The organism is Singulisphaera sp. GP187 (assembly GCF_900129635.1).
GTDB lineage: Bacteria > Planctomycetota > Planctomycetia > Isosphaerales > Isosphaeraceae > Singulisphaera.
In genome coordinates this window covers 2,326,545-2,441,887 of record NZ_FSRB01000001.1, presented here as the reverse complement: position 1 = coordinate 2,441,887, position 115,343 = coordinate 2,326,545, and the positions used below count along the sequence as shown (strand labels likewise).

94 protein-coding genes and 1 tRNA gene (2 of these 95 cut by a window edge) are annotated in these 115,343 nt (G+C 63.2%); 32 read left to right on the top strand and 63 right to left on the bottom strand.

Going from position 1 to position 115,343, the window contains the following annotated elements:
* Window positions 1-942, top strand: the 3' portion of a protein-coding gene (locus BUS42_RS09535; RefSeq protein ID WP_074306709.1) for a DUF1501 domain-containing protein. 357 nt of this gene lie to the left of the window's left edge; the window shows 942 of its 1,299 coding nt (coding positions 358-1,299); its start codon lies off the left edge, out of view; it ends in the stop codon at window positions 940-942.
* Window positions 943-1,199: 257 nt separating this feature from the next.
* On the opposite strand, the gene BUS42_RS09530 is transcribed toward BUS42_RS09535, so the two are convergent.
* Window positions 1,200-2,102 (bottom strand): sugar phosphate isomerase/epimerase family protein, encoded by a 903-nt coding sequence (locus tag BUS42_RS09530; RefSeq protein ID WP_074306708.1) that lies wholly within the window; start codon window positions 2,100-2,102, stop codon window positions 1,200-1,202.
* Window positions 2,103-2,234: 132 nt separating this feature from the next.
* Window positions 2,235-3,743: a ribosome biogenesis GTPase Der gene (der, locus tag BUS42_RS09525; RefSeq protein WP_083670532.1), complete on the bottom strand. Its 1,509-nt coding sequence runs from the start codon at window positions 3,741-3,743 to the stop codon at window positions 2,235-2,237.
* Between the two features lie 391 nt (window positions 3,744-4,134).
* Here der and BUS42_RS09520 point away from each other — a divergent pair, with 391 nt between their 5' ends.
* From BUS42_RS09520 to BUS42_RS09505, 4 genes are all read left to right on the top strand, one after another.
* Complete coding sequence (locus tag BUS42_RS09520; protein ID WP_074310894.1) at window positions 4,135-4,659, top strand: hypothetical protein; 525 nt, start codon at window positions 4,135-4,137, stop codon at window positions 4,657-4,659.
* Between the two features lie 37 nt (window positions 4,660-4,696).
* On the top strand, window positions 4,697-5,227 hold the full coding sequence (locus BUS42_RS09515; protein ID WP_074306706.1) for a hypothetical protein: 531 nt from the start codon (window positions 4,697-4,699) through the stop codon (window positions 5,225-5,227).
* On the top strand, window positions 5,224-6,060 hold the full coding sequence (gene cobM / locus BUS42_RS09510) for a precorrin-4 C(11)-methyltransferase (protein ID WP_074306705.1): 837 nt from the start codon (window positions 5,224-5,226) through the stop codon (window positions 6,058-6,060). The genes BUS42_RS09515 and cobM overlap by 4 nt, the downstream gene beginning before the upstream one ends.
* A gap of 64 nt (window positions 6,061-6,124) precedes the next feature.
* The gene (locus tag BUS42_RS09505) at window positions 6,125-7,516 is read left to right on the top strand and encodes a cobyrinate a,c-diamide synthase (RefSeq protein ID WP_074306704.1); all 1,392 of its coding nucleotides are present in this window, start codon (window positions 6,125-6,127) and stop codon (window positions 7,514-7,516) included.
* A gap of 9 nt (window positions 7,517-7,525) precedes the next feature.
* On the opposite strand, the gene BUS42_RS09500 is transcribed toward BUS42_RS09505, so the two are convergent.
* The 4 genes from BUS42_RS09500 to BUS42_RS09485 form a co-directional block, all read right to left on the bottom strand.
* Window positions 7,526-9,124, bottom strand: coding sequence for a serine/threonine-protein kinase (locus BUS42_RS09500; RefSeq protein ID WP_074306703.1), 1,599 nt, complete (start codon window positions 9,122-9,124; stop codon window positions 7,526-7,528).
* A 573-nt stretch (window positions 9,125-9,697) separates the two neighbouring features.
* Complete coding sequence (locus BUS42_RS09495; RefSeq protein WP_074306702.1) at window positions 9,698-12,397, bottom strand: hypothetical protein; 2,700 nt, start codon at window positions 12,395-12,397, stop codon at window positions 9,698-9,700.
* A 43-nt stretch (window positions 12,398-12,440) separates the two neighbouring features.
* Window positions 12,441-13,400, bottom strand: coding sequence for an ABC transporter ATP-binding protein (locus tag BUS42_RS09490; protein WP_074306701.1), 960 nt, complete (start codon window positions 13,398-13,400; stop codon window positions 12,441-12,443).
* Window positions 13,387-13,815: a GntR family transcriptional regulator gene (locus BUS42_RS09485; protein WP_074306700.1), complete on the bottom strand. Its 429-nt coding sequence runs from the start codon at window positions 13,813-13,815 to the stop codon at window positions 13,387-13,389. The genes BUS42_RS09490 and BUS42_RS09485 overlap by 14 nt, the downstream gene beginning before the upstream one ends.
* Window positions 13,816-14,081: 266 nt before the next feature.
* Here BUS42_RS09485 and gltX point away from each other — a divergent pair, with 266 nt between their 5' ends.
* From gltX to recA, 5 genes are all read left to right on the top strand, one after another.
* The gene (gltX, locus tag BUS42_RS09480) at window positions 14,082-15,572 is read left to right on the top strand and encodes a glutamate--tRNA ligase (RefSeq protein WP_074306699.1); all 1,491 of its coding nucleotides are present in this window, start codon (window positions 14,082-14,084) and stop codon (window positions 15,570-15,572) included.
* A 53-nt stretch (window positions 15,573-15,625) separates the two neighbouring features.
* Window positions 15,626-16,075, top strand: coding sequence for a hypothetical protein (locus BUS42_RS09475; RefSeq protein WP_074306698.1), 450 nt, complete (start codon window positions 15,626-15,628; stop codon window positions 16,073-16,075).
* A gap of 31 nt (window positions 16,076-16,106) precedes the next feature.
* Window positions 16,107-17,009: a PfkB family carbohydrate kinase gene (locus tag BUS42_RS09470; RefSeq protein ID WP_074310892.1), complete on the top strand. Its 903-nt coding sequence runs from the start codon at window positions 16,107-16,109 to the stop codon at window positions 17,007-17,009.
* Between the two features lie 83 nt (window positions 17,010-17,092).
* Entirely contained in the window at window positions 17,093-17,686 is a 594-nt protein-coding gene (gene thpR, locus BUS42_RS09465) for an RNA 2',3'-cyclic phosphodiesterase (protein WP_074306697.1), read from the top strand.
* Window positions 17,687-17,759: 73 nt separating this feature from the next.
* Window positions 17,760-18,839 (top strand): recombinase RecA, encoded by a 1,080-nt coding sequence (gene recA, locus BUS42_RS09460; RefSeq protein WP_074306696.1) that lies wholly within the window; start codon window positions 17,760-17,762, stop codon window positions 18,837-18,839.
* A 132-nt stretch (window positions 18,840-18,971) separates the two neighbouring features.
* Here the strand turns inward: recA and BUS42_RS44940 are convergent, their stop codons facing one another.
* The 5 genes from BUS42_RS44940 to BUS42_RS09440 form a co-directional block, all read right to left on the bottom strand.
* Entirely contained in the window at window positions 18,972-20,135 is a 1,164-nt protein-coding gene (locus BUS42_RS44940; RefSeq protein ID WP_256386197.1) for a S1 family peptidase, read from the bottom strand.
* A gap of 21 nt (window positions 20,136-20,156) precedes the next feature.
* On the bottom strand, window positions 20,157-20,885 hold the full coding sequence (locus BUS42_RS44935; protein WP_254053410.1) for a zinc-ribbon domain-containing protein: 729 nt from the start codon (window positions 20,883-20,885) through the stop codon (window positions 20,157-20,159).
* 187 nt (window positions 20,886-21,072) lie between these two features.
* Window positions 21,073-22,401 carry a hypothetical protein gene (locus BUS42_RS09450; RefSeq protein ID WP_074306695.1) on the bottom strand — a complete coding sequence of 443 codons (1,329 nt, stop codon included), beginning with the start codon at window positions 22,399-22,401 and terminating at the stop codon, window positions 21,073-21,075.
* Window positions 22,402-22,631: 230 nt separating this feature from the next.
* The gene (aroC, locus tag BUS42_RS09445; protein ID WP_074306694.1) at window positions 22,632-23,786 is read right to left on the bottom strand and encodes a chorismate synthase; all 1,155 of its coding nucleotides are present in this window, start codon (window positions 23,784-23,786) and stop codon (window positions 22,632-22,634) included.
* A 1-nt stretch (window position 23,787) separates the two neighbouring features.
* Complete coding sequence (locus tag BUS42_RS09440) at window positions 23,788-24,678, bottom strand: phosphoribosylaminoimidazolesuccinocarboxamide synthase (RefSeq protein ID WP_074306693.1); 891 nt, start codon at window positions 24,676-24,678, stop codon at window positions 23,788-23,790.
* 241 nt (window positions 24,679-24,919) lie between these two features.
* On the opposite strand from BUS42_RS09440, the gene BUS42_RS09435 reads away from it, so the two are divergent.
* The gene (locus BUS42_RS09435; protein ID WP_074306692.1) at window positions 24,920-25,111 is read left to right on the top strand and encodes a small basic protein; all 192 of its coding nucleotides are present in this window, start codon (window positions 24,920-24,922) and stop codon (window positions 25,109-25,111) included.
* A gap of 95 nt (window positions 25,112-25,206) precedes the next feature.
* Here BUS42_RS09435 and BUS42_RS09430 read toward each other — a convergent pair whose 3' ends face one another.
* Entirely contained in the window at window positions 25,207-25,494 is a 288-nt protein-coding gene (locus BUS42_RS09430; RefSeq protein WP_074306691.1) for a 4a-hydroxytetrahydrobiopterin dehydratase, read from the bottom strand.
* Window positions 25,495-25,660: 166 nt separating this feature from the next.
* Here BUS42_RS09430 and BUS42_RS09425 point away from each other — a divergent pair, with 166 nt between their 5' ends.
* Window positions 25,661-26,596, top strand: a complete 936-nt coding sequence (locus BUS42_RS09425; RefSeq protein WP_074306690.1) for a ZIP family metal transporter — start codon at window positions 25,661-25,663, stop codon at window positions 26,594-26,596.
* A 310-nt stretch (window positions 26,597-26,906) separates the two neighbouring features.
* Window positions 26,907-28,811, top strand: a complete 1,905-nt coding sequence (locus BUS42_RS09420; RefSeq protein WP_074306689.1) for a redoxin domain-containing protein — start codon at window positions 26,907-26,909, stop codon at window positions 28,809-28,811.
* A gap of 480 nt (window positions 28,812-29,291) precedes the next feature.
* Here BUS42_RS09420 and BUS42_RS09415 read toward each other — a convergent pair whose 3' ends face one another.
* The gene (locus BUS42_RS09415; protein ID WP_074306688.1) at window positions 29,292-30,686 is read right to left on the bottom strand and encodes an arylsulfatase; all 1,395 of its coding nucleotides are present in this window, start codon (window positions 30,684-30,686) and stop codon (window positions 29,292-29,294) included.
* Window positions 30,687-31,231: 545 nt separating this feature from the next.
* On the opposite strand from BUS42_RS09415, the gene BUS42_RS09410 reads away from it, so the two are divergent.
* Together BUS42_RS09410 and BUS42_RS09405 are read left to right on the top strand one after the other, a co-directional pair.
* Window positions 31,232-33,574, top strand: coding sequence for a DUF1592 domain-containing protein (locus tag BUS42_RS09410; protein ID WP_074306687.1), 2,343 nt, complete (start codon window positions 31,232-31,234; stop codon window positions 33,572-33,574).
* Complete coding sequence (locus tag BUS42_RS09405) at window positions 33,571-34,920, top strand: DUF1552 domain-containing protein (protein ID WP_074306686.1); 1,350 nt, start codon at window positions 33,571-33,573, stop codon at window positions 34,918-34,920. The genes BUS42_RS09410 and BUS42_RS09405 overlap by 4 nt, the downstream gene beginning before the upstream one ends.
* Window positions 34,921-35,275: 355 nt before the next feature.
* Here the strand turns inward: BUS42_RS09405 and BUS42_RS09400 are convergent, their stop codons facing one another.
* From BUS42_RS09400 to BUS42_RS09330, 14 genes are all read right to left on the bottom strand, one after another.
* Window positions 35,276-38,524 (bottom strand): efflux RND transporter permease subunit, encoded by a 3,249-nt coding sequence (locus tag BUS42_RS09400; protein WP_074306685.1) that lies wholly within the window; start codon window positions 38,522-38,524, stop codon window positions 35,276-35,278.
* A 203-nt stretch (window positions 38,525-38,727) separates the two neighbouring features.
* On the bottom strand, window positions 38,728-39,117 hold the full coding sequence (locus BUS42_RS09395) for a hypothetical protein (RefSeq protein WP_074306684.1): 390 nt from the start codon (window positions 39,115-39,117) through the stop codon (window positions 38,728-38,730).
* 164 nt (window positions 39,118-39,281) lie between these two features.
* On the bottom strand, window positions 39,282-42,530 hold the full coding sequence (locus BUS42_RS09390; protein WP_074306683.1) for an efflux RND transporter permease subunit: 3,249 nt from the start codon (window positions 42,528-42,530) through the stop codon (window positions 39,282-39,284).
* 917 nt (window positions 42,531-43,447) lie between these two features.
* Window positions 43,448-46,612, bottom strand: coding sequence for a bifunctional [glutamate--ammonia ligase]-adenylyl-L-tyrosine phosphorylase/[glutamate--ammonia-ligase] adenylyltransferase (gene glnE / locus BUS42_RS09380; RefSeq protein ID WP_074306681.1), 3,165 nt, complete (start codon window positions 46,610-46,612; stop codon window positions 43,448-43,450).
* 24 nt (window positions 46,613-46,636) lie between these two features.
* On the bottom strand, window positions 46,637-47,374 hold the full coding sequence (locus BUS42_RS09375) for an SMI1/KNR4 family protein (RefSeq protein WP_074306680.1): 738 nt from the start codon (window positions 47,372-47,374) through the stop codon (window positions 46,637-46,639).
* A 10-nt stretch (window positions 47,375-47,384) separates the two neighbouring features.
* A complete protein-coding gene (miaB, locus tag BUS42_RS09370) occupies window positions 47,385-48,812 on the bottom strand; it encodes a tRNA (N6-isopentenyl adenosine(37)-C2)-methylthiotransferase MiaB (RefSeq protein ID WP_074306679.1) in 1,428 nt (475 codons plus the stop codon).
* A 150-nt stretch (window positions 48,813-48,962) separates the two neighbouring features.
* Window positions 48,963-49,922: a methionyl-tRNA formyltransferase gene (fmt, locus tag BUS42_RS09365; RefSeq protein WP_074306678.1), complete on the bottom strand. Its 960-nt coding sequence runs from the start codon at window positions 49,920-49,922 to the stop codon at window positions 48,963-48,965.
* A gap of 20 nt (window positions 49,923-49,942) precedes the next feature.
* The gene (gene def, locus BUS42_RS09360; protein WP_074306677.1) at window positions 49,943-50,512 is read right to left on the bottom strand and encodes a peptide deformylase; all 570 of its coding nucleotides are present in this window, start codon (window positions 50,510-50,512) and stop codon (window positions 49,943-49,945) included.
* 232 nt (window positions 50,513-50,744) lie between these two features.
* Complete coding sequence (locus tag BUS42_RS09355) at window positions 50,745-53,129, bottom strand: DUF4340 domain-containing protein (RefSeq protein WP_074306676.1); 2,385 nt, start codon at window positions 53,127-53,129, stop codon at window positions 50,745-50,747.
* A 63-nt stretch (window positions 53,130-53,192) separates the two neighbouring features.
* A complete protein-coding gene (locus tag BUS42_RS09350) occupies window positions 53,193-55,031 on the bottom strand; it encodes a GldG family protein (RefSeq protein ID WP_254053408.1) in 1,839 nt (612 codons plus the stop codon).
* A gap of 76 nt (window positions 55,032-55,107) precedes the next feature.
* Window positions 55,108-55,872: an ABC transporter permease gene (locus tag BUS42_RS09345; protein ID WP_074306674.1), complete on the bottom strand. Its 765-nt coding sequence runs from the start codon at window positions 55,870-55,872 to the stop codon at window positions 55,108-55,110.
* Window positions 55,873-55,874: 2 nt separating this feature from the next.
* Entirely contained in the window at window positions 55,875-56,828 is a 954-nt protein-coding gene (locus BUS42_RS09340; protein ID WP_074306673.1) for an ABC transporter ATP-binding protein, read from the bottom strand.
* A 175-nt stretch (window positions 56,829-57,003) separates the two neighbouring features.
* Window positions 57,004-57,921 (bottom strand): hypothetical protein, encoded by a 918-nt coding sequence (locus tag BUS42_RS09335; protein ID WP_074306672.1) that lies wholly within the window; start codon window positions 57,919-57,921, stop codon window positions 57,004-57,006.
* Between the two features lie 159 nt (window positions 57,922-58,080).
* A complete protein-coding gene (locus BUS42_RS09330; RefSeq protein WP_074306671.1) occupies window positions 58,081-58,371 on the bottom strand; it encodes a ribbon-helix-helix domain-containing protein in 291 nt (96 codons plus the stop codon).
* 271 nt (window positions 58,372-58,642) lie between these two features.
* On the opposite strand from BUS42_RS09330, the gene BUS42_RS09325 reads away from it, so the two are divergent.
* The 6 genes from BUS42_RS09325 to BUS42_RS09300 all read left to right on the top strand — a co-directional run bounded on the left by BUS42_RS09325 (window position 58,643) and on the right by BUS42_RS09300 (window position 68,156).
* Window positions 58,643-61,192, top strand: coding sequence for a U32 family peptidase (locus BUS42_RS09325; protein ID WP_074306670.1), 2,550 nt, complete (start codon window positions 58,643-58,645; stop codon window positions 61,190-61,192).
* Between the two features lie 184 nt (window positions 61,193-61,376).
* Window positions 61,377-62,681 (top strand): homoserine dehydrogenase, encoded by a 1,305-nt coding sequence (locus tag BUS42_RS09320; RefSeq protein ID WP_074306669.1) that lies wholly within the window; start codon window positions 61,377-61,379, stop codon window positions 62,679-62,681.
* 101 nt (window positions 62,682-62,782) lie between these two features.
* Window positions 62,783-63,994: a cofactor-independent phosphoglycerate mutase gene (locus BUS42_RS09315; protein ID WP_074306668.1), complete on the top strand. Its 1,212-nt coding sequence runs from the start codon at window positions 62,783-62,785 to the stop codon at window positions 63,992-63,994.
* A gap of 73 nt (window positions 63,995-64,067) precedes the next feature.
* Entirely contained in the window at window positions 64,068-65,861 is a 1,794-nt protein-coding gene (locus BUS42_RS09310) for an aspartate kinase (RefSeq protein ID WP_074306667.1), read from the top strand.
* A 191-nt stretch (window positions 65,862-66,052) separates the two neighbouring features.
* A complete protein-coding gene (locus BUS42_RS09305; protein WP_254053407.1) occupies window positions 66,053-66,838 on the top strand; it encodes a phosphatase PAP2 family protein in 786 nt (261 codons plus the stop codon).
* Window positions 66,839-66,896: 58 nt separating this feature from the next.
* A complete protein-coding gene (locus BUS42_RS09300; protein ID WP_074306666.1) occupies window positions 66,897-68,156 on the top strand; it encodes an argininosuccinate synthase in 1,260 nt (419 codons plus the stop codon).
* Window positions 68,157-68,377: 221 nt separating this feature from the next.
* Here BUS42_RS09300 and BUS42_RS09295 read toward each other — a convergent pair whose 3' ends face one another.
* The 3 genes from BUS42_RS09295 to rsmD all read right to left on the bottom strand — a co-directional run bounded on the left by BUS42_RS09295 (window position 68,378) and on the right by rsmD (window position 71,788).
* Window positions 68,378-69,397 carry a DUF1559 domain-containing protein gene (locus BUS42_RS09295; RefSeq protein ID WP_074306665.1) on the bottom strand — a complete coding sequence of 340 codons (1,020 nt, stop codon included), beginning with the start codon at window positions 69,395-69,397 and terminating at the stop codon, window positions 68,378-68,380.
* 346 nt (window positions 69,398-69,743) lie between these two features.
* Window positions 69,744-71,093 (bottom strand): CCA tRNA nucleotidyltransferase, encoded by a 1,350-nt coding sequence (locus BUS42_RS09290; RefSeq protein ID WP_074306664.1) that lies wholly within the window; start codon window positions 71,091-71,093, stop codon window positions 69,744-69,746.
* Window positions 71,090-71,788, bottom strand: coding sequence for a 16S rRNA (guanine(966)-N(2))-methyltransferase RsmD (rsmD, locus tag BUS42_RS09285; RefSeq protein WP_256386133.1), 699 nt, complete (start codon window positions 71,786-71,788; stop codon window positions 71,090-71,092). Before rsmD ends, BUS42_RS09290 begins: the two co-directional genes overlap by 4 nt.
* 375 nt (window positions 71,789-72,163) lie before the next feature.
* Between rsmD and BUS42_RS09280 the strand changes: the two genes are divergently transcribed.
* The gene (locus tag BUS42_RS09280; RefSeq protein ID WP_074306662.1) at window positions 72,164-74,002 is read left to right on the top strand and encodes a peptidase MA family metallohydrolase; all 1,839 of its coding nucleotides are present in this window, start codon (window positions 72,164-72,166) and stop codon (window positions 74,000-74,002) included.
* Window positions 74,003-74,093: 91 nt separating this feature from the next.
* On the opposite strand, the gene BUS42_RS09275 is transcribed toward BUS42_RS09280, so the two are convergent.
* Complete coding sequence (locus tag BUS42_RS09275) at window positions 74,094-76,133, bottom strand: hypothetical protein (protein WP_074306661.1); 2,040 nt, start codon at window positions 76,131-76,133, stop codon at window positions 74,094-74,096.
* Window positions 76,134-76,675: 542 nt separating this feature from the next.
* Here BUS42_RS09275 and BUS42_RS09270 point away from each other — a divergent pair.
* Window positions 76,676-77,926: a hypothetical protein gene (locus BUS42_RS09270; RefSeq protein ID WP_074306660.1), complete on the top strand. Its 1,251-nt coding sequence runs from the start codon at window positions 76,676-76,678 to the stop codon at window positions 77,924-77,926.
* Window positions 77,927-78,063: 137 nt separating this feature from the next.
* Here the strand turns inward: BUS42_RS09270 and BUS42_RS09265 are convergent, their stop codons facing one another.
* The 7 genes from BUS42_RS09265 to BUS42_RS09235 form a co-directional block, all read right to left on the bottom strand.
* On the bottom strand, window positions 78,064-78,660 hold the full coding sequence (locus BUS42_RS09265) for a hypothetical protein (protein WP_083670115.1): 597 nt from the start codon (window positions 78,658-78,660) through the stop codon (window positions 78,064-78,066).
* Between the two features lie 119 nt (window positions 78,661-78,779).
* Complete coding sequence (locus tag BUS42_RS09260; RefSeq protein ID WP_074306659.1) at window positions 78,780-79,841, bottom strand: metallophosphoesterase family protein; 1,062 nt, start codon at window positions 79,839-79,841, stop codon at window positions 78,780-78,782.
* Between the two features lie 119 nt (window positions 79,842-79,960).
* Window positions 79,961-81,214, bottom strand: a complete 1,254-nt coding sequence (locus tag BUS42_RS09255; RefSeq protein ID WP_074306086.1) for an IS630 family transposase — start codon at window positions 81,212-81,214, stop codon at window positions 79,961-79,963.
* A gap of 72 nt (window positions 81,215-81,286) precedes the next feature.
* Window positions 81,287-82,597 carry an MFS transporter gene (locus BUS42_RS09250; RefSeq protein ID WP_074306658.1) on the bottom strand — a complete coding sequence of 437 codons (1,311 nt, stop codon included), beginning with the start codon at window positions 82,595-82,597 and terminating at the stop codon, window positions 81,287-81,289.
* A gap of 18 nt (window positions 82,598-82,615) precedes the next feature.
* Entirely contained in the window at window positions 82,616-83,860 is a 1,245-nt protein-coding gene (locus BUS42_RS09245; protein WP_074306657.1) for an anion transporter, read from the bottom strand.
* Between the two features lie 64 nt (window positions 83,861-83,924).
* The gene (locus tag BUS42_RS09240) at window positions 83,925-85,205 is read right to left on the bottom strand and encodes an MFS transporter (RefSeq protein WP_083670113.1); all 1,281 of its coding nucleotides are present in this window, start codon (window positions 85,203-85,205) and stop codon (window positions 83,925-83,927) included.
* Between the two features lie 92 nt (window positions 85,206-85,297).
* On the bottom strand, window positions 85,298-86,119 hold the full coding sequence (locus BUS42_RS09235; RefSeq protein WP_074306655.1) for a hypothetical protein: 822 nt from the start codon (window positions 86,117-86,119) through the stop codon (window positions 85,298-85,300).
* Window positions 86,120-86,579: 460 nt separating this feature from the next.
* Between BUS42_RS09235 and BUS42_RS09230 the strand changes: the two genes are divergently transcribed.
* Together BUS42_RS09230 and BUS42_RS09225 are read left to right on the top strand one after the other, a co-directional pair.
* On the top strand, window positions 86,580-88,049 hold the full coding sequence (locus BUS42_RS09230; protein WP_074306654.1) for a sensor histidine kinase: 1,470 nt from the start codon (window positions 86,580-86,582) through the stop codon (window positions 88,047-88,049).
* Window positions 88,046-89,446: a sigma-54-dependent transcriptional regulator gene (locus BUS42_RS09225; protein WP_074306653.1), complete on the top strand. Its 1,401-nt coding sequence runs from the start codon at window positions 88,046-88,048 to the stop codon at window positions 89,444-89,446. Before BUS42_RS09230 ends, BUS42_RS09225 begins: the two co-directional genes overlap by 4 nt.
* Window positions 89,447-89,481: 35 nt before the next feature.
* Here BUS42_RS09225 and BUS42_RS43575 read toward each other — a convergent pair whose 3' ends face one another.
* The 6 genes from BUS42_RS43575 to rimO all read right to left on the bottom strand — a co-directional run bounded on the left by BUS42_RS43575 (window position 89,482) and on the right by rimO (window position 99,355).
* The gene (locus BUS42_RS43575) at window positions 89,482-89,622 is read right to left on the bottom strand and encodes a hypothetical protein (protein ID WP_159452192.1); all 141 of its coding nucleotides are present in this window, start codon (window positions 89,620-89,622) and stop codon (window positions 89,482-89,484) included.
* A gap of 151 nt (window positions 89,623-89,773) precedes the next feature.
* Window positions 89,774-93,163, bottom strand: a complete 3,390-nt coding sequence (locus BUS42_RS09220) for a UvrD-helicase domain-containing protein (protein WP_074306652.1) — start codon at window positions 93,161-93,163, stop codon at window positions 89,774-89,776.
* Between the two features lie 49 nt (window positions 93,164-93,212).
* Window positions 93,213-96,140 (bottom strand): PD-(D/E)XK nuclease family protein, encoded by a 2,928-nt coding sequence (locus BUS42_RS09215; protein WP_254053740.1) that lies wholly within the window; start codon window positions 96,138-96,140, stop codon window positions 93,213-93,215.
* Entirely contained in the window at window positions 96,130-97,188 is a 1,059-nt protein-coding gene (locus BUS42_RS09210; RefSeq protein WP_074306651.1) for an undecaprenyl-diphosphate phosphatase, read from the bottom strand. The genes BUS42_RS09215 and BUS42_RS09210 overlap by 11 nt, the downstream gene beginning before the upstream one ends.
* Before the next feature lie 135 nt (window positions 97,189-97,323).
* A complete protein-coding gene (gene pgsA, locus BUS42_RS09205; RefSeq protein WP_074306650.1) occupies window positions 97,324-97,905 on the bottom strand; it encodes a CDP-diacylglycerol--glycerol-3-phosphate 3-phosphatidyltransferase in 582 nt (193 codons plus the stop codon).
* Window positions 97,906-97,921: 16 nt separating this feature from the next.
* Entirely contained in the window at window positions 97,922-99,355 is a 1,434-nt protein-coding gene (gene rimO, locus BUS42_RS09200) for a 30S ribosomal protein S12 methylthiotransferase RimO (protein ID WP_074306649.1), read from the bottom strand.
* 245 nt (window positions 99,356-99,600) lie between these two features.
* Here rimO and BUS42_RS09195 point away from each other — a divergent pair.
* Window positions 99,601-99,674, top strand: a tRNA-Arg gene (locus tag BUS42_RS09195).
* A 182-nt stretch (window positions 99,675-99,856) separates the two neighbouring features.
* Window positions 99,857-101,128: a tyrosine-type recombinase/integrase gene (locus BUS42_RS41790; protein WP_083670112.1), complete on the top strand. Its 1,272-nt coding sequence runs from the start codon at window positions 99,857-99,859 to the stop codon at window positions 101,126-101,128.
* Here the strand turns inward: BUS42_RS41790 and BUS42_RS09180 are convergent.
* From BUS42_RS09180 to BUS42_RS43570, 7 genes are all read right to left on the bottom strand, one after another.
* Entirely contained in the window at window positions 101,120-101,446 is a 327-nt protein-coding gene (locus BUS42_RS09180; protein WP_074306648.1) for a hypothetical protein, read from the bottom strand. The two genes, BUS42_RS41790 and BUS42_RS09180, sit on opposite strands and share 9 nt — an antisense overlap.
* The gene (locus BUS42_RS09175) at window positions 101,443-101,637 is read right to left on the bottom strand and encodes a hypothetical protein (RefSeq protein ID WP_074306647.1); all 195 of its coding nucleotides are present in this window, start codon (window positions 101,635-101,637) and stop codon (window positions 101,443-101,445) included. The genes BUS42_RS09180 and BUS42_RS09175 overlap by 4 nt, the downstream gene beginning before the upstream one ends.
* Window positions 101,630-103,117 (bottom strand): helix-turn-helix domain-containing protein, encoded by a 1,488-nt coding sequence (locus BUS42_RS09170; protein ID WP_074306646.1) that lies wholly within the window; start codon window positions 103,115-103,117, stop codon window positions 101,630-101,632. The genes BUS42_RS09175 and BUS42_RS09170 overlap by 8 nt, the downstream gene beginning before the upstream one ends.
* Before the next feature lie 6 nt (window positions 103,118-103,123).
* The gene (locus tag BUS42_RS09165; RefSeq protein ID WP_143206277.1) at window positions 103,124-103,702 is read right to left on the bottom strand and encodes a hypothetical protein; all 579 of its coding nucleotides are present in this window, start codon (window positions 103,700-103,702) and stop codon (window positions 103,124-103,126) included.
* A gap of 82 nt (window positions 103,703-103,784) precedes the next feature.
* The gene (locus BUS42_RS09160) at window positions 103,785-104,081 is read right to left on the bottom strand and encodes a hypothetical protein (protein ID WP_143206276.1); all 297 of its coding nucleotides are present in this window, start codon (window positions 104,079-104,081) and stop codon (window positions 103,785-103,787) included.
* A gap of 101 nt (window positions 104,082-104,182) precedes the next feature.
* A complete protein-coding gene (locus BUS42_RS09155; protein WP_074306643.1) occupies window positions 104,183-104,404 on the bottom strand; it encodes a hypothetical protein in 222 nt (73 codons plus the stop codon).
* Between the two features lie 83 nt (window positions 104,405-104,487).
* The gene (locus BUS42_RS43570; protein WP_159452191.1) at window positions 104,488-104,658 is read right to left on the bottom strand and encodes a hypothetical protein; all 171 of its coding nucleotides are present in this window, start codon (window positions 104,656-104,658) and stop codon (window positions 104,488-104,490) included.
* Between the two features lie 171 nt (window positions 104,659-104,829).
* Here BUS42_RS43570 and BUS42_RS09150 point away from each other — a divergent pair, with 171 nt between their 5' ends.
* The 3 genes from BUS42_RS09150 to BUS42_RS44930 all read left to right on the top strand — a co-directional run bounded on the left by BUS42_RS09150 (window position 104,830) and on the right by BUS42_RS44930 (window position 106,785).
* Window positions 104,830-105,639 carry a helix-turn-helix domain-containing protein gene (locus tag BUS42_RS09150; protein WP_074306642.1) on the top strand — a complete coding sequence of 270 codons (810 nt, stop codon included), beginning with the start codon at window positions 104,830-104,832 and terminating at the stop codon, window positions 105,637-105,639.
* Between the two features lie 65 nt (window positions 105,640-105,704).
* A complete protein-coding gene (locus BUS42_RS09145) occupies window positions 105,705-106,007 on the top strand; it encodes a helix-turn-helix domain-containing protein (RefSeq protein ID WP_074306641.1) in 303 nt (100 codons plus the stop codon).
* Between the two features lie 214 nt (window positions 106,008-106,221).
* Window positions 106,222-106,785 carry a hypothetical protein gene (locus BUS42_RS44930; RefSeq protein ID WP_254053406.1) on the top strand — a complete coding sequence of 188 codons (564 nt, stop codon included), beginning with the start codon at window positions 106,222-106,224 and terminating at the stop codon, window positions 106,783-106,785.
* On the opposite strand, the gene BUS42_RS09135 is transcribed toward BUS42_RS44930, so the two are convergent.
* Both BUS42_RS09135 and BUS42_RS44310 read right to left on the bottom strand, forming a co-directional pair.
* Window positions 106,758-107,714 carry an ISAzo13 family transposase gene (locus tag BUS42_RS09135; protein WP_254053738.1) on the bottom strand — a complete coding sequence of 319 codons (957 nt, stop codon included), beginning with the start codon at window positions 107,712-107,714 and terminating at the stop codon, window positions 106,758-106,760. The genes BUS42_RS44930 and BUS42_RS09135 overlap by 28 nt on opposite strands.
* A 5-nt stretch (window positions 107,715-107,719) precedes the next feature.
* Window positions 107,720-107,965, bottom strand: a complete 246-nt coding sequence (locus tag BUS42_RS44310; RefSeq protein WP_074306014.1) for a hypothetical protein — start codon at window positions 107,963-107,965, stop codon at window positions 107,720-107,722.
* Window positions 107,966-108,392: 427 nt separating this feature from the next.
* On the opposite strand from BUS42_RS44310, the gene BUS42_RS09125 reads away from it, so the two are divergent.
* Window positions 108,393-108,845, top strand: a complete 453-nt coding sequence (locus BUS42_RS09125; protein ID WP_074306640.1) for a hypothetical protein — start codon at window positions 108,393-108,395, stop codon at window positions 108,843-108,845.
* A gap of 79 nt (window positions 108,846-108,924) precedes the next feature.
* Here the strand turns inward: BUS42_RS09125 and BUS42_RS09120 are convergent, their stop codons facing one another.
* The 10 genes from BUS42_RS09120 to BUS42_RS09075 all read right to left on the bottom strand — a co-directional run bounded on the left by BUS42_RS09120 (window position 108,925) and on the right by BUS42_RS09075 (window position 114,996).
* Entirely contained in the window at window positions 108,925-110,967 is a 2,043-nt protein-coding gene (locus tag BUS42_RS09120) for a phage tail tape measure protein (RefSeq protein WP_074306639.1), read from the bottom strand.
* 2 nt (window positions 110,968-110,969) lie between these two features.
* Window positions 110,970-111,242: a phage tail assembly protein T gene (locus BUS42_RS09115; RefSeq protein ID WP_074306638.1), complete on the bottom strand. Its 273-nt coding sequence runs from the start codon at window positions 111,240-111,242 to the stop codon at window positions 110,970-110,972.
* Window positions 111,243-111,292: 50 nt separating this feature from the next.
* Window positions 111,293-111,634 (bottom strand): hypothetical protein, encoded by a 342-nt coding sequence (locus BUS42_RS09110; RefSeq protein WP_074306637.1) that lies wholly within the window; start codon window positions 111,632-111,634, stop codon window positions 111,293-111,295.
* A gap of 2 nt (window positions 111,635-111,636) precedes the next feature.
* Window positions 111,637-111,867 (bottom strand): excisionase family DNA-binding protein, encoded by a 231-nt coding sequence (locus tag BUS42_RS09105; RefSeq protein ID WP_074306636.1) that lies wholly within the window; start codon window positions 111,865-111,867, stop codon window positions 111,637-111,639.
* A 4-nt stretch (window positions 111,868-111,871) separates the two neighbouring features.
* Window positions 111,872-112,240, bottom strand: coding sequence for a hypothetical protein (locus BUS42_RS09100; RefSeq protein ID WP_074306635.1), 369 nt, complete (start codon window positions 112,238-112,240; stop codon window positions 111,872-111,874).
* 12 nt (window positions 112,241-112,252) lie between these two features.
* Window positions 112,253-112,672 carry a hypothetical protein gene (locus BUS42_RS09095; RefSeq protein ID WP_074306634.1) on the bottom strand — a complete coding sequence of 140 codons (420 nt, stop codon included), beginning with the start codon at window positions 112,670-112,672 and terminating at the stop codon, window positions 112,253-112,255.
* A gap of 15 nt (window positions 112,673-112,687) precedes the next feature.
* Complete coding sequence (locus BUS42_RS09090) at window positions 112,688-112,930, bottom strand: hypothetical protein (RefSeq protein ID WP_074306633.1); 243 nt, start codon at window positions 112,928-112,930, stop codon at window positions 112,688-112,690.
* Between the two features lie 59 nt (window positions 112,931-112,989).
* Window positions 112,990-114,093, bottom strand: a complete 1,104-nt coding sequence (locus BUS42_RS09085; RefSeq protein WP_254053405.1) for a phage major capsid protein — start codon at window positions 114,091-114,093, stop codon at window positions 112,990-112,992.
* A gap of 284 nt (window positions 114,094-114,377) precedes the next feature.
* Window positions 114,378-114,749 carry an HNH endonuclease signature motif containing protein gene (locus BUS42_RS09080; RefSeq protein ID WP_074306631.1) on the bottom strand — a complete coding sequence of 124 codons (372 nt, stop codon included), beginning with the start codon at window positions 114,747-114,749 and terminating at the stop codon, window positions 114,378-114,380.
* Entirely contained in the window at window positions 114,742-114,996 is a 255-nt protein-coding gene (locus BUS42_RS09075) for a hypothetical protein (RefSeq protein ID WP_074306630.1), read from the bottom strand. Before BUS42_RS09075 ends, BUS42_RS09080 begins: the two co-directional genes overlap by 8 nt.
* Window positions 114,997-115,103: 107 nt before the next feature.
* On the opposite strand from BUS42_RS09075, the gene BUS42_RS09070 reads away from it, so the two are divergent.
* A protein-coding gene (locus tag BUS42_RS09070; protein WP_074306629.1) for an HK97-gp10 family putative phage morphogenesis protein crosses the window boundary here: on the top strand, window positions 115,104-115,343 show its 5' portion. Its footprint extends 177 nt past the window's final position; the window shows 240 of its 417 coding nt (coding positions 1-240); its start codon is at window positions 115,104-115,106; the stop codon falls past the right edge of the window.

Genomic DNA, 115,343 nt, shown 5'->3' with positions numbered 1-115,343 from the left:
AGCCAATATATGAACACGGGCAATCGCCCGATTCCTTCGCTCCAGTTCCCGGGGCTCGGCTGTGTCGTGACCAAGGAGCTGGGAGGGCCTCGTGACTTGCCCCCGTTCGTCGCGATCCCGAACACGCCGCAGGTTCCCGGCTATCTCGGCGTCGAGTATTCCCCGTTCAATACCACGAACGCCCCGCGTGCCGGCCAGCCGTTTGCCGTCCGAGGGATCTCGCTGGGCCGTGGACTCACGGTGGAAGATATCGAGACGCGTCGCAATCTTTTGAAGAACCTCGACATGACGTTCCGCGGTTTCGAGACCGAGAGCGACCTGGTCAACGGCCTCGAAAAGTTCTCGCAACGCGCCTACGACATCATCAGCTCACCCCGGTCGCGCAAGGCGTTTGATATCAGCCAAGAGTCACCCAGCATCACGTCGCTCTTTAATGAGAAGCCGTTCGCTCAGAGCTGCCTGCTGGCGAGCCGATTGGTGGAGAGCGGGGTTCGGTTCGTCAGCGTTTCTAGCGGTGGCTGGGACACGCACACGCAGAACTTCGAGAACCTCAAAACGAAGCTCCTCCCCGATCTCGACAGCGCGATTTCCGGTCTCTTCACCGCCTTGGCGCACAAGGGGCTGCTCGAGACCACGATCGTCTGCGTGACCGGAGAGTTCGGCCGCACGCCCAAGATCAACGTCAATGCGGGCCGCGACCACTTTCCCCGCGCCATGTTCGTCCTGTTGGGCGGCGGCGGCATCAAGGGGGGCCAAGTCGTCGGCGCCAGCGACGAGAAAGCGATGGGCCCGGCCTCCGGCGACGGGATCACCCCCGACCAGGTGGCCGCCTCGTTTTATCAGACCTTGGGCATCGACGTTCAGAAGGAATACAAGACCAACACCGGTCGGCCGATCGCGATCGCACGCTACGGGGCTCCGATCAAGGAACTTTTCTCCTGAGCTCCTTACTGCCCGTCAAGAACATCATGTTTGGGTGGCTGGGGTCCAAACTCGGACCCCAGTTTTTTTTCAACGACCCGATCCAGAGCGAGAAAGCCGCGCACGACTCGTTCCCACGGAGGACCGTGGGAACGAGAGTGATTCCTCGCTCAATGGCGGGTCGATGAGATGAGATGGTGGGCTACGGGAATCTTTGGACCCACGATAACGCCACGACCAATCGCGCCGACGCAGGGGAAAACGGGCTCGGCGAAGCTTTACCCGATCAGCTTACGAAGTGTTTTGATATGCTGAGGAACGGCCTTCATCGGGTCCTCGGCCGCTTCATATTCAAGGACGACATAGCCGGAATAGCGGGCGGCTCGAAGGACGTCGACCACCTTGGCGAGATCGGCCTCTTCCTTCTTCTGACCCTTGCGGCTGATCTCGGTCTTGACCTGGACATTGACCGCGTAGGGGGCCAGTTCCGCCAGGTCGGCGTACGGGTCTTCGCCGTGAAAGTTGCCCGTGTCGAGGTTCACACCGAAGTTGGGGGCGTCGACGGCCTTGACCAGTTTCAGCAGTTGCGCGGGCGTGGCGGTGATCCCCCCGTGATTCTCGAGAGCGAGGGTGACGCCCCGCTCGGCCGCGTAGGGCAATGAGGCCTTGATGCCGGCGATGGCGCGTTCGACGGCCTTGGCTTCGTCATCTCCCTTGGCGACCGTCCCGGCGAAGATCCGAATGACCGGAGCGTCCAACTCCGCGGCGCGGTCCACCCAGGTCCGCACCAGTTCCATCTGCTTCTCGCGCTCCGGGCCGTCGGGCACGCAGAAGTTGTTGCCGACCGAGGTGCCCGAGACATCCAGCCCCAGCAAGAAGGCGTGCTGCTTGATCCGGTGCAAGTACTCGGTCGTCACGTCGGCCGGAAAGTAGTACGACGTCAGTTCCACACCGTCGAGCTCCATGTCGGCGGCGAGGTTGACGAAGTCGAACAGGTCCATCTTGGGTTGCTTGCCCTGGAGGAGCTGGCGAAAGGAATAGGCCGCCAGGCTCAACTTCAAGTGGCTCGGTCGAGTCCGGCCGATCGCGGGGATTGCACTCGCGCCTCGGGCGGCAAGCAGGGAGCCACTTACGGTCAGGGCCGCACTTCGAAGGAAGTCTCGTCGAGTCGTCGGCTGCATCGGAACCCTCGTCGGTGGGAAGGAAAGAACGCCGCGATCGGGATGCTCGACCCGATCATAGCGCAGCGCCTTTCCGTTTGCCACTCGGCGGCTGGAAAAGCCGACGGTCCGGTTCCGAAGTTGTCCCGAGGCTCAGTCTTCCAGCTCGGAAAGTGCCTCGTTGACCTCGCGATCGAGCTGCCGGTAATTCCCGGAGTCACCCAGGGGAGGGGCACCCTTGAATGGCCATTCGGCCCGGGGCCCTTCGTCGATCGTGAAGTCGTCTTCCGAGCGCGCTCTGCGAGTTTCCGGGTCGGTCTGCGACCGCGAACGCAGATAGAGCTTGATCGGGATGTCGTGGAACGGCAGTTTCTCGCGGAAGAAGTTGAGCAGGTATCGCTGATAAGTCGCATCGAAGAGCGAGGTGCTGTTCACGAACAGGACGATCGTGGGGGGACCCGAGCTGACCTGCGTCGCGTAGTAGATTCTCGCTTGCTTGTTATCGCGACCCGCGGGAGGATGGGCGTCGACGGCTTCGCGAAGCACGCGGTTCAAGGTGCCCGTGCCGACGCGTCGCTGGGCCTGCTTGTGCATCGATTGCGAGAGATTCAGCAGTGCCTTGACGTTCTTGCCTGTCTTCGCCGTGATAAACGCCAAGGGCATGTACGACATCGAGCGGAACGCGTGCTGGACGATGTGGGCATACTTGGACATCGATCCTTGAACGCCTTGCTCGTCTCCTCCCGCGGCCATCAGGTCCCACTTATTCACCGCGAAGATGCAGGGCTTGTATTGCTTGGCGATGTAGTCGGCCATCTGCTTGTCGAGGCGCGAGATCCCTTGGGTGGGATCGAGGAAGAGAAGGACGACGTCGGCCCGTCGAATCGATCGCTCGGCGCGGTGGACCGAGTAAAAGTCGAGATTCTCGCGAATCTTCGCCTTGCGCTTCACACCCGCGGTATCGATCGCCGTGAACGGGAGTCCATCGAGCTCGAAGTGGACGTCGACCGAGTCTCGGGTCGTCCCGGGGCGCTCGGAGACGATCATCCGCTCTGCGCGAGCGAGCATATTGATGAAAGTGGATTTCCCGGTGTTGGGCCGGCCGACGGCGGCCAGTTTCATCACCGAGTCGGCCGGCTTCATGTCGTCGCCAGCCGGGAGCATCTTCTCGATGAGTTTGAGGAGCTCTTTCTTATTGCGGTTCTGCTGGGTCGAGATCGCGATCGGCTTGCCTCGTCCGAGTTTGTAAAACTCGGCGCCGCGCTGGTCGAACTCGGGCGTATCCGCCTTATTCATCACGAGGATAACCGGAGTGCTGATGTAGCGGAGCCGTCGGGCGACCTCTTCATCGAGCGGCATCAGCTCATCGCGGATGTCAACGACGAACAGCAAGAGATCCGCCTCGGTGACGGCGGTCTCGATCTGTCGGTCGACATCCTCGGACAGGTCGTCACGGTCGACCATGCCGACGCCGCCGGTATCCATTAATTCAAAGAAGCGGGGATTGGTTTCATCCCCCACTTGCGCCAGGGCTCCCACCCGGTCGCGTGTGACCCCTGACATGTCGTCCACGATGGCAATTCGACGGCCTGCAAGCCAATTGAACAGCGAAGATTTACCGACATTGGGCCGTCCAACGATGACGACTTTAGGAATAGGCATGAGAACGTCCATGACCTTTCGCCAGCGGCTGGGCTGGGCCCGCGCGATACATGGGAGCGCGGTTGGAATGGAGAGAAACGAGAAATCTGGGCTTGGCCTTGCCTCGGCATCGAGCGATCACAACATTGCCATGCACCAACCCCGTCAATTATAAGGGATGTGAGTAGATTACGGCAAACGGGCATTTGCGCATTTTCTGGCGTTTTCGGTTCGCTTGTGGTCAATCCCGAACACATTCGCCAGGAAAATTGGGCGAAATCGTTGGCCTAATCCGGGATTGCCTTGGGCTCGAATCGAGCGCGATCGAACCCTTGGATGGCCGCGAACGGTTTTCCGTGGTGATCCCCGAGTGGTTTCGGCGCCGGCCTTCCTTCTCGGCGGGAGTTCGATCATGATGGATCGGATGAACGATGAGAACGGCTTTCGGGTCCTCGATGGGGTCGCGCTGGTGATGGGCGCCGCGGTCGCCTCAGTGCACCTCCGCGAGATCATTCGCGAAAATCTGACCAGTTTCGGCTGGGGCTTGGTTTGGTGTACTTTTACCTGGGTTTCCATCACGGCGACCGGCCCTTTTCTGTTCTTGGTCCGCCGATTTGCCCGCCAGGTGCCCGGGTATCCTCGGGTTGGCGATAGTCTCTGGGCGTTGCTCGGATTTCCCTGGCTCTTGAGTGCCCTGCTGCGATCGACCATCGGGGACGGGACGTCCGCGTATGATGCCTCGTTTGGAATGGGGTTGGTCGTGGGACTGGGCATCGCCTCGCTGATTGCGCTCTGGGTGGTTTGGACGACGTGGGTTACGGTCTCTCCCGAGCAGGCGGCGCGCACCGCGTCGTTGCCGTGGACCAACCGGGTCGGCCTGATGCTCGCCATCGCCTGGCCGGTGCAGTGCGGGATCGGACTGGTCGTGATCAGTTGATTCGCGGGTGGGGCAGGTTTCGCCCTGGAGACAGCCGATGAACCTCCAGAGCACACCCAGGTCGGGCCTTCACCTTCTGGACCTCGCGGCCATGGTGGTCGGCTATAGTTTGGCGTCGGTCCTGGTTCGAGCGTTCTGGCCCGCCGTGGAAGAGCCTTCGTTCCCTGTGTTCTGCGTGCTCGGAGTCGCCTTCCTCTGGCTCGGGTTGGCCATGAGTGGCCCGATCGTGATGCTGGGACATCGTCGCCCGGCTCGAGAGTCGGAAGAGTCCGACGCCCCCGAACCACGGACCTGGGCTGAACTCGCCTGGCTGATCATTGGGTTCTACTGGATCGGCTTGACGATCTTGGTGGTGCCGGTCCGTTTGCACCAGACCCGGGTGCTCGACTCGGCCGTGCTCGGGGTCTTTCCGGTTCTCGCGGCGTTGGGCTTGCGGGTTTTCCGGCCTTCAAGTCTCAGCGGTCCCGGCGAACGCCGATATTGGACCCACGACCTGGCGATCGGGCTCCTCGTGTCCTGGCCATTTGCCTGGGTGGCCCTCATTATTCTGGGAAAGAGTCTGCCTTGAGTAACTCGACGACGACGAAGGGGACGGTCTATTTCATCGGTGCGGGGCCGGGCGATCCCGACCTGATCACCGTGCGCGGTCGCGCCTTGATTGAGCGGTGCCCGGTCTGCCTGTTCGCGGGCTCGCTGGTGCCGAGAGTGATCGTCTCGTTCGCGCCGCCGGGCGCGGTCGTTCGGAACTCGGCGAGCATGCACCTCGACGCGATCGTGGCCTTGATGGTCGACGCCAGCGCCGAAGGGAAGGATGTGGCGCGAGTGCACTCCGGAGACACGAGCCTTTACGGCGCGATCGCCGAGCAGATGCGCCGGCTCGACGAATGCGGGGTTCCGTATGAGGTCGTCCCGGGCGTGAGCTCGTACCAGGCCGCCGCCGCCGCGCTCAAGATCGAGCTGACCCCGGCCGGAAAGAACCAGTCGGTGATCCTGACCCGGGCGGCCGGACGGACGGGCGTGCCGGAGGTGGACGACCTGGCTTCGTTGGGGAGCCATCGGACCGGTATGGCTCTGTTCCTGTCGGCCGATCAGATGGCCGAAGTCGTCGCCGCGCTTCAGCCGAGTTACGGACCGGAGGCCCCCGTGGTGGTGGCCTATCGTGTGGGTTGGCCCGACCAGCAATTCTTGCGCTGCTCGCTTGCCGAGGTTGCCGCGCGGATGTCGAGCGCGGGGATCACCCGAACGGCTTTGATTTTCATCGGCCCGATGGTCGACGACTCGCCCGCGTTGGAGAGTCATTTGTACAACAAGGGTTACAGCCACCTGTTTCGCAAGGGGGCTGTCGACGACTCCAACCGCGACCAAGAGCCCGCCTCGACCGCTGAATTTGACTCACCGTGATCCTCAATGATGTCGGCGGCCCCGGCCTCGCTGGGGACCGTGTCACAGGTAGCGATCTCGAATCATGACAACACCCGCGGTCATCGTGGCCGGCACGCATTCCGGCTCCGGAAAGACGACGGTCACGCTCGCGATCCTGGCCGCACTCAGCCGGCGCGGGGTCCGGGTTCAGGGCTTCAAGGTCGGTCCTGATTTCATCGATCCAGGGCATCAGACCCGGATCACTGGCCGGCCGAGCCGGAATCTCGATACCTGGCTGCTCGACCCGTCCGCGCTCGCCGAGACGTACCGCAATGGAACGGTCGGAGCCGACCTGGCGGTGATCGAGGGGGTCATGGGCCTGTTCGACGGCCGCGGCGGCCTCGACGAGTCAGGATCGACGGCCGACCTGGCGCGGCTCCTCGGGTTGCCCGTCGTGCTTGTGGTCGATGCGCGCGGCTTGGCGCGTTCGATCGTCCCGCTCGTGCTCGGCTTTGCCAGGTTTGATGAGTCGGTCCGGGTGGAAGGGGTGGTCGCCAACAACGTCGGCAGTCATCGCCATTTCGCCGAGTACCTTGCGCCTGGGCTGCGGGCCGACGCGCCTGATCTCAGCCTGCTCGGCTACTTGACGCGCAATGAATTGCTCTCGATCCCGTCGCGGCACCTCGGGCTCTGGACCGCCGAGGAGTTGGCCCTCGACTCCTCGCTGGCCAATGCGCTGGCCGACGTGGCCGAGTCGACCCTGGACCTCGATCGCCTGGTCGAGCTGGCTCGAATTCCCCGGCTCGCTCCGCCTCCGCCATGTGCGCCTTCTGATTCGGAGCCACGGCCAACGGTTCGTGTCGGGCTGGCGCGCGATCCCGCGTTCTGCTTCTACTACGAGGATAATCTCGATCAGCTTCGCGCCGCGGGCGCGGAGATCGTTCCATTTTCACCCCTCAACGATCCCGGCCTGCCTCCCGGGCTCGATCTGGTTTATCTCGGGGGGGGGTATCCCGAGCTCCATGCGGCGCGGCTCGCGGCCAATCTCGCGATGCGCGGGTCGATCCGGAGTTTTCACGCCCAAGGGGGGACCATCCTCGCCGAGTGCGGAGGGATGATGGCCTGTACGGAGCAACTGCGCGATCTCGAGGGAAAGGATCACCCGCTCTGGGGGTTGATCCCGGCCCGGGCGGTCATGCAGTCCAAACTCGCGGCGCTTGGCTATGTCTCGGTGGTCGCGGAGCGGGACACCGTGCTCGGAAAGGCGGGGACGAAAATCCGTGGCCATGAGTTCCACTATTCGGAGCTCGAGCCGCTCGCTCCACTTCGGTATGTCACGAGTCTGAACCGTCCGGACCGCGATCCGAAACCGGACGGGATTCAGGTCGGCGGACTGTTGGCAGGATACGCCCACCTGCATTTCGGTTCGAATGGGCGGATCGCCACCAATCTACTCGAGGCCTCCAGGTCATCGTGGTCGAGCGGTCGAGATTGACCGGTTCCGTCATCCCACGGCCGGGACGAGCTGGGCGATCGCGCCTTGGATATCCTTCATTTTGACCGGCTTGACGAACACGATCAGGCGGTCATCAGTCGGCAGTTTCGCCTTGAAGCTCGCCTGTTTCGGGCCGAGCAGGACGACGGCCGCGAGGTCATGGTCGTCTTCGCGGGCTTTGTCGTGCATGTCGATAAACGCATCAATCCCTTCATCGCCGAAACCGTCGACGTCGAAGATGACCGCGTCGGGTGTCGACTCACGGTAGCGCTCGGCCGCGCGCTCGGCGTCGCTGACGAGGATGACTCGGTATCCCAGCTTCGAGAGCGACTTGCGGAATGCGTCCTGGATTTCGCTCTGAGTTTCGACGCAGAGGATGTGCTTTTGCTGGATCGCCTTGATCTCGAAATCAAGATGATCCGACTCGGCCTCCGCCGCGACTTCGCTCGGGAGCTCCGGTTCAGGTTCCGGCGCCGGCTTGGATACAGCGACCGGGACGGGCTCGACCTCCTTATAGGTAAAGAGCGAATCAAAGTCGAACTCGTCCGACTTCTTGGCTTCCGGGGCGACACCACTTGCGTCGATGGCCGATTGACTCTGCTGTTGAGCTTGAAACGCGACGAGGTCCTTATGGACGTCCGACATCAACTGATACCGGGCTTTCAGATCGACTTTCATCATCTTCTCAATGATTCGGGTCAACTCCGGATCGGGAGCATGGCGCTGATCGCTCAACGGCTTGATGGCGCCAAAGCTGCGTTTGAGCATCTTCTGCAAGGGATCCTTCGATTCCACCTCGGCCATCGCCAGTTGGCCGGTGAGCATCTGATAGAAGACGCAGCCCAGGAAGTAGATGTCGGACCGCGGGTCCCCCTTGGGGCTGTTGCAGGTTCGTTCGAGCGCGGAGTAATCCACGGTTCGCTGATTGAGCGAGGCCGATTTTGAGCTGTCCCCCTCAATCGTCGCGAGTCCGAAATCGACGAGTTTGGCAGTGCCGTTGTTGCTGATCAGAATGTTGGTTCCCTTGATATCACGGTGGGTCACGCCGTTCTCAAAGGAATACTGCAAGCCCGCGGCCAGTCCAATCATCATGGGGAGGGCGGCGGCGGCATCGATCCGAGTCCGAATCCTCAAGAGATCGCGAAGGTTCGTCCCCTCGACGTACTCCATCATCATGTAGTGTTTCTTGTCCTCTTCACCGAAATCGAGAATCTGGACGATGTTCGGGTGGACAAGCTTCATCCCGGCCTCGGCTTCCTTGCGGAACCGGGAGATTGCGTCGGGATCGGTGACGAAGCGCTGGCGGAGCACCTTGATGGCGACCGAATTCCCGCCGATCACGCGCTGGCCCCGATAGACGCGGGCGAACGTCCCCTCGGCAATGTGGAAGAGGACCTTGCAACCGCCGTAAAAGAACCCCGAGGGGTCCCCTTTTTGAAGGCGCTCGACTTGCCAGCTCGTGAGCAGGCCCTTGCGGAGCAACACGCGGAGGATCGCCTCGGGCGAGCCATCCTCGGCTTCAAACCTCGCTTGCATCGCCTGATCTTTGTCGACCAGACCGATCCTCAAGGCCTGCTCGGCCAACATTTCGGCATCAAAGTCTGGCATCGGAGAGGGTTCCTGCTCTGATCGGTCGTCAATCGATGTGGCGGCGTCCTGCGCGGGAGCTCGACTTCTCTATTTTACCAGAGGAGCGGCCGGTCGCAACGTCTGGCAAGGTCAACTGTTTCGCGTATCTGGGTCCATGGAACCATCGTTTCGTACATCTCGGGCGGATTCCCCTCCGAATTTCCAACGTTCGGGAAGAAGAACCAGGGCCGCGTCCGGTCGTGTTTGACACAAGATTCGTGCACTTGCCAACCCGGTGAAAGCCGAGGACGCAGAGCCTCCCAGACTGCATTCCCACGGGGGACCGTGGGAACGAGTCGGGAGAGGCTTCCTGGCCCGGCCTCGGGTCGTCGTAACTTGACAATCCACGCAGCGCGACGAGGGAATAGGAGATAACAATGGAGGGTGGGCACGGCCCACTATCCCTATCTCCTTGCCCAAGTTGTACGGCCAGGCGGGCCAGCAGCAAGCGGGCCGGCCTGGTGGCCGGAGTTTCAATCTGGGCCTCAATGAGCCCGAGGATCGGGAGTCGGCGGCGGGTCGCTTCGCCAGGGCCGCCGACCGGATTTGATTTTAAGGAGAGGGCAGGGGGAACACCAAGTCGTCGATATAATTCCGGCCGCTCACCGCGGTCCCTTCATGAAGATCCGGCCCGATACTGAGGAGCAACCATTGTCCGGGCTTGGTCAGGGGGCCCAGGTTCGAGCTTGGGGATTGAAGGTCCAGCCTTGGGATCTCCTGCCCCGTCGATCGCTTGTAGCCGAATGGCCGGGCTGAATAGGGGTCGAGCGGTAGGTGGTCGAGCAGGTCGGGGACCAGGGCGTCGAGGGTCTCGGGATAAGTCCCATTGTGGTCAAGGTTCCAGGCGCGAAGCGCGATCACTTGGACGAGCCCCCGGCGTCCCGCCTTCGCGCGTTCGAGGCTCGCGGAAAGCCATCCGTACGACATGACCGTCGCGGCGAGCGGGCTGACCCTCCGGAGATCCTGACTCGGGGGATATGAGTTGAAATCAGGCAACGGATTCGATTCATCCGCGGACTCCACGATCAGTCGCTTGAATTCCGCCCGGCAGATCCGCCGGGCTCGTTCGCGCTCCCACGAGGAGTAGAGCAACATGGTCTCGCAGACGCGTACTGCGAGCGCTCGTCGGTTGGGACCATTGATCGCCGTCTCGAGCTCGGCGCCTGAGAGGTCAAGAGTCCGCTCCACCAACGGGGCCTCTGCATTCAAGACTTCGACGAGCGTGGGGAAGGGCGGTAGAGCCCGGAGGTCAGCCAATGCCTTGCGGAGTCGGTTGGACGTTTGCTTGTCACTGGCCGCCCAATCGAGTGCCAGCATCGTCGCCTGACGATCAACCAGGAGTGCGTTATGAGCTGCGAAGGAAGTCGGAGTCGCCCCTGTCAATTGCCGGGCGAGCCGATACTGGGCGAGGATGTCCTCCCAGGCGCCCGCCAGGTCGCTCCGCTTCAGGAGCCCGCGCCCGTGCTGCTCCAATAACCAGGCAACCCGGCTCATCTCGCCGCTGGTCGGATCGGGTACGACGCCGACCCTGAAGAAAGGCTGGTTTGCAAATTGGGGCGGCGGCAATTTCGTGGCCTTGTGGATCCGATCGAGGAGGTCTCCCCGCTTGCTGAGGTCCTCCTCAAGCCTGTCGAAGTCGAAGGGTGCTTCCTCGTTTGTCCTCGCTCCCCGTGGAGATGTCCCGCGTATCGGGAGAATTTCCACGGCCAGGCGGCGATACGTTGCGGCGGTGTCGGAGCCTGGAGGCACGCTCCCGGCCGGTGTCTGGGCTGTGACTTGCACCGGGCCGGGATCGGGCACGCCCCAGGCGCGGTTGGCGATGTACGCGGCCGGGAATACGACCGAGGGCACCGCCAGGTATCCGGCCAGTCGAAGCCAACGGGCCGGGCCGGGTCGGTCGTCAAGCCAGTCGCCGGCCCAAGCTCGGGAGATCCCCACAACTGTAATCGGCGTGAACAAGAGGGCCCACAGGGGCATCATGCCCATGATCGCCAGGCCGAATTGCAACGGCGCGGTCGCGATCCAAACGATCACCGCGATCATGCCCGCGGTGATCCGGCGACGGAACACCATCCCGGCCAGCGTTCCGACTGCGAAGGCGTTCGCGAACGGGGCGGCGAGACCGAAGACGCTCGCGATCGCGGCGACGAAACCGAGCGGCGAAAAATCATACTGCCGTGTGAAAAACCCCACTAAGTTGGGCTGGTTCCACCATCCCGGCCAGCGGGCCGAGAGCATTGCCAGAATGATGAAAGCCGTCACTGTCAGGCCGATCGCCCAGGCCCGCATCGTCCTGGACCAGATCGGCCCCGGGCTGACGCCCATGTGGAGCAGGAACCGTTGTGACCCCACCGCCGTCTCACCGCCGAACACACCCACGCCCGCCACCAGTGCCGCCCCAACCCCAAACGCGGCAGCCATTCCGTCGGCGTAGCTCGCACTGTTGAACTGGAACATCCAGGCCAACGCCCCCCAGCAGAGCGCCGAGGCGCCGAGCCAGATCAAGAAACCTTCGCGCGTCGCCTTCCACATCAGGACCCTCGTGGGCGAGGCGGGTCGCGACCGGATCGACCTCGCGGAATCGGCCGGCAAGTCGGCCCTATCCTCATTTAGTGACCGGGACGACGACCATCCCGCGAGGGGGCGCCAGACGATCGCGATGGCCGACGCCGCCAGGGCCAGCGCTCCCATCAGGAACCGTGTCGGGATCACCGAATCCGAGATGAATTCGATCTTGGCCCCGCCACTGGCGACGTACGAGACCTCGCCGATGCAGAACAGGGCCAGGGCCCCGGCGATCATCGGGTTCCGCAGGAGCGCCGACCAGAGCAGGCCCCAGGCGACCGACTCGAAAAGGAGCGTGCCGTAGTGCCCGATGAACTCGGTCGTTCCGGGGAGATCCTGCAGGTCGGCCGAGCCCAGGTAGCCCAGGGCGAGCATGATGAGGGACAGGCCGAGCGTTGAGGCCAGGGCGAACGTGGTCTTGCTCAGCCAGAGCGTCTTGCGATCGACGGGCAGGGCGTCGAGCAGACCTAGCGTCCCCGCCTCGCGCTCCCCGGCGAAGGCCGCCGAGGCCACCACGAGCGCATAGATCGTCGCCCAGCACAGGGCGATCAGCATCAAGGAGCCGGAGCGAATGCCTTCCGACCCCGAGGCCAACAGCACCCATTGCAAGGCGGCGCCGGTCCCGAACAGGACCGGCCAGGCCGGCCACAGGGTCCGCGTTTCCTTCCACCACAAGCGGGCGATCATGGGAGGCTCCACGAAGGAGGATCGAGCGGGATCGGGGTCCACGTCACGCGAGGGCGGCGGCGAGCGATGGCGTCACGCCGGTCGGAACGCGTCGCCTCATGTAAGCGATGTAGATCTCCTCCAGGCCCGGCGTTTCCAGCTCCAGGCCGGTCACACCGGGCAAGGCCCGGAGCGCGGTGAACGACTCGCGGTCGGCGGCGTGGACCAGCCAGCACGATTGGCGGGGGGCGTCGTCGGCGTCGATCAATTGCCAGTCCGGACCGACCGGCAGGCTGGCCGGGCGAGTCGGGCCGTCGAGCGTGAGCGAGACCCGGAACGTTCGGGCCTTGAGCTCGTCGAGCGGCTCCGCCAGGATCAACTTCCCCTTGTGGACCAGGGCGACGTGGCTGGCGACCCGCTCGACCTCCGCGACCTGGTGACTCGACAGCAGCACCGTCCGCCCGCTCCCGGCCAGGTCGACCATGCTTTCCAGGAACTCGCGGCGCACCAGGAGGTCGAGCCCCGAAGTCGGCTCATCGAGGATCAGCAGGCAGGGGTCGGGCGCCAGGGCCAGGGCGAGACCAACCTTGGCCCGCATCCCTTTCGAGAGCGCCTTGATCTTGCGGCCGGTCGGTAGGTCGAACCCTTGGATCAGGTCGGCATAGCGGCCTTGCGTCCCTTCGGGACCCCCCGGGGCGTCGGGCCGGAACCCGGAGGCGAACCAGCCGATCTCGGCCGGAGTCATCCAGTCGTACAGGGTCGGCGTCTCGGGCACATAACCGACCTTGCGACGGACCTCTTCGCCCTTTAGATTCGGGTCGAGCCCGAGCACCTCGACTCGACCGGCGTTGGGGGCGACCAGGCCGAGCAGCGTCTTGATCGTGGTCGACTTCCCCGCGCCGTTCTCGCCCAGAAGGCCGAAGACCGAGCCGGTCGGGACGTCGAAGCTCAGGCCATCCACGGCCGGCCGGCCCCGATACCGGACGGTCAGCCCCTCGATCCGAATTGCGTTATCCTCGTTCATCGACCACCCCCGTCCCGTTGGTGTCGCTGCCCCCGTCGCCATTACCGCGCCCCCACTCCTCGTGGAGGATCGCCTCGATCTCATTGCGCGGAAGGTTGCTCCGCCTCGCCTCGTCAAGCGCTTCGCGGAGCCGCCGGCGGACCGTCGCTTGGCGGTCGTCGCGGCAGAGCAAAGGCGCACCCGCCGCGACTTGCAAGCCGGTTCCGCGTACCGATTCGAGGATCGTCTGCCCCTGAAGGTCGCGGTAGGCCCGCGCCACCGTGTTCGGGTTGACCACTAGCTGCTTGGACAACTCGCGCACCGACGGGATCAACTCCCCCGGTCGCAACAGCCCCGCCGCTACCGCATTTTTGACCTGGTCGGCGATCTGCGCGTAGATCGGCCGGCCGTCGGTCGTGTTGAGCTGGAAGAGCATCGCGTCCCCCCAACCACTGTATCAGTGAACTGATACAGTATTAGAGTGAATTGGTTCGGAGTCAAGTCGAGAATGGGGCGCGCGTCGTTTTGACCGCGGGAAGGGTGGCCAGGACCGGTTTCCCGCTCCCGTCTCGTGGATTCGACTCGCGTTTGAGGTGAGCGAAGGGACTCGAAGTTGGTTGACACCCTTGGTCAAACTGCCTATCGTTAACCCAATCCGTTCGACGGTAAGCGGTTTCGATCACAATGCCTGATTGCGAGACTATGAGCGTACGAACACGGTTCGCCCCCAGTCCGACCGGTTTTCTGCACATCGGCGGAGTGCGGACGGCACTTTTTAGCTGGCTACTCGCACGCCACTTCGGGGGTCAGTTCATCCTGCGGATCGATGACACCGATCAGGAACGACACGTTGAGAACGCCGTCAATCGGATCCTCGACGGGTTCCGCTGGATGGAGATGGACTGGGATGAGGGCCCCGAGGTCGGGGGGCTGCACGGTCCCTATTTTCAGTCGGAACGACATGACCTCTATACCAAGGCCGCGGCCAAGCTCGAGGCGTCGGGGCACGTCTATCGCGACTATAGTACTCAGGCGGAGCGTGACGCGGATCGGGCTGAGTCGGACCGTGCGAAACGAGCCTATCGGTTTCGCCGGAAAGAGGTCAGCGAAGAGCAGCGGTTGCAATATGAGGCGGAAGGCCGATCGTATGCCCTCCGGTTTCAGGTGCCCCTCGGGCGCACGGTGGTCGTCCACGACTTGATCAAGGGCGATGTCGAGCAGAAGACCGAGGAGATCAGCGACTTCGTGATCGTCCGGCCGGACGGCACTCCGCTGTACAACTTCGCCAGCGTGGTCGATGACGCGGACATGGAGATTACCCACGTCGTCCGCGCTGAGGAGCATCTGTCGAACACTTATACACAGATTCTCGTCTTTGAAGCCCTCGGCTACACGCTGCCGGCGTTCGCGCACGTTCCCTACGTGGCTGAGCCGGGTTCGCGGAAGAAGATGTCGAAGCGAAAAGGGGCCGAGTACAAGGCCAACGATGTCTTTGTGTACTTGAGTGACTATGTGGATCGGGGCTACCTGCCCCAGGCGATGATGAACTACCTGGCGCGGCTCGGTTGGAGCCTGGACGATAGCCAGGAGATTTTCTCACGCGCCGACTTGATCGAGAAGTTTACCCTCGACCGGGTCAACAGCTCGCCCGCCAGCCATGACCCCGACAAGCTCTTCTGGGTCCAGGGCGAGTGGATGAAGACGCTTACTCTCGAGCAAAAGGTGGAGGGCGCGCTCCCGTTCTTGACGAAGGAAGGGCTCGTCACCGAGCCGGTCACGGCGGAAACGCGAGCCCGGATCGAGGCCGTGATCAACGCCTTGGGCGACCGGCTCAAGGTGTTCGCCGACATCGTCAAGCTCGGCCGCTACTTCTTCACCGACACGCTGACGCACGACCCGGACGCGGTCAAGAAGCGGCTCCGCAAGGACGGCGTCCCGGCCTTGCTGACCGCGCTGGACGGTCTGCTCGCGACCGTGGAACCGTACGACGTCCCGACGCTCGAGAAGGCGGTCCACGAGTTCGCGGAAACGAACAGCCATCCGATGGGACAGGTTGTCAATCCGCTCCGCGTGGCCACGACGGGCCAGGGGGTTGGGCCGGGGTTGTACGACTGCCTCGCCATCCTCGGTCGCGACTCCTGTCGTGCCCGGATCGCGGCCACGCTCGCGATGCTCGAAGCCGGCGCCGGTTGAGAGCGATCCAGGAGTCTTCGTTCGGCGGATTCTCAAATTCGCGAGGTGTTCCCATGACGCGACGAAAACGCAACTTCACGATTGGCATCGTGGTGTCGCTTCTCGTCGCGGCGGAGGTGGGGCTTCAGTCACTTCGCCTTCCGGCCGCCTCCGTCCGGGTCGTCAACCAGGGTGGGGAACCCATCAAGAACCTTCGCCTGGTCAGCGGGCGAAGCGAGGCAACCGTGGCGACGATCCCGGATGGGGAATCCGCGAACCTGGTCCTTGAAGGACGTGGTAAGCAGACCTTGGTCGTGTCGTTTCAGCAGAAGAATAACCCGCTGGTCAATTTCGAGATCCCTGTTTTCGATCCCGCCGCGCTCCATCGTGATGGATTTTCCCTCGTCATCGTGATTCGCCAGAACGAGTTCGAACGTTACCAAGATGATGGGGACCCACCTCGCTGGAGCCGGCTTGCCACGGGGGCGTGGCACTGGCTGGAGAAGTCGCTCGAGTCACCCTGACGTTGAAGTTTCAGAAACCCGGAGAATGTTCATGCCGTTGTTGGTTGTTGGTTCGATTGCGCTCGATTCCGTGGAAACTCCTCATGGCATCGTGAATGACGCCCTGGGTGGAGCGGCCGTTTTCTTCTCGTACGCGGCCAGCTACTTCACTCCGGTCCGACTGGTCGGCGTGGTCGGAGAAGATTTCCCGACCGCTCACCGTGAAATGCTTGAAGGTCGCAAGGTGGATACGTCGGGTTTGGTTGTCGAGAAGAATGGCTCCACCTTCCGATGGCGCGGAAAGTACACGGGAGATATGAGCACGGCGGAGACCCTTGAGGTCCACTTGAACGTCCTTGGCACGTTCAACCCCGAGCTCTCGCCCCACTTCGCCGACTCGCCCTTCGTCTTTCTGGCCAACGGCAGCCCGGCGATGCAGCGCAAGGTGCTCTCGCAGACCAAAAAGAGGCAGCTCGTCGTGGCCGACACGATGAACTTCTGGATCGAGACCCAGCGTGATGAACTCAACGCGCTGCTCAAGGAAGTGGATGGCCTCGTCATCAACGATGGCGAAGCGCGGATGTTGACCGACGAGATCAATCTGGTCCGGGCCGGCCGGAAGGTCCTCGAACTCGGGCCGAAATTCGTCATCATCAAGAAGGGCGAGCACGGCGCCATGTTCCTGAGCGCCGAGGAATCGTTCGTGATGCCGGCCTTCCCACTCGCCGACGTGGTCGATCCGACCGGTGCGGGGGATAGCTTCGCCGGTGGGTTCATGGGATACCTGGCGTCCGTGGGGAAAAGCGATCTCGCCTCGCTCAAGACGGCCATGGCCTGCGGAACGGTCATCGCCAGCTTCAACGTCGAAGACTTCAGCCTCCGCCGATTCCAGCGCACCGAGCGTGACGAAGTCGACCGCCGGCTCGAGTCGTACCGCAATATGATGAGCTTCTAAAACGGCGATACGGACACGACAACGATGGGCGGGCCAACTTGACTCGCCCTCGTTCCACCTCTCGCCACCCTAGCGGATGTCTGATGCGCACTACTCGAACGTTCATCGCGATTCCGGTCCCCGACGCGCTTGGCACCAAGCTCACGCGGCTTCAGACACTCCTCGCTCCCGATTTGCCGGGAGTTCGCTGGTCTGTGGTCTCTCCGTTCCACCTGACGCTCGCCTTCCTGGGAGATGTCGAGGACACGGAGCTGAACAAGGTCTGCCGAACCGTGGAGGAAGTGGCGGCCGACTTCCCGCCGTTCGACCTGCTTCTCGAAGGACTCGGCGTCTTTCCGAACTCGACCGAGGCGCGGGTGATCTGGGTCGGGCTCTCCGGGTCGGGGTTGTCGGTGCTCCACGAAGTCCGTGAAGCGCTTGCCTCCGCACTCGCCAAGGCGGGCTACCGCTGTGACGAAACATTCACGCCCCACGTGACCTTGGGGCGTCTGAAACGGAGCCGGGGCGAGCACCCCGACCTCACCCGCCAGCTCAACCATTTCCGTACCTGGGCCGCCGGCTTGATCCACGCCACCGAACTCGTCTCATTCGCCTCGGGCCAGGGCCAAGACGGGCCCGAATACTCCCACCTGGCTCGGGCTCAGTTCAGAGGCAAAAAACGTCGATCAGTAACTTGACTTTGATTGCGCATGCGCGATAAGTTAGTGTCCTTGCGTACAGACTCGTGTCGGGAATTTGGAGGATGCGCCCGTGGCCAAGCGACAGGTGTCGGGAGAAACCAAGCCGGTGTCGGTGTCGGCCGAAGAGAAGGCGCTGAACAACACGCTGGGGCAAATCGAGAAGGCGTTCGGTGCCGGCGCCATCATGAAGCTGGGTGAGGGAAGCCACCTGGAAGTGGAAGGGATCTCGACCGGGGCGCTGTCACTGGACCTTGCGCTGGGCGGAAAGGGGCTTCCTCGGGGACGAATCGTCGAGTTATTCGGCCCGGAATCGAGTGGTAAGACCACGATTGCACTTCACGCCGTGGCCAACGCCCAGGCGGCCGGTGGGGTGGCCGCGTTCATCGACGCCGAGCACGCGCTCGATCCGTCGTGGTGCAAGAAGCTCGGTGTGAACATCGAGTCACTCCTGGTCAGCCAGCCGGCGAGCGCCGAAGAAGCGCTTCAGATCGCCGAGATGCTCATCATCTCGAATGCTGTCGACATCATCGTGATCGACTCGGTGGCCGCTCTGGTGCCTCGAGCGGAAATCGAAGGGGAGATCGGCGATAGCCACGTCGGTCTTCAGGCCCGGTTGATGAGCCAGGCGTTGCGGAAGTTGACCGGCGGCGTGTCACGATCGAAGTGCGTCTTGATCTTCATCAACCAGATCCGCGAAAAGATCGGCGTGATGTTCGGCAGCCCCGAGACCACCCCGGGCGGCCGTGCGTTGAAGTTCTACAGCTCATGCCGGATCGACGTTCGTCGGATTGGACCGGTGAAGGAAGGTGAGGAAATCACCGGATCGCGGATCAAGGTCAAGGTCGTCAAGAACAAGGTGGCGCCGCCGTTCCGGGTCTGTGAGTTCGACATGATGTATAGCGGGGGCATCTCTCGCGAGGGCGACTTGATGGACCTCGCCTTGGCCGACAAGCTCGTCGAAAAGTCGGGGTCGTGGTTCAACTACGGCGACCTGCGGCTTGGCCAAGGACGAGAGAACGCCAAGCAGTATCTCCGCGACAATCCCCCGGTTGCCGAAGAGCTGACCGCCAAGGTCATGAGCTCGCGTGGCGGTCAGGTGAGCCCTGCGGCCAATGGCAGTCTCGAACTCGAACAACCCGACGACGAATAAGCGAGGCGCGTTCGATTCCCCCCCCTGGGGGATCGAATTCCCCCGGCTCTGTTTCCAGCCAACCGGCCGAGTCACGCTTCTTCGAGCCAGTGCGGGCCGCCGTTCGGAACCAAACCCGGCGGCCCGCCTGGTTCACCGGCCGAAGCGGCTTCGTGGACTGATCCGGCTTGGTGTCCGTATCCCCGACCTGGATCCGATGCCGGTACGACCCAGCCTGCTTGACGGGGGAGTGATCCCGTGTCGCTCCCAGATGCGTGAGCGAGCTGAGCCCGACGAAGGGAACGGGATCGTCATCGCCATCGAAGATCCGGTGACGAGGTGATCGTCGAGGGCTTCCAAAAGTCCTTTGGGAACCTCCTGCTTCAAATCCGAGCCGATCTCCACGACGAGTCGGCGGTGGGTGGCCTTGAGTGCGCGAATCGTGGCGACGGGGGCGTTGCTCTGGGGCTGGTCGTAGGTCTGTCTCAGCTTCTTGTAATTGTCCGCGAGCGCTCCGACCTTGGTTCGGGCGGGCCTTGGGAAGAGTGGGTCGTTCCGGGCGTCGCGGGTTTCTTCGCTCAGTTTGAACAAGAGCGACTGATCGAGCTTGGCCAAGGCTTCATCGAGTTTCCCAACCTTCTCTTTCAAATCCTGATTGCCGGGGTCGGATCGCGAGGCGACGCGGAGCTCGAGCGCGATCCCAAAAACGGCCCCCGCGGCGCCCAGACACTTGTAGGTGGTCATCATCCGGTGGTGCGATCGAACCTCGTTGGCGAGGCCCGAGGATTGCGATTTCAGTTTCGTCATTCCTGCCTGGAGTTCCTCGACCGGGATGCAGAAGGAGAGTTCTTCCTTCCCTGGAATTCGAAGCGTGACGACGCCGATGACCTGGCCGTGCGAGTCGAACACAGGGCCGCCCGAGTTCCCTGGATTGACCGCGATGCCGAGCTGGTAGAACTGCTGGCCGTCGATCTGGGCCTTGCTGCTCATCACTCCCCGACTGATCGCGTTCTCCAGGACGGTCTCCCCATCCACGCCCGGATTGCCGATGACGGTGACATCCTCGCCCTTGCGATACCGATAGGATGGGGCGACCTGAAGCGCGGGGAGATCGGTTTTTACGGCAAGGAACGCGAGATCCCGTTTCACGTCTTCATAGAGCAGCTCCGCTTGGACCGGCCCTTTTTTTCCCTCGTCGGCCGAGGGGAAACGGATTTCGAGGTTCGCGATGTACTCGCCGTCGATGACGTGCGAGTTTGTGGCGAGGATCCCGGGCGCGACGAGAAACCCGGTGCCGCTCCCCCCTTTGCCGTCGATCAGCGCGACGGACGGTTCGTATCAGGCGACGATCTCCGCGGTCGAGAGCGGAGCGCCCGACGGTGGCTCGGTGCGCGAGTCCGTGGTTTTGCCGGGGTTCGACAGCGAAGCCGGGGCAGGGGGGGATGACGCCAACGCCTGTCGCGCATTCTTGGCGAATTCGGGCTCGTCAGATCCCGGTTCCGAAGCGACTCCGGTCTCCTCGCTCGGCTTGCTCGTCGGCAGGCCCGGCGAGTTCGGTTCCGAGGTGGCGAGTGGGCTCGAAGTCAGCGTTGGCTCGGGCAGCGACAACGGTTGCGGCGGGGCCCCTTGAGCGACGGTCTTGTCGGTTCCCGGCCGCTCGGGTTTCGGCTTCGACGCGCGGTTCGAAATCACAACCAAGAGGATGGAAAGGGAGAGGATCCCGACCCCCACTCCCAGGCCGAGAAACGCTGGATTCCAGGCCGGCGGTTCGTCGGCTCGAGGCGATGTCTCCCGCTTGCGGGATCGGGAGCCTCGTGGTGGGTTCTGCGTGGCGGAGGTAGCCCGCTCGGGATGATCACGTGAACCACGGTCGCTCACGACGATCGGTGCGGGCTCGTCGTCGAGGATCTCGAGCTCGTCCAGGCTGGCCTGAACTTCAGGCACCACGTCCGCGGCCGACAGCCTCCGTCGGAATCCGCAGCCGGGACATCGGACGTTCTCACCGATCGCGTGATCGGGGACGCGGCCCGTTCGGCCGCACGAGGAGCAGCTCACTTTGATCGGCATGTCGACCCCCTGCGAACGGATGCAATGCGAAGCGAAGGGGGGGAGCTTGCTCGCACTCTTGAATTCAACATGCTCGATAAAGTAAGCGAGGGGGCCGCCGATCGCAACGATATTCTGATCAGTTAAGATCAGCGATGAGATGAGCTGCCATTCTTCCCCACCACCCTGAGACCGAGAGACGGACGGATTAATTCCCTTCGATGCGTTTCGGGACGAGTTGGGGCGGAGCCGGGAAGCAGAGGAGGACGCGCGATTCCTGGGTGAGCGGGACCATGACCGGATCGCTGGCATTCGTGGGAACCAGGGTCTTGATCAGACCTCGAACGTTGGCCGCGCCTCGGGGGGCGTAGGCCAAGGCACTCGTCTGCCGGGCCAGCACCGCGTCGGGCGCAAACTCATTGCCGAGTGCCCCGCCGAGGCGAATCTCGCCATCCCGGCGGATCTCGAAGGTGAGTCCCATGGCCTGGAACTCGACGTCGACTTTGCTGTCACCGGTTCCGTACTTCGCGCTTTTCTCAGGGAGCCGAAAGTTCATTTCGGTCGCCAGCGCGTTGAGGAGATCTTTCCCCATCGAACCCTGGCCGGTGGTCATTTCGCCGGAGGCCTCGATCCAGCCCATCCCCTGGCCGGGGCGATCGCCCCAGCGGGCCGACTTGATCGCCAGGTGCGCCAGGCCGCTGAGCCGGTGACTGGGAAACCGTCGACCGACAAGGGTATTCATGTCAATATCATGCAAATCTCCCTGGAAGTCGGCCTCCCAGTCCTTGGCCCCCGTCTGACGCAAGGTCAGCGCTCCCTCGACTCGCGCGGCGGCGCCGAGCCAGTCGGTCGAATCGAAGAAGACGTCAAGAACGTGGCCGGGGAGTGGCAGGCCATCCATCGTTTTGATCGCGAGCGTGGTCCGGACCGGCTCGGTTTTCCGGTCGCGCGTTAGAGTCAGCTCGCAGCGGGTGTTGGAGCCCTTCGCGACCATTCGGTAGCTCGCCTTGACTGTGGGAGCGACCCGGTCGGTCTGGAAGACGCCAGCCACCTCACGCAATGAGAAGTGCAGGTTATCGACGTCGAGATCGAGATCGCAGGTCGGCGCGGAGAGGCTCACCCGATCGAACGAGCCATCGCTGGGGCGCTGAAGGATCAGGCCGAGTTGGGCCATGGCCAGCTTCGGACTCTCGCCTCGGAGCCGAAGCCCGTCGGTTTCCACCACGAGTTCGCGATCGCCCCGGCGCAGTCGGACCGACCGGGCCCGGGCGATTTCGGTCAGGCCTTTCCGTCTCGGTTCTTCCTGGCGGATGACCACCCCTCGGCAGATCACCTCGCCGGGACAGGGATAGCGAATGCCCTCGAGACTCACCTGGAGCCCGAGCTGGCGGCTCATCTCGACTTCGATGTCCCGAAGATGTCCCGGTCGGTTGATCTTCCAGGCGGTCACGATGACGTAGGACGTCGGCAGCACCGCGGTGACGACCAGAATGCAGGTCGCGAGGATCTGACGGTACGGACGTGCCAGGGGAAACATCCTTGCCTCCCGTGTGCGAGGGGGGACTCGAATCGGACTTGATCCGGCGAGCGCCGGGATCGATCCGTTCGAATTGGCTGCGCGCCGGCAAGACTCCGCCCGCCGTTTGAGTTCGTGCGCGATCGGCCGTCAGGATAATCCAAACGGCCGACCGCCTCAATTTGAGTTTGCCGGCGATCGCCGGAATCAGGGGCGTGAGTCGTCCCACGACGCGACCACATCCAGTCAGGTCAGGGAGCGGTTCCCCACGTTTCCAGATGCGTGCGGGCGAGCTCATGGAGCGCCGCGTGGGCCGCCTTGATGGCGCCCAGGCTGGTGCCGACGTATTTCTCGACGATCGCCGCGGCGATCTCGAAGGCCACCACGTTCTCCACGATCACGCTGGCGGCAGGGACCGCGCACACATCGGAGCGTTCATAGGCGGCAAGCTGCGGGCTCTTGGTCGCCATGTTCACCGACGGCCCTCGGGCTGCGAGCGTGCTGATCGGCTTCTTCGAGGCACGGACGACGATCGGCTCGCCGTTCGACGTGCCCCCTTCGATGCCGCCCGCGTTGTTCGTGGGGCGTCGGAAGCCGAACCGGCGGTCGGAGCCGGGGTGGTCGGACTCGTGGGCGATCGGATCCATCACCTGCGAACCCGGCCGGCGGGCCGCCTCGATCCCGAGACCGATCTCGACGCCCTTGATCGCCTGGATGCTCATCACGGCCAGCGCCAGTCGCGCATCGAGCTTGCGGTCCCACTGCGCGTGGCTGCCGAGCCCGATCGGGCATCCGGTCACAATCGTCTCGACAATGCCGCCGAGCGTGTCGCCCGCCGCCTTGGCGGCGTCGATCGCCGCGACGATCGACGGGTCGGCCCCGGGATTGAGCGTGTAGACGGGGCTGGCGTCGCGCACCGTCAAGTCGAAAGCGAGAGGGGGAGCGGCGATCCCACCCAACTCGCGAACATAGCCGATGACATCGATCCCGAGCTCTCTGAGCAAGAGCTTGGCCAAGGCTCCGACCGCGACCCGAAGCGCGGTTTCGCGGGCGCTGGCACGCTCGAGGACCTGGCGGATCCCCGTCTGATAGTTGATCGAGCCGGCCAGATCGATGTGGCCACCCCGGGGCGAGGCCGGTTCCTGGAGCCGCTCGAGCTTGGCGTCATTGTTGACGAGCCTCAGCGTGATCGGCGCACCGGTCGTGACCCCGTGATAGGTCCCCGAGTCGATGATGATGCGATCGGTCTCGAGCGTTTGCCGCTTCCCGCGGCCGTACCCCCCTTGCCTCCGCTTCAACTCGCCATCGATCAGTTCGCGGTCGATCGTGATCCCCGAGGGAAAGCCTTCAACGATCGCGGTGAGGGCGGGGCCGTGGGACTCGCCTGCGGTCAGGTAGCGGAGCATGTCATTTCCAGGGGAAGGCTTGGCCTGTCAGAGTCTCGTAAGCGTCCACGTATTTTTCGCGAGTCTTCGCCACGACGTCGTCGGGCAAGGTGGGGGGAGGGCTCGACTTGTCCCAGCCGGACGCATCCAGCCAGTCGCGAACGAACTGCTTGTCGAACGAGGGCTGAGGTCCCCCCGGCTGATAAGTCTCGGTCGACCAGAACCGCGAGCTGTCCGGGGTCAAAACCTCGTCGATCAGGAGGATTTCGCCCGTTTCCCGGTCGTGTCCCCACTCAAACTTGGTGTCCGCCAGGATCAGGCCTTGGGCAAGGGCCCGTTCGCCCGCCTGCTCGTAGAGGGCGATGCTTCGATCGCGCAGGGTCTCGGCCTCGACGGTGCCCAGGGCATCGACCAGCACCGAGTAGGAAACGTTCTCGTCGTGCCCGCTCTCCGCCTTGGTGGCGGGCGTGAAGTAAGGGCGGTCGAGCTTGGAGCTTTCGACCAGGCCCTCGGGCAGGCGTTCGTTGCAGACCGTCCCCGACTGGCGATACTCGCGCCAGCCACTCCCCGAGAGATAGCCGCGCACGACACACTCGAACGGGATCACGGCGGCTTTCTTGACGATCATCGATCGGCCGGTCAACGCCTCAACGATCTCGGCCGAGAGGTTGAGCCGAGCGTCCTGGACGTCGGTTGACAGCACGTGGTGGGAAACGCCCAACTGGTTGAACCAGAACATGCTGACGCCGGTCAGGATCCGTCCCTTATCGGGGATGCCGTTCGGCATGACCCAATCGTAGGCGCTGATCCGGTCGCTCGCGATCATCAAGAGGCGATCGCCGAGGTCATAAACGTCGCGAACTTTGCCCTGGCGTTTCGGCAGTCCTTCGAGTGCGGTCTCGAGCAGTGTCACGCCGCGGGGTCCTTCTCACTAAAGCCGGATTCGCTGGGATTTCTCACGGAATACGACAGTAAACCAAACGAACGAGCCGAACAAGTCCGCTCGCGTTGCGCGACTTCGACGTTTGCCTTGCGTCGGGTGAGTCGTTTGGATTAAGATCGTCTCTTTCGCCCCGGGACCATTTGTCCGCGGGAGGCGATAATTTCGTGGCAATGAGTCGCAAGTTCGAGGCGGCGCCGGGGGAATCAGGGCGATGTCGATTGATAAGAGTCTGAAAAAGGGGGGCGGGTTGACCCGAACCCGGAACGTGTTGACGAGGCCCGAGCGCTTGGCCTTGCTGCAAGAGGACGAGCGTTGGCTGCCGGCGCAGGGTGTTTTCAACCTGCCCAAGACCAAGTTCCGCCGTCTGGCTCCCGGGCAATCGGGTCCCAAGCGACCGAGCTGACGTCTTTGACGTGGGTTGGGTCGGCAGTACCGATCACCAGGTTACGAGCGACCCCCGGCAGCAATCGTCGGGGGTTTTTCTTCGCCCGTAGCCGATCAGCGATCGGTGGGTAGAACGTTGATCTCAGATGCGAACGAGAAGTCGGTCGGGGTCAGGCCACCATCGGAGTGGGTGGAGAGTTCGAGCCGTACTTGACGGTAGCTCAAGATGATATCGGGGTGATGGTCGTACTTCTCAGCCACCGCGGCCACTTGGTTGACAAACTCAAGGGCGCGGCGGAAGGATGGGAATTGCCACGAGCGGATGAGCATGTCGCCCTCCCGCTCCCACCCCTTGGCAGTGGCCATCCTCTCCAGGATCTCCGGTTCGCTCAGCTTGGCCATGGGATTCCCTTGGGGATCGGCGCGGGTCGCAATGAGGACGGCCGGTATTTAGAAATGGGCTCGGCCGATTGGCAACCGCCTCCAGGTTCCTTGAGATCTATTATTTCCGCGCAGCGTCGGCGGAACAAGGGAAAACCTCAAGGGCGAGGGAAGACAAGTAACTACGATGACCACGACCCTCGTGCTGTTCAGCATCGCGATCGTCGGCGTGAGCGTTCTCGGCGGGCTCCTGCCGTTGGCGACCGTGTTGACGCACACCCGGCTTCAGGGCTACCTGAGCTTCTCCGCGGGCGCCATGCTCGGCGCGGCCTTCTTCCATATGATGCCCGAGGCGGTTCGAATGGGGTCGGCCCACACCCTGAACTGGTCGGCGTTCGGGCTGCTCGCGCTCTTTTTCCTGGAACGATTCTTCGCGTTCCACCACCACGAGGCTCCGGCGGATCCCACCGAGCCGTGCCCGACCCATGCCCATGAGCATTCGCCGGGCCGAGGCCACTCCGCCGGACTGGTCGACTCGGCCGCGCCCGGCGGTTCGGCGTCGGGAACGAAGGGCACCTCGCTCCACTGGGGGGCGGCCGCGTTCGGCCTCGCCGCGCATTCTTTGGCGGGAGGCGTCGCCCTCGCCAGTGCCTCGGTGATCGCGAAAGGGGAACCGAACGCGGTGGGGGTCGCCGCCTGGGGGGTCTTCCTGGCCACGATCATCCATAAGCCGGCTGATGCCCTGACCATCGTCAGCCTGATGCTTCGCGCGGGCGCACCGCGGATGCTGGCTCACTTGGTCAACCTCGGCTTCGCCCTGATGATCCCGCTCGGCGTCGCCATTTTTCTGTTGGGCATGGGGAAGATGGAGCCGGACGCGGCCGCCTCGGCCACGGCGGCCGCCCTGGCCTTCTCGGCCGGGACCTTTCTCTGCATTGCGCTCAGCGACTTGCTCCCCGAACTGCAATTTCACGAGCACGATCGTGTTTTCCTCTCGTTGGCCCTCCTCGCCGGCTTCGCCTTGATGGGCCTGACATCCATGTGGGAACCGAGCGACGCGCACGATCAGGCGCCGCATCACTCGGCTGTACCGGCCGCAGCCACGGTGCGGGAACGTGGCTAACCCCGCGTCCGCGTGATCGGTTATTGGTTGGCAACATCAAGGGAGTGGCTCCGGCGTGGGCGATTCCCTCGAATCAAGGGAATGGCTCCGTCGCGGGCGATTCCCTCGATTTTTTGCGCGAAGATTTCCGGCCCTACGTCTATGATTTGGAGAGGAGGAGGGTCGGCCTCCCCGCTCCGAAGCGATCCGTGACGTAGACGACGAGGTCCTTGACGCGTCAACTTCCCAATGACGGGCTTGCTGACCTGCTTGCATCCTCTGCCGGCAAGCTCCATCCGGCCCCCGCTTCCTCCTTCGAGGGATCAGTGTCATGCATGGTTCGACGTTTTTGAGACGGTCGATGCTTGGGATCGGCCTTGCTTGTCTGGCAACTTGGAGTTTCGCGGGGGGCGACGCTTCGGCACCTGTGGCGGAAGTCGCTTTGCCCACGATGCGGGGGCCGGATGGACAGATCATGGATCTGACCGCCCCACAAGGTGGTCTTTCCGCCCTCGTTTTCTATTCCTCGGAATGCCCGATCTCGAATGCATACAGCCCGATGCTCAACCGGCTTCGCGCGGAGTTCCCGACCGAGTCGGTGAAAATCGTGGGCGTTTGCGTCGACCCCGACCTCAATTCGAACGACGTGCTCGCTCACGCCAAGGATTTTGAGCTCGAATTCCCGGTCGTCCAGGACCCCAAGGGCGTGATCGCCACCAAGCTTGGCGCGGCGGTCACGCCCGAGGCGTTCGTCGTCGATGACCGGGGGCGGATACGCTATCACGGGCGAATCGACGATCAATACGCCGCACGTCAGAAAAAGAACGCGAACCCGAAGATCAGCGAGCTCCATGACGCGATCGTCGCCGTTCTCGCGAAACGCGAGGTGGCGATCGCCCATGTCCCGGCCGTCGGCTGTCCGATCCCGAAGCCCGCACCGACCGTCGATGCACCCACCTATTCCGGCGCGGTCGCCTCGATCCTCCAGAAGAACTGTCTGGAGTGTCATCGTCGCGGTCAGGTCGGGCCGTTCGCGCTCGAGACCTATGAGCAGGCTCGCAAGCGTGCCGACGACATCGCCACGATCGCCGAAGAGCGGAAGATGCCCCCTTGGAAACCGGACCCGCACGTCGGCCCCGGCTTCAAGAACGACCGCTCACTGTCGACCGACGAGATCGCCACGCTGGCCGCCTGGGCCGAAGCCGGCGCCCCGCTGGGCGACGCCGAGCGCGTGCCCCCTGCTCCCGAATTTGCCGACGAATGGGCGCTCGGCACGCCCGACCTCGTCCTGGAACTCTCCGAAGACTTCTCGATTCCCGCCTCCGGCGACGATATCTATCGCTGCTTCGTCTTGCCGACCCGCTTGCCGGAAGACATGTACGTCTCGGCCATTGAGTATCGGCCCGGCAACCGTCGGGTGGTCCATCATATGCTCAGCTACGTCGATATTTCGGGGGAGGCTCGCAAGAAGGACGATGCCGAGCCAGGCCAGGGCTATTCCTGCTTCTCAGGCCCCGGGGTTGAGATCGACGGCGACCTGGGCGGCTGGGCCCCGGGCAATGAACCGAGCCATCTCCCCGACGGGATCGGGAGGGCGCTGCCCAGCCGGGCCGACGTCGTCGTGCAAATCCACTATCATCCGAGTGGGAAGCCCGAAACCGACCGTTCTCGAATCGGCCTCCACTTTTCCAAGAAGCCGGTGCGGCAGACCCTGCATTGGAACGCCGCCATCAAGTTCGACCTGAAGATCCCGGCTAACGATGGGAACTATAAGGTCGAGGCCGCCTGGCCCGTCCCTCTCGACCTCGAGGCCTGGGCGGTCACACCTCACATGCATCTTCTCGGGAAAAATATGAGTATGTCACTCAAATTTCCCGACGGACGGACCCAGGATCTGATCAAGATCGGTGACTGGGATTTTGGCTGGCAGAACACCTATTTCTTCAAAGAGCCGATCACGCTTCCGAAGGGGACACTGGTCAAGGTCGCCGCGCACTTTGACAATTCCTCGGACAATCCCCGCAACCCCAACCATCCTCCCAAGCTCGTGACCTGGGGTGAAGCCACCACGGACGAGATGTGCATTGGCTTCATCGCCGTCACCAAGAAGGGCCAGGACCTCACCAGGGCGGGCGAAAAGGATGACCTGCACGACCTCTTCAAAGCCCAGATGAAGGAATTCGAGAAGAAGATGAGGGAGCAACAGGAGAAGAGCCAGAAACGCGCGGCGAATTGAACCGATGGGCCGTCGCCTGCTCCGCGACGGCCCGGTTCGCGATCCCCCTCTTGTATTGCAAGTCAGAAAAGTCATGAGTCTGTCGCAAGGAAACCGGACCGTCAGTCTGCCCCGGAGGCCGAAATTCGCGGGAGAAACTCGTTCCTACGCTCGGCGTGGGAAGGCCGTTCTGGCCGCTCTGCGGCCCCACCCGCCGGGGAAGACGACGCGGAGCGTCGCAGAGACGGCCTTCCCACGCCGAGCGTAGGAACGAGATCCTGGTATCCTTGCTACCGTCTCAGAGTAATGCCTGTTTTTTTGCGGCCCCGCAGGGGCTACAACACAGCCGGTCGTGTGAGTCGGACGGTTCTGAGAAAGACGGAGCACCCGCGCAGAGGGATGCCGCGGCCATCGATTTCAGAAGCGTGTGCCGGCTGACTCCCGACGGTCCGCCGCGGTCGTCCTCAGCCCCTCGGTCCCGACGGCTAAATTCGTCGTGAGTCAAAGGGCGCCCGCTTTCGTCTTGGCGTTTGCTTTGCCCGCGGCCTTCTTGGGGTTGGCGGTCTGGATCGGCCAGAGTTCCGAATCAACGCGTGCCGACTTGAAAAAAGTTTCGAATGACTTCGCCTGATCGGGATTTTGGACGGCCACATCGTGCGCTTCTTCGCGATCGTCCTTGAGGTTGTACAGTTCGATCGGTCCCGTCAGGCCGTGGCGGACCGCCTTCCAGTCGCCAATCCGTGCCGCCTGGTCGAATCCACGCTCGTGGAATTCCCAATACAGGGGCGGATGCTTGACGGCCTTCCCCTCCAGCAGTGCGGGGAGGATGGAAACGCCATCAAGGTTGGCCGGGAGCCGTCGACCGGTAAGCTCGGCCATTGTCGGAAGGAAGTCCCAGAAGGCCCAGACCTGGTCGCTGACGACCCCGGGCTTGATCTTCTCGGGCCAGCGGGCGATCACGGGGGATGCGATGCCTCCCTCGTACATGTCGCGCTTGTGGCCGCGGAGTGCGCCGGAGTGGTTGAAGAGTGAGTCGGAGTAGGCTGCGCCGTTGTCACTGGCGAAGATGACGAGCGTTTTCTCGTCGAGCTTGAGCTCTTTGAGGAGCGTCATCAGGCGTCCCACATCACCGTCCATTCGGGTGATCATGGCTGCGAGTGTTTTAAGGTTATCGGGCCACGGTTCGTCGGCGTAAGGGCCCAGGTCGGGGACCTGCAACTTGGCGTGCGGGAGGGTGAACGAGAGGTCGAGGAAGAACGGTTTCGCCTGATTTCGGCGGATAAACTCGAGGGCTTCCTGGGCCATCAGGTCGTGCGAATACGATTTTCCGTTCAGCATGACCTTGTTGTTATTGCGCCAGAGGTATTCGGGATAATACTCGTGCGCTAGGCGCTGGCAGTTGTAGCCGAAGAACTCGTCGAACCCCATCTTGTCGGGCGTGCTGACCGACCCGGGGTGGCCGAGCCCCCACTTGCCGATCAAGCCGGTGGTGTAGCCCGCATACTTCATGAGATGGGCCACGGTGATCGTGTCGGCCGGCATGGGGACTTGCCCCTCGGGCTTGATCTCGCGATTGCCTCGAATCGGCGCATGGCCATTGTGCTTGCCCGTCATCAAGCTGCATCGCGACGGGGCGCAGACGGTGGCGCCGGCATAGGCTTGCGTAAACCGCATCCCTTCGGCGGCGAGCCGGTCGATGTTCGGCGTCTTGATGAGCTTTTGTCCGAAGCAGCCGAGATCGCCATAACCGAGGTCGTCGGCCAGGATCAAGATCACATTTGGCGGTGGAGCCGCGGCGTGGGCTTGACCCCACAGGGGAGCCGTCGTCAGAAGCGCGAGGCCGCCGAGACAAGTGAGAATTCGAGGGCGAACACGATCGAGGCGTGCGATTCGCAACGGGCTTCTCCCCATGATGACGGAACTCGCATGAGTTCGGAATTCGGTTGGTCCGTCGCTCCAGCAAACCCGGAGAGCGATTGATAAGACAAAAACGTGAACTGGTGATGAACTTTTATGGTCGCGAGTGGCGTCGTGCCCCGTCCGACCGACGTTTTGTAACCCAACGGCGATCTTAGCCATCGTCACGGACGAGCACAAGCAAGCCACTTGCCGTATGGTCGGCTCGCATGGGTCGGGCGCCGTTAAGGAAGAAGCCGAGGGAATTCTAACTTCTCGCGCGGACCGGCTCACTCTTCGTTTGAATGAATTCTATCGTTTTCCGAACTTGCAATCAGGCCAACGTGTTAGGCTGAAGATGACTCCGTTCTGGTGAGGCCCGCTTGCACGGCCTGTTCCCATTCGCTCGCGGCATTGGATTTTTGTAGGGAGAAAGATGGAGCCAATGACGCTAAGTTGAGGAATAAGGTGGATCCGGGTGTAGGCTTGCGCCCTTTGAATGGCGAGGGGCGGTCGACGAGGCTTCGCTGGCGAGGGTGGGCTTGATGGACCAATGCGATCCGTGGTGGTTGGCGCGAGGCTTGGTGGCCGTCCTCCTCCTGGGATGGTCGACACCGGGAGTCGCCGCGGCTCCCGAGCCGACGCAGGCCGGCGTTGAGGAGTCGGGAGCATCGCCGAGCTTCTCGAAAGGCGCCGTCCCCTTCCTCACCAAACATTGCTACGCATGCCACGGCAATGGGAAGACCAAGGGCGACCTCACCCTCGACGCGGATCGAGATGAGCGAGCGGTCGAGAAGAATCGCAAGGTCTGGGAAAACGTGCTCGAGATGATCCGAGCCGGCGAGATGCCGCCCAAGAATCGGCCTCGACCGACTCCGGAGGAAACCGAGGTTGCGCTCCTCGCCATCGACGGGGTGCTCAATAAGCTCGACTGCTCGCAACCCAGGAACGTGGGGCGAGTCACCCTCAGGAGGCTGAACCGGGTCGAATACAACAACACGATCCGCGACCTGGTTGGCATCGACTTCAAGCCCGCGGCGGACTTTCCCAACGACGATGTCGGCTACGGATTCGATAACATCGGCGACGTTCTGTCCCTCTCCCCCCTCCTGTTTGAGAAGTATCTGACCGCGGCCGAATCGATTCTTGGGCAGGCGATCGTCACCGACAATACGCCCAAGCCCACGAAGTCCCAACTCGGTGGAATTCGCGCGACCGAGGACGCTGGCGGAGAAAAACGTGGTTTCGGTCGATTCCTCCACTCGATCGGCTCGTTCCGCGCTCAAAGCTATTTCGACGAGGGGGATTACACCCTCAAAGTGTCGGTCTTCGGCCACCAGGTCGGTGATCAGCCGGTGCGGGCCGTCATTCGGATCAACGGTGAAGATATCGACGAGTTCGATGTGCCGGGCGACCGCGCGGAGCCGACCCGGATCGAGCGGAAGGTCCGGATCAAGACCGGGACGAAGACCATTGCGGTGACGTTCCTCAACCCGTATACGGACCCGAAGAACAGCGACAGTGACACGAATCGCCGGCTGCTCTTTCTGCGCGGAATCGAGATGGACGGCCCGTATAACCCGCCGCCTCAGGTCTTCCCGGAAACGCATCAGCGAATTATGACCCATCAGGTCGGTCTGGCACCGCGCGACGCGGCCCACGAGATCGTTTCCCGGTTCGCTGCGCGGGCGTTTCGCCGACCGGTCCAGCCGGGCGAGGTCGACCAGCTGATGAAGCTCTACGATAAGGGCGAGGCCGAAGGGGAACGGTTCGAGGACTGTGTCCGACTGGTTCTCGAAGCCGTTCTGGTCTGGCCCGACTTCCTCTATCGCGTCGAGCTCGACCCTCGCGATGCCCAGGCGGGTTCGAGCTACCCGGTCAGCGAATTCGAGCTGGCGAGCCGGCTCTCCTATTTTCTTTGGAGTAGTATGCCCGACGAGACGCTCCTGAGCTTGGCGGGAGCGGGGCGGTTGCGTGGCGAGCTCGATCACCAGTTGCAGCGCATGCTCAAGGACCCGAAGGCGGTCGCGTTCGTGGAGAACTTCTCTGGCCAATGGCTGACGATCCGGAAACTGGCCTACGTCGCGCCTGACGCGAAGGAGTTCCCTGAGTTCGACGACGAGCTTCGCGCGGCGATGTACCGGGAGACCGAGCTCTTTTTTGAGTCGATCCTGCGCGAGGATCGCTCGATCCTTGACTTCCTCGACGCCGACTACAGCTTCGTGAACGAGCGGTTGGCGAAACATTACGGCATGTCGGGCGTCGAAGGGAAGGAGTTCCGTCGGGTCAAGCTCCCGGCCAATCGAGGGGGGATCCTGACCCATGCGAGTATTTTGACGCTCACCTCGAACCCGACCCGGACCTCACCGGTGAAGCGGGGAAAGTGGGTGCTCGACCAACTCCTGAATTTGCCCCCGCCCCCCCCGCCGCCCGATGTGCCTGAATTTCCCGAAGCTAAGCGCCTGACCGGTTCGTTGCGCAAGGTCATGGAGATGCATCGAGAGCAGCCGATCTGTGCCTCGTGTCACAAGCGAATGGATCCGATCGGCTTCGCGTTCGAGAACTACGATGCCACGGGAGCCTGGCGCGACAAGGATGGGGCCTTCTTGATCGATCCCTCGGGAGAGCTTCCCGGCGGCCAGTCGTTCCAGGGGCCGGCCGAGCTCAAAACGATTCTCCGAGGCAAAAAAGAGTTGTTCAGCCGCTGCTTGGCCGAGAAGATGCTTACATACGCGCTGGGCCGCGGACTGGAATACTACGACAAGTGTGCCGTGGACAAGATTCTTGAAGCCTTGAATCAAAACGGCGACCGGTTTTCCGTCTTGATGGCGGAGGTCGTCAAAAGCGAACCCTTCCAGATGCGCACGGCGACAGGGGAAGAACCATGACGAACGGCGGGCGGATCTCGAGGCGAACGGTCCTGCGCGGGCTCGGCACGGTGGTCTCCCTCCCGTTCCTGGAGGCGATGCGTCCCCGGCTCTTGGCGGCGGCCGCCACCGCCACCGGTCAGGCCGCGGCGCCCCGGCGTCTGGCGTTCATCTACGTGCCCAACGGTGCGATCATGGACGACTGGACGCCCACGACCGAGGGGGCGAACTTCGCGTTGCCGACCATCCTGGAACCGATGGCCCCGTACCGCGATGAGTTGCTTGTTCTCAGCGAGCTGACCTGTGACAAGGCCCGCCCCAACGGCGACGGTGCCGGCGATCATGCGCGGGCGTCGTCGGCGTTCTTGACCGGCTGCCAGGCGCGTAAGACCGCCGGAGCCAACTTCCGCTCCGGCATCTCCGCCGACCAGGTCGCGGCGACTCGTCTGGGTGAACGCACCCGACTTTCGTCTCTTGAGCTGGGAATCGAACGCTATCGCGGGACCGGCAACTGTGATAGTGGTTATTCCTGCGTCTACGAGCATACGATGTCCTGGCGGTCATCCACCTCGCCGCTGCCCAACGAGGTCGACCCCCGTCTCGTGTTCGAACGGCTTTTCTCCGACCAGTCCAACGACCCCAGCCGGCTAAAGCGGAACCGGCTCCGAGCGAGTGTGCTCGACGCCGTGATCGCCGACGCGCGCGGGCTCGAGGGTCGATTGGGGGGGGCGGATCGCCAGAAGCTGGATCAGTATCTGACCTGTGTGCGCGAGCTCGAGCTTCGGATCGCCCGCGCGGAGACTCTGCCGCCGATCCAACCTCCTCCGGGCGTTGTTCGGCCCGAGTCGGTTCCCGCCGACCTCGCGGAACACTTCCACCTCATGTGCGACCTGATGGTTCTGGCGTTCCAGACCGACGTGACCCGCGTGGCAACGTGCATGTTCGGTCGCGAGGGGAGCGAGCTCAAGTACAAGATGGTCGGCGTCTCCGAAGGCCATCACGAACTGACGCATCATCGCGGCGACCCGGACAAGATCGACAAGGTTCGTTCGATTAACACCTTTCATATCGAGCAATTTGCCTACCTGATCGGCAAGCTCAAAGCCATTCCCGAGGGTGAGGGAACGCTGCTCGACAACTGCATGATCGCCTATGGCAGCGGCAACAGCGACGGCAATCGTCACTCGCACGATAACTTGCCGATCCTCGTCGCCGGTAAGGGTGGGGGATCGCTCAAGACCGGCCGGCATCTCCGGTTTCCGAAGGAGACCCCGGTCAATAACCTCTGGCTTTCACTGCTCGACAGGATGGGGGCCCACCTCGAGCAACTGGGTGACAGCACCGGCCATCTTGAGGGACTCTCCTGAAGGGGACCGTAAAGCGTCGCTGAACCTGTTATCCCCAACTTTGGCGTCATCGGCCTTGGCGTTATCGTTGGTCCACAATTCCCGTAGGGTGGAAACGGCCCACCCTTTTCACTCATGAGTCAATCGTGAATCGCACATGACTTCACAACAGGTTCGGCGAAGCTCTGCCGCGTGGATCAGGCAAGCCCCGAACTGGCTGTAAAAGACGTGCGGTGCTTGACTGACCCGCTCGAGTGCGGCTCGCTCTCGGGTTGCCCACGGCGGGGTGGCTGGGGCCTGACTTCGGTCCCCAGCCTCCCCGCCGTTTCCTCATTCAAGTCGGTATCGTCAGTTCTCAGATCGCCTGGTCGAGATTTCAGTGATCCTCCGCTTCGGCCGACCGGCCGCCGTTCAGGATCTCATCGGTGTAGTGCGATCCCTCGATGAGTTCGGCCTGATGGGAGTCTGGGGCGCTGCCGGCTGGCGCTGGGAAGAACGTGTAGAGCACGGGCATCAGATACCGCGTCAGCAAGAGCGTGCAGAGCATGCCGCCGACGACGACGATGGCCAGGGGCTTCTGCGCCTGCGAGCCGATGGAGGTCGCCAGGGCGGCCGGCAGGAGTCCCAGTGCGGCCGTGAGCGAGGTCATGACCACCGGGCGGACCCGAAGTTCGGCTCCACGCATCACGGACTCGCGGACCGGGATCCCTGCGGCCCGCATCTGATTGAAGTAGGAGATCAGCAGGACGCCGTCCTGGACGGCGACACCGAAGATCGAGATGAAGCCCACCGCCGCGGAGATACTAAAGTGGACTCCCGTCAAGCGCAGAGCCCAGACACCACCCATCGTCGCCGCGACCACATTGGCCATGACGAGCATGGCGTCCTTCATCGAGTTGAACGCCGTGTAGAGCAGGACGATGATCAACACGATCGAAAGCGGCACGATCCACATCAACCGGGCGTTGGCCTCCTGCATCTGGGCGAATTCCCCCGACCATTCGAGCTTGTAGCCGTCCGGTAGCTGGACGCCGGTTTTGGGGTCGTCCACCTTGCGCTGCGCCTCGGCGATGGCGGAGGCAAGGTCGCGGTCGCGCACGGCGAACCGGACGGGGATATAGCGGCGGTTGTTCTCGCGATAGATGTATGCGGCGCCTGGCGTGTGCGAGTTGATGGTCGCCAGCTGGGACAAGGGGATGCGGACCGCCTGAGCTCCGTTCTCGCCGGGAACATCGATCGGAATTCGGCCGATCACGGTGGGGTCGTCGCGGAGTTCCGGTGGGAGCCGGAGCACAATGTCGTAGAGCTTTTCGCCCTCCACCATCTGGGTGAACGCCCGGCCGCCAATGGCGACCTGCACGACCGCCTCGACATCGGCGACGTTGATGCCGTAGCGGGCGCACGCGTCGCGGTCGATGTCGATCTCCATGTTGGGCTGGCCGACGATATGGAACAGGCCGACATTCTCGATCCCTTTGACGGTTCGGAGCACGTTGACGAGCTCTTGCCCCTTCGTTTCGAGGGTTGGCAGATCGTTGCCAATGAGCTTGACGGAGTTGGCCCCCTTGACCCCCGAGAGTGCCTCCTCGACGTTGTCGCGGATGAGCTGGGAGAAGCTGAAGTCGATGCCCGGGAACTGACGGAACTTCACCATCAGTTCGTCCTGGATCTTCTCACGGGTCATCCCCTTGGGCCAGTCGTCCATCGGCTTGAGCGGAACGTTGAACTCGAGGTTGAAGAAGCTGGTGACGTCGGTACCGTCATCCGGTCGTCCGACGTGGGACATCACGCCCCGGACCTCGGGCACGGAGGCAATGACCTCGCGCAACCGGGGCGCAATCCTCGCCGCCTCCTGGAGCGAAACCGTTCGGGGCATCAGGGCACGGATCCAGAGGTTGCCCTCCTCGAGTTCGGGCATGAACTCGCCGCCAAGGCCTGGGATCAGAGCGATCGTAATCGCAAGGAGGAGGCCCATGAACGCCAGGGTCAGCTTGCCGTGATCCAACACCCGGTTCAAGAAGCGGAGGTAGCGCCGTTTCATCAACCGATCCACGAACGTGTCCGTCTCCTCGGTCTTATTCCGGAACAAGAACGAGCAGAGCACCGGCGCCAGGGTCAGGGACAGCAGGAGTGCCCCGAAAATCGCGAAGGCGTAGGTGTTCGCCATCGGCCCGAAGAGCGCTCCCTCCGGCCCGCTCATCGCGAACAGGGGGACGAACGCGCAGACGATGATCGCGGCCGAGAAGAACAACGCCCGCTCGATCTCGTGCGAGGCCTCGGTGATCCGGTCGATCAGCGGGCGGGACTGGTTCCGGCCCCGCGCCGTGATGTGCCGGAAGATGTTCTCGACCATGATGACCGAGCTATCGACGATGATCCCGAAATCGACGGCGCCGACCGACAGCAGGTTCGCCGATTTGCCCTGGAAGTAGAGCACCGTCACCGAGAAGAGAAGCGACAGCGGGATCATGATTGCCACAATCACGGCGCTACTGAAGTCGCCTAGGAAGATTACCAGCACGGCGATGACTAATGCCATGCCGACGACCAAGTTGTGCAACACGTTATGCGTCGTCACATGGACGAGGTCAGTCCGCTTATTAAAGATGCGAAGCTTCATTCCCTTGGGGAGGAGCTTCTCCCGTTCGATCTCCTCCATTTTCGCGGTGACGGCCTCCGATGTGGGGAGGCTCTTCTCGTACTTGCGCATCAGCACGATGCCTTCGATGACGTCATTCTCCTGGCCTCGTCCGACGACTCCGAGTCTCGGGCGGTTGCCCACGATGGCCTTGGCCACTTGCCGTACGTAGATCGGTAGGCCGCCTGCCGTCGTGACGATGACCTTATTGATGTCATCGAGCTTCCCCATTTCAATCGCGAACGATTGATCGACGTTGGCCGAGTCCAGCGGGTCGATCCCCTTGCCGAGCAAGCCGATCGCGCGGACGTTGTGCGACTGGCTGCCGAGCATCAGGAGGTCGCCGCCAACGTTGGCATTGGATCGGGATAACGCGTCCTGAACCTGCTGCAAGGTGATGTTGTACTGGCGGAGGAGTTGAGGATCGACCAAGACCTGGTACTGCTTGATCGTGCCCCCATAACCGGTCACATCGGCGACTCCTGGTACGGTCTTGAGCGCCCGATTGATGACCCAGTCCTGCACAGCTTTGAGTTGGTTGGTCGTGTAGCCGGGACCTTCGAGGACGTAACGGACGATCTCGCCAGTTGGGCTCCAGGGAGAGAGTCCGGGCGTTACCCCTGCCGGGAGGTTGCTGACCGCGCCGATCCGGTTGATCACTTCCTGTCGCGCTGACTTATAATCGGTGCCATACGCGAACTGGCACTTGATGTCGTTCAGGCCCGTAATCGAGGTGCTTCTCATGTCCTCCAACCCTGGCATCCCGTTCAGTGCGGTCTCCAGGGGGATCCCGATCAAGCGTTCCATTTCCTCCGGACTCGCTCCGGGGGATTGTGTGATCACCTCGACTAACGGCGGCGTCGGGTCGGGGTAGGCTTCGACGTTCAAGTTGTACGCCGAGTGGATGCCGACCCCGATCAGGGCAATGACGCCCAAGATCACAATCAGTCGATTGTGTAGGCTCCACGTAATGATAGTACGGACCATGAGCGAAGGCCTCGAAGTCTGTGTGACGATGTGCGAGGGAGGGCAGGGGGGCCCGGCCGGAAAACCGTCGACCGGGGAGCTGAGCGATGATCCGTGATCCGTCACGGATTCAGGACAAGGCGCATGCCGAAGTTTGCGTTCGCGCGTGGCGCAGCATCCCAGTGGCCGTGAAGAACTCGAGAGGCGAACGAAGTCGTGAAATGTCAGGCGGGGGGCATGCGGGGCGGAGGACCGCGACGTCCCCCAGGGCTGTCACCCCGAAAGTCGCAGTCGGGGATGAGCAAGGTGTTTACCTCCCTGGTCGACACCGGGCGGTCGAAGTGGACGATCAAGCTTGACTGGGCCGACTCGCGGACTTCCTCCTGCTCGTCGTCCTCTTCCAAGGCGGAGAGAGTGGGCTCGTCAGACACCCGCTCGAACCGGACCCGCTGCCATTTTGCTTCGTGGCGCAAAATCTGGAGCCGGTCGACGGCTGCCGCATTGGTCTCTTGGGTATGCGTGGAAGCGTGAACGCGATCATTCACCCATGCCATGACGCAGAGTGCAGCGATCGTGCAAATCAGCAGTCGCGGGTGAAATTTCGCTTTAGGCATGCCTCGGCCTCGAAGTCGCGGGGTGATGCCTTTTCAGTGCCCAATGATTCTACGCAAATTCTCCTGATGCGTTCCAGGTGGTGTTGGAAAATGCGCGGGCGAGTTGAGTTTCAACTCGCCCACGCGCCCTGATCGTCATTACTGGATTTGCCTGGGGGTCGTTTTTAACGATCCTCCTCGTCAGTCGGCCGGCCGCCGTTCAGGATTTCATCGGTGTAGCGCGATCCTTCGATCAGTTTGGCCCGTTGCGTGTCGTGGACACTGCCGGCGGGTGCCGGGAAGATGCTGTAGAGCACCGGCATCAAGAACCGCGCCAGGAATAACGTCACAAACATGGAACCGACAACCACGATCGCCAAGGGCCGCTGGGCCTGGGAACCGATCGAGGTCGCGAATGCGGCGGGCAAGAGGCCGAGCATGGCTGTCAGCTCGGTCATGACCACCGGGCGGACTCGGACCTCAGAGCCTCGCATCACGGATTCACGGACCGGGATCCCGGCGGCCCGCATCTGGTTGAAGTAGGAAATTAGCAGGACTCCATCCTGGACCGCGACGCCGAAGATCGAGATGAAGCCCACCGCCGCTGAGATGCTGAAGTGGACCCCCGTCAGTCGCAGGGCCCAGACGCCTCCCATCGACGCCTCGACCACGTTGGTCATGACCAGGATGGCGTCCTTCATCGAGCTGAACGCGGTGTAAAGCAGGACCATCATCAGCACCATCGAGAGCGGTACGATCCACTTCAGCCGGGCATTGGCTTCCTGCATCTGGGCGAACTCACCCGACCACTCGAGCTTATAGCCCTGGGGCAGGTCCACGCCGGTTTTGGGGGCGTTGACCTTGACCTGGGCCTCGGCGATGGCGGAGGCGAGGTCGCGGTCGCGGACGGCGAACCGGACGGGGATGTAGCGGCGGTTGTTCTCGCGGTAGATGTAGGAGGCGCCCGGAGTGTGGGGGTTGATGGTGGCGAGTTGCGACAAGGGGATGCGGACACCTTCGCCTGCGTCGTTGCCGGGCACGTCGATCGGGATGCGGCCGATGACCGTGGGGTCGTCGCGGAGTTCGTCGGGGAGCCGGAGCACGATGTCGTAGAGCTTCTCGCCCTCGACCATCTGGGAGAAGGCGCGGCCGCCGATGGTGACCTGGACGACGCGTTCGACATCGGCGACGTTGACGCCGTAGCGAGCGCAGGCGGCGCGATTGATATCGATCTCCATGTTGGGCTGACCGACGATGTGGAACAGGCCGACGTTCTCGATGCCCCGCACGGTCCGGAGCACGTTCACGAGTTGTTGCCCCTTCTCCTCGAGGATTTTCAGGTCATTGCCGCTGAGCTTGACGGAGTTGGCCCCCTTGACGCCCGAGAGCGCCTCATCGACATTGTCGCGGATCAGTTGCGAGAAGCTGAAGTCGATGCCCGGGAACTTGCGGAACTTCGCCATCAGCTCATCCTGGATCTTCTCGCGGGTCATGCCTTTCGGCCATTGCTCCATCGGTTTGAGCGGGACGTTAAACTCGAGGTTGAAGAAGTTGGTGACGTCGGTGCCGTCATCGGGTCGTCCGACGTGGGACATCACCCCCCGGACCTCGGGCACCGAAGCGATGACCGCTCGCAACCGAGGCGCCATCCGCGCGGCCTCCTGGAGTGAGACGGTGCGTGGCAGGAGGGCGCGAATCCAGAGGTTGCCCTCTTCGAGCTCGGGCATGAACTCGCCGCCGAGACCTGGGATGAGGGAGACTGTGAAGGCGAGGAGAATGCCGATGCAAGCCAGGGTGAGCTTGCCGTGATTGAGCACCCGGTGCAAGATCCAGAGGTAGCGCCGTTTCATCAAACGATCGATGAATGTGTCGGCTTCCTCACGCTTGTTCCGGAAGAGGAACGAGCAGAGTACGGGGGCCAAGGTGAGCGCAAGCAAGAGGGCGCCGCAGATCGAGAAGGCGTAGGTGTTGGCCATCGGTCCGAAGAGGGCTCCCTCCGGCCCGGTCATGGCGAAGAGGGGGAGGAAGGCGCAGACGATAATCGAGGCGGAGAAGAAGAGGGCACGCTCGATCTCGTGGGAGGCGTCGGCAATTCGGTCGATCAAGGGCCGGGTTCGGTCGGCGTCGGGGGCCGTGATGTGCCGGTAGATGTTTTCGACGATGATCACCGAGCTATCGACGATGATCCCGAAATCGACGGCGCCGATCGATAAGAGGTTGGCCGACTTGCCCTGGAGATAGAGCACGGTCACCGCGAAGAGCAGCGCCAGCGGGATCATGATCGCCACGATCGCCGCGCTACTGAGATCGCCGAGAAAGACAATCAACACGGCGATAACGAGCGCCATTCCTATCACAAGATTATGCAGAACATTATGGGTTGTCACATTAACAAGATCAGTACGCTTGTTGAAAATACGAATTTGCATTCCCTTGGGCAGGAGCTTTTCGCGTTCAATCTCTTTCAACTTGGCGGCGACCGCCTGAGAGGTGGGAAGACTCTTTTCGTACTTCCGCATCAGCACGATACCCTCGACCACGTCGTTTTCACGTCCGCGACCGACAATCCCGAGTCTTGGACGATGCCCGATGACCGCCTGGGCCACTTGTCGCACGAAAATCGGCATCCCGCCCGAGGTCGAGACGATGACGTTGTTGATGTCATCGAGCTTTTTCATTTCGATGGCGAAGGCTTGGTCGACGTTGGCCGGGTCGAGCGGGTCGATCCCCTTTCCGAGCAAGCCGATCGCGCGGACGTTGTGGGTCTGGCTGCCGAGCATCAGCAGATCGCCGCCGACGTTGGCGTTGGACTGGGCCAATGCCTCCTCAACCTGATGCAGGGTGACGTTGTAGTGTCGAAGCAGTCTGGGGTTGACCAGGACCTGGTACTGCTTGACGGTGCCCCCGTAGCCGGTCACGTCGATGACGCCCGGGACCGTCTTGAGAACCCGGTTGATGACCCAGTCCTGGACCGCCTTGAGTTGGTTCGTGGTGTAGGCGGGGCCTTCCAGGACATAACGGACGATCTCGCCGGTCGGACTCCAGGGGGAGAGGCCCGGATTCACCCCCGCCGGCAAGTTACTCACGGCGCCGATCCGATTGATCACCTCCTGGCGGGCCGACTTGTAATCGGTGCCGTAGGTGAATTGACATTTGATGTCGTTCAGCCCACTGATCGAGGTGCTTCGCATGTCATCGAGGCCGGGCATGCCATTGAGCGCGGTTTCCAAGGGGATGCCGATGAGTCGCTCCATTTCCTCGGGACTGGCACCTGGATTTTGGGTGATAATTTCGACCAAGGGGGGCGTGGGGTCGGGGTAAGCCTCGACGTTCAAGTTGATCGCGGAGTGGATGCCGGCCGCGACGAGGGCGAAAACCCCCAGGATGACAATCAGACGATTGTGCAGGCTCCACGTAATGATGGCGCGGACCATGGGGGAAGACCTTGCAGCATGTGTGAGGGCGTCAATAGATAGGTCGGGGGGACCCGATCGCGACACCGTCGACCGGGGAAATCTGGGCGATGATCCGTCACGGATTCAGGACGGGCTCATGGCGAAGTTTGCGTTCGCGCGTGGCGCGGCATTCCAGCGGCCGTGAGGAGCACGAGCGGTGAGTGAAGACGTGAATGATCAGGCGGGAGGCATGCGAGGCGGAGGGCCGCGTCGTCCCCCATGGCTGTCGCCCCGAGACTCGCAGTCGGGGACGAGCAATGGATCAAGCTGTCGGTTTGATTCGGGCCGGTCGAAGTGGACGATTGAGCTCGAACGGATCGATTCGCGGACTTCCTCCCGCAGGTCATCCTCTTCAAAAGCGGCGACGTTCGGCTCGTCCGTGCCCCGATCGATCTGGACCCTCAGCCATTTCGGTTCGAGACGCAGCTCCTGGACTCGGTCAACGGCGGCGACCCTGAGCCCCGGAGGCATGCTCGAAGGCTGAACGCCAGCTGTCATCCACGCCATGGTGCAAAGTGCGGTGATTGTGGCAATCAGCACGTGTGGATGATGACTGGCTTTAAACATGCCTTGGTCTTCGGAATTCTCCGGGCAACGCACTCTACCGGTAGTCATTCTACGCCGAAACTCATCAAGAGTTCCAGGTGGTCAGAAGAATCAACTCGTTTGCATGGATACGACTTATCGGACAACCTATAAGTTTTGGCTGGTCCGGTCGTTCGCTGCTGGCTTGCGCATCGGGTGGTCTAAATGTCGCGTTGTGAACACGCCTGCGTGACCGCTCGTCCGCCAGCGGCAACCACCATCGCCAGCGCCTCCGGGGCTGGCAGAGGCGGGAGGTTCGCATGGCAAGCTCAGAGTAACCCGACGAGAAACCGGGGGAAGTCGAGAGGCTCTTAAACAACTTCCCCCGCCGCGCGCCCAACCACCTCTTGAAATAAGGCGCGAGTGCGGACGGCGTGCCGGTCGGCGTCGGCGGTGAGGGCGAAGGCGAGGGCTGAATCCGTCGCGTCGTTGGACCCGTAGTTCAAGCGGCGGGCCAGTCTCGCCAGTTCCTCGATCTTCTCGGGCAGGTCGTGGGCGCTCCGGTTGTGAACGATGCGAAGGCGGCTCTCGACGGTGCGCAGAAAGTCGTAGGCCTCTCGGAGGTCGACATGCATCTCGGGGCTGAGCAGACCGGCGCGGCGGAGCGCGTCCAGGGCGTCCCAGAGGTTCGGCCGGGTGATCTCAGGGAATTCCGCGGCATGGACCAACTGGAGGTACTGGACCAGGAACTCGATATCGGTCAGCCCGCCCGATCCGCGCTTGAGATCACTGCGCGCCCGCCCTTCCTCGAGCTTGCGGCGCATCGCGAATACCTCATGAGCCAACCTCTTCGCGTCGAGCGTGGCCGAAGCGGAGATCTCCTGAATGACTTCCTGAACGTCTCGCCCGAAACCACCGTTTGAGAAAAGGATTCGGGAGCGGGTCAGCGCGAGTCGCTCCCACGTCTGGCTCGAATCACGGAAGTAGTCGCGGAACGCCGCCAAGGTGACGACGAGTGGTCCCGACGCTCCATGGGGCCTGAGTCGAGTGTCGACCTGGTAGAGCGAGCCCGACGACGAGTCTCCCCCCAGCGCTTTGAGGACCCGGCGTGTCACCTCGTTGACGAATTGCTCGTTACTGATCGACTCGAACCCGCCGCGCGTTTCGCCGTCCGCTTCGTGAAGGAAGACCAGGTCGAGGTCGCTGTGATAATTCAGCTCGCGACCTCCGAGTTTCCCGAGGCCGACGATCGCCCAACGCGACCGCTTTCGGTCCGAGCCGCGGTGAGGGAGGCCGTACTTCTCGGCACGCCGGTCCCACTGGTCGCGCGCCACCTGGCTGACGATCGCCTCGGCGACGTCGGCCAGCTCGCGAGTGACGTCGCGGATCGGCTCGCGGCCGAGGATATCGCGAATCCCGATGCGAACCCATTCCTTATTTCGGAAGCTCAGCAAGATCGGCGCGAGGTCCTCGGCCCCTTTACAGAGCTCGGCCAGCTCGGCCTTGATCGCCTGCGCGGGTTGAGGGCGATCGACCACCAATGAATCCATCAACTCATCGATCATTCCTGGGTTGTTGATCAGGATTTCCGAGAGGAACTGGCTGGTGGCGCAGAGCTCGACGAACAGGCGGAGGGTCGGTGGGTTGAAGTTGAACAGTTCCCAGAGAATCGCCTTGGCCCCCAGCGACGCCGAGACCTTCTCCAGATTGGTGAGGGCCATGTCGGGGTCGGGAGCCTGGCTGACCGCTTGCAGGAGCCGAGGCGCGATCGCCGCGAGAAAGTGCCGGCACCGCGCCTGGGAGAGGAAGGGGAAATCTTCGCGCGCCAGGGCCATCAAGTTGTGGTAGGCGGTTTGGCGATCCTGAAACGGATAGTTCCCCAGCGCCCGGGACACCAGGCCCGGGTCGGGATCGGGGTCGAGCACCAGGTCGACGACGGGGTCGGCGGCGTCCCCGTCATCATCGCGGAAGGCATCGTGGAGGAGATGGTTGAGGATCTTCCGATTGAGCTCGGTTTTCGCGCGATAGTCGGTCAAGAACCGCTGCGCCGGGCCGGTGCGATCTTCCCAGATGCTCACCAGGGGGTAGCCCATTCGAATCGCCAGGATCCGCTGTTCGTCGAGGCCGCGGGGCATCTCATGCGTCTGGCGGTCGAACATGGTTTGCAGACGGTGTTCGACGCGTCTCAGGAAGCGATAGGTATCTTCCATGATGCCGCGTTCCTCGGCCGTCAGGCAGCCGACGACTTCGAGTTGAGAAATCGCCTGGAGAGTATTCGGATGGCGGACATCGGTGTAGGAACCACCGTGGAGGAGTTGGAGGAACTGGACGACGAACTCGACGTCACGGATGCCGCCGTGGCCCGTCTTGACCTCGACCGAGGCGGTTCCCGCGGAGACCGTCCGTTGTTCGATCTTGCGTTTCATCGCCTTGATCTCGCCGATCTCGGCACCGCTGAGGTAGCGTCGGTAGACGAACGGGGTGATCGAGTCGATGAAGGCGCGGCCGAGCTCGGGGTCGCCGGCGATCGGCCGGCACTTGATCAGGGCTTGTCGTTCCCAGGTCCGTCCGGACGTTTCGTAGTAGCCGAGGGTGGCCGCCAGCGACCGGGCCAGGGCGCCTTGCTCGCCTTCGGGTCGCAATCGCATATCGACCCGGTAGGCGATACCGAGCGCCGTGTGGTCCGAGAGGATCCTGACGACGTCCCCGCCCATTTTGGCGAAGAATTCCGCGTTGGAAACGACGCGAGGGCCGGTCGTTTGGCCCTCGAGGTCGTAGAGGAAGATGAGGTCGATGTCGGAGCTGTAGTTGAGTTCCTCACCGCCGAGCTTGCCGAGCGCCAGGACGACGAAACGTGCGGGTTCGCCGTCTTGCCCGGAGGGGATGCCGTGTCGAAACTCCGCGCGACGCCGCGCGAGGCGGCACGCGGTTTCGACGCAGGCGTCGGCCAGGTGCGAGAGGTCGAGGGTCACCACCTCGAGCGGCATCCCCCGCACAATGTCGTTGTAGCCGATCCGGAGCAACTCGCGCTGGCGAAACTGGCGAATGATCAGCCGCTCGCTTTCCTCATCACGGGCCTCCTCGAGGTCGTTCCAGAGGTCGGCGATCAACGTATCGCGATCGCGACGATCGGCCCCTCCTCGGAGCCAGTCGAGTAAGGCAGGGTCACGGATCATCAACTCGCTGAAATGCTGGCTCGTGCTGAAGAGTTGAACCAGGATTTCGGTCGTCCGAGGATTATCCGCCAAGAGCTTGAGCGTGGCGTCAGGAGCGGGGCAGGCCGAGACGTAGCGCTCCAGGTTCGTGAGCGCCATGTCAGGGTCGGGACAGGCGGGAAGCAAGCCATGGAACTGCCCCGCGAGTTGGGCCATGATCCTGGGATCGCTCGACCTGCCGTCGAGGTCGCGGAGGTCGCGAAAGCCGCGATCCGGGGCGCGGACTCCCAGGCTGGCGAGCCACCGTTTCGCCGTCTCAGGTTCCTTGAGGTAGGTCAGGAACCACTCGGTGTTCGCGAATCGGGTCTCCATCTCCTTCATGAGCGTTCACCGAGCCGGGGAGGATCATGGGCCCGCAAAATTCGCTGAGCCATGCTGGAGATGTCGGAAGAGAACCTCGACGTCCCCCCGGCTGATCCCCAGGGAGTCGGCAATTGAGCGGTCGTCGGCGCCGGGACGCATGAGCGGGAGGACGTGCGCCGCGAGCGGCCGTAACCGATCGGGGAGCGGTGGTATGGGCGCATGCCGACGATGTTCGACCCAAGGGTCCCCAAGCGGAGTAAACCCCGGGTCGAACCAATATTCCCGTCCTCCGCGTTTCAGGACCTCGAAGAACCACGAGTTGAAGCTGGTTGCGATCATCCGAGGCGGACTATGCGTCTGGTCGTCGCCCGACGTGAAGATCGGGAAATCGCCCCCCGGCCCCGGCCAGCGATAGGCAAGGTCGATGCAGACGGTCTCGACGTTCGGGTTGCCCAGTTCGAACCAACTCTCGGGCTGCACGACCAGGTCGGGCACCCGCGCGAACGGAACCATGGGCCCGATGGCGGAGAGCGGGTGGATCAACGGGCCATCGAGGTAGAAACCGTTCGAGAGCAAGAGCCAGGCGCGAAGCCCGTCGGGGAGTCGGTACCCATGGCGATGCTCCCATGCTTTGATTTGTTGCGGGTCGGCGCCGGGACGGGAGGGGCCCGGGGCATGGCCGAATTGAGTTTCCAGCATGAGGGACGCTGGTACGAGCTTGGGATCGATTCCCACCGATGCGACCCAGCGACCGACCAGGTCGTTGAGCGGGCTCACCATCCGCTCCCCCTCACGCCCGAGGCGCAACCAGGTCCATGGTGACGACCCGACCGAACAAGGTGACGCCGCTCGCATCCTCGATGGTCACCGGCACGAATTGACCGACAAGCCGCTCGTGCCCCTCGAAGACGACGATGCGATCGCACGACGAGCGGCCGGAGAACTGGCCGATTTCGTCGACTGCGACCCCCTTCGACGACTTGCTCGGCCCTTCGACAAGCACCTCGAGGTTCTGGCCGATGAGGCGGCGGTTGTCCTCTTGGCTGATCGCCGTCTGAAGCACGAGCAGGTCGTTGTTGCGTCGCTTCTTGACTTCCTCCGGGATATCGTCAATGAACAGCGTGTCGGCCTTTGTTCCCTGGCGCGGGCTATACTTGAAGATGTAGCTATTCTTGAATCGGCCCCGTTCGACGAGCCGCATCGATTTTTCGAAGGAGGCCTCGGACTCTCCGGGAAAGCCGACGATGAAATCGCTCGAGACGGCCGCGTCGGGCACCGTCGCGCGGATCCGGTCGAGCATGTCGTCGTAGAGTGCGACCGAATAGGTTCGCTTCATCCGCTTCAAGACCTCGTCGCAACCGCTCTGGGCCGGGACGTGCAAGTAGCGGGAGACCCTGGGCAAATCCCGAACGGCCTGGAGCAGGTCGTCGGTCATGTCGTTGGGGAAGTTCGTGATGAACTTGATCCGTTGCAGCCCCTCGATCTCGTGAAGGCGTTCGAGCAGGTCGGAAAGGCGAAAGGTGCGGCCTGACGCGTCGACGGATCGATAACTGTTGACCGTCTGGCCGAGCAGGGTGATCTCTTTGACTCCCTGGTCGGCGAGCGCACGCGCCTCGTCCACGATCACGGCGGCGGGGCGGCTCTGCTCGGGACCGCGAACCGACGGTACGATGCAGTAGGTGCAAAACTTATCGCAGCCCATCATGATCCGGACGAACGCCTGGAACGGCGTCGGCCGCATCGCCGGCTCGCGAATCGGGTCGTACTCGGCAAAGCTCGCGGTGACCGTCTCGTTCGAACCCGCGGTCCGAGGCAGGCTCACGGCCATCTGGGGCGTCGCTTGCTCTTTGGCCAGAACGAGCAGTTCCGGGACCCGGGCGAGCTGACCCGGCCCGACCACGATATCGACATGGGGGGCCCGCTTGAGGATCTGCTTCTGGTCCTTTTGGGCCATGCAACCGAGCACGCCGATGGTGAGTTCCGGCTTCAGTTGTTTGAGCTGTTTAATTCGGCCAAGCGCACTATAAATCTTGTCTTCCGCGTGCTGTCGGACCGAGCAGGTGTTGTAGAGGATCGTGTCGGCCTTGCCGATGTCATCCGTCAGCTCGTAACCCTCGTTACGGAGCTTTCCCACCACCAGCTCGCTGTCGAGCAGATTCATCTGACAGCCGACCGTTTCGATATAAAGCTTTTTTCTTTTTGGCGTTACGTCAGACATTCGTGAATCCTGCAAATCCCGTCGCGCAGCCAGCGAGGGAGGACATTCCGACGGGTGCCGTGAGCCAGGTGATTGTACCAACCTTTCCCGGTCCTGGAAACGTCCTAAACTTGGCCCCGGCGCGGGTTCTCGGTCCGACCAGGCTCGGGCTCACCCCAATCGCTCGCCCGGGACGACGCAATTGCCGTTGAGGAAGGCGGCCACGGGAGCCGGCTTCTTACCGGGGACCTGAACGGTGATCAGGCGTACGGCACCTTGGCCGCCGGCGACGACCAATTGATCGCCGAAGGCTTCGAGGACGACGCCCGGGAGACCGTCCCGGGCGACCGGTTCGGTCTCGTGAACGATCAGGCGGAGCGGCTCCCGGGTTGGGTCGTACGCGCGGTTCCAGAAGGTCGAAGCGATCGGCCAGGGTTGCATCGCGCGGACCAGGTTGTGGATCGCCAGGCCTGATTTCGACCAATCGATGAGGCCGTCGTCCTTCTTGAGTTTGGGGGCTTTGGTCACTTTCGATTTGTCTTGTGGCAAGATCGTCGCGGTGCCCGCCTCGACCGCCGCGATCGATTGTGCGATCAGGGGCGCTCCGAGCTTGGCGAGCCGCTCCTCCAGCGCCCCGGCCGTCTCGTTCGGATCGATGGGGGTCTTGGCCACCGCGATCATGCCCCCGGCGTCGATCTTGGGAGTCATCCGGATCACCGTCACCCCGGCTTCGAGATCACCATGCTCGATGGCTCTTGCGACCGGCGAGGCGCCGCGATAGGCGGGGAGGATCGACCCATGGAGGTTGATCCCACCGAGGGACGGGATCGCCAGCAGTTCCGCCGACAGGATCTGGCCGTACGCCGCTGTGATCAGCAGATCCGGCGCCAACGCCTTAAGGGGTTCGAGAAACTCGGGAGCATTCACATTTTCGGGCTGAAGCACCGGGATGCCGCGTTCCTGGGCGGCCAACGCGATCGGGCTCGGGATGATCTGCTGCTTGCGCCCTTGGGGACGATCCGGCTGGGTGATCAGGGCGATGACGTTATGTTCCGTTGCGCAGAGATGGACGAAGGTCGGCAGCGCAAAGTCGCCGGTTCCGAGCATGATGATTCGCAAAGGTTGTGGCATTGAGCTTCACCACTCTCGATTCAAAGGGCGTCAAGTTGCTTGCGGATTTCTTCGTCGCTGGGATACTCGCCCTCAGCCTGAGCGCGGCGAAATTTGGTTTCGAAATCGCGAATCTTCGCGGCCACCGAGCTTCGCGTGAGCGGGCTGAGCATGTCGATGAACAAGCGGCCCGACAGGTGGTCGATCTCGTGTTGGATGGCGCGGCTCTCGAGGTCTTCGGCGTCGAGCTCCAACGAATTCCCGTCCAGGTCGAACCAGCGGACCTTGATCCTCTTGGCGCGGCGCACCTTGGCATAGAGACCGGGGAAGCTGAGACAGCCTTCTTCGTCCTCGATGGAGGAGTGCCGCTTGGTGATCTCGGGGTTGATGAAGACCCGTTCCTGTTCCGGCTGATCGGGGTCGGCGGTCAGGTTCAAGACAAAGAACTGATAGGGGAGAGCCACCTGAGTCGCCGCCAAGCCGATCCCGCGCGCGTCGTACATCAGCTCGAACATCTCGCGAACATTCGCACGAAATTCGTCGTCGATCTCGGTGACTGGCCGAGCCTCATAGCGCAACGCGGGATGAGGAAAGGGAACGATCCGCAACACGAGAACTCTCCGGTGCATGGGTTCAGTGAGAACACTCGTATTGTATGAAAGGCGCGAAACGATCGACAACCCGACTCGGGTTCAAGAACCGGGGGCCGACGGCGTGAATCCCATACGGTCGGTGCCACCGTCCTGCGGAAGGCTGGTCCCTGAAGAGTGGCCCGGCCGGAATTCCAACTGGCGAACTGCCGGGCCACTCTTGATCCGCCCACCCACGAATGCTTGGTGCCAGCTACTTGGTGGCCTCCGCTGCGTCGGTGTCAGGGGCGAACACGTCCTCCGGCAACTCGATCGACTTCCGCTCGCCCGCGAGTCGAATCAGGTCGGCCCAGCCAGTTCCCCCGAGCGCGAACACCAATCCTTCCTTGTTCGGGGCGGTGGTGGCGTAATACTCTCCTTGTTCAAAGGTGTTGCCGACTCGCAGCGTGTGTTTGGTGTCGTCGCCTTTGAGGGTGTACTCGACGGTGAGCTGGGGCGTTGCGAGCCCCGAAGCCTCGGGGAATGGGCCTTCGTACTGGATGAACATCCGCGTATTGAGCTTCGCGAGGTCGCCCGCCAGCGAGTGGATTCGCGACAGGTCGAACGGCCCCGATTTCGTTTCCGAAGCGAGATTCCAGTCGTAGACGCCGCCGCGCGGCGTGGGATGATGCTCGAAGGTCGCCGCTCGCTCGGGCCAGCGCAACGTCAGTCGGTCGACCTGCTTTGATGAGAACGAGAGGATCTGACGCGTGCGGAACTCGGCTCGGAACGGGAGCACCACGTCGTCACCCAGCGTGAAAATCAGCGGACTGTCCGAAAGTTGAGCGTACCAGGCCTCGGACTTGGGAACCCGTCCGCCGATCGTCAGGGATTGCGTGACTGGCTCATCGCTGCGGGACTCGCTCTTTTTCCCCGTCGAAGGACTGGTCCAGGTGATGATCATGTTCGGCGCGTCGAGGCCGAACTGCCTGGGGGCGACGCGTTGATCGGTGATGAGACGTTGGGCGCGAAGGCCGGTCAGCATCACGAGCGCCTTGGTGATCGCCTCGGTATCCGCGCGGGCCTCGACCGGCTTTTCCATCTTCCACTGATTCGGATCGCCCGATTTCGCCGGGGAGAGGACGAAGGTCTTCCCGTCGCGTACCACCGTGAGTTGGCTGATCTGGCCGGGGCTGAGGTTGATCAGACTCCGTTCCCGGAAGGCCAGATCGTTTTGCGGAAGCGCTTCGAGGAACTCATCGGGGAGAGCAAGGATCGTCGAGTCGCCGGCCACCTGAGCATACACGCTCTTTCGGAGCACATCGTGACGACCGAGATTCAGGTTGACCTTCAAGTCTCCGGTGGGTTCGTCCACGGCTTTCGTCGGGAGCCGTTCGCCGCGTTTGAGTTGCCAGAGTTGGAGCGAAATGGCGGCAGGACTGAGCTCCGGATTCGAAATCTTCGACGGGCTGAAAAACTCGCTCGTTTCCAGCTTATCGAGCTTGGAAAGCAGAGTGACCACCAACTCGTGATCGGCCGGACCGTGGATCGGATGAACGATACTCCAGCCTTGATCGGTTCGACACATGTCGAAAGTTCGTCCCAGCGCCGCGATCCGGATGAATGAGGCCCGCGCGGGTTCGAAGTCGGCCACCTTGGTACTGCGGATGGCGTTGGGGTCGACTCCGAGGGTGCTCAGCCCCTGCCCGCTGATCGCCACCACGTCATCCTGACCGCTCTGCAACGCGTAGAATTTGCCGTCCTGGTCGGGCACCGGCTTACCGATGAGGATGACTTGGGGCTTCAATTGGCTCGCGACCGGGCGGAGCTCGACTCGAACTCCATGGTCCTTGTCGAGGCCGTAATGGGCGAGGTCGGTGACGTTATCGGCCACAAACCCCGCGTCGCCATTGGCGACCCGAAGCGAGGTCAACTCACCCAAGACCTCTTCCATCTTGCGGTCATCCCCCAGCGCGGGGAATGGCTGGAGCAATCGCCAGTGCCCTCCGATCCGCTCCGCGTTCAGGTTGCGACCGGGACCGGCGACTGTGATCCCCCCGACCTGGAAGGTCGCGAGGTTGAAAAGGGCCTTTTCGCGCCAGGCCATCGGGGGTTGGTCGAGCCCCTGAATCAGGCGGGAATCGACCACCTCGATTCCCGTCGTACCGCCAGGGCGAACGTAAAGCCGATCGCCGAAGGTTTTGCCGATCTCGAGCGCCGCGATCGGAGTCTCGAAGTCGTGTCCATACGCCTTGATCGAAGCCGCGGCGGGATCGAAACCATACTTGGTCCCTGGTCCTTGGATCGTTCCGGCTTCGGTGGACTTGCTCAGGTTTTTGAGGTTTTGAGCCAGGATCTCGAGCCGAGCCGACTCCGCCTTGGCGTTGAGGGGTTCGATCATCTGCCAGGCGTCACCCCGGCGTTCAAAGATGAGTGGAACCGAACTCACTGGTTTGGCGTCGTCGCCCGCGGAGGGATGCTCGATCGTGAGCCGCTGAATCTCGCCGGGCGCGGTCTTCGCGAGTTGGGGGAAGACGAGGTGCTGGTTCGCCGCCAACTCCTGGGAGGTCGGCACCTCGACGTAGCTCGCCCACCAGAGGACGAACAGGCCGGTGAAGAACAAGGTCAGCAGCAGCAGGGTGGTATGATGCTTCTTCATGATAACAAGCCGTTTCAACGTGTTCTGTGAATTCGTGCTCCCAGGACGGATGCGCCCAGAGGTTCACTCACGTCGCGCGACATAGGTGGAAATTCCGAGACCGATCACGAGGAGGACGGCCATGACGGTCGGAACCATGATGAGGCGGAATCGGAGGACCGGATCGGCCAGCAAGGTCATCGAGACGTGCGTTCTGGGGGCGATCCCCTGCAAGTCGGGGCGCCCGCGCAACCAGGCGATCGCGTTCATCAGCAAATCCTGGTTGATCGGCTCTTCCTGGATCAGGTCGTTGTCGGCCATCGTCGATGACGAGAAAAGTACGAGCCGAGGGTCCCCTTCCCGATTCCCTTCGGTCCTTGGCTTGTCGCCTTCTCGATTCCCTTCGGTCTTCGGCTTTTCACTGACCGTAACACCGACGGTCAGCGGGCCTTTCTCGTCGGGGCCTTGGTCGAACTCCACCGGTCGCTTGGCGAGGTCGGATTCCGCCCAGGAGAAGGTGCTCGAACGGAGCAGGGGGGTCGCCTTGAGATTCGTGTTGACCGGAGCGCTGCCGCCGAAGCCGAGGATCCGGATCGGCGAGGCCGAGGGCATCAACACGAATCGACTGATGAGTGAGTCAACGATCGGATGACGCAGATCGGGGGTCATGGGCATGTAGACGAACTGGGGCCGCCCGGGCGCGGACAGGCGGCGATCGACGATCGTGCCTCGGCCGAAGTCGATGTTATACGAGCGGAGGATCTCCTCCAGCCCTGTCTTTTCCTGGCTCCCGAGCAGCATGAGCGCGGGGGAGCCTCGGTCGAGGTAGCCCCTGATTTTGCTCACTTCCTCGGTGCGGAACGGGCTCTTCGGTCCGACGACGACCAGGAGCGACGCGTCGGCCGGAACCTCCGTCTCGATCAGGTTGAGCTCCGCCACATCGACTCCGGTGGCGGCGAGTCGGGCGTGCCAGACGCCGATCCCTGGCTCCCGGGGACGGGACTCATTGAGGGAAGGCTCCCCATGCCCGGTCGTGAAGTAGATCTTCGGCTTCTTGCCTTCACGGAGGGCGATCAGGGCCGAAGTGATCGCGGTCTCGCCGTGGAAGGTGCTCTCGAACAGGGCCGCCTGGTCCTCGACACGTCCCGAGGTGGGCAGGTCGAAGAGTTCGCTGTTTCGGATGACGGAGAAGGCCGCCTTCTCCCCGGCGCCGTATTCGATGAGAATGACGCCTCCACCCTGGGTGACGGCCACGCCGGGCGCCCGTTTGACGATCGCCTCAAACTTCTCCGGCTCGGCGTAAGGGTCGAGAGTCTCCAGGCGGATCCGGTCGGGATTGGCCGCCTTGTATAAATCGAGAACCTGCTGAATCCGTTCCGACTGAAGCGCGGCGAGCGGGCTCTTGCCCGAGATCAGCGTAAAGGTCACCGGGCGATCGAGGGCTTTCAACTGATTGTTGGTGAGCGACTCGAGTGAGAACGTTCGCTCACGTGTCAAATCGATGGCGCGTCCGCCGTAGCGAAACGCCAAGACGTTGATCACGATCAGGATGCCGGCAACCAGGGCGATGGTGAGCGCCGTATTCGAGAGGTCGATGGTCCGCCGCAGCGCGGGGCTGGCGTGGCGATATCGCTGGTTGAACACGATCAAGGCGAGGACCAGGCCGAAGCCGATCGCGAAGACGGGGATCGACCAGAGCAGACTGCGCGCGAGTGCGATATAGGCGCCCCCGACGATCAGGAGCAGGCCGACGACCACGGCGGCGATCACGCGGTCGCGGTAGGCCGCCCTGGGAGCATCGGCCCCCTCGTCGTCGGCCGCCTGCCCGATCGGTGCGCCTCGAAACGCCCAGTAAAGAGCGAGAAAAGCCGCCGTCGCCAGGGCGAAGACCCAGACTTCGGTTCTCGACAGGAAAGCGCTCATCGTTTGTGTCATTCCCTCAGCCTTCTCTTCGGCACTTCGTTGATTCGACCACGTTCCGTCCGCCCTCGGTTGTTCGTTATCCGAGGCGACGGAATTCGAGCACCTTCACCGTGAGATAGATCATGAAGACGCTCACCGACAGGTGAAGGGCCACGTATCTCAGGTCGAGTCGCCCCAGCCCGAAACTCTGGACTTGGAGCAGGACCGCGACGAAGCGGATTCCCTCAGCCCACTCGAGGCGTTGCCCCGCGGCGTAGAAGTAGAGCAGGAGGGTCATGAACACGAGCAGGAAGAGAATCGCGAAGGTCCAGATCGCCGCGATAATCTGGTTCCGCGTGAGCGAACTAAAGAAGAGGCCGATCGCCACGAACATCATCCCGAGGGTCGTCAGGCCGATGCTCAAGCAGAGCAGCGGACCGGGATCAAAGTAGAACTTGGCCTGGTAGTAGAGGAAAGGCAGGTAGATCGCGAATGGCAAGAGGAGGACGACGTACATGGCCACACCCGCAAGCCACTTCGACACCACGATTTCGGTCTCAGTCACCGGCACGGTGAGCAACGTCTCAATCGTTCCCGAGCGTTTCTCCTCGGCCAGCAGGCGCATCGTGAGCGCGGGGACGGCGACCAGGAGGGCGATCCAGAACGGGATGCTCTGGGAGAGATAGTTGTTGAGCGGATCGCGCAGGCTGGAGAACGACTGCTGACGACGGTTCAGCCCATCAACAAGCTCCCAAAAGTTGAACCAGGCGATCACCTGGAACGCGAGCAGGATCAGGAACGCCATCGGGCTCAGGAAATAGGCCCCGAGTTCCCGGCGGACGAGGGTCGGAATGTGTCGCATCGTCAAACGGCCTCGAGTTCGGCTTCAGCGGAGATGGTCGCGCGGGTTACAGCCTGAATGAACCGGTCTTCCAGAGTGGTGCGCCTGATGTCGAGCTTACGGAGCGGCCAGCCGTTCTGGATGACCCGTTGCGCGAGTTCTTCGCGGAGATCGGACCCATTTTTGGTGTGGATCTCGAAGGAGGTGTGGTCCCCTTCGACCTTGGATTGAACGACATGTTCGACCCCCGGAACGGACTCGAGTCCGTGCCGGATCGCGGCGGCCGGCCCGCGCGCTTCGAGGACGATCGTGCTTTCGGACCGCAGGTGATCGAGGCGGTCGTCGACGGCGATCTTCCCGTTCGCGATGATGATGACCCGACCGCAAACGGCTTCGACCTCCGACATGATGTGCGTCGAGAGCAGGATCGTGTGCCGGTCCCCTAACTCGCGGATCAGGGCACGGACTTCGCGGATCTGGATCGGGTCGAGCCCCGCGGTCGGTTCGTCGAGGATCAGGATATCGGGGTCGTGGACCATCGCTTCGGCCAAACCGACCCGTTGGCGGTAGCCTTTGGAAAGCTGGCCGAGGATTCGATCTTCCACGTCCCCTAACCGGCAACGCGCGATGACGTCGCCGATCGCCGCCCGCCGTTTTGAGCGAGGGACGTCCTTAAGCTTGGCGCGATAGAGCAAGTATTCGCGGACCCGCATCTCGAGATAGAGCGGTACGTTCTCGGGGAGGTAGCCAACCCGACGGCGGACTTCGAGCGGCTCATCGAGGACGTCGTGACCGGCAAGCGTCGCCCGCCCGCTCGTCGGGCCGAGGAACGTGGTGAGCACGCGCATCGTCGTCGTCTTGCCCGCGCCGTTGGGGCCGAGCAGGCCGACGATCTCACCCCGGCCGACCGAGAAGGTGATGCCGTCCACCGCCTTGAACGAGCCGTAACGTTTGGTAAGCCGATCGACTTGGATCATGGTTGAACGGGAGCCTTCGAGGGGAAACCGAATCGGAACCGGCCCGCGGTCACGGTGCCGATCCGCAGTGAAATTAACGCGTTCATGGCGGATCTGTGACGGCCGTGCTCGACCCTTTTTTTTCGCGGATTCTCGCAAAGGCGCGAGCCACGCGACAACCTCGTCTTGCGCTCCGTCACTCGGACGGCTTCCCCGCTTGCGGGCGTTCCTTCCGCTTGGCGATATCGCGACGAAGCTGTCGAATCTGGTCCTGCGCAATCAGGCTGATCTTGGAACGGAGGATCGGTGCACCGTCGAACCAGCCGCGGGGCTCGGCGAAGCTAAAATGGGCCTCCGCCACGAGCACGTTCGGGGCGGACGCGAGTCGGGTGATTGTCACATAGCTCGCCCCCCCGGGAAACGGCTGAGCCGGCCCGGCCTGCTCCTGACCGCCGCGTCGGACGATCGGCCACCAGCGGTTCGCCGCCTTGGGGTCCTCGTCGAATCGCCGGTCGGTCCGCGCGGCGACCACCCATGAGTGGGGCGAGCGCGAAGCAACCATCATGTCGGTCCCCTCAACGTGGATCCGGTCGAGCAGCCGTCCCGTCTGGTGAATGAACAACGTTTTCGACGTGTCGTCCGCCTTCGGGATCGCGATCCCACGCGCCTCGAGTTCGTCGGCGCCCAGGAGTCGACTCTCGAACCTCATATTTCCAACTTCGATAGGCTTGGCTGCCTCGGCGTTGCGGGAGAGAGCATCGAGGTCGATATCGTCAAGGCTCGCGTGAACGGCGAACCAGAGATCCACCCGGCGGACCAGACTGGTGGCGGTCTTCTCATCATTGAGCTTGAGAATGAACGGAGCGGACACGGAGTCGCGAAGAAATTCCGTGACCTTTCGCTCGGATTCCAGCAGCCCGATGAGGGTTTTCCGCTCCGCCTCGATGCTCTGTCCGTCGCGCAGCAAGGGGAGGGGGAAGGCGAACTTCTTGCCCTCGATCTCGAGCCCGTCCGTGACGAGCGCGCGATAGACTGGGTTTGAGGCGTACAGTCCTTCGTCCTTGGAATCAGCTCCCGCGGCCAGGATTGGGATTAAGAGCAGCAGCGAATGCATGGCGAAATTCTTCCTTGAGTGGTCGGTCCGGTACCCCGCCGATTGGAACCAAAAGTGTGGGCCATTTGAACCGGATTCAAGCTTTGAATCCAGGAGGTGCCTGCCTTCAGAACATAGCGTTTGACAATGGCACTGGAATCGCAAAAGTAAACCGCCACTTCAAAGCCGCTCCTGAATGATCGTTTCCGTGAGTGGTTCACCTTCAACGACGATCGGCGAGAATTCGCGATAGGTCTTGGGATCGCGGGACGGGATCTGGCTCAGCAAGCCGACAGCGAGCAGTTGCTGATTGACCTCGTACGCCGTGATCGCCTTCTCCTGAGCCTCCTGTCTCCTCTGGCGGAGCAAACGCACAGCTTCGCTGATCGCCTCGTCCGTCGAAGCGAATCGACCGTTTTGCACCTCGACCTGGAGGTAGCTCTCCAAATCTTCTGGTAAATGAATCATCATAACACAACAGCTCCTTTTCTTAGCCTAACACAGCCTTATTGGACTTGCCAAGGCGGTGCGCCGAGCCTCCTGACGATTTCATTCAATCACTGTGTGGGGCCTCCTTCGACCCATTCAGTCCATTCCATGGCCCTCAATAGCCCCGGCAATGCGATAACCCCTCGGAGTCGCGCGGTCTCCAGGCCTGATCCTCTTGTAGGAACGCAAGTTCGGCGCGATAATAGGACAACCCTGACTGGCTTGGAACTCCATTGGAGAGGATACGGTACGCGTGGCGATTGCGGGAACGGAAATCAGCGAGCCCTTGGTGAAGCGGACCGTCAAGCCGGAACTCCTCGCACCGGCCGGAGATCGGACGTGCTTGATCGCGGCCGTCGAGAACGGCGCGGACGCAGTCTACTTCGGACTCCAGCGGCATAATGCCCGTGCCCGCGCGACCAACTTCGATGGGGCCGACCTGCCCGACGTCATGAACCAGCTCCATCGCCGCGGGGTTCGCGGCTATGTCACGCTCAATACGCTGGTCTTTCCTCGCGAGCTGTCCGACCTGGAAGAAACGATCCGCCACCTGGTCGAGGCCGGCGTCGACGCCGTGATCGTACAAGACCTCGGGTTGGTCCGTTTGATTCGAGCTTTGACCCCCGACCTCGAAATTCATGCCTCGACCCAGATGTCGATCACGAGCACCGAGGGCGTTCGACTTGCCCGGGAACTCGGCTGCTCTCGCGTGATCCTCGCTCGGGAATTGTCGCTGGCCGAAATTGCCAGGATCGGCCGCAACTCGGAATTGCCCCTCGAGGTTTTCGTCCATGGTGCCCTCTGCGTGGCCTACTCGGGCCAGTGCCTCACCAGCGAGGCGCTCGGAGGCCGGTCGGCCAACCGCGGTGAGTGCGCCCAGGCCTGCCGGATGCCCTACGAGATTGTCTGCGACGGCGAACTGCAAAACCTCGACGACGTTCGCTATCTCTTGAGTCCGCAGGACCTCGCGGCCTTCGACCTGATTCCCGAATTGATCGACCTCGGCGTGGCGAGCCTGAAGATCGAAGGGCGGCTGAAGGCCCCCGAGTACGTGGCCAACATCACCCAGCACTACCGCCGTGCGATCGATGCCGCCTGGGCGGGGCAGCCGATCGAGTTCACGGCGCGCGACGTCCGCGAGATGGAGCTGTCGTTTTCGCGCGGGTTCAGTCACGGCTTCCTCGACGGCAACAATCACAAAGTCCTGGTTCGCGGCGACCACGCCAAAAAACGCGGCATCTTTCTCGGTCGGGTGACCGAAGTCGCTGGCGCTGGGATTCGCCTCGACCTCACGGCGCCCGTCAAACCGGGTGACGGCCTTGTCTTTGATGCCGAACAGGGCGATGAGGTTCCCGAACAAGGGGGCCGCGTTTACGAAGTGCTCCGGGTGACTCGAGAACGTGGTCGCCGCCCGGCTCCCGAACCGGCCGGCCTCTCGGCGGGACCGGCGGAGCTCCGGTTCGGTCAGCACGACCTCGACCCCCGGAAAATTCGACCCGGCCAACGGGTTTGGAAAACCGACGATCCTGAACTGACGCGCCGGCTCCGCAAATCGTTTGAAGGGCCCGAGCGGCGAAAGGTTGAACTCGACATTGCGGTCCGCGCGGTCGTCGGAGAACCGTTGCGACTCGAGGGGCGGACCGAGACCGGCCGGGAGGCGCGTTGCGAGTCGACCGCTCCACTTGATCGAGCCGAGCGCCAGGAGGCGACCGCGGTTTCGCTCCAGGAGCAGCTCGATCGCCTCGGCGGCTCGATCTATCAGTTGAGAGCGGTGACTGCCACGATTGAAGGGGGGCCGATGGTCCCCAAGAGTCTCCTCAACGCCTTGCGCCGCGACCTTGTGGCAAAACTGGACGAGGAAGCGTCCCGCACGGCTCCCCGGAGCTTGGCCGCGGAGCCGGTGCTCCCCGTGCTCCGAAGCCACGTCACTTCCGTTGCTCTTGATCCCGCATTGTCGACGGCAGCACCGTCGTTATCCGTCCTCTGCCGGGACACGGCGCAAGTCGAAGCGGCGGTCGCGGCCGGGATCAAGACGATCTACGTCGATTACCAGGATATCAAGCGGTACAAAGAGGCCGTGGCCGTCGCGCGTCGCGAATCGGTCGCGCTGTTCATCGCGACCCCTCGGATTCAGAAGCCGGCCGAAGCCAATCTCTTCCGATACCTGGAGAAGCAGGGGGCCGACGGCCTCTTGGTCCGAAATGCCGGTGGCCTTTACTTCTGCACCGAGCGTGGGATCCCGTTTGTCGCCGACTTCTCGCTGAACGCGTCGAACGAACTGACCGTCGAGCTCTTGAAGGCGCGCGGGGCACTTCGCGTGACGGCCTCCTATGACCTCTGCTTCGAGCAGCTCGAGGATCTGATGGCGGCCGTCCCCAGTCCTTGGCTCGAGATTGTGATCCATCAGCAGATTCCGATGTTCCATATGGAGCACTGCGTCTTCTGCGCGGTCCTGTCTCCGGGGACCGACAAGACGAATTGCGGTCGCCCTTGCGACGATCATGACGTCAAACTTCGCGACCGCGTGGGCAAGGAGCATCCGCTCAAAGCGGACGTGGGGTGTCGCAACACGCTCTTCAATGCGGTACCGCAATCGGCCGCGGAATATCTTCCCCGATTGCTGGCCAAGCGGTCGCGTCATTTGCGGATCGAGTTTCTCGACGACAGCCCGGAGGCGGTCGGGCGAACGATTGCGCTTTATGCCAACGCGATCGCCGGCCGGAGTGATGCGCGATCACTCTGGCGAGAGTTGAAGGCGACCAGTCGCTACGGCGTGACCCGAGGATCGCTCTCGATCCTGTAGAACCACAGGTTGCTTGGCCCGCTCCCTCCTCATAAGGGAAGTGCCGGCCGGGTCGCGTTGGAAACCGGTTCGTTTCCGCGAGTCCGGTTCTTCATCTTGCCGACTCGCGGGTAGATCGCGTAGGTTATTTTGTCTTGTCGGGCAAGGCGTTAGAGTGCCGTCGAGAGTCTGAGCTGGGGGCGGGATGGAACGGATTGCGGTGGGGATGTTGGGACTGGGGAACGTCGGCTCCGGAGTCGCTCACCTGCTCGGACAGCACGGCGATCGGATCGCGGTTCGCTCGGGGAAGCAGGTCGACCTGAAATGGGCCGTCGTGCGCGACCCCGAGAAGTCACGGGGCGTCGACCTGACCGGGGTGCGCCTGGTGACCGATCCGCGCCGGGTCATTGATGATCCCGAGGTCGCGGTCGTGGTCGAGGCGATGGGGGGAACCGATCCCGCCTTGGCGCTGATCCTCGAGGCTCTGGCCGCGGGCAAGGACGTCGTCACCGCCAACAAGGCACTCCTGGCCGAGCACGGACCACAAGTCTTTGCTCAGGCTCGAAAATACGGCCGGGCGATCGCCTTTGAGGGGAGCGTCGGGGGGGGAATCCCGATCATCCAGGCGCTTGGGGTCTCGCTGGCGGCCAATCAGGTGCAGAGCCTGGCGGCGATCGTCAACGGAACGTGCAACTTCATCCTGACCGCGATGACTCAGGACGGGCTCAGTTATCAAGCGGCCCTCCACCAGGCTCAGGAGCTCGGCTACGCCGAGTCGGACCCGACCCTGGACGTGGACGGCAGCGACACCGCCCACAAGCTCGCGATTCTCGCCCAACTGGCGTTCGGGGCCAGCGTCAAGACCGCTCAGATCGCCCGCGAGGGGATCGACCGACTGCAACTGGCGGACCTCAAGTATGCCGCCGAGCTCGGCTACGCGATCAAGCTCCTGGCCCTGGCCAAGCTGTCCGACTCGGGGCTCGAGCTGAGAGTCGCTCCGACTCTGGTCAAGAAGGGCACGCCGCTTGCCGAGGTTCGTGGCCCCTATAACGCGATCCGGGTGGTGGGCGACGCGGTCGGCGATACTTTTTTCTACGGTCGAGGCGCCGGCATGATGCCGACCGCGTCGGCGGTGGTCGGCGACCTGATCGACGTCGTCGTCGGCCGAGCGGCCTTGACCGCCCGGGCCTTGAATCTCTGGCCCGCGGCGGCTCCCGCACCTCGCTTGAGCTCGGCCGCTCAGGTGCGAAGCCGATACTACCTCCGGTTCACGATCGCCGATCGCCCCGGCGTGCTCGCCGCGCTCGCCCAGGCGCTCGGAGCGCACGCGATTAGTATCGCGAGCGTGATTCAGCACGATCCCGGCGACGATGCTCCCGCGGATAGCCCTGTTCCGCTCGTCATCATGACGCACTCCGCGGTCGAGGCCGAGCTGACGGCGGCTTTGGCCGAGATCGATCGACTCGACGTGGTCCGAGCGCCGAGCATCTGCCTGGGCGTGGAAGAATAACGGGTCGGGCGGTGAGTCATCGGGGTCGGCCGCTTTCTGTTTCATTTTCTTGGTCCGTTCGCCGCGGTTGCGAGCAAGACAGTCCATCGAGCACGAGATCCATGCCGACCAAGTACGCCATCGTGATCCCCGACGGAGCGGCCGACGAGCCGCAGGAATCGCTCGGCGGGAAGACACCGCTCCAAGCGGCCCGGACCCCGGAGATGGACCGAATCGCGCGGGAGGGCGTGCTCGGCCGTTCGCGGAACGTCCCCGACAAGTTTGTCCCCGCCAGCGATGTGGCGACCCTGAGTCTCTTCGGCTACGACCCGCTGGTCTACTACACCGGCCGGGCTCCGCTCGAGGCCGCCGCGATGGGGCATGCGCTCGGAGCCGACGACTGGGCGATCCGTTGCAACCTAATGACGATCCGCGACGGACTTTTGAACGACTTCACGGCGGGCCATATTACCAGCGAAGAAGGGCGTGTCCTGATGGAGGCGCTCCAGGCGAAGCTGGGGCGGCCGGGGGTCGAGTTCTTCCCGGGCGTGAGCTATCGCAACTTGCTGATCGTCCGCGGGCAGGGGAAGCCCGCGCCGTTCGATGAGTCGACGCTGACGACCCCCCCGCACGACCAGCCGGACCGGCCCGCGGCCGACTTTTTGCCGCGCGGCACGGGTGCGGAGCTGCTCCAGGAGCTGATGCGGGAAGGGACCGCCCTGGTCCGCGACCACGCGGTGAACCAGGCGAGGCTCGCCGCCGGCAAAGCGCCGGCCAACGCGATCTGGCTTTGGGGACAAGGGAAGGCGCCGGCCTTGCCGAAGTTTTCTGACCTTCACGGGCTGAAAGGGGCGATCCTGTCGGCGGTCGACCTGGTCCGCGGAGTCGGTGTGCTCGCCGGCTGGAACAGGATCGATGTCCCGGGGGCGACCGGTTACCTCGACACCGATTACGCGGCCAAGGGGCGATCCGGGATCGAGGCGTTGAAGGACCACGACCTGGTCTGCGTCCACGTCGAAGCCCCCGATGAGGCAAGCCATGAGGGCCGTTGCGATGCCAAGGTCGAGGCGCTCGAACGCATCGATCACGACATCGTCGGTCCCCTCCGGCGTGCCCTCGAAGGCTACGGAGACTGGCGGATCCTGATCTCACCCGATCATGCAACGTTGCTTCGGACCCGGGCGCACGACCGAGACTGGGTGGCCTGGGCGATGGCCGGAACCGGCCTCAGCCCGTCGGGCCACCCCTATGATGAAGCCTCGGCCCGTGCCGCGGGCGGCCCGTCGCTCGAGCGTGGCTTCGAGTTGATGAAATCGTTCCTGGGATCAACCTGACTCTCCTCTTCGTCCGGCGGGTGACGGTCTTCCCTCACCCGCCGACCTGCCCGAGATTTGCGGAGCCAAGCCAGTGCCTCTTCTGGTCCAGAAGTTCGGCGGCACCAGCGTCGCCGATGCCGACAAGATTCTCGCCGCGGCTCGCCGAGCCATCCAGGCCCATCAGCGCGGACAGCAAGTTCTCGTGGTCGTCTCGGCGCGTGGTCACACGACCGACGAACTGATCGCGCTTGCCAAAGAGATTAACGAGCATCCCCCCGCGCGCGAGATGGACATGCTCCTCTCGACGGGCGAGCAGATCAGCGTCGCGCTCATGGCGATGGCGATCCAGGCGCTCGGCGTTCCCGCGATCAGCTTCACCGGGGCGCAGATCGGCCTTGTGACCGACAGCTTTCACAGCAAGGCACGCATTCGCAACATCTCGACCGAGCGGATGATCCAGGCCCTCGACGAGGGCAAGATCGTCATCGTCGCCGGCTTCCAAGGGGTGGATCAGGACTACAACATCACGACCCTGGGACGGGGCGGGTCGGACACGACCGCCGTGGCCCTGGCCGCCGTGCTCGGCGCGGACGCTTGCGAGATCTACACCGACGTTGATGGCGTCTATACGACGGACCCGCGGGTCGTCCCCGAAGCGCGGAAGATCGATCGGATCAGCTACGACGAAATGCTCGAGCTGGCCAGCCTCGGCGCGGGGGTCATGCATTCGCGGTCGATCGAGTTCGCCAAGAAATACGGCGTCCCGGTCCATGTCCGCAGCTCCTTTTCCGACGCACCCGGCACCTGGATCGTCGCCGAGGAACACGCCCGAAGGTTGGGCGTGACCGTCACAGGCGCGGCACTGGCCAAAGATGAAGCGCGGATCACGGTCTTTCGCGTGCCCGATCGCCCGGGCGTTGTCCACTCGCTTTTCCACTCGATCGCCGGGTCGCACATCGTCGTGGACATGATCGTCCAGAACGTCGCGACCGACGGGACGACCGAAGTCAGCTTCACTGTGGACTCGGCCGACCTGGCCGAGACCCTGCGAACCGTCGAGAACGCCGCCCGCTCCGTCGGGGCGTCCGGGGTCGCGCACGAAGCCGAGGTCGCCAAGGTCTCGGTCGTCGGACTTGGGATGAAGACGCACACCGGGGTCGCCACGACGATGTTCGAGGCCCTGGCCAACGCCGGCATCAACATCCAGATGATCACGACCAGCGAAATCAAGATCAGCGTGCTGGTCGACCGTGCCTCGTCCGCTCTGGCGTTGAGGACCGTGCACAAGGCGTTTGCCCTTGATGAGTGGGACAACTCCAGCTGGCCGCCGTTCTCGGTTGAGAACCGTCCGGTCAAACACTTGCGTCAGCCTCAGGACGCCGAGAACGGATCGAGCTCGACCCCGCCTCAAGGGATGGAAGAGCTGGTCATCTCGGGGGTTGAGCTCGATGAGGGGCAGGCGTGCCTCACCTTGTTCAACGTCCCCGACGAACCCGGCTTTGCCGGAAGAGTGTTTCGGCGGATCGCCGAAGCGGGTGTGTTTGTCGATATGATCGTGCAGAACATCAGTACGGCCGGCAACACCCATCTCTCGTTCACGGTGCCGCGCGCCTCGGCCCAGGAGGCCACGAAGGCCTTGAGCGGCATGGGCCCGGGTGAGGTCTCGGTCGAGCCGAGCATCGCCAAATTGTCGGTCCTCGGTGTCGGGATGCGCACTCACACCGGAGTCGCGACCCGGATGTTCGGCGCTCTGGCCGAGCGTGGCATCAACATCGCCTTGATCAATACCAGCGAGGTTCGGATCAACGTGGTGACCGATATCGGTCGGGGCCAGGAGAGTCTCACCTGTTTGAAGCAGGCCTTCTCACTGGCCGATGAGTCGTGACCGGCGTCACACCGAGGGGATGGGTGGGGGATCGACGAATGGGTCGGGTGATCGCGTAGTTTGCGGGAAAAATCCAGGCGCGGCCGACTTTGGGATTGGCCGTGCTCACTTTCCCAGACTCAGACGATGGCCCATCCACTCTCTCGCATGTAGAATCCGCCGATCCTTCTGAGTCCAGGACGTGAAGAGATATGCTCGATCGTGGAGTGGGCCACTTCTGGAACAATTCCGTCCGATCGCGCGGTTTGACGTGGGGCGTGATCCTGCTCGTGCTTGCCGGTTTGGCATGCGTGGTCGGTACCCTGGGCCACCCTGGACGAATCAGTGCGGCGACCGATTTCGACATGATTATCCATGACTGGGTCGTCGCTCATCGCGGTGCCTGGCCGACGCTGACCCGGTTGCTGCGGTTGGCGACCCGATTCGGTGATCCGCCGTTCGCCGTCACGTCAACCTTGATGGCCCTCTGCTGGGTTTTCAGTCTCCACCGTCGGTCGATCGCGGGGATTCGACGGTCCGAGGTCTACGTCTGGCTGGGGACGATCCTCGGGGCGTGGTACCTCGGGATGGGCCTCAAGCTTTATTTCAAGCGTGAGCGCCCGCCGATTCTCGACAGGCTCGTGACCGAGGCGTCCTACAGCTTCCCGAGCGGACACAGCGTTTTTGCGGGGGCCTTCTACACGACGATGGCCATTCTCCTGGCTCGGGTGGTTCCCACCACGTGCCCTTGGCTCCGACGGTTCGCGATCGTCCTCTGTATGTTCGCGGCCATCACGATCGGATGGAGCCGGGTCTGGCTGGGAGTTCACTATCCATCGGACGTGCTTGGAGGCTGGTTGATCGGCTCGACGACGGCGCTTGGCGTGTGGCTGGTCCGAATCGGCCAGGCGCACCGGCGGCCTTCGAGCGCGGAAGTTCAGACGGTCGACGCCCGTCGGGACGAGAGCGGACCGCCGGGGGTTGAACGAACGGCCTGATTGGACGAGAATAATCAACCTGACATCGTTTTTTTTCTCTGGGCGCGAGATCTAATCTGTGGCACGCGACAAGGTGGTACTGGCGTATAGCGGCGGACTCGACACCTCGGTCGCCGTCAAGTGGATCAACGAAACGTACGACCTGGATGTGATCGCGTATACCTGCGACCTGGGGCAGGGGCAGGATATCCAGGCGATCCGCGAGAAGGCGCTGCGGACCGGAGCGGTCGAGGCGATCGCCGAAGACGTTCGCAATCTCTTCGTCGACTTCTTCGCGTTCCCGTCGCTCATGGCCGGAGCGCTTTACGAGGGGAAATACCCGCTGGCGACGGCCCTGGGCCGCCCTCTCATCGCCCAACTGATGGTGCGCGTCGCGCGTGACCACGGCGCGGTGGCCGTGGCGCACGGTTGCACGGGCAAAGGGAACGACCAGGTTCGTTTCGACGTCACCTTCCAGACCCTGGCCCCCGACCTCAAGATCATCGCGCCGGTGCGCGAGTGGAAGTGGACCCGGACCCAGGAACTCGAGTACGCGGCGCAGCACGGCATCGAAGTCGAGGCGACCAAGAAATCGATCTTCAGCACCGACCAGAACCTCTGGGGTCGGTCGATCGAAGCGGGAATCCTTGAGGATCCCTGGGTCGAGCCCCCGCCCGAGACCTTCCAGTGGACCGTCGACCCGTGCACCGCTCCGGACGAGGCTGAGGAAGTCGAGATCACGTTCGATCGGGGTCGGCCCGTGGCGCTCAATGGCCGCGAGCTGGGCGGGACCGAGCTGATCGAGGAATTGAACAAGATCGCCGGGCGACATGGGGTCGGGCGGGTCGACCACATCGAGAACCGACTGGTCGGCATCAAGTCCCGTGAGATTTACGAAGCGCCCGCCGCGCTCGTCCTGCACGAAGCACATCGCGAGATCGAGTTCCTCACGCTCTCGAAAGAAGCTCTCCGCTTCAAGACGCTGGTCAGCCAGGCCTACTCCGACCTGATCTACAACGGCCTCTGGTTCAGCGCCCTGCACCAGGACCTGATGGCGTTCGTGGTCTCGAACCAGCAGTACGTCTCGGGCGTCGCGCGCATCAAGCTGTTCAAGGGCCACGCGATGATCGTTGGCCGCAAGAGCGAGAACAGCCTCTATCGTCACGAGCTGGCAACCTACGAGGAAGGCGACCAGTACGACGCCTCCGCGGCCCTGGGTTTCATCAAGATCCACGGTCTCTCGCAGACCACCCAGGCCAAGCACCAGTTGCTCAAGAGTGGTGGCCGGACCCACCTCGAATTGCCCAGCATCATTCCGCCCGCCCCTGAGAAGAAGTGAGCGACGGCGGATTGCTTGAACCATTGAACAGAACGGCCCCCGGCGCTCACAGGAGCGCGGGGGCCGTTTGTTTGTCAGTATTGAGCCGATTCGCGGGTCCAAATAATCCCGTAGGGTGGGCACGGCCCACCATCTTAACCTCCATTTGAGCAAGGAGATCAGGATGTTGAGCCGTGCCCACCCTACGGGAGGATTCGGCGAAGGCGGAGCCTTGCGTCGGCTCAGTACGAGTCGGCGCCGATCACCTCGCCCCGGTTGATCGTCTGAAGGCCAGCCCAGATATCCGCGTTGATCGAGTCCTTGAGGAAGTGGACGCTGCCATCGGCGAACAGCATATTCAAGCCGCTGGAGTGCTTGCTCGACATCACCCAGACGCTCGGGAGTCTCTGAGGGTTGGTTCCGGTCGCCGGGGCATTGGGAAGCGTCAACTTGTAGTTGGAATTGGTTGTGGGATAGACGACTCCATGAGTGGATCCCCAACTTCCCGCAGCCCAGAACGGTCCAGGCCCCCCGCCCGCTCCGGCATGGATTTGCACCGACTCGCCGATCATGCAGGTGTTGCTCGATCCGTCACGGATATCGTCGAACTTGACGGAAGAGTCATTACCGAAAACGCCACGATCTTTGGGTCTTCCGCTGATGGTCGTGGTTTCGTCGTATCTGCCAACGCAAAGGACATAGTTACCACGTCGGGCGTTGAGTCGAGAGAACTGGGCTCCGCCAGCCACTGAGCCGGTCTCATCGTTGACGATGTCCGGGGCTTGGTCCGACGGGCATGCAAACGAGGAAATGAGCGTGCCGACCATCGTGCTATTGGCCTTTTGGCCCCCTGCGGCGAGCCCAATCACGTTGGTGTTGAAGGTTCCGTAAGTGGCATTGCTCGAAGGCATGCTGAAGTTGTAACCCGCATTGATTGCGGTCGCCTCAAGCTGATTGAGAATGAGCGCGAAGCCGGTTGTGTTCAGGACGGAACCGGGAGCAGCAGCACCACCATTCGGGGCTGTTCCGCCCAGGCCGAAGATCTTCGCCGGCGGAAGGGTATTGAGGGCGCTATGATAACTGTGCAGCGCGATCCCGAACTGTTTCATGTTGTTGGCGCACTGGGCGCGGCGGCCCGCCTCGCGCGCACTCTGCACCGCGGGCAAAAGGAGTGCGACGAGGACACCGATAATCGCGATAACCACGAGCAGTTCGATCAAGGTGAAGCCGCGACGCGATCGCCTGAGTGCTCGCTCGTCCATTGTCAAACACACCTTTCCGCGGAGGATACGGCCAGTCCGGTTTCAGAATGAGGGCCGGAGACGTGATCACGAACCTGTGAACATTTCACTCTAACCCACGAAGCCGTCGGATTGCGAGCAAACTTTTTCGACTTGCACTCACGGATATGGACAAACCCATTGATGAAAAATGGGACGAAGCCATGGGGGGACGGCTCCAGGACGCTCGAGTCCGCGGGTGATTCTTGAGGAATGGAGAACGGTACTAGGAACCTGTACGAGAATGCTCCCGGCATGTGACGCACAAATTCCGGGTACGGCACCTTGGACCACCCCGTGGCCTCCCCCAATCAGGCTGAATCGCAGGCTATGGTTTCTCGGCCCTGAGCGATTCGAGGTGCTCATCGAGCCAGTCGAGCGCCTCGCGCTTGCTGTTGATGACCCGGTCCAGTTGCGCTTCGCGGATTTGCTCGAGAATGGTGGAGAAGTGACTTCCCGGAGTCAGGCCATGGCGGACCAGGTCATGGCCGGTGACCAGGGGCGCGGGATTGATCGGCCCGGACGGCTGCGCTTCGATGTAGTAGCGGCAGTAGTCGACTTGCGGGGATTCGCCGATCGAGGCGAGCGCATCGGCGCGATGAAGGGCCAGGAGATCGTCGATGCCGGGCATGCTGAGCATCCGTTTGAGCTTGGCCTCGCGGAGTCGTGTGGCATCGCCAAGGTACTGGTGAAACTCGACGAGCCAGCAGACCTGTTCGCGTTCCGTGTTGGAGAGCTTGAGCCTGCGGCACAGGTCATCCGCGATCTTGCGGCCCACGAGCTCATGGTTGTGGAAGCTGATCCGACCTTTGTACGTGGCCATGGTCCGCGGCTTGCCGACGTCGTGCAAGAGGGTCGCGAACGCGAGCGGAAAGCTGGGCGCGGGGGGGAGCAAGTCGAGCACGAGGAGCACATGGTCCCAGAGATCCCCTTCCGGCTGGACCGGCTTGCCTTGGAAGACCCCTTTCATCGGGAGCAGGGGCGGAAGGATGTGGGCCGCGAGCCCGGTCTCGAGGAGCCGGTTCATCGCCCTCGCTCGACTGTCGTGGACCAGCATTCGCCGGAATTCCTGGGCGATCCGTTCCGCGGCGACGACATGAATTTGGCTGGCCATCGTGACCAATGCCGACTCGGTCGCGGGGTCGATCGTCAGGCGGAACCGGGAAGCGAAGCGGATCGCCCGGAGCAGACGAAGCTTGTCCTCCCGAAACCGCGCCCACGGGTCTCCGATCGCGCGGAGGATCCGGGCGTCCAGGTCGGCCCGTCCGCCCACGTAGTCGATCACTTCACCGCTGAACGGATCGGAGAACATCCCATTGATCGTGAAGTCGCGGCGCTCGGCGTCCTGCTCGGGGGAGCTGAAGACCACCGACTCCGGATGGCGGCCGTCGACGTAGGCTCCATCGCTCCGAAAGGTGGCCACCTCGACCTCACCGCCCCCGCGCGAGTCACGCACCCGGACGACGCCGAACGAGACTCCCACGGGGATGGTCCGGCGGCCGAAGATCGCCATGACCTGTTCGGGCGTGGCGTCGGTCGCGACGTCATAGTCGGCCGGTTCCAGGCCCAGGAGCACGTCGCGAACACAGCCGCCGGCCCAGTAGGCCTGGAACCCCTCATGACGGAGGCGGCCGACGATCTCGGTGGCGAACTCGCGGTGTTTCTCGTGTTGTGTCATCCCACGGGTCCATCCAGAGGCGGAGGAGCCTGGTCCGCTTCCGTGTTCGCGCTCGCGTCTGCGTCCTGGCCGAGAAATCGGACAGCCACCTGGGTGCCACCGTATTGGCGAACGTCCCAGCGCTCCAGGTCGGGCAATACCGCCTCATCCAGATCGCCTCGCGATTCGACCACGAGGATCGAACGAGCCGGCAGCTTCCGGATGAGGTCCTCAAGGAGTTGGATCACCTTGTCGGCGTGTTTCTCGAACTCTTGATAGGGAGGGTCGAGGAAGACGGCCGTGGGTTCGTCGTCAATCGGTTCGAACCCACGGACCCAGCGATAAGCGTCGGCGGTCAGAACCCGTCCTCGGTCCTCGTACCGGAGCGTGGCCACGTTCCGGTAGATCAAGGCCACGTTTTCCCGGTTTCGCTCGACGAAGATCGCGTGGGAAGCGCCTCGGCTCAGCGCCTCCAGCCCGACGGCGCCCGTACCGGCAAACAGATCGATAACCAAGAGTCCTTCGATCGAATCGCCGAGGATGTTGAATAACGACTCACGGACCAGATCGCTGGTGGGTCGTGTCGCTTTTCCCTTGGGACCATCGAACTTGTGGCCGCGACGTTGGCCCGCAATGATCCTCATGGCTTCAGACTCCGCCAGGCATCCTCTGAGGCCCGCGAGCACTTCCTGCGGAGCCGCTCCCCAAAACACCATCCTAAACGAATGCGCAGTCGGAGGACAGAGATCATGGCGCGGGCCTTTGAGCGAGTCAGGGCGGGATCCCGCGGCACGATGCTCGATGTTTCGATTCGGGTTGACGTGGTTTCAGGGCCCGGCCATACTGCCCCGGCCGTTCGAGAGGTCACCCGAAGCACGAGGTTTCGGGTGCCAACTTGTCAATCAACGTGGTTGTAAACACTCGCCCCGCTCCCCTCGCCCGGGTCCTCCGAAAAAGAGGACCGCGCCGAATCCGAAGGGGTCGATCGAGCCTCCGGGACGAGCCGGATTCATGGACGAGGTTGGTCGTTTCGATACCCACCGTGGACGACCCACGTCAGGACCAACCCTAGAAGCAGGACACGGATTGTCATGCACCGGTCCCGGTCCGCGGCCGTACTGGTCGCCACACTCTTATTTGTGTATTCGTTAAACGCGACCGCCGACTCACGGGAGGCGCTCGACCAGGCGCGGACCTTGCTCGGCCGAAACGATGCGCGAGGCGCTGTCGTTGTGCTGGAGCGAGCGCTCACCGGTGAACCGAGCCAACGCAATGCGGTGCTCGAGCTGCTCGGGCAAGCCTACGGCCGCGCCGCGGATGAAGCGGAGGCGGCCGGTGATCGGACCGACGCCGAGATGCTTCGTGACAACTTCGAGATCCTGAAGCACAGGCCGAAGTCCACGGAGGAGAAGGCTCGGCCCGTGGCCGACCCGGCCGTTGCGAAAGCGGCGGCACCCGCTCCGGAGCAACGCCCCGCCCCAAGCGATGGCGTCGCCGCCCAGATGCTGGCGGCGCCTCCTTCCAGCCCGGCTCCCGAGCCGTCTGCTCCCGCCGTGGAGCCCCTTGCTCCTGTCTCTGCACCGCCTATCGAGGCGACCCCACCGCCGGCAGTCCCCGCGCCGTCTCCCGTGGCGTCCGCTCCGCCCGTGGTTGCGGAACCCCGACCGAATGCACCGGAAATCAGCGTTGCCGCCGCCGATGCCGCGTTCTCGGCCAAGCAGTACGCGGAGGCGGGCCGCCTCTACATGGCGCTTGCCCAGGGGAAGAAGCTCCCTGAGAGTCGTCGCGACCACCTGGCTTACTGCCGTTGTGCGGAAGTGGTCAGACGGATCAACGCCAAGCCGACCTCGGCCGAGGAATGGAAGAGCATCGACGCCGAGGTCCGCCAGATCCGCGATCTGAGCCCCAACAACTGGTATGTCGAGTACCTCCGGAACCTGGCCTCGGAGCGTTCCCCCACGCGGCGGGCCCGCCCTTCCCGGAAGGTTGTCGTCCGCGGCTCAGCGCCCGAGGAATCGCCCTTCGATTCGCCTCGCTCCGGGCCAGGATCCCCGTCCTCCACGCCACTTGCCCTCGCTCAGGCCGCCTCCGCGCCCAAGCCAACCCCGAATACGACTTCGCCTCCCGCCTCGGCAGCACCCGCGAGGAACGCGAGTCCCGCGGTCGTGGGGAATTGGCAAGTTCGCGAGACCACGAACTTCCGAATCCTCCACGCCGACCCCGCCCTCGCCGAGCAGGTTGCCCAGGTCGTGGAGGCGGCTCGCGAAGAACAGGTCAAGCGATGGATGGGACCGTCGGGACGAGCCGGATGGACGCCTCGATGCGACGTTTACGTCTATCCGAACAGCAAGTCATTCAGCCGGATGACGGGTCAAACCGAGGAGTCTCCCGGGTTCTCGACGATGGGGATGAACGCAGGCCGAATTGTGACGCGACGGATCAACGTCCGCGCTGACCATCCGAACCTGGTCGTGGCGGTCCTTCCCCACGAAGTCACTCACGTCGTGCTGGCCGACCTCTTCCCCACTCAGCAGATCCCGCGGTGGGCCGACGAAGGAATGGCTGTCCTGGCGGAACCGCATTCGGAACAGCGGCTCCGCGCGGCCGATCTGGACAAGCCCCTGACTTCGGGACAACTCTTCAAGCTCAACGAGCTCATGGTGATGGACTATCCCGACGGAAAATACTGGGGGCTCTACTATGCCCAGAGCGTTTCGCTGACACGATTCCTTGTCGACCAGGGTAGTCCCGCCCAGTTCATTCAGTTCGTGCAAGGGGCACAGCAGCGCGGGTTCGAGGATGAGCTGAAACGGATCTACCAGATCGACGGGTTCGAGGATCTGCAAAAGCGCTGGCTGGACTACGCACGAACCAAGTCGTCCGACCTGACGGCCGGCCTCGCAAAGAATTCCGAGAAATCAAGCCAATAACGCGTGCTCGGCAGGACTTCACGCATGCCGGTTCATGGTGGCTGTCAATTGCAATCATGACTTGACTTTTCCTCGACCGTAGCCCGGTCGGTCAAGGGCCATAGCCGTTGTAAAGCACGATCCGTTTATGGGATTGCGTCGTCACGATTCGAACGAACGGGACGGGGTCGTCGGGCGCGTAAAACGGTTCCAACGGGAGCGGCGGATCGGTACGCCAGGTGTCGAGCCAATGCATACTGATGATTAATGCTCCATCCTGGGGGGTCGTATCCGCCAGTTCGATGCGGTTGAGTGCAACATCCGCAAGATGCCCTTCACCGCTCAGGAAGAACGAACGCGGTCGGTCGATCCGGTAGATATTGTATTGGCCTTCTCCCTCGGTCATGTATTGCTTGGCGCGCTCGATCCCGACGCGACGTGTCAACGCCTGCCACTGTTGCATGTTGGTGGAAATGGGCTTGTTGGGGCTATTGAAGCGGGGCAGCGTAGCGACGCGTTGGGACTGTCCCCACTGGTCGAAGCAACATCGCGAGAGGGGTGACCAGCAGACCGCCCAACCAATGTTGTAGAGCTGACAGTAAGCGCGAAGGTATTCTGTAGAACAGGTGTCGATGGGTCGACCGCCAAGGTGGAAGTCGCCGAACGACGTGTGCTGGTGATTGGTGATGAACGCCATGTGGTAGAGCCCACCGATGAACAGGCGTTTGTCGCGTCCGAGCAAGATCGGGAGGAGTGGGGTCCAATGGGTGCACTCCGGGTCGGTGAGCTCATGGAGCCGAAGCTGGTCCTCGAACAAAACACGCGCCGAGGGATCGGTGGTTTCGCGGAGCGAGCGAACGAGCTGAAGCATCTCGGGCCGGAGGCCGGCAACAAGCGGGCGCTTCACCAGGAGCTGTTGCTTCAGGATCGCCGTTCCATTGGGCGAGACCAAGATTGCCAGACCAACCGCGAGCGACCAACCGACAGCCACCAGAACCGGGCCCTTGCGACCTCCTCCCAGCGCCCCAGTGAGTCTCGCCGACCCTACAGCAAGTAGGGAGCCGGCCGGAGCGGCCAGGAGAAGATGGAGCGGCACTTTGAACCGGAGCGGCTCGAGGGTTTTCGTGACGCTCCACATACCCCCGAACAGGGCAAGACCCAGGCAGACCAACGCGGCGCCGCCGAAGGTCGCCGCGCGAACGTGATGCCCCTGCACGAACCAAACGACCAACCCGAGCCCCCCGACCAGCAGGATGAACAAGCTCAACGGCCCATCGAGGTCATTGGTGAGGTATTGACCGATGAGATACCAGGGGGTATCGGGGGCCATGAAGAAGACTTGCGGGGAACGAATCCCTCGAAATCGCCAGAACGGTCCGATCCAGATGAGGTTAACGACCAAGGCCAACACACCCGCCGCCACGACGGCCAAGCGCCATCGCCAATGGTGCCGGAGTGCCGTGGCGGCTCCGAACCCGATCACCGCGCCGAGGGCGAGAATCGGCGCCGTGACATGGGTAAACCAGACGGCCGCGCTCACGCCGGCGAGCGCGAGCCAGGCGACGGTTGTAGGTCGCCGGTCGAAGCGGAGCAAGGCGCCGATCAGCAGGACGGTCCCGGCCGATGCCGTGACGAACGAAAACAGGCCGCTCCGCCAGAGCATGTCGGTCCATTCACTATGGACGTAAAGCCAGGCCAAGAGCGCCGCGACCGCGGTTTCCGGCAGGCGAATTCCCGAGGCGGCCGCTCCGAGTGGGATGAACGCGACCACGAGGATCGAACAAACGAGAAGCCCGATGTTGTACGCGCGAGGATGATAGCCGCCGCCGGCCAAGAACTGGAACAGGATGGAAAGGTTGCTGCTCGAGTCCCAGATCGGTGACTCGGGATATCCGGCCATGAAAAAGGGGTCGAAGCCCCAGGACGTGCCGTGCTCGCGGAGGAACTGGCTGCCGAGCGCTCCGTGATAGAGGTGGAGCGCGTGGTCGACCACAAGCACCGGATGCTCATCGTCCCGCAGCGCCCGAGGCGTTGGGAAGATCCAGAACGACTGGACGATGTGTGCGGCGAAGACGGCGGCAATCATCGCGATTGCGAACCAAGGTCGTCGCGCTGGCTTTGGCGAGACCAGCTCAGTGGTGGCGGACTCCATCGCGAAATCAGTCTCCGATTGCTTCACCGTGTCTTCCCCAGCGTTTCCTCCGATCGAAGCCGTTGCCGTGCTCCGAAAAGAGTCTCATCCTTCGTCCACGATAAGGCTCGGACATGTTTCGTCAAGCATCACCGTGGGAATTCGCTGACAATCTGGTTTCGTGGGCGGAAACAAGGCGAGTGAACAGGACGAGGAAAGTCGCGGACCCTTCCATGGGATCGTTGACTCGTTCTCGGAATCGGTGGGTAGAACCAGTCGGAGATCGCTCGACGGCATGTCCCCAGATCTACAGCCTGAATGAACGGCATCGTCCCCTGCGCCGGCCCCTGTACGGATCGATCGTGCCCCACTCGAGAGCGGCCCACGGTTTTGCTGGAACGCCAGCAACTCGTGAATTTTCATTGTGCCGGGACATCGGTTCGGCGACGCGAATTTCGATGCCCCTGGCATCTCCATCGCTCTCGCTCATGTGTTGCTCTGAAAGCTCGGTTGAGGAACAATGGAAGGCGGAGACACACTTCTCTCGATTCAGAGGAGAGACGATGCGTTCCGTCATCATCACTGTTATTGCCTCGATCCTGATCCCGACGGCCGTCTCGCTGGCACAGGAAGGGCAAAGCCCCGTGCCAGGCACTCGGCCCTTATCCGAGGTGAAGGCGGCGCTTCGGGCTGAGGCCGAGCTGATCGAGAAGTCAGGAACTTCAGGACGGTCCCTGATCCTTGCCGACAGCGAAAAGAGGGAGGGTCTCTCGAGTCTGCAGGCCAGCTTGGTAGGGCGACTCGATCGGATGACCCGCACCCTGCTCGCCGCATGGTTGAGACGCGGCCTGGACGATGACCCGGTTCCAATCGACCTGGTCGGCAGGCTGACCGAGAAGGGAGCGAAAGAGCGGAAGGCCGTCATCACTCACGCCGACGCGATCGCGGCTCAATTGATTCTGACTCTGGGCCATGAGACGGTCGGTAAAGAAGCCGAGGCAGCGAAACAATCCCAATCTCGCAATGTTCGACCAGTTCGGCCCCAGACCCAAGAGCCCTCGTTCACGCAGTCGGCAACTGACGTCGCCAAGGTCATCGCGTTTGTGAAAGATGAGATCGACAAGCTCGATCGAGGCAAAATCTCCTTTGGCTTTGCAGTTCTCGATCGTCCAGCAATCCGGGCGGTCGTCAAGCTTTCGAAGGAGCAGTCCGACCTGTTCCTGCAGTTCGACGAGACGGTCCGCGCGATCCTCAGCACCTGGATGCTCCGTGGCCTGGAGATCGAACCGTTGCCCGCCGACTTGGCCGACCGAGTCATCCGCCGGCGGGACGCAACCATCGCCCACGCTCACGCGATTCTTTACCAAGCGATTCTCAGTCCGAGGCAAGCGGAATTGTTCAAGCGGACCTATTGGGCAACGAGAGGGGTCCCCGCCCTTCTGGAGGATCCGGAGCTTGCCTCCCGACTTCGCCTCACGAAGGAGCAGAAGGCTCTCATTGCCGAATTGCTTACCATGAAAACTACGCACGCTGGCAGGTTGCAACAGACACACGGTCACCTCTTGTGGGACCGGAACCAGGAAGTGGGTCAGCAAGCCTATAATGACATGCAGCGATCTCTCTCGGAGTTCGACCTAGGACTCTGGGAGATTCTCAGTCCCACCCAGATGTCGAAACTGGGCCAATTGCTCGGCAGCGAGATCCGTCCTCCACTCCGGCGGGAAAAGCGAAGCGGCCAAAGTCAACGGAACAATCCGGGCGACCAGCACACTCAACCTGGCCGAAAGGATCGAGGGTTGGAGTCATCGCCCTGACCTGAAAGCTTCGCATGACTTGCAAGGGCCAAGGAGCTTCATCCTCCCTAACCTTCATCCTCCCTAACCTTCATCCTCCCTAACTCTGACTTTCCGCCTCTTCTGCTTGGCGTTTAGCCCTGGTCATCCGGGACGAGCTAGCGGGGCGGTTTCTTCGATCCCAGCGAGAGCCCGTTCACGATCTCCGCCTCGATCGCCCTCTGCCCGAGCGGCGTCGGGCGGGCCCGCCCCTCCGCCCTGATCTGCTGACCGACCTGTAGCCCGGCGCGCTTCATCCCGTCCGGCTTCAAGTGGAGGAAATCGCCGCTCTCCAGCACGACACCGTTAGCCTCACCGTGCTTGGCGTAATTGAGTCGGCTCACGACCCCCTCCACCGTCACGGCCTCTCCGTGGCCGGGACCGGCCGAGGCGAACATGCGCCCGTTGGTCGCCTTGAGTACGACTAATCGGTGGACCGGGTGCTCCCCCTTGGGATGCTTTTTCGCTTCCGGCTCCGGCTCGACGGTGGCCTCGACGGATTGGCCGACCCCCGCGGCCAAGGCGATGGCGAGCCCGATATCGGGCGTGAGGTTGATCTGAAGGGTCCGGTCTCCCTCCTGGATAAGCATCCCCTCGACGCCCCCTTTTGGGCTGTAGTTGTAGGCCTGAACGACGCCGTTCAACGTCTCTTCCTCGTGACCGCCGTCCCTGGCGTCGCGGTCATGGTGTCGTTTCCGGTGCTTGAGTAGGCTCATAATCGATCTCTCCCATGTAAATGACCGAACTTCAACCCGACCCGACACCCGGGTCGCATCATCGAGCAGCGTGCCGGTCTCGGGATGACTACGACAGGCTCGTCCCTCTCGAATGTCATTCAGCAGAACGCCGTCGAAGTCACCATGGGCCTCACCTCCGGGACCGGCGTGTAACGGCCCGTCGGGTCGACCATGAACCCGACCCGCTGGAATCCCTCCGCGGCATCGTGCCCGACGGCGGCCACCTCCAACACGTGCTCCCCTTTGGCCAGCCGGTCGCCGTTCAGGGGACCCGACCAGTGGCCCTCGCCCGCAGGCTCTAGCCCGGCCCAGGCTTCCTCGTCGATGCGGTAGTGGACGGCCGCGACGGCCGGAGCGGGCCAGGCCCGAACAATGACTCGATCGTGACCACGGACGACATGCCTGGGGCCGGTCGACAGCAACCTCTCGCGCGGGTGAGTCACCAACACGAGGGGGCCGTGGTCCTCCACCGAGCGAAACGTCATCGCAAAGTCGTCGCCCCGGAAGTAGAGGAGTGTGTACCCGGGTGGCCCTCCTTCAGGGTCGCCGATCGACCTCGTGGCGAGCATCACGTTCCGGCCGTCGTTGGCGACCTGGCCGTAATGAGTGTGGCCGCAGATGACCGCCTCGATCCGGCGGGTCTGGACGACCGCCCGCCACTCGTCGATTCCCGGCCCGGCGAAGTTTTCCCAGATCTGGTACGGGTAGTTATGCTGGAAGAGGACGACCCGCTCCCCCCGGGAGAGGGCCCAGTCGACCTCCCCGCCGAACCAACGGGTCTGCTCAGGCGAGAGCCCCACGGGACGGGACTCCTGGGTGTTGAGCCGGATGAACCGGAACCCCCGCAAGGCCGTCGCGTCATAAGGCTCGCCGACGTGCCGGCGGAAGCCCGAGGCAGCCGGGTCGCCCTTCACGTCGTGGTCGCCGACGAGCGTGAAATGGGGTACCTCCAGGCGACCGCGGATGTCGTTGAAGAGGCGGAACTGGTCCTCGGTCGCGTCCTGGACGTTGTCGCCGATGAACTGGACGAAATCGGGACGGATGAGGCGATTGACCTCGTCCACGACCCGGTATGCGGCGCGGGCGTTGTCGAGGTCGGGCTCGGTCAGGTGCAAGTCTCCGGGCACGACGATGACGACCGGGGCATCGAATTCGCTCATGTCGTGTGCGTCTCCAAATCTTGTTGTCATGATGCGATTGCCTGATTACTAGACCGACTTTTCGTTTTTGAAGGCTAATGAAGAGGCCAACATCCCGGGGCCTCCCATCTTCTCTGTTTTTACGCCGCTGACTTCATCAGCGGACGACCCGTGTAGGTCCAGCGAAACGGCTTCGCGAATACCTTGTTGAAATAGGTAAGGAAGTTCAACAGCTTTGATTGCAGATCATTCACCGACGTGAACGAACCGCGACGAATCACCTTTCGCATGATCACTCCGAAGATCACCTCGATCTGGTTCAGCCACGAGCTGTGCTTCGGAAGATATACAAATCGAATCCGATGACTTGTGTCCGACAAGAACGCTTGCCGGCTCGCCACCGACTTCAGCACCCCACGTTTACCTTTTTTGCCCAATTCCAGGGGGATTTCACACGCCACGGCAATCTGATTCACCAGGCTTTCCGTGCAATGAATGTTCAAGTTGTCCGCTATAAATACCCACGATCCCTCCGGGTCCAGAGTCAACGTCTGCTCGATGTGACGGACGAAGTCCGCCTCGGTTCGCGTCGGGCCAATCGTTTGAGTGAGCATCTTTCCGGTCGTTACTTCGAAGTTGCCGATCAGGCATAACGTCCCGTGTCGGATATACTCAAACTCGATCCGTTCGCACTTCTCTGCGATCATCCCCTTGGTGGGAGCGATCCGCTCCAGCGCCTGGAGACCGGTCATCTCATCAATGCAAACGGTGTGGGTCGCATCGTTCCGCTCCCGCTCCGACGCCATGAGGTACGTGTCACAGACCGTCTTGACTTGCTCCTCAAAACGTTGAGGATCCTTCTCCGTGGTGTTGAGCCAATACCGGCTCTTGTGGGGCTGCAAGGCGGCCTCATCCAGGTAACGGCTCACCTGGGACGATGAGATCGATACCACAATGCCGCGTTTGACGACCTCATCGGCCAGTTCCCGAGCGGTCCAGTGGGTGATCGGTCGGCCCGACTTCTCAGGCGGCTCACAAGCGATCGCCAAGATCTGGGTGACCTGCTCTGGGGTGAACTTGCTGGGGGCGCCGGGGCGTGGTTCGTCGGTGAGGACGGCTTCAATCGCATGGCGCAGTTTGGCGCGAGTCTCGCAGCATTCGATGTTGATCAGTTTCTCCCAAGCGTTGGCCCAGCGTCGTCGCCAGCGTCCGACCTGGCGGTGGACCAGACCGACCGCCTCGGCGATCTCTTGATTGCGAAGGCCGTCGAAGCCCATCAGGATGATCGAGGCGCGTTGCCGGAGTCGCGAGGGTGCCGTGGTGGCACGGGACAAAGTCCGAAGGATTTCCTGCTGGCACTCGGTAATGGTGATCTTGGCCGCCTGGCCCGGCATGACGTGTGAACTCCTGGTGGCTGGTAAGTTAGTCCATCCAGGTAATTTTGGGGTGTTCGTCAACCCCTTGGGCTATCGAATACGAAAAGTCGGTCTAGTCATTCCCGCTAACGTCGGATCGGGTGGGATGCCGGGCACGCCCCGCGCCGATTGGCCTGTTTCGGGCATCGCGTAGGCAAAGAACACCAGGGCCGCCGCGGCGATCGCCGCGAGCGTCACGAAGCCCGCGTTAAAGCCCGCCGCCTTGACCACGAAGCCCGCCAGGAGGTTACTCAGGCCGGCACCCACGCCGGTCGCCGTGGCGAGCGCCCCCTGGGTGAGGTTGAACCGGCCGGTCCCCCTTGTCAGGTCGGCCACGACCAGGACCGAGACGACCCCGAAAATCCCCGCACCGATGCCGTCGAGGAGTTGCACGCCGACGAGGTAATACGGGTTCACGCTCAGACAGTAGAGCAAGCCGCGGACGGGCAGGACCCCGAAGCCGACGAGGAAGACCGGCTTCCGGCCCCAACTCGCCGCGTAGTGACTGGCCGCCAGGGCCACCGGCACCATCACGACCTGGGCCGCGATGATGCAGGCCGACATCAGGACCGCCGCCCCTTCCTTCAGGCCGTCGCTCGACTTCTGGCCGACCAGCGGCAGCATCGCCGCATTGGCGAAATGGAAGAGGACCACCGATACGGCGAAGATCGCGATCCGACGGTTTTTGAACAGCTCGGCGATGGCGACGGCCTCTCGCCCCTCTTCCTCGCCGTCGTCGGCCCCCCGGGCGAGGTCGTGGTCGATGTCCTCCTCGCGGATCAAGAGGACGGCGGCGGCGCTCGCGGCCGCCATGCCGGCGACGAGGACGAACAACGCGCCGTAGCCGAGGAGGTAGGCGAGGGCTCCCGCGAGAGCCGCCGCGACGACGTTCCCGCCGTGGTTGAACGCCTCGTTCCGCCCGGTGCGTCGTGGCATGGCCGCCCGGCCGACCAGGCCCAGTGTCACAGCCGCCATGGCCGGCGGGAAGATCGTCGCGGCCGCACCGATCGCCGCCTGTGCCGCGACGACCACCGCGAGGCTCGGCACCAGGTAGAGCGAGACGCAGCCCCCGGCGACCACCGCTGCCGTGATCGCAATCGCGAGGCGCTTCCACTTGATGCAGTCGATGAGGCCACCGGCCGGGGTCTGGGCCAGCACCGTCCCGATCTGCGACGCCGCCAGGGCGATCCCGACCCGGCCCGCGTCCCAGTGATGATGCTCCCGCAGGAAGGTGCCCAGGAACGGGCCCATCCCGTCCCGCACATCTGCGAGGAAGATGTTCAAGGCATCGAGCGCACGGAGGCTCGTCTTCGACGGATGCTGCTCACGAGAATCAGCCCCCGCGGACCCGGCGTCGGTCATGCTTTTTGCTCCTCCTTGTCAATAGTGGACCAGCGCAAGCCAGGCGACGCCCACGAGGGTCGTCAGCGCCGTGAGCGGAACGCCCACCTTGAGGTATTCCAGGAAGCCCAGTTCCGTCCCCGCGCGGCGGGCGTTCTCGACGACGATCAGGTTCGCCACCGAGCCGAGCACGGTCAGGTTTCCCGCCAGAGTGCTCGACATCGCCAGGGCCAACCACGCCAGTTCCTTCTGCGGCATGACCTCCATGAGCGGCTTGAACAGGAGCACCGCCGGGACGTTCGATACGAGGTTCGACAGCACCACCGAGAGCCCGCTGACCAGCACCACCGGCGACTCCAGGAGTGCGTGCCAGCGCTCGAGGCCCCAGCCATGGACGACGTTCACCTCGAACGCGTGGACCACGACGAAGAGTCCCGCAAACATGACCAGGAGCGGCCAGTCGACCGCCCCGTAGACCTTCTCGGGGCGCACCCGGTCGAGCATCAGGACCGCCGCCGCGACGAGTGCCACCAGGGCGATGGGCTGCCCCGCGAAGAACAAGCCGACCGTGATCAAGGTCACGGCAACGCTCTTGTTCAGCAGGCCCCGGTGGACCCGTGGCTTCGACGACGCTGCGGTCGGGGGAGACTCTTGCCCCGCCTTGGTGAGCGTCTTCCGGTAGACCAGCGCCACGACGGCGAAATTCAGGGCCAGGCCGATCACGGCCACGGGGGCCAGCCGCGCGGCGAACCGCAGGTAGGTGATCTGGGACAGCGAGCCGATGATGATGTTCTGCGGGTTCCCCGTGATCGTCGCGACCGAGCCGATATTCGATGCCGTCGCCAGGCCGACGAGGTACGGGATCGGGGGCCGCTTCAGCCGTTGGCAGAGGTGGAGCACCAGGGGCGTCAAGGCGACACAGACGACGTCGTTGACGAGGAACGCCGAGAGGACTCCCGAGAGCACGATCGTCACCGCGAGCAGCGTCAAGGGACCGGAGAAACGGTTCGCGATCCGTTCGGTCGCCAGGGCGAAGAACCCGGCCATGCGGAGGTAGGACACGACCACCATCATGCCGAAGAGGAGGACGATCGTCTCGTAATCGACGGCCTTCGCCGCGTCGTGCATCGAGAGCACGCCGCAGGCGAGCATGGCGGTTGCTCCGACCAGGGCGATCCCCGCCCGGTCGATCCGCAGGCCGGGGATCTTCCCGAGGGCCAGGGCCAGGTAGGTCAGGCCGAAGATTGTCGAAACCAAGGGGACCGAGGACGAGGAAGTCGTCACGAGAGGGCTTTCCCTTAAATCGGTGAGAGACCACGAGGAAAATGGGGCGTCGATGCGTGTTCCGTCACGGGGTCGTCGAGAGGTCGAGCCTCGCGGCCATCGATTCGACGGCCGCGACGTCGGCGAGTTCGTCGTGCCGCGGCAAGGTCTCCGGGACGAACGCCACGACGATCGCCGTCGCCACCGCGCCGACACCCGCCAGGGCCGCGAACAGTCCCCGATAGCCGAGCGGTTCCACCAGGAACCCCGCCACCGCCGGACCCAGCGCCGAGCCGAGCACCAGGCAGGATCCGACGATCACCTGCGCCTCCCCCGACCGCCGTGGGTCGGACAGGCGATCGGTCACCCAAGCGGCGGCCAGCACCGCAAACAGGCCGTTGCCCAGGCCGTCCAGGGCCTGATTCGCCACGGCCAATCCCGGGCTCTGGATCACGGAGACCAGTGCCAGCCGCACCGACATGATGGCCCAGGCGGCAACCAAGAGGGGCTTCCGCCCCCAACGATCGGCGAGCCAGCCCGCGGGCCAGACGACGAGCATCCAGGCGACCATGCTGACCGCGAAGGCGTAGGCGAGCATCCGATCCGGGGCGTGCAAGTCCCGCTTGATGAAGAGCCCGAGGTAGACGCCGCCGGGGGCGTTTGCGGCGTGGAAGAGGATGATCGCCGCCAAGAAAACCCAAAGCGTTGCATCTTTCGGAAACCAACGGGTTGCGGATCGACCGTCGAGATCTCGGTTCGTGGATCCATCGCTGCCATCTTCGTCGGCGTGATGTCTCACCTGGCGTCGTTCGCCCGGCTCGTGAATCAAGAGAGCAGCAAGGACGGCCAGGCCCTGCACGACCGCAAGGGGCACCAGGATCGCGCCGACCCCGTACTGCTCCGACATCGAGCTGCCAACTAGCGCCACCAGCACGATGCCGATCGGCTTCCAGAATCGTAGGGCCCCCAGGGCCGCTCCGACGCCCCCCTTGGGAGCCAGGGCCGCGGCCGCGGCACCGGAGAGGCTCTCGACAATCGCGCGGCCGATGCCGTTCTCGGCAAAGAGGACGACGAGGAACCCCAGCCAGACCGGACCGTGCGCCTCGCGTAAGAGCACGGTCGAGAGGGCTGTCACCGCCAGCGCGACGACCAGGAACGGTTTACGCCACCCGATCCGGTCGGACCAGAGCCCGACGGGGAACTGGGCCAGGGCAGACAGCGCCGCCAGGGTTGAGACGAACCCGATCTCGCGGTCCGAGAGCCCCTTTTCGCCCAGGTAGAGCGGCAGGTAGGGCAGGGTGAAGCCGATCGCTGCCATGCCGAAGAAGTACGACCCGTAGAGCCCGATGCGGTTGCGCCAGTCCATAACCATCCTTTCGCGACAGGAAGATTTCAGGGAGAGCCGGGCCAGGGCGATTGGCTCGACCCCGGCCCGACGTGATGTCAATCGACCCGTCCTCACCCGGGAGGCAGGGGCGGCGGAAGATCCGACTCGCGGCGCTCGGCCCGCTTCGCATTCGGCTCGCGGCGGTCGGGCGGGGGAGGAGGCTCGCGGCGCACGCCCGGTTGGGGGCCGAGCCGGCCGCGGCCGCCGGGGGGGACGGGGGGGCCGTCGGCGGCATGGCCGAGGTGGTCGGCGACGTGGGTCATCGCCTCGGCGGCGCGTGCGAGTTCGCCACCGCGTTCCTCCCGGCCGGCCTCCGCGTCACGCCTCGCGGCCCGATACAGGTCGCGGGACGCTTTCAGATAGAACCCGGCCCCCAGGGCGGGATCGCCGTTGTCAAGTTCGGAAATCCGGTCGTAGGCGCGGTTCAGAGCGCGGCGGACTCGTTCGCCCGAATCGTCCGGGCCGAACCCGTCGGCCGGCGGGCGCAGGTCGGGGTCGGGGCGGTCTAAGAGCGCGGCGTTGCGGGCGTGGTCGGCGGCCCGGGCGAGGTCATGAGCGATGGCCCCGTACTCGTGGGCGAGGAAGTCGTCGCCGCCGTCGAAGGCCTTCAGGCCGTCGCGGTAATACCTCGTCGCGCGCTCGGTCCAGTCGCGGATCCGCTCCTCGGGATGGCCTGCGGAACCGTCGGCGGCGCGGAGGCGACGGAGCAGGTTATACGCCTTCATCAGGTCGTCCTTCGGTCCGGCCTCTCCTTTCTTCTTCGCCTCGCCCTTCCCCTTAGGCTTTGCCTTGGGCGGCGGGGGGCCGTCGGGCCCCGGCGGTTGCGCCGGCACGAAGGCGGCCAGCCCGAGGCTGACCAGGACTGACGACGCCACGGCTGCGAGCTTGAGCATGATTGTCCCCCTTGATCGCGGTCTGTGTCTCGGATCCTGCTGGTTCCCTGGCGACTTCCGCCAGGCGGCAGACTCCAGGGATAAAGCACAGCGAATGCCAAGGCGCAAATTACGGGATTTCATGGGTTTTACCCGTCCTCAGCCTCCCAAACCGGGCGGAACCTCCCCATTCCCCGGGGGGATTCCGCCCAGTCCGTTCGTGGGGATTCCCTCTCCGTGCGGGACCTCTCCCTGGCCACAGTAGGACCACCCGTGGACTCCGGCAGGATGGTCGAGTCCTCCTAAGGCCCGGGACGCTGGGGGTGGACCTTCGCGAACTCGAACGGCTCGCCGAGCAGCCTCGCGAAGGTCTCTTTCTGCCCGCGAGTCAGGGTTGCGTTGAACAATCGTGGCGTGAGTTTTGCGAGAGAAAGTTGAACTACGGAGACGATGGACCGATCGAACGAGTCAAGGTCAGCCAATGTCACTCGCCCCGGTGAAGCTCCGGGTGCCGCTCGGAGTCCAGGTCGGCGTGGTCGCGGCCCTGTTCGTCGCGGCGCTGGTGGTGCTCTGGACGACGGGCGCCTTGGTCGTCGCGCGGGAGCGCCGTCGGTCTGAGGCCAAAGGCCTCCTAGACCGCGCGGGCGACGAACTGGCCGCACGGGGGAGCGGGATCATCGCCCGCGAGAGGGAGTTCCCCGACTACCCCGAGGAGCCGTCCCGAGCCGAGCTTGACCGCGAGCTCTCGGCCGAGGCGACCGCGGCACTCGCGCGTCACGCGGGCATCGAAGGGGGCTACCTCGTCCTCAGGTATAAGAGCTTCCTCGGCACGGCCGCCTTGAAGGGAAAACCCAATGACAAGGCCGTCGAAAAAGCGAAGAAGCAATCCGAGCCACTGACGCAGGGACAGGGCGAGTCGAGACTTCCTCCGCTCGAGGCCGACCTGATCGATATTCAGGTCGACGCCGCGATCCGTAAGAAGCAGGTCTTATTCTCCGTCGAGGAGCTGGAGGGCGAACGCCCGGTCACGGTGGCGATCCGCACCGCACCGCTCGTGGTCGACGGGCGCGTCGTCGGGGCGAGTTGGGTGATCACGCGGCTGGTCGATCCGCTGTTCGTCGACCGATCGCTCCAGGGCTACCGCTGGGCCACGGGTTTGGCCCTCGGGGGCATCGTCCTGTCGTTCGCACTCACCGCAGGGCTCGCGCGGACCGTCCGCCGGCAGGCGGTCGAGCGTGACCGGCTCCAGACCGACTTGCGAAGGAGTGAGCGCCTCGCGGCCTTGGGGAAGCTCCTGGCAGGCGTCGCGCACGAGGTCCGAAACCCGCTCGCCGGCATCCGCTCGACGGCCCAGCTCTGGCAGCGCGGCTTCGAGGTCGACGCCGACTCGCTCGGCGGGCTCGTCGACGAGGTGGACCGCCTCGAGGAAATCGTCTCAAGCCTCCTCCAGTTCTCGCGGGCCGACGCTCAGGACCTGGCTCCCGGCGACCTGAACGCCGTCCTGGCCGAGGCTGCCCGGCTGGCCGCGGGGCCTGCCGAGTTGAAAGGGGTCCGGGTTGAGGTCGAACTCGACCCCGATCTGCCGCCGGTGGCGATGGCACCGCCAGCCCTGCTGCAGGTCTTTCGGAATCTGACGACGAACGCCATCCACGCGATGTCGACCGGCGGTACCCTCCGCCTGACCACCCGGAGGCACCCGTCCCGCCAGGCGGCACTGGCGATCGTGGCAGACACCGGCCCTGGGCTCACGCCCGAGGTGATTGGTCACCTGTTCGAGCCGTTCTTTACGACCAAGTCCGAAGGGACCGGACTCGGCCTGGCGATCGCCCGCGAGATCGCCCTGGCCCACAGCGGGGACCTCGGCGCCGCCAACCGGACCGAGGGTCCCGGTGCGGTCTTCACGCTCACCCTCCCGGCCACTCAGCCCGGGAGCAACGGAGAACCCCGATGACAGAAGTCTCCGCCAAGGTCCTGGTGGTCGACGATGACCGTACGATCCGCCGCAACCTCGTCCGGCTCCTCCAGTCCGAGGGCTACCAGGCCCTGGAGGCGGCGAACGGCGATGAGGCCCTGGCGTGTATCCGCGCCGAGGATCCCGACGCCGTGCTCCTCGACTTGAAGATGCCCGGGCGCGACGGCCTGGAAGTGCTCGGCGAGTTGGGGCCGGCGCTGGCCGACCTGCCCGTGATCGTCGTCACCGCCTTCGGAGGCTCGGCCGCCGCGATCGAGGCGATGAGGCGTGGGGCCTACGATTATTTGAGCAAGCCGTTCGACCTCGACGAGGTCCTTCTCACCCTCAAACGGGCGTTGCGGCAGCGTGCCCTGGCCTTTGAAGTTAGGGCTCTCCGGGCGCGGACCGGCGGGGAGTCGGGCGAGACACCCGAGGGGCCAGACGTTCCCGAACCCGAGCTGATCGGCCAGAGCGCCGCGATGCGCAGGGTCTTCAAGGCGATCGGCCTTGCCGCGGCGACCGAGGCCCCCGTCCTGGTCGTAGGCGAGAGCGGCACCGGCAAGGAGCTGGTGGCGGCCGCGTTACACCGCCACTCGGGTCGCGCCGCCGGCCCCTTCATCAGCGTCAATTGCGGAGCCCTGCCCGAGGGACTCATCGAGAGCGAGCTGTTCGGCCACGAGCGTGGGGCCTTCACCGGTGCCGACCGCCAGAAACCAGGCCGGTTCGAGCGTGCCGCCGGCGGTACCATCTTCCTTGATGAGCTGGGTGAGCTACCGCTGTCGGCCCAGGCGAAGATCCTCCGCGTCCTCCAGCAGCGGGAATTCGAGCGGGTGGGCGGGACACAGACGATCCGCACCGACGCTCGAGTGATCTCCGCCACGCACCGCGACCTGGCCAAGGAGGTCGCCGCCGGCCGATTCCGCGAGGACCTGTACTACCGCCTCAACGTCGCCCGGATCGTCATCCCGCCGCTTCGCGACCGCCCCGAGGACATCCCGGCCTTGGCCGAGCACATCCTGCGGCGGGTCGAGCGGAGGCAGGGCTGGGGCGAACTTTCCCTCTCCCCCGAGGCTCTCTTGGCGATCCGCGAGCGACCCTGGCCGGGGAACGTCCGACAACTCGAGAACTCCCTGGCGCGGGCGGTGATCGCCGCCCGGGGGCGGACCATCCTGCCGGAGCACCTCGATGTCGACGAGATGACCGATCGGGCGATGCCTCCGCCGGACGAGCGCCTGGAGTCTCTACCGCTCAGAGCCCTCCTGGCCGAGGTCGAACGACGGGCGATCCAGCGCGCCTTACTCGCCTGCGGCGGCAACCGCACTAAGACCGCTGAGTCCCTGGGTATTAGCCGCCGCCAGCTCTTCGACAAGATCCGCGAGTATGACCTCCATCCGTGACCGCCGGGCCGACCACCATGGAGACCATTCCAGCCTCACATCCAGACGTCGCCCCGCGCTCCAGGTTCACCGCAGCAGCACAGCCCAAGACGGGCCAACTCGTCACGGGGAGTCGCGGCCGCGGCGACTTCAGGAACGAGCGCCAGGCGGGCCATGTCGTCACGTGGCGTAGCCACGGCATCATTGCCCCCGTCCTGGACGGGACACCACAAGGTATGCCACAACTCGAGACAAAGGCTAGCGAACGGCACGGATTCATTGATTTTGACGCGGAACCATTCGACTTTTGCCGTCGTGTGGTTTCTCCCAATGACTGGGAGCGTGACTTCAGTCGCCGCGACCCTCAGTGAAGAAGCATCGTACCGCCTGGTCGATCGCCGTTGGGGCGAATTCCGATTCGATTTGCCAATTTCCTACGTCATCAACTCTCCTCTGCCAGCCGAGTTGGATCGGACCGAGACCCATCGCATCGGCCGCATGGAGGGAGAGCAGGAGGTGAAGACGTGTGCGTGCGACCGACCCACCAGGGCTCCGCACGTTGACGATCTGGGTTGCGCCGGCCTGATCGCGAAAAAGAAGGTCGATCTTCCCATGAAAGATCGTCGCCTCCATGCCTTCCGGGGGCCAGGCAATCGTCCAGTCGAGGTCTTGGCTCACGACCTTGGTCGCGGCGAGCGCTTGGGCGATCGGTCCATGCGACCAAGCGTCGAGTCGACCGACGAGTTGGTCGAAGTGTCGGGAGGGGAGCATTGGGTCGTGACGCCCGACGAGGCGGGCCGCGAACGTGGCCAAATTCTTGGCACGTGGCCAGCGCGGGTCGGCCAGGGCGATCCGTGTCAGGCGGTCGAGTCGGACGTTCGACGACTCGACTGCCAAGCCTGGATCCGGACTGAGCTCCACGTACCGAGGGCGATGCTCGATAAGTACCGAAGCAGGTTCGACGACCTCCTCGGTTTGCTCGATCACCTCGGCCGTCTCGATCAGGGGGAGACGCCGTGAGTGGCGTGGCGTGGGCTCGTTCGACGTCGGTGGTCGTTCCTTCGTGACCTGGATCAAGGGCAGGCTCCAGCCTTCGGGGAGGTCGACCCGGCACCGGCCCGTCTCACGGTCGAATCGTTCGTCGAGTAGGCTCATCGCGGGAGAAGCGGCCTTGTCGGTGGCACTCAGGGCGGACGAAAGGATCAATGCGTCTCGGGCTCGAGTGGAGGCCACATAGAACAAGCGGAGCGACTCGGCCTCGTCCGCATGCTGCTCGAGCGATTGGTAAGTCAGCCATCCCAGGCTCTGCCGAGCGTCCGAATCGTTGGGGGACTCGTTCGCGACTGTTGGGGGGGACCCTAGATCGCGCGAAGGCCGGACGAGTGGACCAAGGACGGGGTGAAAGGCCGTGGAATCGAGCTGGCCGGCCGGCTTCCGGTTGAGGTCGGGCAAGACGACGATCGGGAACTCCAGTCCCTTCGCCTGGTGGATCGACATCAGGCGGATGCTGTTCCCGTCTTCGTCGGTCGTGGCGGCCTGCTCTTCGCGCGGAGGGCGTTTGAGATCGGCGCGGAGCCGTGCGACGAATGCCGCGAGCGTCATCCCACGCTGTTGGTCGAACCGCCGCGCCATCCTCACGAGCTTTCGCGCGTTGGCTCGTTTGCGGGCTCCGAGCGACTCTCCGAGCAGGGCCGCCTCATAGCCTGATTCGTCGAGAATCCGATTGAGGAGGGTTGCGATCGGCTCGCGGTCCTTGAAGTCGCGCCAACGCGCCAGCAGGTCGCGGGCCCGGCAGGCCTGCCGACGATCGAGGTCGGAGAGATCGTCGATCCGGCCGGCGTCTTCGAGTCCCTCCACCAGGTCGGTCCGCGCTGTGGTTAACCAGAAGAGGCCGTCGTCACTCAGGCAGAAGAAGGGACTCCGGAGCGTGCCCGCCAGTGCCACCTGATCGAAGGGGTCTTCGAGGGTGGAGAGCACGTTGATGATGTCGGTCACCTCTTGCTGGACGTAGAACGCGGCCCCTCCCACGGTGTAGTAGTCGAACCCCGCTTCATCGAGCGCGGCTTCGTAGGGACCGACATCGGTCATCGCGCGAAAGAGAAACGCCACGTCCCCCGGATGGGCATCGCGGATTTCACGGGTGTTCCGGTCGCGGACTTTCCAGCCGGAGTCCATCCGTTGCCGAAGTGTGCCGGCCAGCCATCGGGCCTCGACCGTTCTGCGATCGTGGGCGGAAGGCTTCTTGGAGTCCACCGCAGGTTCCGATTCAGGCTCGACCGCCCAGATGAACGTGACGGCCGGCTGGTCGGGACGTCCGATGCTGGGCACTCGAGGGCTCAAGGCCGTATCAGGCCCGGGAAATGTGGAAGCGAACAGCGCGTTGACGAAGGAGAGAATCTCGGGCACGCTCCGAAAGTTCTCGGTCAATGCGTGCCGGCCCGCGACCGGGAAACGCGCGGAAAAATCCTGAAAGATCTCGGGCCGCGCCCCACGGAATCGATAGATCGACTGCTTGAAGTCACCCACGAGAAAGAGCCGACCAGAGAGGGCCCCTGGGGTGGCGAGCCGCTCGAGGATCTCGCCTTGGATCGGGTCGGTGTCTTGAAATTCGTCGACCAGCAGCCGCTCGATCGCGGAGTCGGGTCGCGGTTCCTCGGGAAGCCCGCGGAGCAGGTGGAGCGTCATGGTCAGGAGGTCGTCGAAGTCGAGCCCGCCTCGGGCCCGCTTGGCGAGGTCGTACGATCGGCGGGCCCGAACCGCGAGCCGGGCGAGCCGGAGCCCTTGCTCGGCGGCCTCGAGCGTGGCGGCTTCATCCCATTGGGACTTGTCAAGATACTTGTCGATCGCGTCGCGCACCGCTTTGAAGCGATTGCTGACGATCTCGTGAATCTCGGGGGACGGCCAGTGGGCCTTCGACCCTGCGCCTCGGACCATGGCGTGCTCCCGGACCGCAATGAGCCATTCCTCTTGGTCGGAGTTGGCCACGAGGTCGGGGAGATTCGCCAGGAGAAACGCGGTGCGCTCGCGCATCAAGGGATGGGTGCTCTCGTAACGTGAAAGAACCTCGAGACAAGGTTGGACGGCCTGAGCCAGCTTTTGGGCGAGTAGGGGCCGTCCTTCGCGACGCCAGACGTCATTCCAGATCGCGACGACCTCGGCCGTCGTGCGGTCGTTCCATTCGTCGAGGCGTGCGGAGCCGGACTCGAAAAGGAGGTTGGCAATCCCCTGACGGACCCGTCCCAGGCCGTACTCCACGGCGAGTTCGATGAGGTCGGGATCTTGTGCGGCCAGCCATTGCCGGAGGCATTTCGCCAGGGCTTCGTCACGAATCGAGCCTGCCACCGCCGCGTCGAGGATGAGGAAATCGGGGTCGATACCCGCCTCGACAGCGTGTCGGCGGAGCCACTGTCCGCAATATTCGTGAAAGGTTCCGATCGGCGCGGCCTCGAGCCCTCGCAAGATCGCGCGCCAGTGGGTGGGATTGTCGCCGGCGGCGATCTTCTCACGACATTGCTGACGGATTCGTTGACGGAGTTCTCGAGCGGCCTTCTCCGTGAACGTCAGGGCCACGATCGAACTCAGAGGGCGCGCGGTCGGCCCGTCGAGGTCGCCCAGGAAACGTGCGGTCAAGACGGTCGTCTTGCCGCAGCCGGCCCCCGCGCTCAACGCGACGCTCGTCCCTTCAGCAGCCAGAGGGCTCGCCTGTTGCCCGCTCAGTCGCGGATCGCTGGCGCTCATCGAATCCCCTTGCTTCCCTCGATCGCGGACCAGTCGATCGGTCGACCGATCAGACCTTCAACTCGAGGCTTGGTTCCCCCTCCCGGACCTTTCGCGCCGCGCGGACCTGGCGGATCCGACAGACCGAACTGTATTCACATCGTTGAATGCAATCGTCTTTACAGGAGTCGACGACAAATTGGCCCTGACGCAACTGACCGACCACGTCGGTCACGTACGTTTCGAGCGCCTCGCGATCCTGGTCCCAGTTCTTCAGCGTGATCGACTTGAAGCCGTCGGCGGCCAGTGCCCAATAGCCGACGTCGTGTAATCGGACTTCGGCGGTTTTCAAGATGATCCGTTCCACGGCCAGCGCATAGAGTGGCAGTTGCAGATAGATCGCATCCTTGACGTCGTTCTTGGACGGGCAAGCGCCGGTCTTGTAGTCGATCACGCGATAAGCCGAGAGGTCGGAGCAGGAGACCAGGTCAATGCGGTCGATTTTCCCTTGCAGTCGGACTGAGTCGGCCCCTGCGCCCAGGACGAGACTCGGAAACGATTCGTCCTCGCCCCCTTCGAGCCCGAAGTCGACCTCGAACAGGTAGGGGGCTGGATTTCCGGACTTCTGGGCGGACTCATAAGCGTCGTGTTGGCGAACATAGCGGCGGAGGGTCCGGATCATCCGACGCTGCTCGATCTCGTGGATCCCCAGATCGATGTCCGACCCGCTCTTGGGCTCGGACCTTCTCTCGTTGAGGATGAGCGCTTCGGCCCGCTCGAGTCGGTTGCCTGGCTCCTGGGCGAGCATTCGCTCAAGCAATTCGAGGACGTGGTGTACCCGGCTGCCACGCTCGGTGTAATCCTCCTCGAGCTCGTCGCGTTCGTCGACGGGCGCAAGCTTGAGCATGTAGCGAAGATAGAATTGGAAGGGGCAGAAGAGGAACGTTTCGAGCTGGCTCGGGCTGAACGTATAGTCAGGGCCAAATTTCTTGACGATTCGCTCGATCACCCGGCTGTCACCGATCCGTCCGTCGTAGGCGCCGAAGTGCGTCGATTGGAGTCGCGATTGGGCGACCCGAATCGCGGCGGCGGTTCCCTCGAGGATGCGACGGTGCCGGGGCTGGCGGGCCAGCGCGCGGAGAGAGGTGAACTCACGCTGCGTGCAGGCGAGCGCGACGGCCCGGACCCGAGCGTCGGCAGGTGCGCCTGCCAACTCGGGCCAGTCGGTGAGTGTCGGGTCGAAGCGCCGGTGCGACTCGTGGACGCGCGGGCTGGCCACGGCCTCGGGAGTGAACAGGCCGAGCAGGTCGTCGAGAAACCCGGCCCGGAGCAGTTCCTGACCTTGGGCGTCGCTCGTCGCGTAGGCGAGCACGAGCCCCGTATCGGCTGAGCCAACAACGCCGAGGAAACGAAGCATTTCCCGCGCGAAGGCGGGATTGGCCTGCGCCACACTCTGAGCTTCTTCCTCCGTGGCCGTGGTGCGACTGAGGTCGATCGAGTCGCGGGTCGGAAACATCCCCTCGCCGAGATTTGCCAGGAAGATCCAAGGGGCGCGTGATCCCGCGACTTCATCCACTTCGGCCAGTCGGATCGTGCCGGGGGCACAGGGCAGGGGAGGCCCCGCCAATTCGGCGGTCAGTGACTCAACCTCGCGTGTGAACCTGGTCCAGGTCCAGGTCTGGCCCGCTTGGCCGAGTCCCTCGAGCACCGCTCCGTGCTCGTCGAGTGCATCCCACAACGCCTCAAGGAGTGGATCGTCGATCGCGCCGATGCCCAGGGAACTCGCGAGGTTCCGGAGCCCCTCGCATTGGTAGTGCCAGGGCCCCGGTTGATCGAGGGTGCCGATCACCGCGGCGAGTCGGTCGAGCACGGCGCGTGCGACCACAACGTGCGGCGCTTCCTTTCCCTGGCTTCGCGCCTCCGAGATCGTTCGGTCGAGTGCGCGCCGAATCGGATCGAGGCCTCGAAACACGCGGATCGCGCGAATCGCGGCGGCGGTTTTGGCGAGCGCCAGGGGGCCATGCTCGGCGGCCCAAGGGGGGCGCACCTGTCCGTGTCGGAGCCATTGGATCAGCGTGGTGGCTTCCCACTGTTCGCCGGGAATCACCATCGCCAGGCGGAGCGCCGCGATGACGGGCGCGGCCGCGAACGCAACCCGGCGCTCGGCGGCCGCGGGAAGGCCCCAGGCTTGGAGCGTTTTCAGGATCAGGTCCGCGTCGTCATCCCAGCGGCGGAACAGGACCAGAATCTCCTCGGGATCGGTGCCGCGCTCGATCAGCCGCTTGATCTCGCGCGCCAGGACGAGGGCCATCCCTTCACCTTGGGGCGCTCCCGCAACCTTCAGTCCGTCCGGATCACGGAGCCGAGGCCGAAGATGGCCGTCGGAGCGAAAGAGCTCGTGCTCGACGTCTCGCAGTCCCTTGGGCCGCCGCGAGTCCGGGCCAAGCTTGGTTTCTTGGAAGCCCGAGTCAAGCAACCGCGCGCGAATCGAGGCTGCCTCGCCATAGACTTCGCCCAGGCTCGGGTCCGAATCAAGAGTCAGCGTCAACGTCACCGACCGGCTTTGCGCCTGGGCGAATTGAACGACGCGCCAAGGAGCGGGGGAGTCCAGACTCGGGTCAAGGAAGACCACCTCATTGAGCGATTTGAACGACTTCGGCGGAGTCTTCAGAAGGGTCTTCGAGGCCCAAGTCGCGAGCCCCTCGTCGTCTTCGGCATGGAGTTCCCGCAAGACCTCGCGATAGCGCCCGAAGATCGCCCACTGGGCGCGGAGGGTGGGCTCATGATTCTCGGTGGGATCGGCCGTGGCCGACCGCTCGGCGCGGGTCCAACCGGCGATCCTGGCCACGAGTCGCCGGCGAAAGCCCGGCCATTCGATCACAGCGGCCACATCGGTGAGCGCACCGTCGCGACCGGCGCGGCTGATCGCTTCGTTCAGTGCGGCTCGAGCGGCCGCCGGTGAGAGCCGGGCTGGACCCTCGCCACGCTCATCGCGGATGGCCCGCCAGAGTTCGTCCCAGCACCAGATTCGCGTCCCTTGAAGCGACCGGTACCGTGAGCCCAGGCTCCACCGGGTCTGGTCTCGCGCCAGGGGCGAAGCGACGATCCAGAGGCTGGCCGGGTCGAGCTTCACCTCGTCCAACACCCGATCCCGCAGGGCTGAGCCCTGAGGCCCGCTCAGTAGCCGTTGCGCTCGGGGCATCGGGGGTTCCTTTCGAGAGCGCGTTCGTCGCGAGAACGGCAATCGCCAAGACAAACAAGTATACAGAAAAATACCATAGGCGTCCAGCGCGGACGATCTTGACGAGCCAGATGATTGCGAGGTAGCCGATCAGGCCGGCGATGATCGTGGCCGCGATCGTCTGCGCGACGCGGTCGGTGGTGAGCGTCGCCCGGTCGAAATCCTTGAGTTCCATGACCGTGGCCCCGAGGATCGCGGGGAAGGCGATCAGGAGGCTGAAGCCGACCGACCAGGCGCGAGACATTCCCAGCCCGAGGGCCATCGCGACGGTCAGGCCGCTTCGGCTGACCCCAGGGAGGGGCGCGAAGGTCTGGGCGATGCCGATCAGCAGGGCATCGAGCCAGGTCATCTGGTCGGGCCCTTTCTCCCCGCCGCGCAACTTCATGGTCAGCAAGAGCACGGTGGCCGTGGCCAGGAATCCGAAGCCGACCGCCGTGGGACTCTCGAAGGTTGAGAGCAAATAACGCTTGAAGTAGGCGTAGGGAAAGAGTGGCAGGGTGGCCACCACCATCAAAGTCCCCACATGGATCACGGCGCCTCGACGGTAGGCCGGAGCCACATCGTTCGCGCCCAGCAGTCCGCAAAGCCCGGTCCGAGCCACGGCCCGGTAGTGAACCAGGATCGCCGTCAGGGTGCCCAGATGGAGCATGACGTCGAAAAAGAGGTTCTCGGCCGCGGGTCGGCCATGCCCCGTGAGCTTCGCAAACGCCATCTGGGTGATCGTGAGGTGCCCGTCACTGGAGACTGGCAAAAACTCGGTGAGACCCTGCACCAGACCCAGAACCAAGGACTCAATCCATTCCATGAAAAACCTTGAGGATTTGGTGTTGAGGAGCGATCCCAACGGCAGGGTCAGGACGAGTCAAACGCAGCGAGGGACTCCCAGTTCGGAACGGACTGAGCATCCCTCGCTTTTATCTCAGCGCAATGGGTTGACGATTCAGGGCGTCGAGGCCTTCTGACGCATAAACGGCATGGCCATCACGACGTAGCCGAGTCCGCTGTAGATCGTCAGGGCGACGGCCAGCCAAGTCAGTCCGTCGCGGACGAGGATCAAGGAGTAGTTCGTCGTCGGGATGGCAAGCGACAGGAGGATCGCCGAGATCGAAAGGCACTGCACGAGCGTCTTGAGCTTGCCGGCCATCGCGGCGCCGAAGGCTTGGCCCTGTCCTTCGAGATGGCTCCGGAGCCCCTGAATGAGCATCTCGCGGACCACGATCGTGGTGACCATCCAGGGTTGGACCCCGGTATGAGGAACCGAAAGCAAGTAGATGTAGGCACCCGACACGATGACCTTGTCGACGAGCGGGTCGAGCTGTCGCCCGAGCGGGGTGCCTTGGTCGAGGAGCCGCGCGAAGTAGCCGTCGAGCGCGTCGGTCAACGACGCGACGCCGAAGACCGCGAGCGCCGGCAGATATTGCCCGTAGGCAATGAGCGCGAATACGACAACCGCGAGAACCAGGCGGCTCATGGTCAACGTGTTGGGCACGTTCCAGAACCGCGCTTCGGCAGGTACAGCCATGTCCAAGCCTACGCTCTCAGTTATTCAGGATCGTCAAGGACGAAGTCGCCGGCTTCTTGCGAGGCTTGGGCCGAGCCCTACGACGCGGACGAGGAGCGGCTTCGGTACGCGCGATCAGGTCGTAGCCTTCGGCGGCGACGATCTCGCAGGCCACCAGGTCGCCCGGCTCGATCGAGGGACTCCGAACGAACGTGAGCCCATCGACGTCGGGGGCATCGGCGTAAGTTCGCCCGATCCAGAGATCCTTGCCTTCCGGGCTCGGGCCATCGATCAGGACGTCCAGTTTGCGTCCGACCATCCCTTGATTGTAGGCGAACGCGATGGTTTGTTGGGCGGCCATGATCTGGTCACGGCGCGCCGACTTGACCTCGTCCGCAATGTGCCCCGGGATCTTCGCGGCCGGCGTGTCGGGCTCGAACGAGTAGGGGAATACCCCGAGCCGTTCGAATCGAGTGGCTTCGATGTATTCGCGAAGCTCGTTGAATTCCGCCTCGGTCTCGCCGGGGAACCCGACGATGAACGTCGTGCGGAGGACGAGGTTCGGAATGCTCGCCCTCAGCCGCGAAATGATCGTCTCGGTCTCGGCACGCGTATGCCGCCGGTTCATCATCCGGAGCATCCGGTCATTGATGTGCTGGAGCGGCATGTCGAGGTAGGGGAGGATCTTCTCGGAGGATCCGAGCACCTCATACAATTCGTCGGTGAAATAGTTCGGATAGTTGTAGAGGACGCGGATCCAGTCGATCCCCTCCACCTGGTTGAGTTCGCGAAGCAGTTCGGCGAGTCGCGGGCGACCGTAGAGGTCGACACCGTAGTAGGTCATGTCCTGCGCGACCAGGTTGAGCTCGCGAACGCCGTCGGCGGCGAGCTCGCGGGCCTCGGCGACCACCGTTTCGATCGGCTTCGTGACATGCTTTCCGCGCATGTAAGGGATCGCGCAGAAGGTGCAGAGCCGGTCGCAGCCCTCGGACACCTTGAGATAGGCGAGATGCCTGGGAGTGATCCGCATCCGGGCCCGGTCGTCCTGCGCCTGGATGGGAGCGGGGCGGAAAATGGTCCGCTGGTCGTGCAGGTCGCCCATGATTCGGTCGGCGACCGAGGCAATCTCCTCGCGGCCGAAGACGCCGACCACCTGGTCGACATCGGGCACCTCTTCGAGGAGCATTTCCTTCTGCCGCTCGGCGAGGCAGCCGGCGACGACCACGCCCTTCAGTTCCCCGGCGCGCTTGCGGTCGAGCATCTCGCGAATCACGGTCAGCGATTCCTGCCGTGCCGCGTCAATGAACCCGCAAGTGTTGATGATGACCAGGTCGGCCTTCTTCGTATCGGGCACGAGCACGTAGCCGTCCTGAGCCAGGAGCCCGAGCATTCGCTCGGAATCCACCAGGTTCTTGGGACAGCCCAGGCTGACGAACGAGAACGTGCCTTTGATCTCAGAATTCGGATTCATCGGTCTCGGGATTCCCGTCTTCCTCGCAAAAAGGGCGAAGTTGGAGACGAGTGAGGGAGGAAAAAAGACACGCGACCATGCGCGGCAAAGAGTTCTAGACTAGGAGATCGCAGCCCGCGGCGTCAAGTCCGCACTAAAAGCTTGCCTTCGGGCGAGTCTTCGAGTATAGTTCTGACCTGTGAGCCCACTGTCCCCCCGAACGAGTCCTTGCTTGGCTCGACTGTATGGACTGGGCACTGCCGAATGCACCCGTAGCTCAATTGGATAGAGCATCGGTCTTCGGAACCGAAGGTTGTAGGTTCGAGTCCTACCGGGTGTACTGACAAAAAACCCCTGGGAAACCAGGGGTTTTTTGTTGGTCTGAGGTTCCCGAAAACGAATGCCTTAAAACCCCTCTGTCGTTCTACGAAGTCGTTCTAACTGTCGTTCCATAGCGGTGGAAAAGAGGTTGCGGAGTGTGCTATAGTGTTCAGAGGAACACGAGCTCCGGAGTCTCAGGACATGCCGCGGATCGCCAAGCCACGATGGAACGCGAGTCGACGACGTTGGTACGGTAACGTGGGGGAGCGCGATGATAACGGCCGGCGGCGTGAGGTGTTCGCCCCCGCCGAGATCGGCGAGCGCGATGAGGCGAAGGCCTGGGAGTGGTTCAAGACCGCCCAGTCGAGAGATCGGACAGTCAAGCCTCAAGCGAGCGGCCTACTCGCTGACATGGTGTGCGGCTACTATCTGACCTGGGCCAAGAGGCAGAGGGATGAGGGCAAGCTCGCGCCCTCCGAGTTCGCCAACAAGGCGCGGCACCTGGGGATCTTCTCTGACCAGCTCGGCCAGCGTGCGGTACGGACCCTCGAGCCGAACGACCTGACCGACTTCGGGGTCGACCTGCTCGACTTCTACACACCGACCTATGCCCGGAACGTCTGTGCCACCGTCCGGGCCGCGCTGAACTGGGCGGTGCGGGACAAAGAGATCCCGCTCGACGCGAATCCGATCCAGGGGTTCAAGGCGCCCATGATCCCGAGGAGCCCGGCCCGATTCGCCGAACGCGCCGAGGCGGCCGCGTTCCTCGCTCACTGGCGGACCAGGTCGAAGCGCAAGACGATCACCGGAAAATACGACCGGCTCACCCTACTCCTCGAGCGGATCCTCATAAGGACCGGGGCGCGACCGGGCGAGCTCTGCAAGCTCCAGTGGGGGGACATCGTTTGGAAGGGATGGCAGACCACGTCGGGGCACGCCTGTGCGAAGGCGGTCATCCCTCCCGAGCGGTGGAAGGCCGGCAAGGTGACCGGCAAGCCGCGGACGATCTACTTCACGCCGTCGCTCACTCGCGCGCTCCGGCGAGTCTTCGAACGGTCGCGACTCCATCCGGAATGGGTGTTTGTCCACGGACGGGGTAGGGGAGGGGCGGGCGCCGGCGGTCCCTGGGAGTCGGGGAGCGTGCTCTCGAAAACCACCTTGAAGGTGAGGCGCGAGCTCATCGCCTGGCAAGCGGAAGTCGCCGAACGGATCAAGGCTGGAGCGGTGGTGAAGCCCTGGGAGTCGAAGCGGGCGGGGATCGCGATCCTGAACGTGGGGCATAATCGGCTCGTGAATTACCGGTGGCGCCACACGGCAATCTCGACGCTGCTCATGCTCGGGGTGGACGTCGCGACAATCGCGGAGCTGACCGGGACGTCGCCGGACATGATCTACAAGCACTACGGTCACTTGCTCGACAGTCACCTCCAGTCAGCGGCCGAGCGACTTGCGGGCGGGCGGCGGTCATCGTGACCGCGCCCGTCCCTTGCCTTTTCTCAGGAGCAACCGGCCGTCGTCCGGGGGCAGGTTTGAGTATCGGGTGGCGGCCGGAGCGGCGGTCTCCGGCTCCGGCTCTTCGAAGCCCCGCTCCTGTCCCCGGATGATGGTTTGCAGTTGGGCCTCCGTCAGGCCCCATCGACGTCGGCCCCGGTCGCCGGGCTTGCCACCCGCGGCAAGCTCGGTGAACTTGTAGTGGTGCCGACGGATGATCGCCGTCAGGCACTTGGTCGAGATCGCGAGGCGGGCGGCCGCCTCGGACGGCTCGAGAATATCGGGCGCCTTCGTGCTCATCGCGCGTTGGTCTCCAGTTCGGCGGCGGGGTTGCCGGCGGCCATCCAACCCAAAAGCAGGGAGGTGCAGTCGAAACAGATATCCATGGCGTCGCGGGTATCCGACGGGGCGTTGAACTCGAGCGTAAGAATCGAGTGATGATCGATAATGACTTTTTTGCACCTGTCACACATCACGCGCTTCTCAACCATTGGGGTCTCCGGTGTGGGTCAGGAGTGGATTGGCCGGGTGCCGGACTTTCGCCGCGGTCTTGATCGCGGCGAGGGCGACTCGCTTCTTCTCGGCGAACTCGGCCCGCTGTTCGGCTGTTGGTTCGACCAGTGTTGCCTTCATGCCCTCGGCGACCGCCCGGGCAGAGCGTGGGTTGAGCTGCGCGGGAGCATCGACCGAAGGTGGCACTGCGGACCTCGCCGCTTGCAACCTGGCCAGGCTTTCCTCTTTTTGCGCCCTGAGGAAAGCGATGACCTCGAGCCTGATTGCCGTCAGTCGTTCGCCGTATATCGGGGGGAACTTGGGAATACCTGAATGGATAGCCTGCGTGTAAATCTTCACGCCATCGTCGGTTTCACTGACGATCAAGAGCCAGCCCAGATCCTTGAAATGCTGGATGATCTCCGGGGCCGTCGCATTCTCGATACGGCAACGATCCTCCGCGGCCTTCGCCTTGGCCTCTGCCTCTTTGGCCTCGGCTTTAGCTTCTGCCGCTTCGGCGGCTTTCCTTGCGGCCTCGTCATCGGCCAGAACTTGCGCCTCGAATTCCGCCTCCTCCCTCACCCGTGCCTCGATCTTGGCGCGGGCCGTCTTTGCTTCGGTTGGGACGCCGTTGATCGCGAAGTCGTTGGCAACGCCAACGGCATACCGGAGCGGGTTGCCGGTGTACCTGCCAACATGCTTGGTCTGGTAGATCGCGTTGGGGTAGAGGTCCCAGCGACCGTTCATGCCCCCGCGGCCGTTGGGTTCTTTCGGGGCGCCAAGCCGCTTGGCATCGGCCCGAAGCTCTTCGGCAACGGCATCGCCAAAGCAGAGGCGAGCCGCCTCGATCGAGGGGAGGATTTGGCTTTCGATCCCCTCCCCATCAGGGATCAAAAAACCGTTTGGATCGTCGTTGTCCGTCCCCTTCTTTGGTGACGACGAAGGAGGAACTTCTTCTCTTTCCTTCTTCTCTTTCCTTCTTCTACTATTGCGCCGGACACTGGTGTCTGCCAGCTGCCGGACACTGGTGTCTGCCAGCTGCCGGACACTGGTGTCTGCCAGCTGGCCTTGTTCTGGTTGTCCCTCCTCCGAATTCTGGGATGCCCAAACCCGGTCGCTACGATTGGGTCGTCGAGGAGGCTTGGGAATAAGCTTCGGGTCGACCCTCCAAAGCAGGGCGATCACCCGACCGGTCTGCCTCTTGGAGTTTGCGTGGGCCTGTCGTCGGCGGATCAGGCCGAACCCTTCGAGCGAGTCAAGTGATCGGGTGATCGTTCGTTCGTGAACCTGGGCATACTTGGCAAGTTGTTCATCGGAACACTCGCACTCGGTTCGATCGCAGGCATGGAAAAGCAACGCCATGATCACCCGGCAGTCAGTTGCGCTAAGGCGACGATCGGCCGCGATGCCATGAGGCACGTCGGCGTAGCCACCTGGCGTCTTGGTTGATCCCAGCCCTTTACCCGACTGCTTGGCCATGGGGCGTCAGTCTCCCCCTTTGATGGAGAGGTTCACGTCGCCTGTTGTGTCAAGATCGACGATTGAGGCCAGGGGTACGACTCGAAGGGTTGTCCAGCCCAGGCCAGACGACTTGTCGTCATCATCAGGAATGGCCAGGTAAAGCGATCCGTTGTGGATGACACCCCGCGGGGCATGGACCGACGCGGGGCCGGCCTCGAGCGCGTCTCGGTCGAGAGTCCGATCCCAATTCAGGATGGATCGAACCAGGCAGTTCTCGGCATCGAGAAGCAGGTTCGTCTTGTCTTGCGTCCAATGCCCCCAGTAACACGTGTGCTCGAGCAGCTTGAACTGATCCTCGGTGTGGTCTGCCTTGGCATCCTTCGGATGGCGCTCGGGAAACTCGCCAAGAATCGCGTACTCCATGGCTTCCATCGCAACGTATTCCGCTCGGATCCGAGTGTACGCCTCGATCGCCTGCCGGGTCAGATCTGCGGCCAGATTGCGATACCGCTCGAAGGTTGCAGCGTGCGTCACGACCGGATCTTCCGGGGGTGGCTGGACAACCTTGGCCTTTCTCTTCCGCTTCGTCGTCGTCATTGCCATCGTTTATGGGTCCTGCCTGTCGAGGTCTCAATGTGGGTAGGAACGAGCAGCTTCGATTCGCTCCGGAGAGTCGGAGAAAGCTTCAAACCCTGGGGGAAGACAGGGGCTCGCCCCACTTCGGATCGGACCAGTCGATCGACCACGGCAAGAGGGCCTCGACGTGCGGACGGTCGAAGTCGCTGATGCGTCCGCAACACTCGGCGGTCCCCGCGGCCCGGAGCTCGAGGATGATCGCGGAGACGTCGACCGGTCGGTAACCTCGACGGTTGAGCAACCAGGCCACGCGGGTTAGCGCGTGCTCGAGGGGTGAGAGCGGCACGGGGTCGCATGCTTTGCGGACTTTCCTGGACAACGGCGGTTGCTGGGCTACAATGCTCATGTCGCTCGAACTCCTAACGGTTGGTAGACCATGGGACTGGGCAGACACCAGGGCCAACGCGATTGCAGTCGCGGAGGCCCTCTCTCTTGCGCGGGTGGGGATCACGACCCCGCCGGGGCTGATTCGATCCAGGCCACGACCTGGGACCACTTCGCTACCAGCTCGTTCGCCTTGGCCAAGGCGTCTTGCGGGCTGAACTCCTCTGAGCAGTTCGAGCACACGCAGGCTCTGAGGTCGTTCAGGTCGAGGGTGATCGACTCCCCCGCTAGGCAGAACGGGCAGAGGACCTTGAGGCTTCGGGCAGTCTTCGTCGCGGTCGCCATTGTTGGTTTCCTGGGTACGTACCTTCGTCGGGGCCAGCGAACGCCGCTGGCTGACTCGTCTTGTCGGGATAAAGGCGGGGTTGTTACGCGGTGGCCTTTGCGCGTTCCTTGCGGTGCGGGATTTCCCGATTCCCAGTCATCCTGACAAGCTTTTCGGCATCCTCCTCGGAGAGACAGAGGGAGGGGCCGATCCAATGCAACTCGAGCCCGAGGGCCCATGCGGCGCCCTTGGCAAAGGCCGACTGCTCATTCATTCGATTGGCGATCGTCGTGATAGGGACGATGGCAGTGTTCCTTTTGCTGAAATGGTGTATAATTTGTAAAGCACTCCAGAAGAATATTGCGGAATCCACAATAAGTCAATACGCGGAACGAAAAAGAATTGCGGATTCCGAAAATTGGCGGCACGTCGAGGGGTGAATTGTATGGAAGCTGATAAGCTGATTGAAAAGGTGATGAAGCTGACGCGTGAGAAAGGTGTCAATCAGTCGGAGTTGTCTCGCCAAATCCAAGTCCACCCCTCCCGCTTCTCTGAATGGAAATCGGGCAACAGCAGACCGAGCCTTACTCAGGTCGTGAGCATGGCTCGCGTCCTCGGTGTCTCGGTTGACTACCTCGTCAAAGACGAGGTCGAGAATCAAACCAACGACTCAGGCCTATCCTCTGACGAAGAAGCCGTCATTACCCTCTTCCGGGCATTAAAGCTCAGCCTGAACGAAGCCCTTCGACGTCTCGCCACCTCTCCTGCCGCACCACAACCCGTTGGTCCCTCAAACTCAATCCAGGCAGCGGCCAAAGCCCATTCAAGCCGGCCAGCGGAAATCGAGTCACCTTCGGAAATTTCGCAAGAGGAGAGATACAAGCCTGGATGCGTTTTTAAGTTCGAGCATTTCTTCCTAATCGGAATTGACGAGGTCCCTGAGGGTTCCGTGGTTTGCAAAAGGGACCAGCTCATCCCAGAGTCACAGGCTAAACCAGGAGCAGAATATCCGATCGAGGGCGATTTTGAGCTGTACTCCCCACCTCCGGGCAGCATGCCAGCCATTATCAATCGATTGATCCCACAAGGTCTTACATTTACACCGACGTTTGGCTGCATCATTTTAGTCAAGAGCGATATAATCATTACCGAGCATGATGGTATGGAGTGTAATGTCGGAGGGCCGATGATCTATGCGGTCGTATTCGAAAAGGGTCGAGGACCTGGCGATCAAAAGAAAAGGTCATCGAAGTAACCCGCCCTTTCGGATTCCCTAAAACTTGGTCCACATGCCGCCAAAACCTTCCCTACGGAGGCTCGATGAACACCACGCGTGCGCCGGTCGATGCCATCCTGCTGACCCTCCCCGAGACGGCCCACGAGCTACGGTGTAGTTCGGCCACGGTCTATCGGGAGATCCATGCCGGCAAGCTCGCGGCTCGCCGGATCCGCCGCAAGCTGTTCGTGCACCGCGACGACTTGAACGCGTACCTCAGCGCGGCGAGGGTTGAGTATCGACCGGCCGCCGAGACGGCGGCACTGGCGCTTACTCGCCGGCAAGTCTCGCTCCGGGACGCCGGGCTGATTGACGGGGACGACTTTGGCTACCGGCCGGCCCAGTGATTCCGCTGACGTTGTCGATTGTGCTGCGTGCCTGAGAGAGCACCACCGGGACGCACCAAAGGGTATCCGCGGGTTTACCCCCCAGGGGGGAGGGGATTTGCTGGGACCCTCGCGCAGCCCCAAAGCGGCGTATCCAAGAAGGGCCGGGAGCGAATGACGACCACTCCCCTACTCCGGATCCCGTTCGAATAATCCCCGATGGATGCCCCTCGCTATGGTAACTCGCTATGTCAGGTACTGGGCCGCCGGTGCCCTCGCGTGCTTCGTAAGCGGCTTCCTCTCCGCGGCGTTCTTGGATTGGCTCCACGGTCCAACCTTGACCGGGGGAGCACAAGCTGGGTCTACGGCGTCGAATCCTTGGATCCAGTTTTTCGGCACTCTTTGCGGTGCTCTGGTTGGCGGCGGCTTCCTGATAGTGGGCCAACAAATTTCGTGGAAGAGCCAACACGGTCTCAAGGCTAAAGAGATTGAAGAGCGTCGTGAGCAGCGATGGGCTGAGTTTCAAATGAAGACGCTACTCGAACTTCAACAGGCCGTTCAAAATCTCGTCCAAGCAATCAGTATTCTGCATTTTATTGCTATTGATTATAAGGCCCAACAGAAGAACGAAGGCGACCTAACTAAATCCATTCATGAATTTGAATTATCGATTTTAAAAATGACTGGTCTTATGCTCTTAGTAGAGAGTCCAGCTGTCCGCCAAGCTGCCAAAAAATTGTTTAGGAATAGGCCGGGAATAACTTCCCGTTTTCATGCTGGTTTGGGGAGAGCCCGGTAGTTCCATTTGGGCAGGACTTTGTCGAAGACAATTTTCATGCCCTCCTTGAATCCCTCGGCGCACTTCATGCCGGTCTGATACACCTTCTCAAGGATTCGCACTGCCACCTTCAAGCCCGTGGCAGTCTCGGTCTTGGAGATGTAGTACTGGACCGTCTCCAACGTTCGAAAGATCACCCCGCGGCAGGCCCGCGTCACGTGCGGGAAGAGGCGGTGCTCGATCGGGTTGTACTTCGAGCAGTACGGCGGGTAATGGGCGATTCGGATCTCGATGCCCAGCCGATTCGCCAACTTCTGAAGTTGCTCCTTGAATACATATCTCGACGCACTATTGCTACCTCCGCCGTCGCACAGCACCAGCAGTTTCTTTGCCCCGGGATAGGCCGACCGACCGTCAGATTCCCACCAAGCCGCGATGCTGTCACAGGCCAGTTCGCTGGTGTCGTGGCTGGTGTTGAGGTGGACGAATCCAAGGTTCCGCCCCACGTCGTAGATCCCGTGCGGGATCACAGTACCCGAGCCCATGCTCCCGAAGTCATGGTCGTTGACCACGATCGTTTCTTGAGTATCGATCACCCCGTCGCGTTGGAAATCGCCCAGCAATTCCTTCTTCTTCGTGTCGATGCTGATTACCGGCAAGCCGGCCTTCAAGTACCTCTTCTTGAGACGGGAGATATTCTCGAACTGGGCGTTGCGATCCGGGTGGCGCGGCCCCATCGTCTTCTTCTTCACCGCCTTCCGCCTGCGGTAACCATGCTTCCGGAGCAACTTCGAGACGATGTCGCGACTGACGCGTGTCCCCAATTCCTCCATCCGCTTGGCGATCTGGCGCCGTGACAAGTTGGTCCATTTCACTTCGAGTCGCATCGGGTCGCCCGCGGTGTGGTCCTCAAGGACCTTGTGAAAGTTCGCTTCGATGGCCGAGTCCACCTCGATCAACCGTTTCCGGCCGCCCCTTTTTTGCGAGTGCGGCCCGTGTCCAGGTCGTCCTCGCCTTCCAATTCCCCGAGGCCCAACCGGATCGTCTTCGGGTCACACTCCAGGACACCCGCGATGTACTCGACCCCGCCGTGCCCCAACTTCGCGGCCTCAATCGCCGCATACCGCCGCCGGTCGTTCTCTTTCAACGAGCCGAAAAGCCGTTTCATCATCCGTTGGACTGTCGGTGTGTAGGCTTCCATGTGACCCTCCCGTATACTCCCTCCAAACATCTGGTCTGACATCCTAACCGATGCCAACCACGGAAGTTATTCCCGGCCTATTCCTTAGTCTAGCGTGCGCTGCACAGAAATCCGTCGCCTCAGACCTGATGGAGGGAATCGAGCAAGCGGCTATACTCAAAGTCATCGCAGATCTGAATGGGGAGAATGTCGCTGTTGGCGATGCTATCGGCAAAGCCTTACGGGATTTGCGATAACCCCAGGGGGGGAGGTCATTTGCTACCACCCTCACCCGTCCCACCGCAGCTGGCCAATTTCACGTTTTTAGACGGTTCGAAAAAGTTGGCAGGCCTTTTATGCGTGCGATCGCCTATGGGAGGCCCAGGTACACATGAATGCCAAACCTCCAGCTCAAGCGAACCGCAAGCCACAGGAGCCGCGTGGAGGCTTGCTCTGGCTCCTCGCCTGGACGGCTGTCTTCGCAGCCAATCTTGTTATCCCAATGACGTTCGCCAACCTCATATTCAGCGAGCGTAAAGTGAATGGGGAAGGCCAGGATCTTGGCATGGCGCTGGCGATCGCAATAGTCTGGCTCCTTGGCGGGATGATAGGTTTGAAATCAAGCGACCGGCGATTCAAGCTCATCAGCGGTGGCGGCGCTGTCGCCGCCAGCCAAGCATTCCCCATGCTGCAGGTTATCTTGGGCTTGGCGAGCCTTGTCTTCGTCAGTTGGGCCCTTGACGACCCCAAGTCCGGTTTCGGCGGCTTTCTTGCCACTCTGCTCTCAGGATCATTCCTTCTCCTCGCCAGCTACCTCGCTGGCGTTCTGATCCATCGGACAAGGGGTGCTTGGCGAGCGGCCAAGATGAGATTTCTCTCCGGGGGGGGCAATACCCCCTAAAAAAGTGGTGCAAAAACGTGCAAAGGGCACGCTGCGGTGGGATCCGCGTACCCTGTAGCAAATCACCCTCCCCCCGGGGTCAGAGGTTGAAGAGCTCGACGGGCCCGGCGTTTGGCCGCTTCTGCTGTTTCGTCTCCTGCAACAACTGCCGTAGCAGCTCGGTCTGCTTGGTCGTTTCCTTGGCCACATCCTTGATCGGCTCGTCCCTCGAGCCACCGCCCTGGGCGCCGAACTTGAGTTGAGCCGAGTAGGCTTCCGCCGATCCGGCCTGAAGGGCGGCGGCGTGCGTCGGCCCGTCGTCCTTCCCCTTGCCCTTGTCCTCGTTCAGCAGGTCGCCCGCGGCAAGCTTTGCCCGGTCGAAGGTGTCCCCAGTGATCGCCCCAGCCGAGAGGAGACCCTGGAGCCGTTGGACCTCGGCCGCGTATTTCTCGAGCGGGGTTCGGGTTTCCTCATAGAGACTCTTGCCCTCTTCCTTCAAACGCTTCTGGGCCTCGACCTGGTCATCAATCACCTTCTTCTGACGCTCCATCGCCTCAAGCTGGGTCGTGAGGGTTCGGGCGGTCTGGATCTGGGCGGCGGTTGCCCCGTCGAGGGAGAGCTTGTAGAGGTCCACCTCTGTCGAGGACTTCCCGAACGTGGCGATCTGGAGTTGGAGTTCCTTCTCCAGTGAGCCGATCTCCTTCGCGACCTTGGCCGCAACGCTCTCGACTTCGGATGCGAGGTCACCACCTGGCGGCAGCATCGGCGGTGGCTTCTTGCCACCGGGCGGGGCATTGGGGATAGCTCCTTTGACCGCATCCGGAGCAGCTTTCTTCCCAGGAACATCGCCCCCCATGAAGTGGCCGATCGCCCCAGGGATCACGCCAGCCGGTCCCATCCAAGGCGCGGCCTTGCTGAGGATTTCGCCAACGCCCATGCCCTTGGACGACTTGCCCGACGGGATCGAGCCGACGGTATCGATCAGGGATTTTGCGGACTTGTTGGCCGCGTCGATGTCGGCGCCGAGCGTGCCGAGGGCCGAGTTGATCGCCGGGAGAAACACGGACCCGAGCGTGTTGCTGACGATGCTGATTCGGTTGTTGAACGTGACCCATGCGGCGTCAGTCTGCTGGGCCGTCTTATTGTAGCTCTGCTGAATCTGATCCAGCGTCTGAAATTGCTTGGCCGCCATGCCTACATACTCGCCGAGCTTACCCGTCTGTTGGGCCAGCTTCTGCATCGCGGCCTGTCGTTCCTGCGCCGTGATCCCCGCGCTGGAGAGGGCCGCCAGTTGCCCCGCCGCGTCCAGTTTCCCGAGGCCAACAAGGAAGGATTCCACGGCCTTCATCGGCTTGTTGGCCACCAGGTCGCCGAACTCCTGGACGCTCATGCCGGCCGTCTTGGCGAAGTCCTTGCGGTTCTCCACGGCGACCATATTCATGAGCATGTTGTTGATCGCGGATCCGGCCTGCTCTGCCGAGGTCCCGGTGTCAAGGAGCGCGGCCGCCATCGACATCGTCTCGCCGGCCCCGAGCTTCATGGCGTTCGCGGTGCCACCGATCCGGGCCGTGACGTCGAGGATCCCGGACGCGCTGGATAAGCCGCTGTCCGCAATCTTGTCCAAGGCCGAACCCATCTGAAGCGCACCCTTGTCGCCAAGCTTGAAGACGGAGTTCAGCTTGCCGATCTGGTCGGTCATGAGCTCGACTGGGATATCATCAATGGCGGTCGAGAGCATCGCGATGCCGCGGGTTTGCTCGACAAGCGAATCGTTCGCGGTCCCCATCTTGGAGAGGTTCGTAGCGATCGCGAGGATGTCATCCAAGGGGACGCCTTTGAGCTCTGTGGAGAGCCCGAAGAGTTGCCCCTTCATGGACTCAAGGCCAGCCCCCTCGAGGTCGCTGGCCTTGCTCAACCCCGTGATTGCTTTCTCAAGGTCCACGGCCGTCCCGATGGAAGACTTGAGCGCGTCAAAGGCGGCGGCCCCCACGCTGAGGGCGGCGAAGGATTTCGTCAGGCTCGCGCCAAGACTGGCGGCGGACGCTCCGAACTGAGAGAGTGCCTTGTCCGCCGTGGCCAGGTCCTTGGCGAGCCCCTTTGTGTTGACGCTCGCCCCGATGGCGATATTCCCGATCAAAGCCATGCTCAAGCCTCCGCATGCTTACTCTTCGCTCGCCTGATCCGGTCCAACACCCCGGCGCCCACCCTGATTCCAGTTGCCGGCCTGCTCTCGGCCTTCGCCTTCTGGGGAAGGAAGTGCTCGAACTTGACCCCCTTCGCGCCCGCCGCTCGAGCCGTGGTGAAGGCGATCTGTGCGGCCTGCCAGTAACCATCCTCGAACGGGTAGATTCGCTCGACTGCCAGCCACTCCTTGAACTCGTCGTTACCCAGGCGAGCCATCAGCTCGCGACGAGTCATCTTCAGCTCCCGCGCCAGCCGGAAGCTGAAGAGACGGAGGGGCTGGCACCTCAGTTTTTTTCCAGCTCGTTAACGTCGGCCTTGGTGACGCTGTTGAACTCACTCGCCTCCTCGAAGAGTCGGATGATGACCGGGGCCGACTTCTCGGCGAGGGCAGGAACGTCGGCCTTGGTGAAGAGCGTGGCCCCGTGCTCATCGCACACGGTCAGGGCGACAAGCGAGGCCCGAATCAGCCCCTTCGCCCGCGCTCCCTCGGTGTCGCTCAAGCAGGCTTCCCACTCCTCGCGCTGGGCCGCGGTGAGGGTCCGGACGTAGACTTCGCCACCATCGGGGAGGGTGACCTTCTTGCGGGGCAACTCGGCGGCAAGGAACTGTTCACGGGTCAGAGACATGGTCACTCCTGAGCAGGAAGAATGGTGGATGCCGGGGGTGACTCTCCCCCGGCGGTTACGAACGTGTCGAGGTCCGCGTAGCGGATCAGGACTCGGACTCCTACGCGGTGGGCCGTCAGACGTCCCGAGGTGATCGCCCGGCGGATTGTCCGGGTCGAGACCCGGGTGTAACCGGCGGCCTCCAGGACGGTCGCGTAGGGCGATCTCTGGGGTTCAACCTCGGGCGATGTCATCGACTTACCCCTTGCCATTGATGGATGCGTTTTCGCGCCGGCCGGGGCCGTTCCGGCGAGTTGTGTCGCCGGTCCAACCCGACTCGCCAGGGAACACGACGACGTCTGCGGCCCGGAGCGCTTCGGCCTTGCGCTCCTCGAGCTCGACGTACGCGCCGGCGCCATGGTTCCGACCGTCGACCTTGGTTGGTCTGAGGAAGCGAACCTGCCTCATGGCCGGATTGGCTCGGCTCCCGGTCAACCCGGGAAGAGGCTCGATGCCGCCCGATCGGGAAAGCTTGGCGGCATGATCGTCGTCAATGTCGGCGGCCTGGCCTGGCTTGTAGCTCTGGCCTCTGATGGTCACATCTTTGAGAAACTTGACCTTCGTCATGACTTGATGACCTCACTGGTTGCTGGACCAAACCGCCTCGCCCGCGTATTCCGCGAGTCCGCCCGTGATCAGAACGCGGGTTTGATCGGCCGTGGTTTCGACCACCTTGCCGGCGGCATAGCTCCGGCCATCGACAGTGACAGCCTTGGCCGTGATCTTGACCGGGGCGACGGTCGCCACCTTGCCCTCAATGAGCCGCTTGGCGAGCTCGTCTGTGATGTCCACCAGGTCGCCGGCTGCGCAGACCCGGTTGCCGACAAGAACGTTGGCCCGGGTGATCTTCACTCGGGTCATCAACACCGCGGCCTTGGCCTCGAGCAGTTCCGCGGCGAGCTCCGGCTCAACGTTGACGACATCCCCGTGCTTGCCGAGCCGGCCGTTGAAGACCAGTCCCAGGGGGTTTTCTTTCAGGATCAGTCGTAGCTTCGACACGGTCTCACCTCCCGATCAGTTGGCGGCCGGGCCGAGCATGTCGACCAGAGCCGCCACGGCTTCGGCCTTCTTGTCCCACGGGAGATCCTTGTGGACACCCAGGGCCTGTGACAGCCGCGCGTCAACGAACTCGCCAGCGGTCGACTCGACGAACCGGATCGCCATCTCCAGGGGGACGTCGACGACATCGCCTGCAACGTGGACATGGCTGCCAACCAGCACATGGTCCCTGGTCAGCTTCACTAGAACCGTCTGCATGACTCACCCTCTCGGGGTTGGGGAAAAGGATTCGATCAGTCGTGGGCGATCGAGTGCGGTCAGGTCGTGACCATGTCCGGAGCCATGGCGAACGACTCGTTGTGACGAAGCATGACGTCGACGTCTTGCAGTCCCCGGTACCGGGTGAAGCCGGAGGTCGAGAACATGTAGGGGTTCACGAGGATGTCGACCGGTCCCCAGAGGCCGATAACCAGGTCGGCCCAGTTGCCGAAGACGATGGGGGAAAGGCCGGTCCCGGATCCGTGGGTCAAGTTGCTGGGGAGTTGGTTCGACGCCACGGCCGGATAGCCGAGGACGGTGTTGGAGTCGGTCCAGAGCATTTTCCCGGACGTCGCCACCTTCTCAGTCTGGCGAAGCTTGGCCCGACCGTTGGGAGTCGTCGCGAACGCGAGCTTGCCGAGGTCGGCATTCGCGTTGCCTACGGTTTGCTCCATCGCGGCGAGTAGAGCCAGGGTCGGAGCCCCCCCGTTCGCGCCGAATGAGACCTCGGCCACGCCAGGATTCTGAGCCAGGCCGAGGGGTTGGTTGTTATTCCCGAGGCCGTTCAGCGCCCCTCGGTCAACCTCGTTGGCGATCGCCCCGAGCAGGTCCCCGATGATGACCTCATCGACGTTGGGAATGGAGTCGATCGCCTTGCGCGTCACGTCGACGTAGGCGCCGGTCGTGCGCGGGGTGAAGAGGACCTGCGCGTCAACCACGGGCTCGTCGGCGGGAGCGTCCCCGCCTTCGCCCATCCAGCCGAGGGAGACGGTTGCCGTCTTCTTGGGGATGGAGAAACGGCCACCGGTCAGATCGGGGAGAACCTGGGCGCCGAGCATCCCGCAAATCATCTTGGCCCGGAGCACGTCAATCATCGCCCCGGAGAGGATCGTCGGGATTCCCCCGGCGCCTGTGGTCGTCGACAGGGCCCGGACTTCCACGTCCCAGGGCACAAGGAAGCCCCGAACATTCCTACCGGTCCGCCGCGCAATCTCGTCGGAGACCTCGCGCTCGAGGCCCGTGATGACCCCGTTGGTGTGGTCCCTCGCCTCGCGAAGCGCCCTCGCGAGGGAGTATTTCCCGCGTTGAGAAGGCTCGTGGTGCGGGAGCGAGCGCTCTTCTGACTGATCGGGCCGCGAGTAAGTGAACAGTCGAGGCGTCATGGGATAGGCCATCCGCGTTTTGGATCAAACGATGGGGAGGTCATCACAGGCCACCCCTGACTATCCAAGTGTACGCGTGGCAACTCGGTTCGAAAAGGTTAATTTTGTCCAATCAAAGAATTATTTTTGATTGCTCAAAATCACCGACGCATCAATCGCATCAGAGCGCCAGGAAAAAGGTCCCGAATTTCGTCAAAAAACGTGCGCGCTGCCCGCGTCGGTGGGATGGTTCGAGGTGGTAGCAAATGACCTCCCCCCCTGGGGGTCAGGAGGGCGAGGGTGGGTCAGGAGGTGCCGTCAGACGCGCTCGCTCGCTCGGCTCGTCCCTTGTTCCCGTACCCGTGGTGGGTGCCATGGCAGGACGCACAGACGCTCTCGAGGTTATCCCAATCGAGCTCGAGGTCCGGGAAGTCTTTCCGTTCCTTGATGTGGTGGACGATGGTCGCGGCAACCGGGCGGGCGGGCGTGCTGCAGCGCTGGCAGAGCGGATCCTGCCTGAGCTTTGATGTCTTGAGCTTCCGCCAGGGCGAGCCCGTGTAGAACGCATTGTCCTCCCGACGTTCGGGCCGTCGGTCATACCGGGCCTGATCCTCCTTCTTCTTGACCTCGGGCTTCGGCATCCAAGCCGGGCGGAACGTGGGGATGCGCTTAGGCATGGTCGCTCCCCTCGATCGCCTTCCCCGCGGCATAGGCCAGACGGCCCACCAACTCAATCGTCGGCCCCATCAACTCGCCATCCTCGACGTGGGCGGCCCGGCCGATCGTCCGGATGCCACCGATCATGTCCTCGAACTCGATGGTGTCCTTCTCGGCCTCGGGCGCGTCGCAGTCGTGGGCGATCAGGGACATGAAACCGGCGGCAGTCTGTTCGTCTTCGGGAGTTTCCTCGGTCTGCGCTGTCATGGGTTCATCCCAAGTCGGGAGCAAATGGTACGACTGAACACATTGCCATTCTACCCTGATAGAATAGGCAAGGGCGAGTAAGCCGGTGCGCGAGAGGCTTGAATTGCATGGGCAAGAACACGATCAGGTTCAAGGTCTCCGGTGTGAAGGAGATCCAACGGGCCTTCCGGGAGCTTGAGCCGAAGCTCGCCAAGAAGGTGATCCGCCAGGCGCTTCGCAAAGGGTTGGTGCCGATCAGGGACGCGGCCAAGACGGCCGCTCCGCGCAAGACGGGCCTGATGGCGGCCGCGATCAAGATCAGGGCCGCGACGAAACGGAAGCGCGGGGTGATCTCGCTCGAGGTCCGG

Excerpts from the sequence above, each read along its gene's own strand:
- BUS42_RS09530 (WP_074306708.1), bottom strand. The coding sequence starts at position 2,102 with ATGCAGCCGACGACTCGACGAGACTTCCTTCGAAGTGCGGCCCTGACC.
- der (WP_083670532.1), bottom strand. The coding sequence starts at position 3,743 with ATGCCTATTCCTAAAGTCGTCATCGTTGGACGGCCCAATGTCGGTAAA.
- BUS42_RS09520 (WP_074310894.1), top strand. The coding sequence starts at position 4,135 with ATGATGGATCGGATGAACGATGAGAACGGCTTTCGGGTCCTCGATGGG.
- BUS42_RS09515 (WP_074306706.1), top strand. The coding sequence starts at position 4,697 with ATGAACCTCCAGAGCACACCCAGGTCGGGCCTTCACCTTCTGGACCTC.
- BUS42_RS09505 (WP_074306704.1), top strand. The coding sequence starts at position 6,125 with ATGACAACACCCGCGGTCATCGTGGCCGGCACGCATTCCGGCTCCGGA.
- BUS42_RS09500 (WP_074306703.1), bottom strand. The coding sequence starts at position 9,124 with ATGCCAGACTTTGATGCCGAAATGTTGGCCGAGCAGGCCTTGAGGATC.
- BUS42_RS09495 (WP_074306702.1), bottom strand. The coding sequence starts at position 12,397 with ATGATCGCCCGCTTGTGGTGGAAGGAAACGCGGACCCTGTGGCCGGCC.
- BUS42_RS09490 (WP_074306701.1), bottom strand. The coding sequence starts at position 13,400 with ATGAACGAGGATAACGCAATTCGGATCGAGGGGCTGACCGTCCGGTAT.
- BUS42_RS09485 (WP_074306700.1), bottom strand. The coding sequence starts at position 13,815 with ATGCTCTTCCAGCTCAACACGACCGACGGCCGGCCGATCTACGCGCAG.
- gltX (WP_074306699.1), top strand. The coding sequence starts at position 14,082 with ATGAGCGTACGAACACGGTTCGCCCCCAGTCCGACCGGTTTTCTGCAC.
- BUS42_RS09475 (WP_074306698.1), top strand. The coding sequence starts at position 15,626 with ATGACGCGACGAAAACGCAACTTCACGATTGGCATCGTGGTGTCGCTT.
- BUS42_RS09470 (WP_074310892.1), top strand. The coding sequence starts at position 16,107 with ATGCCGTTGTTGGTTGTTGGTTCGATTGCGCTCGATTCCGTGGAAACT.
- thpR (WP_074306697.1), top strand. The coding sequence starts at position 17,093 with ATGCGCACTACTCGAACGTTCATCGCGATTCCGGTCCCCGACGCGCTT.
- BUS42_RS44935 (WP_254053410.1), bottom strand. The coding sequence starts at position 20,885 with ATGCCGATCAAAGTGAGCTGCTCCTCGTGCGGCCGAACGGGCCGCGTC.
- BUS42_RS09450 (WP_074306695.1), bottom strand. The coding sequence starts at position 22,401 with ATGTTTCCCCTGGCACGTCCGTACCGTCAGATCCTCGCGACCTGCATT.
- aroC (WP_074306694.1), bottom strand. The coding sequence starts at position 23,786 with ATGCTCCGCTACCTGACCGCAGGCGAGTCCCACGGCCCCGCCCTCACC.
- BUS42_RS09435 (WP_074306692.1), top strand. The coding sequence starts at position 24,920 with ATGTCGATTGATAAGAGTCTGAAAAAGGGGGGCGGGTTGACCCGAACC.
- BUS42_RS09430 (WP_074306691.1), bottom strand. The coding sequence starts at position 25,494 with ATGGCCAAGCTGAGCGAACCGGAGATCCTGGAGAGGATGGCCACTGCC.
- BUS42_RS09425 (WP_074306690.1), top strand. The coding sequence starts at position 25,661 with ATGACCACGACCCTCGTGCTGTTCAGCATCGCGATCGTCGGCGTGAGC.
- BUS42_RS09420 (WP_074306689.1), top strand. The coding sequence starts at position 26,907 with ATGCATGGTTCGACGTTTTTGAGACGGTCGATGCTTGGGATCGGCCTT.
- BUS42_RS09410 (WP_074306687.1), top strand. The coding sequence starts at position 31,232 with ATGGACCAATGCGATCCGTGGTGGTTGGCGCGAGGCTTGGTGGCCGTC.
- BUS42_RS09405 (WP_074306686.1), top strand. The coding sequence starts at position 33,571 with ATGACGAACGGCGGGCGGATCTCGAGGCGAACGGTCCTGCGCGGGCTC.
- BUS42_RS09400 (WP_074306685.1), bottom strand. The coding sequence starts at position 38,524 with ATGGTCCGTACTATCATTACGTGGAGCCTACACAATCGACTGATTGTG.
- BUS42_RS09395 (WP_074306684.1), bottom strand. The coding sequence starts at position 39,117 with ATGCCTAAAGCGAAATTTCACCCGCGACTGCTGATTTGCACGATCGCT.
- BUS42_RS09390 (WP_074306683.1), bottom strand. The coding sequence starts at position 42,530 with ATGGTCCGCGCCATCATTACGTGGAGCCTGCACAATCGTCTGATTGTC.
- glnE (WP_074306681.1), bottom strand. The coding sequence starts at position 46,612 with ATGAAGGAGATGGAGACCCGATTCGCGAACACCGAGTGGTTCCTGACC.
- BUS42_RS09375 (WP_074306680.1), bottom strand. The coding sequence starts at position 47,374 with ATGGTGAGCCCGCTCAACGACCTGGTCGGTCGCTGGGTCGCATCGGTG.
- miaB (WP_074306679.1), bottom strand. The coding sequence starts at position 48,812 with ATGTCTGACGTAACGCCAAAAAGAAAAAAGCTTTATATCGAAACGGTC.
- fmt (WP_074306678.1), bottom strand. The coding sequence starts at position 49,922 with ATGCCACAACCTTTGCGAATCATCATGCTCGGAACCGGCGACTTTGCG.
- BUS42_RS09355 (WP_074306676.1), bottom strand. The coding sequence starts at position 53,129 with ATGAAGAAGCATCATACCACCCTGCTGCTGCTGACCTTGTTCTTCACC.
- BUS42_RS09350 (WP_254053408.1), bottom strand. The coding sequence starts at position 55,031 with ATGAGCGCTTTCCTGTCGAGAACCGAAGTCTGGGTCTTCGCCCTGGCG.
- BUS42_RS09345 (WP_074306674.1), bottom strand. The coding sequence starts at position 55,872 with ATGCGACACATTCCGACCCTCGTCCGCCGGGAACTCGGGGCCTATTTC.
- BUS42_RS09340 (WP_074306673.1), bottom strand. The coding sequence starts at position 56,828 with ATGATCCAAGTCGATCGGCTTACCAAACGTTACGGCTCGTTCAAGGCG.
- BUS42_RS09335 (WP_074306672.1), bottom strand. The coding sequence starts at position 57,921 with ATGCATTCGCTGCTGCTCTTAATCCCAATCCTGGCCGCGGGAGCTGAT.
- BUS42_RS09330 (WP_074306671.1), bottom strand. The coding sequence starts at position 58,371 with ATGATGATTCATTTACCAGAAGATTTGGAGAGCTACCTCCAGGTCGAG.
- BUS42_RS09320 (WP_074306669.1), top strand. The coding sequence starts at position 61,377 with ATGGAACGGATTGCGGTGGGGATGTTGGGACTGGGGAACGTCGGCTCC.
- BUS42_RS09315 (WP_074306668.1), top strand. The coding sequence starts at position 62,783 with ATGCCGACCAAGTACGCCATCGTGATCCCCGACGGAGCGGCCGACGAG.
- BUS42_RS09305 (WP_254053407.1), top strand. The coding sequence starts at position 66,053 with ATGCTCGATCGTGGAGTGGGCCACTTCTGGAACAATTCCGTCCGATCG.
- BUS42_RS09295 (WP_074306665.1), bottom strand. The coding sequence starts at position 69,397 with ATGGACGAGCGAGCACTCAGGCGATCGCGTCGCGGCTTCACCTTGATC.
- BUS42_RS09290 (WP_074306664.1), bottom strand. The coding sequence starts at position 71,093 with ATGACACAACACGAGAAACACCGCGAGTTCGCCACCGAGATCGTCGGC.
- rsmD (WP_256386133.1), bottom strand. The coding sequence starts at position 71,788 with ATGGTGTTTTGGGGAGCGGCTCCGCAGGAAGTGCTCGCGGGCCTCAGA.
- BUS42_RS09280 (WP_074306662.1), top strand. The coding sequence starts at position 72,164 with ATGCACCGGTCCCGGTCCGCGGCCGTACTGGTCGCCACACTCTTATTT.
- BUS42_RS09275 (WP_074306661.1), bottom strand. The coding sequence starts at position 76,133 with ATGGAGTCCGCCACCACTGAGCTGGTCTCGCCAAAGCCAGCGCGACGA.
- BUS42_RS09270 (WP_074306660.1), top strand. The coding sequence starts at position 76,676 with ATGCGTTCCGTCATCATCACTGTTATTGCCTCGATCCTGATCCCGACG.
- BUS42_RS09265 (WP_083670115.1), bottom strand. The coding sequence starts at position 78,660 with ATGAGCCTACTCAAGCACCGGAAACGACACCATGACCGCGACGCCAGG.
- BUS42_RS09260 (WP_074306659.1), bottom strand. The coding sequence starts at position 79,841 with ATGAGCGAATTCGATGCCCCGGTCGTCATCGTCGTGCCCGGAGACTTG.
- BUS42_RS09255 (WP_074306086.1), bottom strand. The coding sequence starts at position 81,214 with ATGCCGGGCCAGGCGGCCAAGATCACCATTACCGAGTGCCAGCAGGAA.
- BUS42_RS09250 (WP_074306658.1), bottom strand. The coding sequence starts at position 82,597 with ATGACCGACGCCGGGTCCGCGGGGGCTGATTCTCGTGAGCAGCATCCG.
- BUS42_RS09240 (WP_083670113.1), bottom strand. The coding sequence starts at position 85,205 with ATGGACTGGCGCAACCGCATCGGGCTCTACGGGTCGTACTTCTTCGGC.
- BUS42_RS09235 (WP_074306655.1), bottom strand. The coding sequence starts at position 86,119 with ATGCTCAAGCTCGCAGCCGTGGCGTCGTCAGTCCTGGTCAGCCTCGGG.
- BUS42_RS09230 (WP_074306654.1), top strand. The coding sequence starts at position 86,580 with ATGTCACTCGCCCCGGTGAAGCTCCGGGTGCCGCTCGGAGTCCAGGTC.
- BUS42_RS09225 (WP_074306653.1), top strand. The coding sequence starts at position 88,046 with ATGACAGAAGTCTCCGCCAAGGTCCTGGTGGTCGACGATGACCGTACG.
- BUS42_RS09220 (WP_074306652.1), bottom strand. The coding sequence starts at position 93,163 with ATGAGCGCCAGCGATCCGCGACTGAGCGGGCAACAGGCGAGCCCTCTG.
- BUS42_RS09210 (WP_074306651.1), bottom strand. The coding sequence starts at position 97,188 with ATGGAATGGATTGAGTCCTTGGTTCTGGGTCTGGTGCAGGGTCTCACC.
- pgsA (WP_074306650.1), bottom strand. The coding sequence starts at position 97,905 with ATGGCTGTACCTGCCGAAGCGCGGTTCTGGAACGTGCCCAACACGTTG.
- rimO (WP_074306649.1), bottom strand. The coding sequence starts at position 99,355 with ATGAATCCGAATTCTGAGATCAAAGGCACGTTCTCGTTCGTCAGCCTG.
- BUS42_RS41790 (WP_083670112.1), top strand. The coding sequence starts at position 99,857 with ATGCCGCGGATCGCCAAGCCACGATGGAACGCGAGTCGACGACGTTGG.
- BUS42_RS09180 (WP_074306648.1), bottom strand. The coding sequence starts at position 101,446 with ATGAGCACGAAGGCGCCCGATATTCTCGAGCCGTCCGAGGCGGCCGCC.
- BUS42_RS09175 (WP_074306647.1), bottom strand. The coding sequence starts at position 101,637 with ATGGTTGAGAAGCGCGTGATGTGTGACAGGTGCAAAAAAGTCATTATC.
- BUS42_RS09170 (WP_074306646.1), bottom strand. The coding sequence starts at position 103,117 with ATGGCCAAGCAGTCGGGTAAAGGGCTGGGATCAACCAAGACGCCAGGT.
- BUS42_RS09165 (WP_143206277.1), bottom strand. The coding sequence starts at position 103,702 with ATGGCAATGACGACGACGAAGCGGAAGAGAAAGGCCAAGGTTGTCCAG.
- BUS42_RS09160 (WP_143206276.1), bottom strand. The coding sequence starts at position 104,081 with ATGAGCATTGTAGCCCAGCAACCGCCGTTGTCCAGGAAAGTCCGCAAA.
- BUS42_RS09155 (WP_074306643.1), bottom strand. The coding sequence starts at position 104,404 with ATGGCGACCGCGACGAAGACTGCCCGAAGCCTCAAGGTCCTCTGCCCG.
- BUS42_RS43570 (WP_159452191.1), bottom strand. The coding sequence starts at position 104,658 with ATGAATGAGCAGTCGGCCTTTGCCAAGGGCGCCGCATGGGCCCTCGGG.
- BUS42_RS09150 (WP_074306642.1), top strand. The coding sequence starts at position 104,830 with ATGGAAGCTGATAAGCTGATTGAAAAGGTGATGAAGCTGACGCGTGAG.
- BUS42_RS09145 (WP_074306641.1), top strand. The coding sequence starts at position 105,705 with ATGAACACCACGCGTGCGCCGGTCGATGCCATCCTGCTGACCCTCCCC.
- BUS42_RS44930 (WP_254053406.1), top strand. The coding sequence starts at position 106,222 with ATGGTAACTCGCTATGTCAGGTACTGGGCCGCCGGTGCCCTCGCGTGC.
- BUS42_RS44310 (WP_074306014.1), bottom strand. The coding sequence starts at position 107,965 with ATGGAAGCCTACACACCGACAGTCCAACGGATGATGAAACGGCTTTTC.
- BUS42_RS09120 (WP_074306639.1), bottom strand. The coding sequence starts at position 110,967 with ATGGCTTTGATCGGGAATATCGCCATCGGGGCGAGCGTCAACACAAAG.
- BUS42_RS09115 (WP_074306638.1), bottom strand. The coding sequence starts at position 111,242 with ATGACTCGTCGCGAGCTGATGGCTCGCCTGGGTAACGACGAGTTCAAG.
- BUS42_RS09110 (WP_074306637.1), bottom strand. The coding sequence starts at position 111,634 with ATGTCTCTGACCCGTGAACAGTTCCTTGCCGCCGAGTTGCCCCGCAAG.
- BUS42_RS09105 (WP_074306636.1), bottom strand. The coding sequence starts at position 111,867 with ATGACATCGCCCGAGGTTGAACCCCAGAGATCGCCCTACGCGACCGTC.
- BUS42_RS09100 (WP_074306635.1), bottom strand. The coding sequence starts at position 112,240 with ATGACGAAGGTCAAGTTTCTCAAAGATGTGACCATCAGAGGCCAGAGC.
- BUS42_RS09090 (WP_074306633.1), bottom strand. The coding sequence starts at position 112,930 with ATGCAGACGGTTCTAGTGAAGCTGACCAGGGACCATGTGCTGGTTGGC.
- BUS42_RS09085 (WP_254053405.1), bottom strand. The coding sequence starts at position 114,093 with ATGACGCCTCGACTGTTCACTTACTCGCGGCCCGATCAGTCAGAAGAG.
- BUS42_RS09080 (WP_074306631.1), bottom strand. The coding sequence starts at position 114,749 with ATGCCTAAGCGCATCCCCACGTTCCGCCCGGCTTGGATGCCGAAGCCC.
- BUS42_RS09075 (WP_074306630.1), bottom strand. The coding sequence starts at position 114,996 with ATGACAGCGCAGACCGAGGAAACTCCCGAAGACGAACAGACTGCCGCC.